This is a genomic window from Mesorhizobium sp. M0088 (assembly GCF_040322895.1).
GTDB lineage: Bacteria > Pseudomonadota > Alphaproteobacteria > Rhizobiales > Rhizobiaceae > Mesorhizobium.
The window spans coordinates 115,344-228,659 of record NZ_JAMYUI010000001.1 but is presented as its reverse complement, the minus strand read 5'-3'; the positions used below and the strand labels follow the sequence as shown (position 1 = coordinate 228,659).

Below are 113,316 nucleotides of genomic sequence, written 5' to 3'. Positions count from 1 at the left end.
CGCCGTACCACCGGCCAGACTGCGCTCTTCCACGGTCGCCTGGGCCACCGCAGCGAAGATGATCTGGGCGATGCGCATGCCGCGCGTCACGGCAAAGTCCTCGTCGCCGAGATTGATCAGCAGCACCTTCACCTCGCCGCGATAGTCGCTGTCGATGGTGCCGGGCGTGTTCAGAACGGTTAGGCCATGTTTGAAGGCAAGGCCCGAGCGCGGCCGAACCTGACCCTCCATGCCTTCCGGAATTTCCAGGATCAGCCCGGTCGGCACCAAAGCGCGTTTTCCGGGCAGGATCAGCAGCGGCCGGTCCTCGGGCACCGCGGCGCGCAGATCCATGCCGGCGGCACCGGTGCTTTCATAAGCAGGAAGGGGAAGTCCTTCAGCATGCGGCAACCTGACGAAGCCGACGGTCGGACCGATGACGGAGGGAGTTTGAAGGGCTGCGCGCATAAAATCGATCCTATCGGCGCGAACGGCGATTCGGTCAACTCGACTGTAATTCTATCAACGGCTTTCTTTTGGGCGGCACTGTGACCTGGTTTCGGGCACAGGAGTTTTGATGGATTTGTTGCGCTGAAGGATTGCATGCTTGGTGATTGGCGAAAACGTCCATGCTTCGTCATCCACGGGCGAGCAAGGAGCGTAGCGACGCGGCGCAGACCCGAGGATCCATGCCGCGACTCCAACGGGTCACGACGGTGCAGAGTTCTGCGCCGTTGCACTCTTGGGTAGGTCACGGCATGGATACCAGGGTCTCCGCGACGCCGCTTCGCGGCTGCTCCGCCCTGGTATGACGAAGTTGGGGAGGCTTCGGCCAAACGCGAACGTAGCGCTACTACCGCAGTTCCATCGGAACGACGGTCGTTTCCTTGATTTCCTCCATCACGAAGGAAGCGGACACATCCGACAGCGCCACCTTGGCGATCAGCCGCTGGTAGAGCCGGTCATAGGCCTTCACGTCGGCGACGCGGGCGCGCAAGACATAATCGAGGTCGCCGGACATGCGGTAGACGCCGGTGATTTCGGGAAAGCCGGTCACCGCCGCCCGGAACTTCTGCAGCCACTCCGGATCGTGGTTGGACGTGCGGATCAGGATGAAGACGGAAAGGCCAAGCCCGAGCTTTTCGGCATCGACCAGCGCCACCCTGCCGGTGATGACACCAGCCTCTTCCAGCCGCCTCACTCGGCGCCAGCAGGCATTGCGCGACAGCGCCACCCGTTCCGACAGCTGGTCGACCGACAGCGTGCCGTCGCGTTGCAGCTCAGTGAGCAATTTCCGGTCGATTTCGTCAATTTCCAGCGTCATGTGGGATTTTTGTCCCAAGGATCACCGAAATACAAGGACATTTTGAGACCGATGAACCGGCGAAGCGTGTCAGGATACTCATATCAGGAACTTGAAGCGCTGAAGGGGAACCAGCATGTCGGTCGCCAAGATTTTCACCTCTCATCCGGCCAAGGTCGGCGAAACCTATTTCAGCCACATGGGTTTTGCCGCCTGGTTTTCGTCGCGCCTGTTGATGGCGGCGGGCGCCGCGCTCGTTCACGCTTTCTTGCCGTTTCTGTTTGAAACTACCGCCAGCCGAATCGTTCGCGAGCTTTATGAGCGGACGCACAACAGAGGCACACACGCGATCAAGGAGCCTGCGGCTCTTATGGATCGCGCCTAGAGGACGACAGAAGCGATGTGCCGGTGGGCGGCCTATCTCGGTGAAGCGGTCTTTCTCGAAGACATCCTCACGGCGCCCTGTCACTCGCTGATCGCCCAGAGCCATTGCGCCCAGGAAGCGAAATCGCCGACCAATGGCGACGGCTTCGGCCTTGCCTGGTATGGCGACCGCCCGGAGCCGGGTCTCTATCGCGATATCCTGCCGGCCTGGTCCGATCCCAATCTGAAAAGCCTGTGCCGGCAGATCAAATCCGGCCTGTTCCTCGCCCATGTACGGGCGTCCACCGGCGGCGCCACCAGCCGCATGAATTGCCATCCGTTCATCTCCGGCGCCTGGTCGTTCATGCACAACGGCCAGATCGGCGGCTTCGAGAAGATCCGCCGCGCGCTGGAGAATTCGCTGTCAGACGCCGTCTTCGACCAGCGCGAAGGCACCACCGATTCCGAACTCTTTTTCCTGCTGATGATCGACGAAGGGTTGGCCGGCGATCCGCAAGGCGCGGTGTCCCGCGCCACTAGCCGCGTGCTCGAAGCCTCGCGCCGCGCCGGCCTCGAACCAGCGCTGAAGCTCACCGCCGCCTTCTCGGATGGACAGGCGCTGCATGCGGTGCGCTATGCCACCGACGCCCACGCGCCGACGCTCTACACCTCCGTCTTGCGCAAGGGCGGCGGCCGCTGCATCGTGTCCGAGCCGTTCGACCGCGAGGGCGGCGACTGGCAAGCGATCCCGCCATCGAGTTTTGTCACGATGACGCGGGACGGCATCAGCATTCGCCCGTTTGCTCCAGCGGCGGCAAAGCTGGCGCTGGTCGGGTAAGTTTCTTCGCCGGATCGCAAATGCTGCAAAGTCGCGGGCCAGCGCCCCCCTCTGTCCTGCCGGACTCATCCCCCAAGTGGGGAGATTGGCAGTTTCGCCGACCGCGCGTTCTTGCAACATTGAAGATTGTCGAAGCCGTGACGCTATCCAATCTCCCCACTTGAGGGGGGAGATGGCCGGCAGGCCAGAGGGGGGCGCCGTAGAGTGCCGACATCGGCAGTACAACTTCGATCAAGCACTAGCGAATACCGAATGCTCAACTCCGCTTGAAATCGCGCCGCGTTCCGCCAATTGGTCAGGCACGCGCGGCCAAGCCGGAGCATTCCTCATGGACATCGTCTTCTCCTCAACCGTCGATCTCGCTGCAGCCATCGCCAAGCGCAAAATCTCCGCCGTGGAAGCACTCGACGCCTATCTGGCGCAAATCGATGCGCACAACCATGCGGTGAACGCCGTCATCTCGCTCGACAGGGAAGGCGCCCGCGAGCGTGCCAAGAAGGCGGACGCTGCCCAGGCGCGCGGCGCCGCACTCGGATCTCTGCATGGCGTGCCGTTCACGCTGAAAGACATGCACGAAACGTCAGGCATAAGGACCACGGTCGGCTTCCCGCCCTTTGCCGACTATGTCGCCAAGCAGGACAGCCCGGTCGTCATCAGACTGAAAGCGGCCGGCGGCGTGCTGATGGCCAAGACCAATGTCGCGGCCATGCTTTCGGACTGGCAATCGAACAACCCGCTGTTCGGCCGCACCAACAATCCATGGAATCTCCAGCGCACGGCGGGAGGCTCCAGCGGAGGCGCGGCAGCGGCAATTTGCTTGGGGATGACGCCGTTCGACGTGGGCACAGACATGCAGGATTCGATCCGGCTGCCGGCCGCCTTTTGCGGTGTTTATGGCTTGAAGCCGACGGAGCATCGTGTCTCGCTGGCCGGTGCCTTCCCCGATCCCGGCGGTGCCGCGCGCAGCGTGCGGCTGATGTCCTGCCTCGGGCCGTTGGCGCGCAGCGTGCAAGATTTGGCGCTGATTTATCAAATCATCGCCGGCCCGGATGGAAGCGACACCGATCTTGCTCCGGTGCCGGTCCAGGATATGCCGAAGCTCGACCCTAGGACATTGCGCATCGCCTTCGCGCCGTCCTTTCCCGGCTTTCCGGTGGCCGGCGACATCAGCGCCGCGGTCGAAAACCTCGCAAGGCAGCTGCAATCGGCCGGTGCCCTCGTTGAGGAGGCAAAACTGCCGAAACTCGATCTGCACCACGATCTGGAGCAGGGCGGCGCGCTGATCGGCATGATGCTGGAGGCCGCCCAGCCGGAGTCGCCGGAGGAGCCGACACCGGTCTCGCGCTGGTTCGAGGCACTCGCCCGCCGCGACAGGTCCATTCTCGCCTGGGACCGGTTTTTCGAAAACCATGACGCGCTGCTCTGCCCGGTCGCCATGACTTCCGCCTTCCCGCATTGCGAGCCGGGCACGCCGATCACGGTCGACGGCAAGGAGCAGAGCTACTGGATGCTGCCGGCCTATGGCGCCGTCTTCAACTACAGCGGCCATCCGGCGCTTTCCATCCCATGCGGACAGGGCAGCGAGGGCTTGCCGATCGGCTTGCAACTGGTCGGCAAACGCTGGTCGGAGTCACAGCTGCTCGGCATCGCCAGGGCAATCGAACCACTGACCGGCGGCTTTCGGCGTCCGCCCGCCTATTGAGCGAAACGCGACAATCCATAAGGGGCAAGTAAGGGGTCGCGCTCGCCGTCGAGGATTTCCCGAGCGGCGAACAGGCCGATGGCCGGCGCCAACGTGATGCCGGAATGCATGACGGCGACATAGACACCGTCCAAGCCCTCGGCGCGGCCAATGATCGGAAAGCCGTCGATCGGCGTCGGCCGGTAGCCGACCGTGTGGAAATCGAGTTCCAACCCATCGCTGTCGCGCAGCATGGCCTTCATGGCCGCAAACAGGGCGTGGGCGGTGGCTTCGGCATCCATGCCCGGATCGGCGCCGCCGAAATCCGAGCCGGCGATGATGCGGCCTTCCGCCGTCTGGCGCATGTGCAGCCGCTCGGCCAGCACCAGCCCGTTGAGCAGCTTTTCGTGCGGTCGCGAATGGACGATCAGGCCGGGCGGCGTTTCGATCGGCAGGTTGATCCCGGCGGTCGCGGCGATCTCCGGCGAGCCAACGCCGGCCGCGACCACCACCTCGTCCGATGCAATCAGGCCATGCGATGTGTCGACACCGGTGATCCTGCCGCCGGTCTGGACCAGGGCCGTCACCGTGCTGGAGATGGTCTTCGCGCCATGTCGCTTCGCGTCTGCCAATAGGGCACGGACGGCGGCCACGGGCTCTGCGACACCTTCTTCGGCAACATGCAGGGCAAAATCCGGAAGCTCGGTGAGATTGGGCTCGATGCGCGCTGCACCGGCGCGGTCGACTTGGCTGATGCCATAGCCCCAGGCGGAATGTTCCGTGGCGTAGGTTTCCATGTCGGCCGCCGGTAAGTCCCAGCACAGGCCGCCGCACCAGCTCAGCGGCAGGTCGGGCAGGTCCTGCGCCAGCCGCGACCATTCGGCCATCGCGCGGGTGCGCAGCCGGAAATAGGGCTCCGGATTGCCCCAGCTGGCGTTGATCCAGGCGAACGAATTTGGCGTCGCCACCCCACCGGCAGCACTGTCGGCAATCACCGTCACTTGCGCACCCGCTCTGCTCAGATGCCAGGCGGTGGAGGCACCGATGATGCCGGCGCCGATGACGATTACTTGTTTCGCCGCAGTCATGCTTGCTCCTCTGCCTCGTCATCCGGAGGGATGTTCATCCAGTGCCATCCCGGCAGCCGCTTGCCAACATCGCGCAGCGTAAAATATGCGGCAATGCACTGGCCGGAGCCACAGCACGACTGAGCTGTATGCTCTGACGGTGAGGCGGCGATCAGCAGCGCCCGAGCCGCCGGACCGGTCGACAGGCCGGCACTGCGCTGCTAGAAGCCCGGCCTGTCACACGGAAATCCCAGAGAATGCCCGAAGCAATAGAAGAAGAAGTGGCGCGCCGCCGCACCTTCGCGATCATCGCGCACCCGGACGCCGGCAAGACGACGCTCACCGAAAAGCTGCTGCTGTTCGGCGGCGCCATCCAGCTCGCCGGCGAGGTCAAGGCCAAGAAGGACAAGATCCAGACGCGGTCCGACTGGATGAAGATCGAGCGCGAGCGCGGCATCTCGGTCGTCACCTCGGTGATGACCTTCGAGTATGAGGACAATGTCTTCAACCTGCTCGACACGCCCGGCCACGAGGATTTCGCCGACGACACCTACCGCACGCTGTCGGCGGTCGACTCGGCGGTCATGGTCATCGATGCCGCCAAGGGCATCGAGCCGCGCACACTGAAACTGTTCGAAGTCTGCCGGCTGCGCGACATTCCGATCATCACCTTCATCAACAAGATGGACCGCGAAAGCCGCGATCCGTTCGAGATTTTGGACGAGATCGAACAGAAGCTGGCGCTGGATACTGCCCCCGTCACCTGGCCGATCGGCCGCGGCAAGAATTTTGCCGGCACCTATCATCTGGCGCTGAATGCCGTGCGCAGGGGCGACGCGGAGAAAGAACGCACGCCGGTCAACGGTCCCGCTTCCAACCGCGTCGCCGGCCTGCTGCCGGAAAACGAGCGCGAAGCCTTCATCGAGGAACTGGAGCTCGCGCGAGAAGCGTGCAGACCCCTTGATATAGAAGCCTTCCGCGAGGGCCATCTGACGCCGGTCTATTTCGGTTCGGCGCTGCGCAATTATGGCGTGCGCGACCTGATCGAGGCACTCGGCGCTTTTGGACCGCCGCCGCGCGCGCAGGAGGCGGACACCCGCAAGGTCGAGGCGACCGAAGAGAGGATGACGTCCTTCGTCTTCAAGATCCAGGCCAACATGGATCCCAATCACCGCGACCGCATCGCCTTCGTCCGTGTCTGTTCGGGCAAGCTCGAGCGCGGCATGAAGGCCAAGCTGGTGCGCACGGGAAAACCGATGTCGTTGTCGGCGCCGCAGTTCTTCTTTGCCCGGACCCGCGTCACCGCTGACGAGGCTTTTGCCGGTGATGTCGTCGGCATCCCCAACCATGGCACGCTGCGCATCGGCGACACGCTGACCGAAGGCGAGGAGATACTGTTCCGCGGCGTTCCGAATTTCGCCCCGGAAATCCTGCGTCGTGTGCGCCTCGGCGACGCGATGAAGGCGAAAAAACTCAAGGAAGCGCTGCACCAGATGGCAGAGGAGGGCGTCGTGCAGCTGTTTTCGCCGGAGGATGGCTCGCCGGCCATCGTCGGCGTCGTCGGCGCGCTGCAGCTCGACGTGCTGAAGGAACGGCTGAACTTCGAATACACGCTGCCGGTCGAATTCGAGATGTCGCGGTTTTCAGTGTGCCGCTGGATATCGGCCGACGACAAAGCCGAGACGCTTCGCTTCATCGAGGCGCATCGCGGTGACATCGCCCGCGACCTCGACAATGATCCGGTGTTCCTCGCCCAGCACGCTTTCTCGCTGAACTACGAAGCGGAACGCTGGAAGGCGATCAAGTTTGCCACGATCAAGGACTATCAGGTCCGCGACAAGGCGGCGTAGGCGCCAGTTTTCCCTTCTCCCCGTTCACGGGGAGAAGGTGCCCGAAGGGCGGATGAGGGGCAGCGCCGACCCTCGACTATCCTCTCGCCGCTTCCTCGATCCTGGCGATGTCGATCTTGCTCATCTGCATCATCGCCGACATCACGCGGCCGGCCTTGGCCCGGTCCGGATCCAGCAGCAGGCGCGGCAGCTGCTCCGGCACAACCTGCCAGGAGACGCCGAATTTATCCTTCAGCCAGCTGCATTGCGACGGTTGGCCGCCACCTTCGATGAGCTTGTCCCAGAAGTAATCCACCTCTTCCTGCGTCTTGCAGTCGATCGACTGCGACATCGCCTCGGTGTGCTTGAACTGCGGTCCACCATTGAGCGCCTGGAATTGCACCCCGTCGAGTTCGAACGTGGTCACCAGCACCTTGCCTTCATTGGCGTGGCCTTCGGGCCAGCGCATTACGCTCAGCACCTTCGAATTCTTGAAGATGGAGACGTAGAAATTCATGGCCTCTTCGGCCTGGCCGTCGAACCACAGGCAGGTGGTGATCTTTTGCATGTCGTGCTCCTCGGGTTGTTTTGGTTGCGTTACGGCGAAACGGCTGACTCCGAACGCGGTGCCATTTCCATGTCGTCTGCCCAAGGACGGGCATGCAGTGCGCCATCCGACAGTGCCACGCATTTTTTTGAGAGAATCTGGCGCATCGCAAAATTGTGGCCAGACCGGGCTTGCGCGTCTATAACGCCTGCGGTCCGAATTCAGCTCCGCCGCGCCATGCCTGGCTGCGGCCAGCCACCAAGGAAAAAACATGCCTGCCTATCGCTCCCGCACCACCACCCATGGCCGCAACATGGCCGGCGCTCGCGGCCTCTGGCGCGCCACCGGCATGAAGGACAGCGATTTCGGCAAGCCGATCATCGCGGTGGTCAACTCCTTCACCCAGTTCGTGCCGGGCCATGTCCATCTGAAGGATCTCGGCCAGTTGGTCGCGCGCGAGATCGAGAAGGCCGGCGGCGTCGCCAAGGAATTCAACACCATCGCCGTCGACGACGGCATCGCCATGGGCCATGACGGCATGCTCTATTCGCTACCGTCGCGCGAGCTGATCGCCGATTCCGTCGAATACATGGTCAACGCTCACTGTGCCGACGCCATGGTCTGCATCTCCAATTGCGACAAGATCACGCCCGGCATGCTGATGGCATCGTTGCGCCTCAACATCCCTACCGTCTTCGTTTCCGGCGGTCCGATGGAAGCCGGCAAGGTGGTGCTCGCCGGCAAGACGCAGGCTCTCGACCTGGTCGATGCCATGGTGGCGGCGGCCGACGACAGAATTTCCGACGAGGACGTCAAGGTCATCGAGCGCTCGGCCTGCCCGACCTGCGGCTCCTGCTCGGGCATGTTCACCGCCAATTCGATGAATTGCCTGACCGAGGCGCTGGGCCTTTCATTGCCCGGCAACGGCTCGACGCTGGCCACGCATGCCGACCGCAAGCGGCTGTTCGTCGAGGCCGGCCACCTGATCGTCGATCTCGCCCAGCGCTATTACGAGCAGGACGACGAAACCGCGCTGCCGCGCAACATCGCCTCCAAAGGTGCGTTCGAGAACGCCATGACGCTCGACATCGCCATGGGTGGCTCGACCAACACCGTGCTGCACATTCTCGCCGCCGCGCATGAGGGCGAAATCGATTTCGATCAGGACGACATCGACGCGCTGTCGCGCAAGGTGCCGGTGCTGTGCAAGGTTGCTCCGGCCAAGTCCGACGTGCACATGGAAGACGTGCACCGCGCCGGCGGCATCATGGCCATCCTCGGCCAGCTCGACAATGCCGGCCTGCTCAACCGCGACCTGCCGACGGTGCACACGCGAACGCTGGGCGAAGCGCTCGACCATTGGGATATTTCTCGCACGACCAGCCAGAGTGTGCGCGATTTCTTCCTCGCCGCCCCTGGTGGCGTGCCGACACAGGACGCTTTCAGCCAGGACCGCCGCTGGGACGAACTCGATCTCGACCGCGAGAAAGGCGTCATCCGCTCGACCGAACATCCCTTTTCCAAGGATGGCGGCCTCGCCGTGCTGAAAGGCAATCTGGCGCTCGACGGCTGCATCGTGAAGACGGCCGGCGTCGATGAATCGATCCTGAAGTTCACCGGCCCGGCCCGCGTGTTCGAAAGCCAGGATTCCAGCGTCAAGGCGATCCTGTCGAACGAGATCAAGGCCGGCGATGTGGTCGTCATCCGCTATGAAGGGCCGCGCGGCGGCCCAGGCATGCAGGAAATGCTTTATCCAACCAGCTATCTGAAGTCGAAAGGGCTCGGCAAGGCCTGCGCTCTGGTCACCGACGGCCGCTTCTCCGGCGGCACCTCGGGCCTGTCGATCGGCCATGCGTCGCCGGAAGCCGCCGAAGGCGGGCTAATCGGGCTGGTGCAGGAGGGCGATACGATCGAGATCGACATCCCGAACCGCAGCATCCGCCTTGCTGTCGATGACGCGGAGCTCGCTGCGCGCCGGGCGGCGATGGAGGCCAGGGGCGCCCTGGCCTGGAAGCCAGAGGAAAAGCGCAAGCGCAAGGTGACGACCGCCTTGCGCGCCTATGCCGCCATGGCGACCAGCGCGGCCAAGGGCGCGGTCAGGTTTGTGCCGGAATAAGGTTCGCGCCCAGGCCCCCTCATCCGGCCGCTACGCGGCCACCTTCTCCCCGCTGGGGAGAAGAGGCTGGCGCCGGCGCTGACGATCTCTTCTCCCCTCGGGGAGAAGGTGGCCCGAAGGGCCGGATGAGGGGGCCTGGCTCCAACATCCGGAACACCATCACGGCATCAACTGATACTCATACAGCTTCTGGTAGAGCCCGCCTTGCTTGAGCAAGGTCTTGTGCGGGCCGCTTTCCACCACCTTGCCGGCTTCGAGCACCACGATCGTGTCAGCCTGGTGCACGGTCGACAGACGGTGCGCGATAACGATCGTCGTGCGGCCTTCCGTCAATTGCTGCAGCGCGTCGCGGAACAGTGCTTCCGATTCGGCGTCGAGCGCGCTGGTCGCTTCGTCCAGCAGAAGGATCTCGGCATTGCGCAGCATGGCGCGTGCGATCGAGATCCGTTGGCGTTGGCCGCCCGATAGCAGGCCGCCATTCTCGCCGACATCCGTCTCGTAGCCTTTCGCCTGCGCGCTGATGAAGTCATGGGCGTTGGCCGCCTTGGCGGCGGCGATCACCTCTTCGTCGGTCGCACCCTCGCGCCCAAGCCGGATGTTGTGCATGATGGTGCCGGCAAACAGGAACGTGTCCTGGCTGACATAGGCGATCTTTTCCCGCAGCGATGCGAGCGTCGCATGGGAAATATCCTGACCATCGAACAGCACCTTGCCGCTCTTCGGGTCGTACATGCGCATGATCAGGTTTAGAATCGTCGACTTGCCGCCGCCGGAAGGCCCGACCAGCGCCGTCATCTTGCCGGGCGCAAGCGTCAGATCGAACCTGTCCAGCACCGGCGGCCCGTTCTGATAAGCGAAGTCGACGGCGTCGAACCGGATCTCGCCCGGTCCGGCCAGAAGCGGCTTCGCGTCGGGCTTCTCCACCAGAGTCAGCGGCTGGTCGGCGAGCTCGAACATCATGCGCACGCCGACAATACCGCTTTCCAGCGATATGCGCACGCGCGCAAGGCGCTTTGCCGGCTCATAGGCAAACAGGAGCGCCCCGATGAAGGCCATGATGTTTCCCGGCATCTGGCCGCCCTGCAAGACCAGGAAGCCGCTGACGAAGATGGCCCCGGCAATTGCTAGCCCGGCTAGCGTCTCCATCACCGGGCTTGTCGCAGCCTCCAGCGTCGCGATGTTGTTGGCCCGGTTCTCGACGTCCGACACAGCCTTGTACATGCGGTTGCGCATTGCGCCTTCGAGGTTGAAGGATTTGACGACGCGCACACCGATTGCCGTTTCCTGCATCACCTGCACGATCTGGCCGACCGAGCGAAACTCCATCGCGGCGAACTTGCGAACACGTTTGAGGATGCGGTTGACCCCGTAGATAGCCAAAGGGCCGACGACGAAGCAGATTATGGACAAGGCTGGCTGCTGCCAGACCATGACTCCTACCAGGACAGCCAGCGACAACAGGTCGCGCACATAGGACGTGACAACGAGGTCGAGCACGTTGCGCGCTGCCTGCGCATTGTTGGTCATGCGTGTGATCAGGTCGGACGACGAGGTCGAATGGTAGAATTCGATGCCTTGCGCCAGGATTCGGTCGTAGATCTTGCGCTGGCGATCGGCGATGATGGCGTTGCCGACCCGGCTCATGAAATAAGCCTGGATGAAGTTGGCGAGACCCTTGAGAATGAAGATCGTGGCGACCCCCGCCGCAATCAGATTGACGCGGTCAATCCGCTTGAAGACCACGAATTCGTCGGTGATCTCTTTGAGAATCCAGGCGCTGGCGCCGGTCGTGGCGGCCACCACAAGCATCGACAAGATCGCGGCGCCGTAGCCAAACCTGTGCTGATAAAAGGATTCCCGGATCAGCCTCGCAACGAGGCGCTGGTTTTCCGTCGAGCGGAAGAAACGAAACAAACGGCGGATCCTTGAAACCGGGACAACGAAGGCGGCTTATAGAGGGAGTTGCGGCCGGATGGAACCATCCGCGGCCGCCGCGGACAAACCGCTGTTGCAAGCGGCATCGACGGGATGCGATTTTCAGCCTCGGCTATATCAGATGATTCTTTTGACGGGATGACGACAGATGGATTTCGACCTTATCGTTCGCGGCGGCACGCTGCCTGATGGCAGGGTTGCCGACATAGGCATCAGCGGTGAGACGATCGCGGCGATCGAGCCCGTTATGCAGGGTTCCGCGCGAACCGAGGTCGACGCCCGTGGCAATCTGGTCTCGCCGCCCTTCGTCGATCCGCATTTCCACATGGACGCGACGCTCTCATACGGCATTCCGCGCATCAACGCGTCGGGTACGCTGCTCGAAGGCATTTCGCTATGGGGCGAGTTGAAGCCGCTTTTGACGCATGAGGCGGTGCGTGATCGCGCATTGGCCTATTGCGACTGGGCGGTGTCGATGGGCCTGCTCGCCATCCGCACCCATGTCGATGTCTGCGATGACAGGCTGCTGGCGGTCGAGGCGCTGCTCGAGGTCAAGAAGACGGTCGCCCCCTATATCGACCTGCAACTGGTCTCCTTCCCGCAGGACGGGTTTTATCGCGCTCCATCGGCGCGTGAAAACACCATTCGCGCGCTCGACATGGGCGTCGACATTGTCGGCGGCATCCCGCATTTCGAGCGCACCATGGCCGACGGCACGCGTTCGGTAACGGAGCTGTGCGAGATCGCGGCCAAACGCGGCCTGATGGTCGACCTGCATTGCGACGAGACCGACGACCCGCTGTCGCGTCACATCGAACAGCTTGCCTATGAGACGCAGCGCCTTGGTCTGCAAAACAAGGTGGCCGGCTCGCATCTCACATCGATGCATTCGATGGACAATTACTACGTCTCGAAGCTGCTGCCGCTGATCGCCGAGGCCGGCGTCTCGGTCATTCCCAATCCGCTGATCAACATCATGCTGCAGGGCCGCCACGACACCTTTCCGAAGCGCCGCGGCCTGACTCGGGTCAAGGAAATGCTGGCGCTCGGCATTCGCGTCGGCTGGGGTCAGGATTGCGTGCTCGATCCCTGGTATTCGCTTGGTACCGCCGACATGCTCGATGTCGCCTTCATGGGTCTGCACGTTGCTCAGATGTCGAGCCCGGCCGAGATGGCGCGCTGCTTCGACATGGTCACCAACGTCAATGCCGCGATCATGGGCCTCGATCATCTCGGCCTGGCGGTCGGCAAGCGCGCCAGCCTGGTCGTCCTCGATGCCGGCAATCCGGTCGAAGCCCTGCGGCTGCGCGCCGAGCGCCTGTGCGTCATCGCCAGGGGCAAGGTGGTGGCGGAGCGGACGAAGCAGGAAACCAGGCTGTCCGTCGACGGAAGGCCGGGAATGGTGAACCGGCGGCACATATCCAGCTAGATACAGCCGATTCCCGGCGCTGGTCTTACCCATCGCCCGAATTCTCCTCGTCAAGGCAGCCGCTTCCGTCTACGACCCGGCTTACCAGGGAGGAATCGGGATCGGCATGACGCAGCCCGTGGCGCAGAATTCAACGATCAGGAATGTGCTTTTGGCCGGTATTCTGCTGATGCTGGCCGGCGACTTCCTGTTTGCGCTGAACGACGCCATGGGCAAGTGGCTGGTCGCCAGCTTCTCCGTCGGCCAGGTGGTGCTGATCCGCTCCATTGGCGCCTTCTTCGTGCTCGGCCCGATGATCGCCAACCAGGGCCCGGCCAAGCTGTTTCGCATGGAACGCCTGGAGCTGCAGCTGCTGCGGGTGGTGATGACGACACTCGACACCGCGCTCTTCTACGCCGCGGTGATCCATCTGCCGCTTGCCGATGTGATGAGCTTCTACATGGCCGGGCCGATCTATGTCGCGGCACTCTCGCACCTCCTGCTTGGCGAAAAGGTCGGCTGGCGCCGCTGGATGGCGATCCTGCTCGGCTTCTGCGGTGTGCTGATCATGCTGAAACCGTCCTCGGCGGCGTTCTCTCTGTCATCGGGCTTTGCGCTGGTAGGCAGTATCTCCTTCGCCTTCGCCATCATCCTCAACCGCCGCCTGCGCGGCACCAGCGACACCAATCTGGTGACATGGCAGACCATCGGCACGCTGCTGGTCGGCGGCGTGCTGAGCATCGGCGCCTGGCAGACGCCGTCGGCGCTCGATCTCGGCGCCATGCTGCTGCTCGGCATCGTCTCCTGCGGCGCGCATCTGATGATCACCAGGGCGCTCAAGCTGGCGCCGGCCTCGACGCTGGCGCCGCTGCACTACACGCTGCTGCTGTGGGCGGTGGTGTTCGGGCTGGTATTCTTCGGCGACGTTCCCGGTCCGCGCATCCTGATCGGCTCGGGCATCGTCGTTCTCGCCGGCCTGTTCATCTTCCATCGCCAGAAAGTGGTCGAGACGACGGTGCCGCCCGAAAACGTTCCGAAGGGCGTGAATTAGTCCAGGCTCACCCCCGGCGGATCGCCGCCAGATGCCGTGAAAACTCGGACGTCTCCATCAGTGCCTTGCAGCGCGCGAACCGCCCGTCGGCATAGGCACGGAAATCATCGACCGGATTGTTGTTGGCGAGCTGGATCAGCCCCCACAGCGTCCACAACAGGTCGCACATCGCCTTGTAGATGACGATGCGGCCGCGCTCCGCCGGCTTGGCCTCGCCGCCGAAATAGGCGCGCATCATCTCCTCATCCTGCCCCGTGTCGAATTTGCCTTCCACGCTGAGGTCGCCAAGGTCCCAGAGTGGGTCATTCATGCCCGAATACTCCCAGTCGACGATCCACATCCGCTCGCCGGTATCGAGAAAGTTCTCGCACAGCGGATCGCAGTGGCAGGCAACGAGCGGCAGCGGATAGGCGGCCAGCGCCGAGCGCACGCTCTCGGCGTCGCGCACCACGTCATGATAACCGGCGGGCAGGGCGACCTCCTTGGTGGACAGCACCTTGAGGTAATCGTCGATCATCGCGAACAATTCGAAGCGGAAGGGAAACACCGCGCCTGAATCGTGCAGCTTGCGAAAGGCCTCGCCGGCGCGGGCCGGACTGCCCGGACGTGTCCGGAATTTCTCCGGCGACATCGTTTCGGCGCCGGCGATGTAGCGTGTCACCATCACCCCGGTGCCGGGGTCGCCATGCAGCACCTCGGGACTGACCCCTGCCTTTGCCGCTTCGCGTGCAGCCACTGCTTCGTTGGCCCGGTTGATGTATTCCTCGGTGCCCTTGCCGGGAATGCGCAGGCAGAAGTCGCCGGCCTTGAAGACGAGGTTGGTGAGGCCGCCCAGCCGTTCCAGCGGCCCGCTGTAGCCGGCCAGCATGGGAATGGCGTCCAGTGCCGCACGCGCCTCGTCAGTCACCATGCCTGCGCCCCCACGCCGTTATTTGTCGCAGCGACGGTTCCACAATTTTCGCGCTTTGGCTATCATCACTGCGAGATCAAAAATTGGCGGACTGGATAAAAGTGGCGGACAGCAAACATCAGGGCGCGCTCGGCGCGGCCTACGCGGCAAAGCGGCCCGAAGAGGTGGCCGCACTCTATGATCGCTGGTCGGAAACCTATGACGCCGACATGTCGGCCGCCGGCTATCGCCATCCGACGATCTGCCTTGCCTTGCTGGCCCGCCATCTGCCGCGCGGTTCAGCACCGCTGCTCGATGCCGGGGCCGGCACCGGGCTCATCGGCGAATGGCTTGATATTGCTGGTTACCCGCAAGTCGAGGCACTCGATATTTCACAAGGCATGCTGGATCAGGCGGCCCGCAAGGGCGTCTATTCCGCGCTCCATTGCCTGGCGCTCGGCGGTCATCTGCCCTTTGCCGATGATGCCTATGCCGGGATCATCTCGGCCGGCGTCTTCACCTCGGGCCATGTCGGCGTCGAGGGGCTGGACGAGCTAATCCGCATCTGCCGCCCGGGCGGCCTGATCGTGCTGACGGTCAAGAACACGCTGTGGGATGCCGGCTTTGCCACGCGTGTCGGCGAGATCGAGGCGCAAGGCCTCGTCACCCGCGTCGAGGAAACGCGCCCTTACGTCTCCATGCCGGGCGAAGCCGACACCGTGCCCAGCCGCGGTCTCGCACTGCGCGTGACCTGACCTACGCTTTGACCCTGGCGCCTGCCGGGTCGTACATCGGCTCGAGATGGATCTTGGCCGGTGTCCTCTCCATCGCAACCACCAGTTCATAGTCGCCCGAGACCAGAAAATCGTCGCTCACCCCGTCGGCGTTGCGCACATAGCCGTAGCCGATGGTCTTGCCCAGCGTGTAGCCATAACCACCGCTGCTGAGATAACCGACCGGATCGCCATTGCGCAGTATGGTTTCGCGACCGAGCAGCACGATCTCGGGGTCGTCGACCGTGAAGCCGGCAAAGCGTTTCTTCAGTGCCGCGCCGCTGGTCTTCTCCAGCGCGCGCCGTCCAACGAAATCGGTGTTCTTGCGCAGCTTGACCGCCCAACCGAGCCCGGCTTCCTGCGGCGTGTCGTTGGGGGTGATGTCGGAGCCCCAGGCGCGATAGCCTTTTTCCAGCCTTAGCGATTCCAGCGCCCGATAGCCGACCGGGCGGATGTCATGCTTCTCGCCTGCCGCCAGCAGCGCGTCGAAGACTTCGCCGGTGGCCGCGATCGGCACATGCAGTTCCCAGCCGAGTTCGCCGACATAGGTGACGCGCAGCGCCCGAACCGTGTGGCCGGCGATGGCAATCTCATGCACATGGCCGAACGGGAAGCCGGCATTCGACACGTCGGCTCCGGTCGCCGCCGAGAGCACGTCGCGCGCCCGAGGACCCATCAGCGACAGCGTGCCGAAATCCTCGGTGACGTCGACAAGCCTGGCGTCGAGCCCTTCGCCGATATGATCGCTGATCCATGAGAAATCATGCGTGCGGAAACCTGTGCCGGTGACGATGTAGAATTTCTCCTCGGCCAGCCTCGCCACAGTGAGATCAGCCTCGATACCGCCGCGCGTGTTGAGAAGCTGCGTGTAGGTCAGCCGGCCGACCGGTTTGCTGACGTCGTTGGCGCAGATCCAGTCCAGCGCCTTCAGCGCATCGGGCCCGCTCAACTCGTATTTGGCGAAGGAGGATTGATCGAATATGCCAACCTTTTCGCGCACATGACGGTGTTCGTCGCCGACCGCCGCGAACCAGTTCTGCCGGCCCATCGAATAGATGTCCTGCGGCTCGACGCCTTCGGGCGCGAACCAGTTCGGTCGCTCCCAGCCGAGCTTCGAGCCGAACACAGCATTTTGCTGTTTCAGCCTGTCGTAGAGCGGCGAGAGGATACGGGGCCTCCCGCTGGCATACTCCTCATGCGGGAAGCCGATTGTATAGTGCTTGCCATAGGCCTCCAGCGTGCGGTCGCGGACCCACTGACGGTCGCGGTGCAGGTTGGAAAAGCGCCTGATGTCGACCACCCAAAGGTCGAGCGGCGCTTCGCCGTCGACCACCCATTGGGCCAGCACCCAGCCGGCGCCGCCGCCCGAGGCAATGCCGAAGGCGTTGAAGCCGGCGCCGACGAACATGTTGGCACATTCGGGCGCTGTGCCGAGAATGAAATTGCCGTCCGGCGTAAAACTCTCCGGCCCGTTGATCATCTGCTTGACGCCGACGGTTTCCAGCGCCGGCACGCGCGCGATCGCTTGGCTCATGTGCTGCTCGAAATGGTCGTAGTCGTCGTCGAACAGCCTGAACTCCCAATCATTGGGTACGTCGCCGCCGGGGAGACCAGTCGCCCAGGCCTGCGGGTTCGGCTCATAGCCGCCCATCACCAGCCCGCCGACTTCCTCCTTGAAATAGGTGCGTCGGTCAGGGTCGCGGATGGTCGGCGCGTCGGTCGCCAGACCGTCGATCTTCTCGGTGATGATGTACTGGTGCTTCACCGGCTGAAGCGGCACGTTGATGCCGGCCATGGCCCCCACTTGCCGCGCCCATTGGCCCGCACAGTTGACCACCTTGTCGCAGGCGATGTCGCCCTTGCTGGTCTTCACCGCCGTGATGCGGCCGTCCTTCATTTCGAAGCCGGTGACACGGACATCCTCGAACAGTTTGGCGCCATGCATGCGCGCGCCCTTGGCCAGCGACTGCGTGATGTCGGAGGGGCTCGCCTGGCCATCGGTCGGCAGCCAGGAGGCGCCGACGAGATCGCCGGTCTCCAGCAGCGGCCACATTCTTTTCACCTCGTCCGGCGACAGCAATTGCATGTCCATGCCGAAGCTTTTTGCTGTTGTCGCCAGCCTTTTGTACTCCGTCCAGCGGTCGGCATTGGTGGCGAGCCTGAGGCAGCCGGTCATCTTCCAGCCGGTGGCGAGACCGGTCTCGGCCTCCAGTCCCTTGTAGAGGTCGACGGAGTATTTCAGCACGCGGGTGATAGACGCCGACGAGCGCAATTGCCCGACAAGGCCGGCCGCATGCCAGGTCGAACCCGAGGTCAGCTTGCCCTGCTCCAGCAGCACCACGTCAGCCTTATGGTCGCGCGCCAGATGATAGGCCGTCGAACAGCCGATGATGCCGCCGCCGATGACGACGATGGCGGCCTGGCTCGGCAATGTCATGATTTCTGTATCCCGTATTTTGTCCGGTAGTTTTCAAGTGCCGCGTCGAGCCGGACGAGGTTTTCCTCGGTGTAGGCGACGTAGTCGATGCCTGGCGCGTCGAGATAGAGCTCGGAGACCATGCTCCACATCGCCTCGCGCAGCAGCGAGGCGCATTGCATGGCCGCGTGCGAACGGCGGATCGCATCGTCCGGCTCCTTCATGAAGTAGGCTGTCAGGAAGGCGAAGGATTCCTCGTCGCTCATGCCGGCGTTGGAGGCGGCGCCTGCGAGGTCGAACATCGCCGTGTTGAAACCGGCATATTCGAAGTCGATCAGCCACAGCCTGTTGCCGTCATCGAGAATGTTGGCCGGCAGCAGATCATTGTGGCCAAAGACGATCGGCAGCAGCTTCTGCGCGCGCTCCAGTTCATCGGCCAGTGTCAAAAGGCGCGGCAAGTCGCTGCGCTTGCGGCTCCCGCCCTCTTCAAGCGTGCGCGCATAGTCGCGGATGACATGGAACACCCAGAACATGAAGCCGGCGCCGGAAACGTGATTGGGCATCTCCCGGTGGAAGGCGCGCATCAGAGCCGCGACGCGGCCGAGATTGGCGCGCACGTCCTCGGCGAGATAGGTCTTGGCGCCGAGAAACTCTGTGACCAGGATGCCCGGCTCGGCGTGGCGGACGGCTGGCGCGAAACCGGCGGCATGCGCCGCCCGCGCCGTCATCACCTCGCGCTCGCGAAAGACATGGTGGAACGGATAGTCCTTGCCGAAGCGCACGACATGTCGTCCGGCCGCGTCCGTAACCACATAATTCGCGTTGCTCAGACCGCCGGGCAGCGGTGCGATCTCGATGCCACCGGTCCAGCAGGGCAGGGCGCGGATGCGATCTTCGGCGGTCACGGAATCATCCCTGGTTTGCTGGGCTTCGACAAGGCGCCGTGAACAGCGCAACGACGGCGGGGAGAAACGTAAATACTCTCGTCGGTGCGGGACGCCAGGATCGGTATCCCGCACCGCACCGACGAGCCCCTTGGCCAGGTTTTTGAGCCCGGCATCCGCCCCCGCGGATCTGAAAATTCCTTGTACAGGCACGTTCCAAACGGCCTGACCACTGAGTTGCGTCTCTGCCCCCAGTCGCAGATCTGAAGCCTGTCGATGTCTTTGATTTCACGCCCGGGTTGCCCCCTTGTCAATAAAAAGGTGTGACTTTTTTTGGGTATTTTGCCCGAAGCATAAGGTAGTTCCTTTAAAAGCACTTGAATTACCTTAGAATCGGTCAGGAGCATCAGTTCGGGAAACCAGATGGCCCAGTCCAAACGACACGGCGAGATCCTGCGTCTCCTGCAGGAAGAGGGCACCGTCACCATCGCCAGTCTGGCCGACCGGCTGGGCGTGTCGCTCGAGACAGTGCGCCGCGACGTCAAGCCACTGACTGGTGATGGCTCTGTCCTCAAGATGCATGGCGCCATCGGCCTGCCGTCGATGATCGGCGAAGCGCCGTTCGAGCGGCGTATGCGTGAGAACGCCGACGCCAAGCGCGTCATTGCCCGCATGGTCGCCGCCACCATACGCGACGGCGAATCGATCATGCTCGACACCGGCACGACGACCTCGTTCCTTGCGCGTGAACTGCTTGGCCACCGGCGCCTGACGGTCGTCACCAATTCCTCGGATATTGCCCGCACCCTGGCCACCATCAACGGCAACAAGGTCTATATGGCGGGCGGCGAGCTGCGCAGCGATTCCGGCGCTGCTTTCGGCGCCTCGGCAATCGATTTTGTCAGTCGTTTTTCGGTCAGCCACGCCATCATTTCCACCGGCGGCGTCGACGCGGTGATGGGCGTCATGGATTTTGATCTGGATGAGGCCGAGTTCGCCCGCATGGTGCTGTCGCGCGGCCAGCGGTCCCTGGTCATCACCGATCACTCGAAATTCGGCCGTCTTGGTCTGGTCCAGGTCTGCGGCTTCGACAGCTTTTCCGAACTCGCCACCGACCGCTCGCCGCCGCACGACCTGGCCGCCGCCCTTGCGCAGGCCGGCGCGCGGCTTAGCATCGCCGACGAGGAAGCCGGGTTTTAGCCAAACACCAGCGACTGGTGGGCGCAGACGCCAGCAAAGGTGCCAGCCGATACCGCAAAGGCGATGTTGTGCATCGAGCGTGCCGCGTCGCCGGCGGCGTAGACGCCGGGCACGGTCGTCTGCTGCCTGTCATCGACGGTGATTGTCGGACCGAGAAGACCTTCGGTGAAGCCGCAGCCGAGCTGTTCGGCCAGCGGGCTGGCCATGGTGTTGCGCGGCGCGGTGAACATCGCCCTGACGCCGGCCTTTCGGCTATCGTCGAGGTGGACGATCAACCCGCCGGAGCCGTCTTCCCGCAGCTCGGCAACGCTGGTGGGCTCAAACCGCACCTTTCGGCTCTCCAGCGCGCGCATCTGCTCTGTGTCAGGCTCGAACAGGCCGTTGCCGAACAGCGTGACATCGCCCCAATCGGCGATCAATTGCGCCTGATGCAGGGACATCGGGCCGGTTGCGAGCACGCCGAGCGGCCCGCCGGAAACCTCGTAGCCGTGGCAATAGGGGCAGTGCAGCACTTTTCTGCCCCAGAGCTCGGCAAGACCGGCAACCTCCGGCAGGATATCGCGCACCCCGGTGGCCAGCACCAGCCGTGTGGCGCCGAATGTCTCGCCGCCGTCGGTGGCGATTTCGAAATCGCTGCTGTCAGCAGCAACGGCCTTGTCCGCACGCCTGTCGACAACCCTGGCTGTCGGATAGGCCAGCAGCTGCCGCCTTGCGTCATCCAGGATTGCGCCGGGCGCGCGCCCGTCATGTCCGAGGAAGCCGTGCGAATGCTCGGCAAAGCGGTTGCGCGGCTGGCCGGCGTCGATCACCAGCACCTTGCGTCCTGCGCGCGCCACCTGGATGGCGGCGGACAGGCCGGCAAAGCTGCCGCCGACGACGGCAAGATCATACTGCATGGCTGGAGACTCCAATGAGGTCAAAACGGCGGCGGAAATCGGCGGTCAGGTCGGCCAGCGTGATGCGGCTCAGTTTCTCCGCCAGCAGCTTTTCGGCGGCGATGCGAAAATCGTCGAGCACGGCGATCACCGCCTGCTCGACGAGGCAGCCGGGGCTTTCCGGCTCGGTGCTGAACGGCAGCAGCGTCTCGCCAAGGGCGACGCTGATCTCGGCCAAGGATATTTTCTCGGGCGCCCGCCCGAGCAGCCAGCCGCCACCGTGCCCGCGCGACGAGATGACGATGCCGGCATCGCGCAAGCCTGCGATGGTGCGACGGACCACAACCGGATTGGTGTGGATGAAGGTGGCAAGCTGCTCGGAGGTCAGCGCCTGTTCGGGCTTCTCGGCCATGTGGACGAGAATGTGCAAGGTCGAGGACAGTCGGCTGTTGCGCTTCATGTAACTTAGTTAGTTACGATTGGCGAAGGCGTCAAGTGTTCGCCGGTTGCCACTTCCCAGCATCGCGTCCGCCGTGTTTAGTCCGGCCATGGCTTTCACCATCCGCCAGTTGCAGTTCTTCATCGCAGTCGCCGAGCAAGGCACGGTCTCGGGCGCCGCGCAGAACCTCTCCATCTCGCAATCGTCGGTGACCGAAGCGATCAAGGAACTCGAAAGCGATCTCGGTGTCGAATTGTTCGAACGCCATCCGCGTGGCCTCAACATCACCCACAAGGGCCACCAATTCCTGCGCCACGCGACGAAAATCCTCGCGGACGTTTCCGACGCGCGCCGCTCTTTCTCCGGCGAGCAGGCGGTGGCGGCCGGCCGGCTGCAGCTCGGCGTCACCTCGCTGGTCGCCGGCTATGTGCTGTCGGATCTGCTCGCCCGCTACCGCCGTGCCTATCCCGGCGTCGAGGTCTCTGCCATCGAGGACAATGGCGATTATCTCGAACACCTCCTGATCGGCGGCAAGCTCGACATTGCCGTCATGGTCACCTCCAATCTGCGCGACCGCACCGCGTTGCAGTCGGAAATCCTCGAAGTCTCGGCCTATCGGCTGTGGCTGCCGCTCGGTCATCCGCTCGTCGGCGCCGACATCATCGGCATTGGCGACATTGCCTCCGAAACGCTGATCATGCTGACCGTCGACGAGATCGAGGAGAATACCGGCAAGCTGCTGACGGCGATCGGCGCCAAGCCGCATGTCGCCTTCCGCACCCGTTCCGTGGAGGCCGTGCGCAGTCTGGTCGCCACCGGCGCCGGTGTGGCGCTGCTGCCCGACCTCGTCTACCGGCCCTGGTCGCTGGAAGGCGACCGCATCGAATCGCGCGACATTTCCGGCTCCTTGCCGGTGGTCCAGGTCGGCATGGTCTGGCGGCGCGGCTCCGGTCTGCCGCAGGCGGCGCGCGATTTCATCGGCCTTGCCCAGTCGCAACGGACGGTCCGCCAGCGTCCCTGAGAGATCGACTGCCCACCTATCGGAAAAACCGATATCGCCCTTCTGATAAATGAATTTGCGAAACCGGAGTTTTCAAAGCACTTTCGGTCCAGGGACCAAAGCCGCCATCAGAGCGGCATCAAGCCCAACGGACGAACTGACAGTTTTCAGTCCGCGCGTGACCCCTAGCGAAGACCGAAACCGGCTTTCAGGGTCAGGCGCCTAAATGGGAGATCGACAATGAATTCATTCCTGAAGTCATGCACTGCTCTGACGGTCGCGCTGACCTTCTCCGGTCAAGCCGTCGCCCAGGTCAAGGAACTTGGCAAGGGCGAGGGCCAGGTCAATATCGTTGCCTGGCCGGGCTACATCGAGCGCGGCGAAACCGACAAGGGCTATGACTGGGTGACCTCCTTCGAGAAGGAGACCGGCTGCAAGGTCAACGTCAAGACCGCCAACACCTCCGACGAGATGGTCTCGCTGATGAATGAGGGCGGTTTCGATCTCGTCACGGCTTCGGGCGATGCTTCGCTGCGCCTCGTTGCCGGCAAGCGCGTGCAGCCGATCAACACCGATCTCATCCCGAGCTGGAAAACGGTCGACGAGCGCCTCAAGGACGCGCCGTGGTTCACCGTTGGCGGCGCCCATTACGGCGTTCCCTACCAGTGGGGTCCGAACGTCCTGATGTACAACACCGACGTGTTCAAGGAAGCTCCCAAGAGCTGGAATGTCGTCTTCGAGGAAATGAAGCTGCCGGACGGCAAGTCCAACAAGGGCCGCGTCCAGGCCTATGACGGGCCGATCCACGTCGCGGACGCCGCCAACTATCTGATGTTCCACAAGTCGGAACTCGGCATCAAGGATCCCTACGAATTGAACGAGGACCAGTACAAGGCGGCACTCGACCTGCTGCGCGTTCAGCGCACGCTGGTCGGCCGCTACTGGCATGACGCCGCCATCCAGGTCGACGATTTCCAGAACGAGGGCGTCGTCGCTTCCGGCTCGTGGCCTTTCCAGGTCAACACGCTGGTCGCCGCCAAGAAGCCGATAGCGTCCACCATTCCGGAGGAGGGCGCGACCGGTTGGGCCGACACCACGATGATGGAAGCCGATTCGGCCAACCCCAACTGCGCCTATATGTGGATGGAACATTCGCTGTCGCCGAAGGTGCAGGGCGACGTCTCGGCCTGGTTCGGTTCGCTGCCCGTGGTGCCCGCCGCCTGCAAGGGCAATGAGCTTTTGACCGACGAGGGCTGCAAGACCAACGGCTACGAGAACTTCGACAAGATCAAGTTCTGGAAGACCCCGGTGTCGAAATGCGCCACCCAGAACGACCAATGCGTGCCGTACTACCGCTGGGTGTCGGACTATATCGGCGTCATCGGCGGAAGGTGATTCCGCGCTTCGCCTGAGAGTGCAGCGCCGCCCCTCACCTTACCCTCTCCCCGTGAAGAAGCGGGGAGAGGGGGGTCACCGGCCTTGGAGTGCTTCCCTTCTCCCCGTCACTGTACGGGGAGAAGGTGCCGGCAGGCGGATGAGGGGCAGCGCAAACGCCCGCTAGAAGAACGCTGCACCGCAGCCCGAATTGATTTGCCTGACAGATCAGGACAGCCCATGACCTCCGCCGTCTCCTTCCAGAAAGCCTCGCGCCATTTCGGCAGCGTGCGCGCCGTCGACGCGGTCGATCTCGACATCGTGCCGGGCGAATTCTTCGCCATGCTCGGCCCGTCAGGTTCCGGCAAGACCACCTGCCTGCGCCTCATCGCCGGCTTCGAGCAGCCGACATCGGGCTCGATCTCGATCTTCGGCGAACGCGCCGAGGGCGTTCCGCCCTATCGCCGCAACGTCAACACCGTGTTCCAGGACTATGCGCTGTTCCCGCATCTGAACGTGCTCGACAACGTCGCCTACGGGCTGATGGTCAAGTGTGTCGGCAAGGCTCAGCGGCACAAGGCGGCGGAAGAAGCGCTGTCGATGGTGCGGCTGCCCGGCTACGGCGCCCGCCGCCCCGGCCAACTTTCCGGCGGCCAGCGCCAGCGCGTGGCACTCGCCCGTGCGCTGGTCAACCAGCCAAAGGTGCTGTTGCTCGACGAGCCGCTCGGCGCGCTCGACCTCAAATTGCGCGAGAACATGCAGGAGGAGTTGAAGTCGCTGCAGAAGGCGCTCGGCATCACCTTTGTCTTCGTCACCCACGACCAGGGCGAAGCGCTGTCGATGGCCGACCGCGTCGCCGTCTTCAACGATGGCAAAATCATGCAGGTCGGCACGCCGGAAGATATCTACCAGCGACCGAAGACGCGCTTCGTCGCCGATTTCGTCGGCTCCTCCAACGTGCTGCCGCCGGATTTCGTCCAGCGCTATTCCGGCCAGCATCGCTGGGGCAGCCTGCGCCCTGAATCCATTCGTGTCGGCCGCGCGGCCAGCGCGGGCACAAGTGGCGAAGGCGTATCCGCCCGCCTCGTCTCGACCAACTATCTCGGCGCCACGACGAAGCTGGCGCTCGACGCCGACGGGCTGCGGCTGCACGCCATCGTGCCCGCCGGCACGGCCTTGCCTGGGGAAGGCGAGGCGGTGGTGCTCACCTTCAACCGCGAGCACCTGCATCTGATGGACGAGCCGGCATGAGCCTCGACGCCGCCATGATGCGTGCAACAGCGCCCGCCATCCTGCCCGGCAGCGGCGGCTTGCGCGGCGCGCTATCGGACCTTTTCTGGCGCAAGCCGAAGGTCCTGCTGCTGCTCATGCTGCTGCCTCCGGTTCTGTGGCTGGGTATCGTCTATATTGGCTCGCTGTTTGCGCTCCTGGCGCAGAGCTTTTTCTCCATCGACGAGTTTTCCGGCCTTATCAACCGTGAGTTCACGCTCAAGACCTATGGCGACCTGTTCCAGGCCGCCAATCTCGACATCATCCTGCGCACGGTGACGATGGCGGCCTTGGTCACGCTGGCCTCGGCCGTCATCGCTTTCCCCATCGCCTATTACGCGGCACGTTATGCGCGCGGCCGCTGGAAGGCCTTGTTCTATCTCGGCATCATGCTGCCGCTGTGGTCGAGCTATCTGGTCAAGATCTACGCCTGGAAGCTGATCCTGGCCAAGGAGGGCATCCTCACCTGGCTCCTCGCCAAGCTGCATTTGTTGTGGGTTCTCGACGCCTGGCTGTCGCTGCCGATCGTCGGCGGCAATTCGCTGTCGGTATCGTTCACCGGCACCTTCATCGTCTTCGTCTATGTCTGGCTGCCGTTCATGATCCTGCCGGTACAGGCGGCGCTCGAGCGCGTGCCGGGCAATCTGGTCGAGGCCTCGTCCGACCTCGGCGCCTCTCCGGGGCAGACTTTCCGCAACGTGCTGTTCCCGCTGGCCCTGCCGGGCATCGTCGCCGGGTCGATCTTCACCTTCTCGCTGACGCTCGGCGACTATATCATCCCGCAGATTATCGGCACCTCGCGGCTGTTCATCGGCCAAGCCGTCTATTCGCAGCAAGGCACCGCCGGCAACATCCCGCTCGCCGCCGCCTTCACCGTGGTGCCGATCGTCATCATGGGCTGCTACCTCTGGGGCGCCAAGCGCATGGGGGCCTTCGATGCGCTCTGATGGTTCCCAATCGGCTCCGCTCGGCCTGAAGATAGCCGCCGCCTGCGGCCTGCTGTTCCTGCATCTGCCGATCCTGCTGATCTTCGTCTACGCCTTCACCACCGAGGAGAAGAGCTTCGTCTGGCCTCCGCCAGGGCTGACGACGCAATGGTTCGCCGTGACCTGGAACCGGCCGGATGTCTGGCAGGCGCTGTCGCTATCGGTCAGGGTTGCCTCGATCTCGACTGCGATTGCTTTGGTCCTCGGAACGCTCTGTTCGGCGGCGGTGTCGCGGACAAAATTCTTCGGCCGCGAAACCATCTCGCTGCTGGTCATCCTGCCGATCGCCCTGCCCGGCATCATCACCGGCATCGCGCTGCGCTCGGCCTTTTCGCTCGCCGATATCCCGTTCTCGTTCTGGACGATCGTGCTCGGCCACGCCACCTTCTGCGTCGTCGTCGTCTACAACAATGCCGTCGCCCGCTTTCGCCGCACCTCCGGATCGATGATCGAGGCGTCGATGGATCTCGGCGCCGACGGTTTTCAGACTTTTCGCCATGTCGTGCTGCCCAACATCGCCACGGCACTGCTTGCCGGCGGCATGCTGGCCTTCGCGCTGTCCTTCGACGAGGTCATCGTCACCACCTTCACCGCCGGACAGCAGCAGACGCTGCCGATCTGGATGCTGGAAGAGCTGATCCGCCCGCGCCAGCGCCCGGTCACCAATGTCGTCGCCATGGTCGTCATGCTGGTGACGCTGCTGCCGATCCTTGCCGCCTATTACCTCACCCGTGACGGCGACCAGATCGCCGGAAGTGGGAAATGAAAAACAGCGAATAGGGAGTAGCGAACAGCGAGTAGGGATCATCGACGGTCAACCCTGCTCGCTTTCAGCTACTCGCTACTCGCTCCTGTTAAGGGAGAATCCAATGGACACCCAGATGCTGATCGGCTCGAAATTCGAGAAGGGCACCGAGACCGAGGAGCCGATCCTCAATCCAAAGACCGGGGCGACCATCCTCAACCTGCCCGAGGCCAGCCAGGTGCAGATCGAGGCGGCGGTCACCGCCGCCGAACAGGCGTTCGTCTTGTGGTCGCGCACCACGCCGGCGCAGCGCTCCGGCTATTTGCTGAAGATCGCCGACCGCATCGAAGCCGACGCGAAGGAGTTCGCCACGCTCGAGGCGCTCAACTGCGGCAAGCCGATCAACGCTGTGCTCAATGACGAAATCCCGGCGATCGTCGACTGCTACCGCTTCTTCGCCGGCGCCGTCCGTTCGATGCCGGGCGTCGTGGCCGGCGAATACATTCCCGGCCATACTTCGATGGTCCGCCGCGATGCCATCGGCATCGTCGCCTCCATCGCGCCGTGGAACTACCCGCTGATGATGATGGCCTGGAAGCTGGCGCCGGCGATCGCCGGCGGCAATACCGTCGTCTTCAAACCATCCGAGCAGACACCGCTGACGGCGCTGAAGCTGGCGAAAATCCTCGCCGATATTCTGCCGGTGGGCGTGGTCAACGTCGTGCTCGGCCGCGGCGACAGCGTCGGCAACACGCTGATCAATCATCCCAAGGTCAACATGATCTCGATCACCGGCGACGTCGCCACCGGCAAGAAAGTGCTGCAGGCGGCCGCCAAGTCGGTCAAGCGCACGCATCTCGAGCTCGGCGGCAAGGCGCCGGTCATCGTCTTTGACGACGCCGATCTTGGCGCCGTGGTCAGCGGCCTGCGTGCCTTCGGCTATTACAATGCCGGCCAGGACTGCACCGCCGCCTGCCGCATCTACGCCGGCAAGAAGATCTACGACAAACTCGTCGCCGATCTCTCCTCGGCCGTCTCGACCATCAAGTACAACCGTCCCGACGACACTGAAAACGAGATCGGCCCGCTCATCTCCCGCCGCCAGCGCGACCGCGTGTCGAGTTTCGTCGAGCGCGCCTCGGAACTGAAGCACATCGAGATCACCACCGGCGGCAAGCCGGGCGAGGGTTCCGGCTTCTACTACCAGCCGACCGTGGTTGCCGGCGCGCTGCAGGAAGACGAGATCGTGCGCCGCGAAGTGTTCGGCCCGGTCGTCTCGGTTACTCGTTTTTCGGAGGTCGACGAGGCGGTGAACTGGGCCAATGACAGCGACTACGGCCTGGCGTCATCGGTATGGACCAAGGATGTCTCGCGCGCCATGGCGACGGCCGCCCGCCTGCAATATGGCTGCACCTGGATCAACACCCACTTCATGCTGACCAACGAGATGCCGCATGGCGGGCTGAAACAGTCCGGTTACGGCAAGGACATGTCGCTCTACGCGCTGGAAGACTACACCGCCGTGCGCCATGTGATGGTGGCTCACAGCTAGCGCCTTCCCTTCTCCCCGTTTTACGGGGAGAAAGTGGCCCGAAGGGCCGGATGAGGGGCAGCACGTCCCTGGCAAAGCCGGCTCCGCCCCTCATCTGCCTGCCGGCATCTTCTCCCCGTGAAACGAGGAGAAGAATCACTACTCCACAATGCGATAAATATTCCACAGGCTGGTGCCCGACACGACATAGGGCTCGATCTCCTTGCCCCATTTGGCATGGGCGTCGATCTTGCCGATCTTGGCGAAGAACGCCTCCAGCTGGGCCAGGCTTTCGACCTGATGATGGGACTCTACCGTCGCCTCCCGCGCGCCGATCGAACCGGTCATGATCTGGAATTCCAGCTCGTCGATGCCGACCTGCGAGCCGATTTCGCGTTCCCATTTCTTCAACAGGTCGAGCACGGTCTGCTTGTGTCCGAACTTGGCGTCGATCTGCCATCTGGCGCTGAACATCGTCTTCTCCTCCAGGTTTGCGGCCCAGGCCGCGGTTGATCCACCGGCTGTTGGTCTACTCGTCCCAGGCCTGCACGACGGTCTGACTTGCGATCCGCCCGTCCTTCAGCTCCAGCATCGCCGCGCAGAACACCTTCGTGCCGTCCGGATAGGCGCAGGCCTGGGTGAAGGCGAGGCTGTCGCCGTCGGCGATGGTGGTATCGACCTTGTGGGTCATCGCGCGGCTGCAGATGTCGTCCCAGAATGTGGTGATCGCGGCGCGTCCGCGGATCTCGCGCGGCTTGCTCGGCGGGTTGTTGCGGTCGATCACCCGCACCAGCGCGTCGTCGGCATAGAAGCTCGACAGCATCTTGCCGTCACGGGTTTCGATGGCCTTCTTGATCGCCGCACCATCCACTGTTTGGGTCTTGGTCAGCATGTCATCCTCCATTGGCCCGTCTTCCGGGCGGTTGATGGTCGAAGTGCTGCCGGGCGCTTGTCGCCAGGCAGTGGTTGTTACTGCGACTTCGCCTTGACGGCCGCGAACACGTCGTCGGCCTGCTCCTTGAAGGTCGTCAGATCGACCTGGCTGCCGTTGAGCATCGTCGGCCAGTGGCGCACGATCGCGGACATCGCCACCGCCTCCTTGATCTCCTCATCGCTGGCGCCCTGCCGCTATCGCAAGCGATTTGAGTGTTTGGTTCGACGTCAGCATTTCCTCCTCCGTTCGCAGCACCTTTCCCGACGACATCCGCCATGGAGAGAATTGATAGCGCTGACCCGCCCATGGCCGCTTCGCCCGAAAGCGCCATGGCTCTCATGGCCCGTGCGGGCCAGGGTGCCTGGCCGAAAACGCCGCCGCCGCCGCCCGCGACGGCAGGTCCAGCTTGAGCAGTATGTTGGCGACATGGCGCTTGACCGTGTGTTCGCTCAGCCTCAATTCGGCGGCGATCGCGGCATTGCTCTTGCCGTCGGCGACGAGGCTCACCACCTCGCTTTCGCGCGCCGTCAATGCGGCCGGCTCGGCAACCCTGGGTTTGGGCCGGCAGGCGGGTTCCAGATGCTGTTCGGACGTCGCATGGACCAGCGCCAGCGGCTCCTCCAACTCGTCGACGCTGATGCGCCCGGCGTCGGTGAAATGCAGGCCCGACCCAGCCGCCAGATCGGCGATCAGACGCGACGCGATAATGTCGCCGCGGCCGGCATGGGCGGCCAACTGCATCGCCACCCGCGCCGTCATCCCAACGGGCGGACCGCGCACTTCGATCTCGCCGACATGCGCCCCTTGCGCGCTTGCCACGCCGATTTCCTGCGCCGCCTCGCGCAGCGCTGCCGCGCAGCGTATGGCGCGTGCCGGGCCGTCGAAGCGCGAAATCATCAACTCGCCATGCAGGCCCGCAGAACGCCCGCCGTGGCGCCCGACCAGCAGCCGCCAGGTTTCCTGGAGGCGCAGGCTGCGTTCGCTCCACATGCGGTCGCCGAGCCGCGCCGTGTCGTAGATGCGTGTCACCAAAAGTGCCGCCAGCACGCGGTCCACTTCGCCCACGGCGCGCTCGCCGGTCAGGAATTCCTCGATCAGGTCGGCCACCCCGTCGACATCGCCGGTCCAGATCGGATGGTCGCGTCCGGGAATCTCGACCAGCCGGGCGCCGGGGATCTTCTGTGCAAGGAAGCGGCTGGCATCGGGGTCGACCCGCGCATCGTTGCGGCGATGGATCACAAGCGTCGGCGCGCTGATCACGCTCAGGATGTGGCGGATGTCGACGTCGGCGTTCATGCGCGCCAGCGCCGCCGCCGCCGTCGGGCTCGCCGACAATCGTTCGAAACGTGCCCACCACTGGGTGAAATGCGCGTCGTCGACCCGGCTCGGCGCGAAATGGGGCAGAGTGGCGCCGGTGCCCCAGGCTGTCTCCGCCATCTCGATGAAAGCGTCGAGGCGTTCGGGCGACATCACCCATTTGTGGAAATGCGCATAGCCGCCATAGAGCGCCAGCGCCCGCGTCCGCTCCGGATAGGTGGCGGCGAACAGCATCGCCATAGGCGCGCCTTCGGAGGAGCCGAGCAGGGCTGCACGGCCGCTGCCGGCGGCGTCCATAACCGCGCGCACATCGTCCATCCGCGTTTCGAGACTGGGCAGGTTATGCGCGTCGACGCGGTCGGACAGACCCGTGCCGCGCTTGTCGAACAGGATCAGCCGCGAGAATGCCGAAAGCCGCTTCAAGAGCCTGGCATAGCCCTCGTCTTCCCAGTGCAGGTCGAGGTTGGAAATGAAGCCCGGCACGAAGACCAGATCGAGCGATCCCTGCCCGACCACCTGATAGGCGATCCTCATATCGCCGCTACGGGCGTATCGCGTCTCGATCGGCCTCACGAGATTTCCACCCCGGCCTGACGATTTCTGGTCGTCAAACCATAGCAGAACAGCGCGGATGCGGCAGCTTAAACTTTAGCGATGACGAATGTAAGCCGGCGCGGCTTGGCGATTATTCCTGCGAGGCGGCGACGTCGGCAGGGGAGGGCTCGAGTCCGAGTTTGAGGTCGGCCGCAGCCGGCGTGATCGGCCGCCTGATCCTGGCGGAGGCGGCCACCACCAACTCGTTGAAGTTCCCGGTGCCGTCGTCCAGCATTTCGAAGAACTGCCGCCGCATCCTCGGCTCCCAGAACTTGTTGATGTGCTCGGCGACGCCGGCAATGCCTTCCTCGCGCGGCTTGGAATGGAAGAAATCGGCGATCTGGTTTGCCATGCGCACCAGCTTCTCGGCGGTGCTCATAATGTGTTCTTCGTCATGCGACATGCTTGGCAACTCCGCAAACCACCCGGTCGGGGTGGGTGAAAATATCAAAATCGTCGCCGCGAACCAGCGCCACCAGCGTCATGCCAGCCTCTTGCGCCGTGCGGATGGCAAGGGCGGTCGGCGCCGAGACGGCGATGATGAAGGCCGAGCCGATAGAAGCCGTCTTCTGCACCATTTCGACCGACACCCTGGATGTCACCACAACGGCACCGGATGCGCCATCGATGTCGGCCTTGGCCAGCGCACCGGCCAGCTTGTCGAGCGCATTGTGACGGCCGACATCTTCGCGCGCCATGACGATGCCCTTGCCAGGCATATAGAAACCGGCGGCGTGTACCGCTCCGGTCTCGGTGTGCAGCGGCTGCACTTTGGACAAAAGCTTGACCGAACGGGCGATGTCGTCGGCATCAAGCGTAAGGCTTGAGGTACCAACCGCATCGACCGAGCGCATCGCTTCCTCGATCGATTCGATGCCGCAAAGCCCGCAGCCGACCGGGCCGGCGAGCCTTCGCCGCCGCGCTTCGAAACGTGTGTTGGCTCGGTCCTTCAGCCGGATCTGAATGTCGATGCCGGCGCCATGGTCCTCGACCTCGATGGCTTCGATCTCTTCGGGCAAGGCGATGATGCCTTCGGTCAGCGAGAAGCCGAGCGCGAAATCCTCGAAATCCGCCGGGCTTGCCATCATCACCGCATGCGTGGTGCCGGCAAAGGAGAACGCCACCGGCGTCTCTTCCGGCACCATCCGGTTGGCAGCCGTCGTCCCAACCGCGCGGTGCGCCAGCCGCGATACCTGCGTCGTGGCTTTGCGGCGCGCGCTCAAGACTACTCCGCCGCCTGCAAAGACGCGATGCGCCGGCTCTGCTTGGCTTGCTCGTCATAGTCGCGCTGCCATTCCGACGGTCCGTTGGAGGCGCCGACCTGCACCGCCGTCACCTTGTATTCCGGACAATTGGTCGCCCAGTCGGAGAAGTCGGTGGTGATGACGTTGGCCTGCGTGTCCGGATGATGGAACGTCGTGTAGACCACGCCGGGCGACACCCGGTCGGTGATCAGCGCGCGCAGCGTCGTCTCGCCCGATCGGCTGGTCAGCCGGACCCAGTCGCCGTCGCGCAAACCGCGGTTCTCGGCATCGTGCGGATGGATCTCCAGCCGGTCCTCCGAGTGCCACATGCTGTTGTCGGTGCGCCTGGTCTGCGCGCCGACATTGTACTGTGACAGGATGCGGCCGGTGGTGAGCAGCAGCGGGAAGCGCGGTCCCGTCCTTTCGTCCGTCGCCACATATTCGGTCCGGATGAACTTGCCCTTGCCGCGCACGAACCCGTCAATATGCATGATCGGGGTGCCGAGCGGCGCCTTCTCGTTGCAGGGCCATTGCACGGATCCGACACGGTCGAGCAACTCGAAGGAGACGCCGGCGAAGCTCGGCGTGGTCATCGCGATCTCGTCCATGATCTCGGAGGGATGCTGATAGTTCCAGTCCAGCCCGATCGCGCGGGCAAGCTCCTGCGTCGCCTCCCAATCGGCGTAGCGCGCCTTCGGCTCAAGAACCTTGCGCACCATGTTGATGCGGCGCTCGGCGTTGGTGAAGGTGCCGTCCTTCTCGAGGAAGGTCGAGCCCGGCAGGAAGACATGCGCGTAGTTCGCCGTCTCGTTGAGGAACAGGTCATGCACGACGACGCATTCCATCGCGGCAAGGCCGGCGGCGACATGCTTGGTGTCGGGATCGGACTGCAGAATGTCCTCGCCCTGGATGTAGATGCCCTTGAAGCTGCCGTCGACGGCGGCGTCGAGCATGTTGGGGATGCGCAGGCCGGGTTCGTCGTCCAGCTTCACGCCCCACAAGGTCTCATAGATATCGCGCACGGCTTCGCCGGAGATGTGGCGATAGCCCGGCAGTTCGTGCGGGAAGGAGCCCATGTCGCAGGAGCCCTGCACGTTGTTCTGGCCGCGCAGTGGGTTCACGCCGACGCCGGGCCGGCCGATATTGCCGGTGGCCATGGCGAGATTGGCGATTGCCATCACAGTGGTCGAGCCCTGGCTGTGTTCCGTCACGCCGAGGCCGTAATAGATCGCGCCGTTGCCGCCGGTGGCGTAGAGCCGCGCAGCGCCCCGGATCAGCTCTGGATCGACGCCGGACAATTTGCCGACGGTTTCGGGGCTGTTTTCCGGCAAGGCTACGAACGATGCCCAATCCTGGAACTCCGTCCAGTCGCAGCGTTCGCGGATGAAGGCTTCGTCGAACAGGCCCTCGGTGACGATCACATGCGCCAGCGCCGTCAGCACGGCCACATTGGTGCCGGGCTTCAGCGGCAGGTGATAATCCGCTTCGATATGGGCCGACTTGACCATCTCGGTGCGGCGCGGATCGAGCACGATCAGCTTGGCGCCCTGGCGCAGCCGCTTCTTCAGCCGCGAGGCGAACACCGGGTGAGCGGAAGCCGGATTGGCGCCGATGATGACGGCGACGTCGGTGAAGTCGACGGAATCGAAATCCTGCGTGCCGGCCGAGGTGCCATAGGTCTGGCCGAGCCCGTAGCCCGTCGGCGAATGGCAGACGCGTGCGCAGGTGTCGACATTGTTGTTGCGGAAACCCTGCCGCACCATCTTCTGGACGAGATAGGTTTCCTCGTTGGTGCAGCGCGACGAGGTGATGCCACCGATCGCGGTGCGTCCGTACTGGTACTGGATGCGGCGGAATTCTTTCGCTGTATGGGCGATCGCCTCTTCCCAGCTCACTTCGCGCCACGGGTCGGTGACCTTTTCGCGGATCATCGGCGACAGGATGCGGTCCTTGTGGGTGGCGTAGCCATAGGCGAAACGGCCCTTGACGCAGGAATGGCCGTGGTTCGCCTTCCCCTCCTTATAGGGCATCATGCGAACGACTTCGTCACCCTTCACCTCGGCCTTGAACGAGCAGCCGACGCCGCAATAGGCGCAGGTGGTAACAGCCGAGCGCTCCGGCAGGCCCTTGGCAAGCACCGTCTTCTCGCGCAGCGCATCGGTCGGACAGGCCTGCACGCAGGCGCCGCAGGACACGCATTCCGAATCGATGAACGCCTCGTGCATCCCCGCCGAAACCCGGGATTCGAAGCCTCGTCCCTCGATGGTCAGCGCGAAGGTGCCCTGCACCTCTTCGCAGGCCCGCACGCAGCGCGAGCAGACGATGCATTGCGAGGCATCATAGGTGAAATAGGGGTTGGATTCATCGCGGGCGATGTAGTCGACCGCCAGCGAGCCATGGCCGGGCGCCACGCCACCTTCCGGCTTGACGTGGTTGCGGCCTTCGATGCCGTAGCGGTTCTCGGTCAGGCCGATCGACTTCGCCACCGCATCGAACTCGCTCGCGCCGGTTCCGGCCTGTTCGTTCCAGCCGGTCGGATGATCGGAGACGTAGAGCTCCATGACGCCGCGGCGAATGGCATCGAGCCGCTCGGTCTGCGTGCGCACGATCATGCCTTCGCCGACGGGCGTCGTGCACGATGCCGGCGTGCCGCCGCGTCCTTCGATCTCGACAAGGCAGACACGGCACGAACCGAAGGAGTCCAGCATGTCGGTGGCGCAAAGCTTCGGGATCTCGACCCCGCCTTCCATCGCGGCACGCATGATCGAGGTGCCTTCCGGCACGGTGATGCTGCGACCGTCGACGTTCAGCGTGACCTGCTTCTGCGCCTTCGATTGCGGGGTTCCGTAGTCGATCTCTTCGACGAGGGAGGGGAAGTCGGCCTTGATGTTCATCTGCCAGCTCCTATTCGGCAGCCACGCGCACGGGCGCTGGCTTGAAGTCGTCGGGGAAATGGGTAATCGAGCTCATCACGGGATAGGGCGTGAAGCCGCCCAGCGCGCAGAGCGAACCGAACTTCATCGTGTTGCAGAGGTCGGTGACCAGAGCGAGGTTCTTCTCCGGCTCGATGCCCGCGACTATTCTGTCGATGGTCTCGACACCGCGCGTCGAGCCGATGCGGCAGGGCGTGCACTTGCCGCAGCTTTCGATGGCGCAGAACTCCATGGCAAAGCGCGCCTGTTTCAGCATATCGGCGGTGTCGTCGAACACCACGATGCCGGCATGGCCGATCAGCCCGTCCTTTGCCGCGAAGGCTTCATAATCGAACGGCGTGTCGAACAGCGCGCGCGGGAAGTAGGCGCCGAGCGGCCCGCCGACCTGCACCGCCTTGACCGGTCGCCCCGTGGCCGTGCCGCCGCCGATCTCGTCGACGATCTCGCCCAGCGTCATGCCGAAAGCGGCTTCGAACAGGCCGGCATATTTGACGTTGCCGGCGATCTGGATCGGGATCGTGCCGCGCGAGCGGCCCATGCCGAAATCCTTGTAGTAGGCCGCACCCTTGTCCATGATGACAGGCACCGAGGCCAGCGAGATGACATTGTTGATCACCGTCGGCTTGCCGAACAGCCCCTTATGCGCCGGCAGCGGCGGCTTTGCGCGCACCATGCCGCGCTTGCCTTCAAGTGAATCGAGCAGCGCCGTCTCCTCGCCGCAGACATAAGCTCCGGCGCCGACCCGGATCTCCATGTCGAAAGCGTAGGGCGAACCCAGCACGCTGGCGCCAAGAACGCCGGCCTTGCGGGCGACCTCGACGGCCTTGTTCATCACCGCCACCGCATGCGGATATTCCGAGCGGACATAGACAAAGCCCTTGGTCGCGCCCGTGGCTATACCGGCGATCGTCATGCCTTCGATCAGCACGAACGGATCGCCCTCCATGATCATGCGGTCGGCGAAGGTGCCTGAATCGCCTTCGTCGGCGTTGCAGACGATGTATTTGCGGTCGCCTGCGGTATCGAGCACCGTTTTCCACTTGATGCCGGTCGGGAAGCCGGCGCCGCCGCGCCCGCGCAGGCCCGATTCGGTAACCTGGGCGACGATGTCGGCAGGCGTCAGCGCCAGCGCGTTCGTCAGTCCGTTCAACCCGCCATGCTTCTTGTAGGATTCGAGCGAAAGCGGATCCGTGACGCCGCAGCGCGCGAAGGTCAGCCGCGTCTGCTTGGCGAAGAAGGGGATCTTGTCCGGTGAGCCCAGCCAGCGCTTGTGATGGCCGCCGGTGAGAAAGCCGCCGTCGAACAGGCTTTTGACGTCGGACGGCTTTACCGGCCCATAGGCGACGCGGCCGTTCGCTGTCGCAACTTCGACCATTGGTTCGAGGAAATAGGCGCCGCGCGACCCGTTGCGCACGATCTTGGCGTCGATGCCGCGCTCGGCGAGTTCGCCGGCGATCGCCTTGGCGACCTTTTCGGCGCCAAGCGCCAGCGCACCGGAATCGCCGGGAATGTAGATGCGCGGGATCATGAGCGCACCTCTGCAACGATCTCGTCGAGCTTCTCGTCATTGAGCCGCCCGATCACCTCGCCATCCAGCATTGCGGCGGGCGAACAGGCGCAAAGGCCGAGACAATAGACCGGCTCCAGCGTCACCGAACCGTCGCGGGTCGTCTCATGGAAGCCGATGCCCAGCAATTGCTTCAGCTTGGCGGCGATGGCGTCCGAACCCATCGACTGGCAGGATTCCGCCTGGCAGAGCTTCAGCACATGCCGGCCTGCCGGGTGGCTTCGGTAATCGTGATAGAAGCTGACGACGCCGTGCACCTCGGCCCTGGAAATGTTCAGCGCCTCGGCGATGACCGGCAGCGCATCCTTGGGCACATGGCCGAACTCTTCCTGGATGCCGTGGAGGATCGGCAGCAACGGGCCTTCGAGGCCCTTCATCTCCTGGACGATCGCGACCGTGCGCGACGTGATCTCGGTACTTGCAGGCTGCATTGTCATGCAGCGCCCTCCCTATCGTAGCGACCCATACATATCGGCCAGAAGCATCAAGCTGTTTTGGAACAACGACATGCTCGTGCCGCTTTATCGCTAAGTGCTTAAGAAACCAGAGAAAACCTCTGAAATCAATAAAGCGGTTTCGTTGTACGATAGAAATTTTCTATCGTTCCGTTTGACTAACTCTGTCTAGCGGAACGGTTTGCGTGGAAATCGTCCGCCAGCGCCATTGCCTCGTCCAGCAGCGCCGAGACCAAAGGTGTGTGCGGTTCGCGCGGTGTCGCCACCAGGCCGACCGTGTGGCTGGCATCCGGCTCGACAATCGGAATGGCCCGGATCGGCTCGGAAAAGCCGAATGTTTCCGCAAGGTTGAGCGGCATGATCGACGACCATTTGCCGGTGCGGATGTGCGAAAACAGCACGATCATCGAATTGGATTCCAGCGTCGGTCGCACCTGCACGCCGGCTTCGGCCAGATGCTGATCGATGATGCGGCGGTTCTGCATGTCTGGCGTCAACAGGCACAGCGGCAGGCTTGAGAGCTCTGCCCATGTCACTTTGTCGCGGTCGGAATAGGGATTTCCCATCGCGGTGATCAGTTGGTAGCGCTCGTCATAGAGCGGCACGCTGGTCACCCGCCCCAGCGGCTCGTTGTCGAGATAGGTGATGCCGGCATCGATGTCGAAATTGCCGAGCAGCGACAGCACCTCGATCGAGGTCCGCGACAGCACCGAAAAGGTGACGCCTGGATGCTTTTCGCGAAACGGCGTTGTCAGCCGCGGCAGCATGGCGAGCGCCGTCGGAATGGCGGCGATGCGGATACGGCCCGAAAGTCCGTGGCGCGCCGCGCGCATTTCCTCGCGCATGGTCCTGGTGTCGCCGACGATGCGGCGTGCCCACACCAGCACCTGTTTTCCCTCCGGCGTCAGCCCCTGGAAGCGTGAGCCGCGCAGGACCAGCATGACGCCAAGCTGGCCCTCCAACTGCTTGATGCCGGCCGAGAGCGTCGGCTGGGTGACGCCGCATACCTCCGCCGCCCGGCCGAAATGCTCCTCCCTGGCGAGCGCGATGAAGAATTCCAGCTTGTCGATCATGCGATCTTTCCGGTGGTTCGCTGCAAGGTCGGGGAAATCGCGCCTCACCGCAAGCGCGATGCACAATTGCCCTGCATCCACACCTTTAAGCCGGCTACCTGTTTCCCGCGGCGCGATGCGGCGCTATGTGGATGAAACTGGGAGATCGACCATGCTGGGCTGGTTCCGCAAGCTTTTGCCGCGCGAAGATCGCTTCTTCGACCTGTTCGAACGACATTCGCGCACCGTGGTCGGCGGCGCCGAGGCGCTGGAGCAGCTTCTCCAGGGCAGGGATATCGACCTCTGGTGCCAGAAAATCGTCGATCTCGAAGATGAGGCCGACCACATCACCGCGGAAGTCCTGCTGGCGGTGCGGCGCTCCTTCATCACGCCTTTCGATCGCGGCGACATCAAGGACCTGATCCAGTCGATGGATGATGCCATCGACATGATGCACAAGACGGTCAAGACGGTGAAGCTGTTCGAGCGCAAGGAATTCGATCCGCTGATGCAGGAAATGGGTGGCGTCATCGTCGCCGCCGCCAAGCTGGTGGCCGAGGCGATCCCGCTGCTCAACAAGGTCGCGACGCACACGGTGCGCCTCAACGCCATCGCCGAAGAGGTGATGCGCGTCGAAAGCCGGGCCGACGACCTGCACGAGCAAGGGCTGAAGGATCTCTTCAGGAAGCACGGCAGCAGCGATCCGATGGCGTACATGATCGGCAGCGAGATTTATGGCCAACTGGAAAAAGTGGTCGACCGCTTCGAGGACGTCGCCAACGAGATCAGCGGCATCGTCATTGAGAATGTCTAGGTGATGGAAGCCACCATTGCCTTTCCCGTGCTGGTCGGCCTCGTCGGCGTCGCGCTGTTCTTCGACTTTCTCAACGGCTTGCACGATGCCGCCAACTCCATTGCCACCATCGTCTCCACCCGCGTGCTAAGGCCGCAATACGCGGTATTGTGGGCGGCTTTCTTCAACTTCATCGCCTTCATGTTCTTCGGCCTCCACGTCGCCGAGACAGTGGGCAAGGGTATCGTCGATGTCAGCATCGTCACCCCGGCGGTCATCTTCTCGGCGCTCGTCGGCGCCATAGTCTGGAACATCGTCACCTGGATCGCCGGCATCCCGTCGAGCAGCTCGCATGCGTTGATCGGCGGCCTGGTAGGTGCCGGTGTGGCAAAGGCAGGCGTGGGCGCCATCGTCTGGACAGGGCTTGGCAAGACGGTTGCGGCAATCGTCCTGTCGCCAGCGACCGGCTTTATCCTGGCGCTCATCCTGATTTTCGTCGTCTCGTGGCTCTTCGTGCGCCAGACGCCCTTTGCGGTCGACAGTACCTTCCGCGTCATGCAGTTCTTTTCCGCCTCGCTCTATTCGCTCGGGCACGGTGGCAATGACGCGCAGAAGACCATGGGCATCATTGCCGTGCTGCTCTATTCGCAAGGCATGCTCGGCGCGACTTTCCATGTACCGCTCTGGGTTGTCCTCACCTGTCAGGCGGCACTGGCGCTCGGCACCCTGTTCGGCGGCTGGCGCATCGTCCACACCATGGGCTCGAAGATCACGCGGCTGAACCCGATGCAGGGTTTTTGCGCCGAGACCGGCGGGGCGATCACCCTGTTTGCCGCGACCTGGCTCGGCATTCCCGTGTCGACCACGCACACCATCACTGGCGCCATCATCGGCGTCGGCGCCGCCCGCCGCGTCTCGGCCGTGCGCTGGGGCATTGCCGGCAACATCGTCATTGCCTGGATCGTCACCTTGCCGGCCACCGCTTTGATTTCGGCGCTCACCTACCTGGCGGTTGGCCTGGCGAGGTGACGTAAAGAAATCTACCTGTCCACAAGGTTCAGGATGTTGCCGTCCGGGTCCTTGAACCAGGCGACCTTCATTCCGTAACCGACGTGGAGATCGCCCTCCAGCGTCAAGCCCGGCATCTGATAGTGCTCGAAGGCGACGCCCTTCGTCTTCAGTTCCTTGACGATGTTGCCGATCTCGTCGCCAACCATCCAGGTTACCGCTGTCGCCTTGTTGGTTCCGGCAAATTGAGAATGATAGACGTTGAGGGTGGTATCGCCGCTTTTGTAGACGATCAGTTCGCCGCCCTCATCGTGCACCTGTTTCAGGCCAAGCGTTCCCTCATAGAAAGCCTTGGCTTTCGCGAGATCCTTCACCGCGAGATTGGCCGTTGCATTGCTGTTTGCGAGCATGATGGTCTCCTTTCCTGGTTGTCGACCCCGTGCTGGTCACCGAAATAGGTCGCCGCGATCGTTTGACGACTGTCGCTCGACCTGATTGTTGGCCGCATCGGCGCTCGATTATCTGGAAGACGTTTGGCGCGGATGAAATCCGACAGGCCCCGCCGCTTTTCCAGGCACGCCAAGGCAGCCATTGCTCCACGGCTTGGTTCTGTCCGGAAACTGCATTATCTCAGGTGCAAGCTGCATCTCAGGCGCAAGCTGCGTAAGGAAAAACTGCCATGTCCGTCACCAAGGAAATCGTCACCGAGCGTCTGAAGACGGTCAACGGGCCGGATTTCACCGGCAACATCGTCGACCTCGGCATGGTTTCGGAGATTTTCATCGCCGACGGGAAGGTCTTCTTCTCGATTACCGTTCCCGCCGCTCGTGCCCAGGAAATGGAGCCGCTGCGCGCCGCCGCCGAGCGCGTCGTCAAGACAATCCCCGGGGTCGCCGGCGCGGTCGTCGCGCTGACGGCCGAGAAGAGGGGCGGCGGCATGGAGGCGCCGGTTCCGTCGCGCCCCGCACCCAGGCCCGTTCCGCCGGCTGCGCCCGCTGCCGCCGCGCCGCGTGCGGCTCCGCACGCGCCCGCCTCGCACAGTTCGGGCAAACGCGGCGTGCCCGGCATCGAGGCGATCATCGCGGTCGCCTCCGGCAAGGGCGGCGTCGGCAAATCGACCACCGCCGTCAACATCGCGCTTGGCCTTGCTGCCAACGGCCTGCGCGTCGGCGTGCTCGATGCCGACATCTACGGCCCGTCCATGCCCAGGCTGCTCAACATCCACGGCCGGCCACAGACCGTCGATGGCAAGATCCTGAAACCGATGGAGAATTACGGCCTGAAGGTGATGTCGATGGGCTTCCTCGTCGATGAGGAAACGCCGATGATCTGGCGTGGCCCGATGGTGATGTCGGCGCTGACGCAGATGCTGCGTGAGGTCGAGTGGGGTCGGCTCGACGTGCTCGTCGTCGATATGCCGCCCGGCACCGGCGACGCGCAATTGACCATGGCCCAGCAGGTGCCGCTGGCCGGCGCCGTCATCGTCTCGACGCCACAGGATCTGGCTCTGATCGACGCGCGAAAAGGCCTCAACATGTTCAAGAAGGTCGACGTGCCGTTGCTCGGCATCGTCGAGAACATGAGCTATTTCATCGCCCCCGACACCGGCAAGCGCTACGACATTTTCGGCCATGGCGGCGCACGCCGCGAGGCCGAGCGCCTCGGCGTCACCTTCCTTGGTGAGGTGCCGCTCGAGATGGGCATTCGCGAAAGCTCGGATGCCGGCACGCCGGTTGTCGTCTCCAAGCCTGACGGCGCCGAGGCGAAAATCTACCGCGACATCGCTTCGAAGGTCTGGGACCGGGTCAACGAAGAGCGTGGTGCTGCGGCAGCCGCCGTGCCGAGTATTGTGTTCGAGTGATGCCCGCTTGAGGGCTCAGCCGCCGACCTTTTCGCCGAACGACGAAAAAAACTGTCCGGCCAGTTTCTTCGAAGTCGATTCGATCAGCCGGCTGCCGAGCTGGGCGATCTTGCCGCCGACATCGGCCTTGGCCGCGTAGTTCAATATCGTGGCGTCGGGTCCGTCTGCCGTCAACGTCACGTCGGCGCCACCCTTGGCGAAGCCTGCAATGCCGCCCTTGCCTTCGCCCTGGATGGTGTAGGAGTGCGGCGGCTTCAGGTTCTTCAGCGTCACTTCGCCGTTGAACGTCGCCTTGATCGGTCCGATCTTCACCACCACGGTTGCCGCCATCTCGGTCGGCGACTTCATCTCCAGGCTCTGGCAGCCGGGAATGGTCGCCTTCAAGACTTCGGGATCGTTCAGCGCTTCCCACACTTTTTGCAGCGGTGCGGCAATGCGCTCCTCGCCTTCGATCACCAAAGCCATGAAAACCTCCCGGACAAGACTGTCCGAACCCGTAACGCACGGCTTGGTGCGTGTCTATCGCACCAAAGTCCGGTTGCGACCGCACGCCCTCTTGCCTGCTCCCGCGCGTTGCCATATCGATTTGTCTTACAAATACGGAGACCATGATGGCAGGCGCCCCTACCCATAAGAAAAAATTTCGCTCGCAGGAGTGGTTCGACAATCCCGACAATCCGGGCATGACGGCGCTCTATCTCGAGCGCTACCTCAATTACGGCCTGACGCGCGCCGAACTGATGTCCGGCAAGCCGCTGATCGGCATTGCCCAGACCGGCTCGGATCTGTCGCCTTGCAACCGCCACCATATCGAACTCGCCAAGCGCGTGCGCGAAGGCATCGTCTCGATGGGCGGCATTCCGTTCGAATTCCCCTGCCATCCGATCCAGGAGACCGGCAAGCGCCCGACCGCGGCACTTGACCGCAACCTTGCCTATCTCAGCCTGGTCGAAGTGCTCTACGGCTATCCGCTCGATGGCGTCGTGCTGACCATCGGTTGCGACAAGACGACACCGGCCCTGCTGATGGCGGCGGCCACCGTCAACATCCCGGCGATCGCCCTGTCGGTCGGCCCGATGCTCAATGGCTGGCACAAGGGCAAGCGCACCGGCTCCGGCACCATCGTCTGGGAATCACGCCAGCGCCTGTCGGCCGGCGAGATCGATTATGACGAGTTCATGGATATCGTCGCCTCGTCGGCGCCGTCCACCGGCTATTGCAACACCATGGGCACCGCCACCACGATGAACTCGCTGGCCGAGGCGCTTGGCATGCAGTTGCCGGGCTCGGCCGCCATTCCCGCGCCCTACCGCGAGCGTGGCCAGATTTCCTATGAGACCGGAAAACGCATCGTCGAGATGGTGCATGAGGATCTGAAGCCGTCCGATATCATGACGAGAGAGGCTTTCGAGAACGCCATCGTCGTCAATTCGGCCATTGGCGGCTCGACCAACGCGCCTATCCATCTCAACGCCATCGCCCGCCACCTTGGAGTCAAGCTCGACAATGACGACTGGCAGACGGTCGGCCTCAATGTGCCGCTGCTGGTCAATTTGCAGCCGACGGGCGAATACCTCGGCGAGGACTACCATCATGCCGGCGGCGTGCCGGCGGTCATTGCCGAACTGATGAAGGGCGGGCTGTTGCCGCATCCCGGCGCGCGCACCGTCAACGGCAAGTCGATCGGTGAGAACAGCGAGGGCGTTGCCAACGAAAATCCCGACGTCATCCGCTCTGTCGCCAAGCCGCTGAAGGCCAATGCCGGCTTCATCAATCTTCGGGGCAATCTGTTCGATTCGGCGATCATGAAGACCAGCGGTATCTCGCCGGAATTCCGCGAACGCTATCTCTCCAACCCCAAGGATCCCGAGGCTTTCGAAGGCAACGCCATGGTTTTCGACGGGCCGGAGGATTACCACGCCCGCATCGACGACCCGGCGCAAGGTATCGACGAGCACACCATCCTGTTCATGCGCGGCGCCGGCCCGGTCGGTTATCCCGGCGGTGCCGAGGTCGTCAACATGCAGCCGCCGGCCTATCTCATCAAGAAGGGCATCCACGCGCTCGCTTGCATCGGTGACGGCCGCCAGTCGGGCACGTCGGGTTCGCCGTCGATCCTCAACGCCTCGCCGGAAGCCGCGATCGGCGGCGGACTGGCGCTGCTCAAGACGGGCGACCGGGTCCGCATCGACCTGCGCAAAGGCACGGCCGACATCCTCGTCACCGACGACGAGATCACCCGGCGCCGCGCCGAGTTGCAGAACAATGGCGGCTTCCACTATCCCAAGCACCAGACGCCCTGGCAGGAGATCCAGCGCGGCATGGTCGCGCAGTTCTCGGAGGGGATGGTGCTGAAACCGGCGGTGAAATACCAGGATGTCGCGCACACCAGCGGCGTCCCCAGGGACAATCACTGATTGCTCCGGGGACAATTACTGATTGCTCCGGGGACAATCATTGATTCTGGATCGACGGATGGCGGCTTGAGCAAATCAGGCCGCCGTCGATTTTTCGGTCAGCGTGTTGCATCCCGGCCGGGTAGGTCTGGAACGGTCACCGTCCTTGACAAGCGCGCCCAACAAATCCACCATCCTGACAAGGGGTGCATCGCGACGACCCCGTGAGGCGTCAGCCCAACGTTCGCGTCCAAACTTCTCTTCCAAGGAGGTGGACGCCATGCCGTCAACAACCGCTATCACGGTACCGCAATTGTCCCGGCTCATCGGTCTGCCGGGCGCGCCTGTCATTATCGATGTTCGCATCGACGACGATTTCGAGGCCGATCCGCGCCTGCTGCCGGCCTCGTGCCGGCGCGATTTCAAAACCGTTTCAACCTGGGCCGCCGGGTTCGCCGGCAAGCCGGTGGTCGTCGTCTGTCAGAAGGGGCAAAAGCTCTCGCAAGGCGTCGCCGCATGGCTGCGCCATGAGGGGATATCAGCCGAATCCCTCGAAGGCGGCTTTGAGGCCTGGCGCGATGCCGGCGGGCTTCTGGTCCGCACCGCCAAAATGCCGCCACGCAATGAAAAGGGCGCCACCGTCTGGGTGACGCGATCCCGCCCGAAGGTCGACCGCATCGCTTGCCCATGGCTGATCCGACGTTTCCTCGACCCCGACGCGGTGTTCCTGTTTGTCGAACCCGCTGAAGTACTGGCTGTTGCCGACCGCTTTCAGGCCGTGCCGTTCGACATCGACAATGTGTTCTGGAGCCATCGCGGCGAACGCTGCACCTTCGACACCATGATCGAGGAGTTCGGGTTGGAATCCGGGGCGCTCGATCGCCTCGCCGCAATCGTGCGCGCGGCCGACACCGCAAGCCTCGACCTGGTACCCCAGGCGGCCGGTTTTCTGGCTGCGTCGCTCGGTCTATCGCGCATGTTCCGCGACGATCTGGAACAACTGGAAGCAGGCATGCTGCTCTACGACGCGTTCTTCCGCTGGTGTCGCGACGCCACCGAAGAAACGCACAACTGGCCGGCTGCGGGGAAACCGACATGAGCGCTCTCGTCCCGGCGGATACAGCGGAAAACATCCAGGTTCCGGCTGCACCGGCCTTCACCGAGGCCGTGAAGGTCTGGGCGAGGATCGGATTGCTCAGCTTTGGCGGTCCGGCCGGGCAGATCGCGCTGATGCACAAGGAGCTGGTCGAGGACCGGCGCTGGATCGGTGAACAGCGCTTCCTGCATGCGCTGAACTACTGCATGCTGCTGCCTGGCCCGGAAGCCCAGCAGCTCGCCATCTATATCGGCTGGCTCTTGCACAGGACGGTCGGCGGCCTTGTCGCAGGCATCCTGTTCGTCATACCGGGCGCGCTCGTCATGCTCGCCTTGAGCAGCCTCTACGTCCTCTATGGCGACATGCCGCTGGTCGCGGCGCTGTTTTTCGGGGTGAAGGCGGCGGTGCTCGCCATTGTCATCGAGGCGGTGATCCGGATCGGGAGGCGCGCCCTGAAAAACCGGGTCATGGTGTCGATCGCGGTCGCGGCGTTCATCGCCATCTATGCGTTGAATGTGCCCTTTCCGCTCATCGTCCTGTTCGCCGGCCTGACGGGATGGCTGGGAGACCGCGTTGCTCCCGGCCTGTTTTCCGGCTCGACCCATGGCAAGGACGATGTTGCCGACTTCAAGGGAGCGGTCGACCTGATGTTCGAGCGTGGCGAACTGGCCCATGTCAAACCGACCAAATGGCATGCACCGCGCACCCTCGCCATATGGCTGCCGCTCTGGCTCGGGCCTGTTCTTTTGATCTGCTGGTTCACCGGCTCAGCAAGCGTCTGGACCGAGATAGGCCGGTTCTTCAGTCTCATGGCTGTCGTCACCTTCGGCGGCGCCTATGCGGTCCTCGCCTATGTCGCGCAAGCAGCCGTCCAGTCCTTCGGCTGGCTGGCGCCGGGTGAAATGGTCGATGGTCTTGGACTTGCCGAAACGACGCCAGGACCGCTCATCCTGGTGCTGCAGTTTGTTGGCTTCATCGCCGCGTTCCGCCATTCCGGCTCGCTCGACCCGTTGCTTGCCGGATCGCTGGGGGCGCTGCTCACCTTGTGGGTGACGTTCACACCCTGCTTTTTCTGGATATTCCTCGGCGCGCCCTACATCGAGACCCTGCGCGGCAACAAGGCACTGTCGGCCGCACTGGGCGCGATCACCGCCGCAATTGTCGGGGTGATCATGAATCTCGCTTTGTGGTTTGGCTTGCACGTCATCTTCCGTGAGGTACACGCGACGGGCCTTGGCATGAACGTGCCGGTGCTTTCGTCCATCGACTGGCGTGCGGCCTTGCTTTCCGTGGCCGCCATGGTCGCCATCCTGAAGCTGAAAGTCGGCATGCTGCCGACGCTCGCGCTATCCGCCCTTGCAGGGGTCTTGCTGGCGGCGGCTGGTTAGACAGCACCGCCTTTGTAATCCGCTTGCCCACCACCTAAGTGGGCTGGAAACGGAAGGAAACATCATGGCCGGACGGCGCTCTTCCCTCGGCTTCCTCGGAATGTTCGGCCGTTCGGGCGACTTGAGGCAGCTCGACGATGCATTGCGCGGCGCCGATCTGCATCCAGCCCTTGTGCCGGAGGGCGTGAAGCTTACCCTCGTCAATCTCATGAAGGATCGCTGGCCCGACGAGCCGCCACCGGCCACCTATGCGTCGGTGGCACAATTATGCAGCTATTGCATCGCGGGTCCCGAAACCTTCGAGCAAGCCAATGGCCGTGAGCGGACGCTGGAAGCCGAGCGCCGCATCGAGGCGGCGCTTGAAACCGGCGACAGCCTCGACGCGCAGATCGTGCTGATGACGCTGCATGCCAAGCTCATCAACGCTGAAGTCGTCGACCGATACGGGCTCAGCGCGGAATGACGCGAAAGGCAAGATCTGCCTGATTCTCCCGCGGCAGCCGAGCCGTTCAGGCCCGGCTCAGGCCCGGCTGATCTCCTCGAGATACCAGCCGATGTAGCGCAGTTCGTTGTATTCCATCGGCGCGATAGGTCCGGGCACGAAATAGTGCGAGCGCACGCCGCGCGCGGTGTGCTCGATGATCTTCTTGTCCTCTTCGGTGGTGACCTTCCACAGCCAGGTCAGCTTCTCCAGATCGTAGTCCTGCCCCTCGACCGCGTCGCCGCGCACCAGCCAGATCAGTTCCATCTCGCATGTACCAGCCGTTTTCGGGATGAATCGGTAGATCATGCCGTGATCGGGATAGCAGACGAGGAAGGTCGTGCCGCCGAGATGGATGGAGGTGACGCCACCGTCATAGTCGGTGAAGCGGCCCATCAGCGGCGCAACCGGCGAGCCGTCCTGGCTGCCGCTCGAAACGCCGTCATAGAGCGCGTAGCGGAAGGTGTGGATTGCTTCCTGTCCGGCCGCCGAGTTCTGCCAGCGGTTGGCGCTGCCGATCTCGATGCCGAGTGCGCAGGTGCGCTGCTCCATCGCGGCATTGAGCTGCTCGATCATCTCGGCCGGCTTTTCCAGCGCATGTGTTTGCGAATATTCCGGATGCGCCGGCCCGCAATGGTAGCATTCGACATAGTTCTCGACGGCGAGCTTCCAGTTGGCGTCGAGCGGATAGGACTGACGATACGCCACCTTGGCGTCGCCCCAGCCATATTGGCCGCAGCTCGTGCGCAGCGACTGTTCGATCGGATCGAAATCGAGCGGCGTCTCGGCAAAGGAAATGAAGACCAGCCCGGAGGCGACGCGGACATGAAGCTTCTTCAGCCCGTGCGCCGAGCGGTCGAAATCCTTTGGCATCAGGCGGGCAGCGCGCAGCGATCCGTCATTGGAATAGGCCCATGCGTGGTAGGGGCACACGAACATCTTCGCGTTGCCCTTCTCCTTGGTGCAGACCTCGGCACCGCGGTGGCGGCAGACATTGAGCATGGCATGCACGGTGCCATCCATGCCGCGTGTCAGGATGACTGCCTCGTCGCCCAGTTTGAACAGCTCGAAATCGCCGGGGTTAGGGATAACGCTGGCATGGGCCAGGCAATGCCAGTGGCGGCGAAAGACACGTTCCATGTCGCGCTCGAAGATCGCCGGGTCATGATAGAAGGCACGCACCAGGCCGTGGCCTGGGCGATGAGATGCCACCAGCCGATCGATCGCGTCGCCATCGGCGGGGGCTTGCTGGATAGGATGCACACTCATTTGTCATTCTGCCCGATGGTTGGTCGTGTATGGCTGTATGGCTGCACGAATTCGTCTCCGGTCAGCCGCCCATATGCGTGCGCGGCAGGTGGATCAGGTTGCCGAAGCGGGCACGCAATCTGTCGTCGACCTGTTTTGGCACGTGGCGCGGAAATCGTTCGGCAAGAATGCGCTTCTTCTCGGTGATCGCACGCAGCAATATATCAGGCCGGCCTTTTTCGTTCCATTCCTTCGGCGAGGACCGATCGCCGAGGGCAGGATAGAAGTGCTCGGTCTGCATCAGCTTGAGCGTTTGTTCGTTGTCGAGATAGTGGCCCGGACCCTTGAGGCAGACCTCGGCGATGCTGTCGATCGACAGGGCCTCGTCAGTCACGTCGATGCCACGCGCGCAGCCCAGGCAATGACCGAGCATGTCGTTGTCGATGACCAGGCTCTCCAGGCAGAAGCCGAGCAGCGAGGCATGCATGCCGGCCGCCTCGTAGACGAGGTTGAGGCCGGAGAGGCCGGCCATCACATTGGTGATGCCTTTTTCGTAGCCGGACTGAATATCGGGCAATTTCGAATCAGTCATGCCGGCGGCGGAGCCGCCGGGCAGGTCGTAGAATTGCGCCATCTGGGCACAGGCCGCCGTTGCCACCGACTGCTCGGCCGACCCGCCCGCCATGGCGCCGGTGCGCAGGTCCGACATGAACGGCCAGGCCCCGAAGATCGCCGGATGGCCGGGCTTGAGCGCGTTGACATAGACCAGGCCGGCCAGCACTTCGGCCACCGCCTGCACGACGGCGCCGGCCATCGCCGCGGGTGCCGTGGTGCCGGACTGGCCGGTCGACAGCAGCAGGATCGGGATGCCGCCTTCAACGCAGGCCTCAAGCACGCCGCAGGCATCCTCGGCGAATTTCATCGGCGGCACGACGAATGAGTTGGAGTTGGAAACGAATGGCCGGGCGCGGAAATTCTCCTCGCCGCCGGCGATGGCGTACAGCATTTCAAGCGCAGGCTTCACGTTCTCACGCACGGTGAAGGATGTTCCGACGTGCTTCGATGTTCCCATCACACAGGCATAAAGCGTGTTGAAATCCATCTCGAGCGGATCGGCGATGTCGCGCGCCACCATCGGCCGCTGGAAGAAATGGATGTTGTCCAGCCCATCGACGATGCGGGCGGCATCATAAATATCCTGCAGCTTGGACTCGCGGTACTCGCGCTTCTCCAGATCCACCAGGTGCACGGCGATGCCTGCCGTGCCGTAGTGCACGCGCTTGCCCTGGACCACCATATCGTGCCTGGGATCCTGGCCATGAAGCGTGAAATGTCGTGCCGCCCGCTTGATGGTGTCGAGCACGAGCGCGCGCGGAAAGCGGACCCGGCCATCGTCGCCATGGACCGCCCCCACCTTGGTCAGCACCTTTATGCAGGAAGGAATGGCGTTGGCGAAGCCCACTGTCTCCAGGAGCGTCAGCACGCCCTCGTGGATACGCTCGCGGTCATTCCCGCGCAGCGGCCCGTAGCCGCCGCCCTCGATGCCCTTGTGCTGTGGTCTGGTATCCTCCACCAGGGGAGATGATCGCATGGCATGTCCTGTTTCGCGAAGACCGGAGCGCTGCGGACGACGGTTCGCCGGCGTGTCCTGCTGTTCGACAGCCACTGGCATGGAAGCACTCCACCTTCGTCGGCAGGAACTCGTGGCGGTTGGCCCACCATCGGCCTGCTTCTTCCCCTGAAGCCGACTATGCCGCCGGCACTGGCCCATCCTATGGGCCAGCTGGCCCAGTTCCATGTGCCAGAACTAAAATACCGGAGCCGCTGCGAGCGGCTCCGGTCACGAGAGATCGGCGATGGATCAGGCAGCCGCGGGTCTGCGTCCGGCGGCCGTGGCCAGTTCGCGAATGCCTGGCTCGATGTGCTGCAGTGCGATCGACGAGATGCCCAGCCGCATGAAACGCGAAGGCTTTTCAGTGCGATCGAAGAAACGGTCGCCTGGCTCGATGATGACGCTGCGCGAGGCGGCTGCCTCGGCCAGCCCGCGCGAATCGGTGCCGCGCGGCCCTTCGAGCCACAGCGACGTGCCGCCGGCCGAATCGGTCGAGCGCCATTCCGGCAGGAAGGCGGAAATCGCATGGACCAGCCGCTTGCGCCGCTCATCGAAGGCTGAAGACAGCCGCCGCACCAGCGCCTCGTGGTGGCCGAGCGACAGGAACAGCGCGACGGCGCGCTGATTGTTGGCCGGCGGGTGACGCAGCATGAAGCGCCGCAGGGCCCGCAGCTCGGAGATTAGTCCAGCGGACGCCACGATGTAGCCGAGCCGCAGGCCGGGAGCCAGCGTCTTGGACATCGAGCCGACATAGACGACGCGGCCGGAGCGATCGAGGCTCTTCAGTGCTTGCTGCGGTGCCTCGTCGAGAAGCTGGCTGTCATAGCCGTCCTCGATGATGATCTGGTTGTAGCGGTTGGCGCGCGCCAGAAGATCCTGCCGCCGCTCGGCCGACAACGGCACCATGGTCGGGCAATGATGGCTTGGCGTGACGAAGACGAACCCGGAATCGTTGGCAATAGAAGCAGTTACGATGCCGGACTGGTCGACCGGCACCGGCTGTATCTCCGCGCCCGCAAGGCGGAAGATCGAGCGGGCGTCGGGGTAGCCGGGGTCCTCCATCGCCACCTTGGAGCCTTTGGACATCAGCAGCGTCGCAAGCATGTAGAGCGCGTTCTGGGCGCCCAGCGTGACGATGATCTCGTCCGGGTTGGCGAAGATGCCGCGCCGGGGCAGGAGCCGCGCCTGGATCTGCTCGATCAGCAGCGGATCGTCGCGGTCGACCATGTCGGACGCCCAGTTGCGGATTTCCAGCACGGCAAGCGCCATGCGGTTGCACTCGCGCCACTCGGCGGTCGGGAACAGCGCCGGGTCGAACTGCCCGTAGACGAAAGGGTAGGACGACTTGATCCAGTTCTCGTGCTTGGCCGGCGGCGGCATGTCGCTTGCGGCGATCTTGCGGCGTGCTTTCCAATCGATCTCGTTGGCCTGGTCGGGCGCCTTCTGGTGCGGCTTGGCCGGTGTCGCCAGCACATCGGGATTGACGAAATGGCCACGCCGCTCGCGCGCCACCAGGAAACCCTGGTCGACGAGCTGCTGGAACGCCAGCACCACGGTTCCGCGCGCCACGCCGAGTTTTTCGGCCAGGATTCGGCACGAAGGGAGCGGCATCGAAGCGGCGATCTGGCGGTCGAGAATGGCGGCTACGATGGCCTGGCGGATCTGCGCCTGCAGGGTTTGGCCGGATTCAGCCGAAATCCGGAACAGGCCGGACCATATCGCCGTGTCGTTTCGCTGTGGCATGGGAGATTTCCTCGATGGCCAGCCTTTTTCGCTTGGCTGGACCAGCCGAACGTAACCGTGGCACAAGGGGTTGCGCCAATCAATTTTTCTGATCGTTGGGATTTATGCCAGTGATCCTTCACGCCATTTTGATGCTGCGCTGTCCGCTGACTGCGTGACTCCGTGCGTCATCGCTGCGCATTGAAACGGGCGGAGTTCGGCCCGATAGATTGTCGCGACGACACGCGCCGGAAACATCCGGTCCGTAATGATGGCTCGAGGTCTCGGAGTTTGGCAGTGGATCAATCGTCCTTTCAAAAGCAGCTCGCAGCGTTGCGCGATCATCGCGCCGCCGCGCCCGCCAGCATGCGCCAGGCCTTCGCCGCCGATCCCAAGCGGTTCGTGGAATTCTCCGCCACCGACGGCGATCTGCTGCTCGACTGGTCGAAATGCGCGGTCGACGCGACCACCATGGATCTGCTGGAAAAGCTCGCCCAGGCCGCCGATCTCGAAGGCCGCCGCGCCGCTATGTTCGCCGGCAAGAAGATCAACGTCACCGAGGACCGTGCCGTGCTGCACACGGCGCTGCGCAACCTGACCGGCAAGGGCGTCACTGTCGATGGCCAGGATGTCAAGGCTGACGTCATCGCCGTGCTCGACGCCATGGGCGCCTTTGCCGATGCCGTGCGCTCCGGCAAGGCGGCCGGCGCCACCGGCAAGAAGATCACCGACATCGTCAACATCGGCATCGGCGGTTCCGATCTCGGCCCGGCCATGGCGACGCTGGCGCTGGCGCCCTATCATGACGGGCCGCGCGCGCATTACGTTTCCAACATCGACGGCGCTCATATCCACGACACGCTGAAGGGGCTGTCCGCCGAGACCACGCTTTTCATCATCGCTTCCAAGACCTTCACCACCGTCGAAACGATGACCAACGCCGAAACCGCTCGGAAATGGGTGCAGGAAGCCCTGGGTAAGGAAGCGGTCGGCAAGCATTTCGCCGCCGTCTCCACCGCGCTCGACCTGGTGGCCAAGTTCGGCATCGCGCCCGATCGCGTCTTCGGCTTCTGGGACTGGGTCGGCGGCCGCTATTCGCTCTGGGGCGCCATCGGCCTGCCGGTGATGATCGCTGTCGGCCCGCGGAATTTTCGCGCCTTCCTCGATGGCGCGCATGAGATGGACGAGCATTTCCGTACCGCACCCGTGCAGGAGAACCTGCCGGCGCTGCTGGGGCTGGTCGGCTGGTGGCATCGCGTCATCTGCGGCTACCCGGCGCGCGCCGTCATTCCTTACGACCAGCGCCTGTCCAGATTGCCGGCCTATCTGCAGCAGCTCGACATGGAATCGAACGGCAAGAGCGTCACCCTCGAAGGCACGGCGGCGACGACGCCGACCGGACCGCTGGTTTGGGGCGAGCCCGGCACCAATGGCCAGCATGCCTTCTTCCAGCTGCTGCACCAGGGCACCGATTTCATCCCGGTTGAATTCCTTGCCGCGGCCGTGGGGCATGAGCCCGATCTCAAGCACCAGCATGATCTGCTGCTCGCCAACTGCCTGGCGCAGTCGGAAGCGCTGATGAAGGGCCGCACGCTGGACGAGGCCCGCGCCCAGATGCTGGCCAAGGGCATGAAGCCGGCCGATGTCGACAAGATAGCGCCGCACCGCGTCTTCTCCGGGAACCGGCCCTCGGTGACCATAGTCTACCGTAAACTCGACCCGCGCACCTTCGGCCGGCTGATCGCGCTCTACGAGCACCGCGTCTTCGTCGAGGGCACGCTTTTCAACATCAACTCCTTCGAGCAGTGGGGCGTCGAACTCGGCAAGGAACTGGCCACCGGCCTGTTGCCTGTCGTGGAGGGCAAGGAAAGTGCCGCCAAGCGGGACGCATCGACCGCTGGCCTTGTGGGATTCATCCACCATTTGCGTGGCTCGGAGTGAAAAGTTTGGCAGACATCAAGGGAATATTGTTCGACAAGGACGGAACGCTTGTCGACTTCAACGCCACCTGGCTCGGCATTGCCGATTTCATGGCCATGGATGCGTCCGAGGGCGATCGCTGGAAAGCCGACAGGCTGCTGGCCGCCGCCGGCTTCGATTTCGCCAACAAGCGCTTCAAACCGGACTCGATCTTTGCGTCCGGCACCAATCTCGACGTCGTCGAATTGTGGTTCCCGCGCCTGTCCAACGAGGACCAGATGCTTGCGGTTGCCCGCTTCAACGAAATCACCTCAATACAGGGCTCGACAATGGCTGTGGCATTGCCCGGCATCGTCGACACGCTGACGGCACTGCACAGGAAGTCCTACCGGCTTGGCGTCGCCACCAACGATTCGACCAGCGGTGCGGAAAAGACGCTGGTCACGCTCGGCGTCGCCCAATTGTTCGACGCGGCCTATGGCTATGACGCGGTGGCCAATCCCAAGCCGGCGCCCGACACGATCCTGGCCTTCAGCGATCTCACCGGCCTCAAGCCGGCGGAAATCGCCATGGTCGGCGACAACAGGCACGACCTCGAAATGGCGCGTGCCGGCGGCTGCGGGCTGGCGATCGGCGTGCTCTCCGGCACCGGCACCCGCGAATCGCTGGCCGGCATTGCCGACGTTGTTCTGGATTCGGTCGCCGACCTGCCGGACTTTCTTTCGGCGCGGGTCAAGGAGACGATCTGATCCGGCGCCGGGGCAAAATCAACTTGGGCTTTCCCGCCAACGGCTGAGATTGGTGGAAAGCGGGCAGATTTCGGGGAAGCAGCTCAGGAAGCAGACGTGCAGTTCGCTCGCTTCGTCTGTCATGGGCCGTGACCCGACCGGCAGCTTTCGGGTTGAAGTTTTCAGCAAGCGGACGATCCGCAGTCGAGCCCCAACTCGCCGGGACCTAAATGCATGCCGGATCAAGCGTCCCATAGCGTCAAACTATCTGATCAAACTGACGCTCAACGAGGTCGCCGCAGCATCGGGATGAGCGTCGGCGACGAACCGACCTGGATCGCGCCGAGCGGTTCGAAGCCGTGCCGCTGGTAGAATGATATGTTGCGCGGGTTCGAGGATTCCAAATAGGCCGGCGCGTGATCGCGGTCGCACTGCGCGAGTGCGTACGCCATCAAGGCATCGCCGTGACCTTCGCCTTGATGCGCCGGGTCGACGCCGATCAGGGGCAAGTACCAATGCGGTTCGGTCGGGTGGTACGTGGCCATCTGCTCGAATATGGCCGCGGTTTCAGGGGCGAGAGAGGATTCAACCGTGCTCTCGAGCACGGCGCCAAGCTCTTCCTCGTCGGAATGCACGCCGGGCGGCAGCCACAGCGCCGTCCCGGCGTAGCCGTCGGTGCAAAAGGCGCTTCCGTTAGAGAATGCCCTGCGCCCGAACGCGCGGGCCATTCGCGGCATGGCTGCAAGGTACGGGTGTGCATGCGGCCAGGTCCACCGCGCCATAGGGTCCGCTGCAAACGCCAGCACGATTATCTCGACCGCTGAATCTTCATCGGCTGCGGCCATAACTCTCACTGTCGGCGATTTCACGCTGCCCTCCTGACGTAGGTGGTTCGACGAGGCGCCCGCGCCCGTTCTCAGCCACGCATCGTAACCCGGATGGAGTGGGAGCGATACCGGTTGCTGTCGGCTCAGCGGTTCTGGAAAAGCTGAAGCGTCCTCCTGATCACCACCGATGTCCGCTTCTGGAGGACGGCAGGGGCCAACAGAATAATCGGGATCAGGCGCAAAACGGCCAACGCGATGCCGCAGTCGAATGTCTGCTTCAGGTAACGGCCAGCAACGTCGTTGCGGCAAAGATGGAGGTCGAACCCGGTCATTCCGAGTGACTGGGTTTTGATCTCAGCGCCAGCGGTCATCCGCCTCGAAGGAAAACACACCGCTCGGCTTGCTCGCGGCACCCTTCGCGTCGCCGAAATCCGGCACCTGATATTCGGCGAGCAATCGCAGCCGGGACAGCGGCAGGTCGTTGCGACGGGGATCGCCGACCAGCACGTCGATGCCGGCTGCCAGGCAGCGGTCGAGGAACGGGATGACGCGTAAAGCAACGTCGCGCCCGTAGAAAACATCGCCTGCGAGCACGAGGTCAACTGCCGGCGGCGGGCCGGCGGTGATGTCTTCGCCTATTATAGTGATGGCAACGCCGTTGGCGGCCGCGTTGAGCTCAAGAGCGGCAACGCCGTTGCGGTCGATCTCGGCGGCGATGACGTCGCGCGCACCGGCCTTCGCGGCGGCGATGCCGACAAGGCCGGAGCCGGCACCAAGGTCGAGCACCCGGCGTCCCGCCACGGTTGTTGGATGGTCAAGGACATAGCGTGCGAGCACGGTGCCGCCGGCCCATGCATAGGCCCAGTAGGGCGGTTGTGGCTCCGGCGCGTCTTCCGCATCGTCTTCGGGCTCGACGAGCCGCCTCAATCCGCTGCCGGGGTGAGCCGTGTAAAACCGGATTTCTGGAAGCGCAGGCACGGGGACAAGGCGCATGTTCGCCTTGATGAACGTCGCCGGGTCGAAGCGCGAGCACCGATCCGGCGCATCGTTGTCGGCAAGATCGTCGTCCACTATTCGCGCAGCGCTCGCCGCAGGATCTTGCCGACCGGTGTCTTCGGCAGTTCGGTTCGGAATTCGATGTATCTGGGCCGCTTGTAGCCGGTCAGGTTCTCGCGGCAAAAGGCGGTCAGTGCCTCGGCGGTCAGCGCCGGATCCTTCTTGACCACGAACAGTTTCGGCACCTCGCCCGAATGCTCGTCCGGCACGCCGATCGCCGCCACTTCGAGCACGCCCGGATGCATGGCCACGACTTCCTCGAGCTCGTTGGGATAGACGTTGAAGCCCGAGACCAGGATCATGTCCTTCTTGCGGTCGACGATCTTGGTGTAGCCGCGTTCGTCCATAAAGCCCATGTCGCCGGATTTGAAGTAACCGTCCTTGGTCATCACCTTGGCGGTCTCATCGGGCCGGTTCCAGTAGCCCGCCATCACTTGCGGCCCCCGGATGCAGACCTCGCCGACCTCGCCGAGCGGCAAATTGTTGCCGTCGTCGTCGCGTATGGCGATCTCGGTCGAGGGCAGCGGCAAGCCGATCGTGCCGGTGAAGTCGCCGGCGGTGAACTTGTTGGCGGTGGCCACCGGCGAGGTTTCCGAGAGGCCGTAGCCTTCGGTGACCGAACAACCGGTCAGCGTCTTCCAGCGTTCGGCGACGCCCTTCTGCACCGCCATGCCGCCGCCCAGCGTCAGCACCAGCGGTTTGAAGTCGAGCTTGCGGAAATCCTCGTTGTTGAGCAGCGCGTTGAACAGCGTGTTGAGGCCGGGAAAGATGTGCACCGGATATTTCTGCAGTTCCTTGACGAAGCCGGGAATGTCGCGCGGGTTGGGAATGAGCACATTGCGGGCGCCTTGCTGCATGCCCATCAGCGCGTTCACCGTCAGCGCGAAGATGTGATAGAGCGGCAGCGCGCAGATGAAGTTGGGGTGCGCCGGTTTCGGCTTGATCGTGTAGGCGTCCTCCATCCACTGCGCGTTCTGCGCGACATTGGCGAGCACGTTGCTGTGCAGCAGCGTGGCACCCTTCGACACGCCCGTGGTGCCGCCCGTATATTGCAGGAAGGCGACATCGCCGGCTGCCACATTGGCCGGCTTGAAGCCCATGCCGGCGCCGGCTTTCATGGCCGCATTGAACTTGACATGGCCGGGCAAGGACCATGCCGGCACCATCTTCTTCACGCGGCGCACGACGAAATTGACGATGGTGCCCTTCAGGCCGCCGAGCATGTCGCCCATCGCGGCGACCACCACATGCTTGACCGCGGTCCTGGCGATTACCGCCTGCAAGGTGTTGGCGAAGTTCTCCAGGATGACGATGGCTTGCGCACCGGAATCCTTCAGCTGATGTTCGAGCTCGCGCGGCGTGTAGAGCGGATTGATGTTCACCACGACATAGCCGGCGCGCAAGACGGCCATCATCGCCACCGGATATTGCAGCACGTTCGGCATCATCAGCGCGACGCGCGCGCCTTTCTGCAGGCCCTTCGATTGCAGGTAGGCGCCGAAGGCCGCCGACAGCCGCTCGACATCGGTGTAGCTGATGGACTTGTCCATGCAGGTGAAGGCCGGCTGCGCGGAAAACTGCTTGCAGGCGGCGACGAGGAAATCGCCGATCGAGCTGTAGGGCAGGGCGCCGATCTCCGCCGGCACGTTTTTCGGATAGCTCTTGAGCCAAGGCTTTTCCGGCAAGCCGGCGGCCAGCGCCGTCAATGCTTTCGGCAATCGGTTGGCGGTGGCGGCGGTCGGCCTTGCCGCCGGTGGGGCCTTCACCGCCGCCGCAGCCTTCGACGCCGGCCTGACAGCAGGCTTTGCCGCACCCGCTTTACTCCCCGGTGCCGTCTTTCCGGCCGCAGCCTTGGCCGGGGCTTTCACCGCCGGCTTTGTGCTTGCCCTTACGGGCGTCGCGGCCGCCTTCGGCGTGGCGGCTTTGGCAACGGGTGCTTTCGGCTTGGAAGTACCGGCTGCTTTCGACGGCGCCTTGGCTCCCGCTTTCACCGTCGTCGTCCTTGATGCTTTTGCCACCCGTTCCTCCCTGGACAAGTTTGTTCATTCGCGCCGCGCTCGCCCCTGAATTGACCTCGCCTCTGAATTGACAAGGGCGCCCTCCGCTGCGGCCGTTATACCCTATGTATTGCCTCCCTTGGTGACCGTGCAAGTCTTGCCCTTGCGGCAACACGGCGAAAGATTTGCCGTCGAAAGTCCTTGCCGCCGCCGGCGCTGCCAAATGGTGTCCTGGCGCATCCCTCGGCCGCTCGGAAGCGCGGGGAACATTTATATCGTCAGCTTGGCGATCAATAAAAAAATGCGGTTGTTAATAATCTCGTGAATGGAAGAAACTGCTAATTTTTTCTGCAATCTGGCAAAATAGCGGATTTTTTTCCTGCTTCCCGCGGGGTAAGCAAACGGGGTGTTCCAAAGCCGGAAAAACGGTGCTTATATGCGCGCTTCGCGAGCCTGATAGAGGGGCTTGGAAGAACATCAGGGAGTGCTCAATGAATAAGAAGCTGACTTTTGCAGCCGCGTTGCTGGCTGCAAGCGTCCTGGGCGGCGTGGCCAATGCGAAAACTCTGGTCTACTGCGCGGAAGCTTCGCCGGAGGGTTTCGATCCGGCGCCGTATACCGCAGGCCAGACGTTCGACGCGTCATCGCGCACCGTCTTCAACCGCCTTGTCGAATTCGATCACGGCAAGACGACGACCTCGCCGGGCCTGGCCGAGAGCTGGACGATCTCCGACGATGGCAAGGAATATGTCTTCAAGCTGCGCAAGGGCGTCAAGTTCGCCGCGACCGACTATTTCACCCCGACGCGCGACTTCAACGCTGACGACGTGGTGTTCTCGTTCGAACGCCAGGTCGACAAGAACGGCCCTTGGTTTCAGTACATTCCGGGCATTGCATACCAGTATTACAATGACCAGTTCGGCGAAAACATCGCCAAGGTCGAGAAGGTCGACGACCTGACGGTGAAGTTCACCCTCAAGGAGCCGGCGATCACTTTCATTCCAACGCTGGGCATGGATTTCGCTTCGGTCGTCTCCAAGGAATATGCCGACAAGCTGCAGGCCGACAAGACGCCTGAGCTGTTCAACCAGAAGCCGATCGGCACCGGTCCGTTCATCTTCGTCGACTACCAGACCGACGCCGCCATCCGTTACAAGGCCAACCCGGACTATTGGGACGGCAAGCAGAAGATCGACGATCTGGTCTTCGCCATCACCACCGATCCGGCGGTGCGCGCGCAGAAGCTCAAGGCCGGCGAATGCAACATCATGTCGTACCCGGCACCGGCCGACATCGCCGGCCTGCAGGCCGATCCGAACCTGAAGGTCGAGGAGCAGGAAGGCCTCAATGTCGGCGCGCTGATGTACAACACCCAGCAGAAGCCGTTCGACGACGTGCGCGTCCGCAAGGCGCTCAACATGGCCATCAACAAGAAGGCCATCATCGACGCCGTCTTCCAGGGCGCCGGGCAGGTGGCGATCAATCCGATCCCGCCGACCATGTGGTCCTACAACAAGGAAGTGAAGGACGATCCTTACGATCCGGATGCGGCCAAGAAGCTGCTTGAAGAGGCCGGCGTCAAGGACCTCAAGATGAACGTCTGGGCCATGCCGGTGTCGCGCCCGTATATGCCGAACGCGCGCCGCACCGCCGAACTGATCCAGTCGGACTTCGCCAAGGTCGGCGTCACCGTCGAGATCGTCAGCTACGATTGGGGTGAATACCTCAAGCGCGCTTCCGCGGTCGATCACGACGGCGCCGTCATCGTCGGCTGGACCGGCGACAATGGCGATCCGGACAACTTCCTCGGCGTGCTCCTGAGCTGCGCTTCCGTCGGTTCGAACAACCGCGCGGAATGGTGCAACAAGGACTTCGATGCGCTCATCAACAAGGCCAAGACCGTTTCGGATCAGGCCGAGCGCACCAAGCTCTATGAACAGGCACAGGTCATCTTCAAGGAACAGGCACCCTGGGCGACGCTCGCTCACTCCAAGGTGTTCATGCCGATGCAGAAGACCGTCACCGGCTTTGCGATGGATCCGCTCGGTATCCACCGCTTCGACGGCGTCGATATCGCCGAATAAGGTTGCGAAACGGGGGCGCCACCATGTGGTGACGCCCCCACTCGCCCGCCATGCTGCGTTATATCCTCGGCAAGCTCGCCCTCATCATCCCGACCTTCATCGGGATAACCATCCTCGCCTTTGGCTTCGTGCGCATCCTGCCCGGTGATCCGGTGCTGGTGCTTGCGGGCGAACGCGGCCTGTCGCCCGAACGTCACTCGGCGCTGATGCACCAGTTCGGTTTCGATCTGCCGATCTGGCAACAATATCTGACTTATCTGATGAATGTGCTGAGCGGTGATTTCGGTACCTCGTTTTCAACCAAGACCCCGGTGCTCAAGGATTTCCTGGTTCGCTTCCCGGCAACGGTCGAGCTCGCCATCTTCGCCATGATCTTTGCCGTTGTCCTGGGTGTCGCCGCCGGCATCTTCGCCGCCATCCGCCGTGGTTCCTGGTTCGACCAGCTGACCATGGGCACGGCGCTGGCTGGCTATTCCATGCCGATCTTCTGGTGGGGCCTGCTGCTGATCATCGTGTTCTCTGGCACGCTGCACTGGACGCCGGTTTCCGGCCGCATCGACCTTCTCTATTTCTTCAAGCCGGTGACCGGTTTCATGACCATCGATTCGCTGATCTCGGGCCAGAAGGGCGCATTCCGCTCGGCACTGTCGCACCTCGTCCTGCCCACGATCGTGCTCGGCACTATCCCGCTCGCAGTCATCGCCAGGCAGACGCGCTCGGCGATGCTCGAAGTGCTGGGTGAGGACTATGTCCGCACCGCGCGTGCCAAGGGCCTGGCGCCGCGCCGCGTCATCGGCCTGCATGCCTTCCGCAACGCGCTGATCCCGGTCGTCACCACCATCGGCCTGCAGGTCGGCACGCTTTTGACCGGCGCCATCCTGACCGAGAGCATCTTCTCCTGGCCCGGCATCGGCAAATGGATGATCGACGCCATTTCCAAGCGCGACTATTTCACCGTGCAGGGCGGGTTGCTTTTGATCGCGCTGATCGTCATGTCGGTGAACCTCATCGTCGACGTGCTCTACGCCGTCATCAACCCACGCATCCGGGCCAACTGACATGAGCAACGAAGGCCCAGCCACCATCGAAGCCGCGACCGTCGTCAAGCCGCAGGACGCCAGGCTGCAGATGTTCGGCGAGTTCTGGCACTACTTCTCCGTCAACAAGGGCGCGGTGATCGGGCTCTTCGTCTTCGCGCTGCTGATCCTGATCGCCATCTTCGCACCGCTGCTGGCGCCGCATTCGCCGGACGATCAGTTCCGCGACTTCTTCCTGACGCCGCCGGCCTGGCAGGAAGGCGGCAACGCGCAGTTCCTGCTCGGCACCGACGCTGTCGGCCGCGATATGCTGTCGCGGCTGATCTACGGCTCGCGGTTCTCGCTCGCCATCGGCTTCGTCGTCGTCACGTCAGCACTGATCTCCGGCGTCATCCTCGGCCTGCTCGCCGGCTACTGCCGCGGCTGGGTCGACACGCTGATCATGCGCATCATGGACATCATCCTGGCCTTCCCGTCGCTGCTGCTGGCCCTGGTGCTTGTCGCGGTTCTCGGCCCTGGCCTCGTCAACGCCATGATCGCCATCGCCTTTGTGCTGCAGCCGCATTTCGCCCGGCTCACCCGCGCCGCCGTGATGGCCGAGAAGACCCGCGAATATGTCGTCTCGGCCAAGGTCGCCGGGGCCAGCCATCTCAGGCTGATGCTGGTCACCATCCTGCCCAACTGCATCGCGCCGCTGATCGTGCAGGCGACGCTGTCCTTCTCCAACGCCATCCTCGAGGCGGCGGCCCTTGGCTTCCTCGGCATGGGCGCGCAGCCGCCGACGCCGGAATGGGGGACCATGCTGGCCGAAGCGCGCGAGTTCATCCTGCGCGCCTGGTGGGTGGTGACCTTCCCGGGTCTCGCCATCCTGATCACCGTCTTCGCCATCAACCTGATCGGCGACGGCCTGCGCGACGCGCTCGACCCCAAGCTGAAGAGGTCGTGAGCATGCCTCTGCTCGAGATCAAGAACCTTACCGTTTCCTTCGACACCGCGGCCGGACCGTTCATGGCCGTGCAAGGCATCGACCTCTCGATCGAGCCGCGCGAAGTGCTGGCGATCGTTGGCGAGTCCGGTTCCGGCAAGTCCGTGGCGATGCTCGCGGTGATGGGCCTGTTGCCCAACACGGCAACCGTCAAGGCAGACCGCATGGCCTTCGACGGCGTCGATCTCCTGAAGCTCAGCCCGTCCGAACGCCGCAAGATCGTCGGCAAGGACATCTCGATGATCTTCCAGGAGCCGATCGCCAGCCTCAATCCGTGCTTCACCGTCGGCTTCCAGATCGAGGAGGTGCTGCGCTTCCATATGGGTATGGATCGCGCTCAGCGGCGGGCCCGCGCCATCGAATTGATGAAGCTGGTCGGCATCGCCGATCCGGAAGAACGGCTGAGCTCGTTTCCGCACCAGATGTCGGGAGGCCAATGCCAGCGCGTCATGATCGCCATAGCCATCGCCTGCAATCCGAAGCTGCTGATCGCCGACGAGCCGACGACGGCGCTCGACGTCACCATCCAGAAGCAGATCCTCGATCTGCTGGTTTCGCTGCAGGCCAAATACGGCATGGGCCTGATCATGATCACCCACAATATGGGCGTGGTAGCCGAGACCGCCGATCGCGTCATCGTCCAGTACAAGGGCCGCAAGATGGAAGAGGCCGACGTGCTGTCGTTGTTCGAATCGCCGAAAAGCAATTACACGCGTGCGCTGTTGTCGGCGCTGCCGGAGAACGCCGTCGGCGACCGGCTGCCGACCGTTTCCGACATGATGTTCGAACCGGCCCCCTCTGCTGCGGGAGCCGCCTCATGAGCACCACGGTCCTCGAAGGCAAGAACATCGTGCGCGACTACCACATCGGCGGCGGCCTGTTCACCGGGCCGCGCACCGTGCACGCGGTCAAGGGCGTCTCCTTCAAGGTAGACAAGGGCAAGACGCTGGCCATCGTCGGCGAAAGCGGCTGCGGCAAGTCGACGCTCGCCCGCATCATCACGCTGATCGATCCGGCGACGTCAGGCGACCTGTTCATCGACGGCAACAAGGTCGACATCGCCAAGGGCGGATTGACCAAAGAGATGCGCCGCAAGGTCCAGATCGTCTTCCAGAACCCCTATGGATCGCTCAATCCGCGCCAGAAGATCGGCGACGTGCTGGGCGAGCCTCTGCTGATCAACACCGACAAGCCGGCGGCCGAGCGGCGCGACCTTGCGATGAAGATGCTGAAGAAGGTCGGCCTCGGCCACGAGCACTACAACCGCTATCCCCATATGTTCTCGGGCGGCCAGCGCCAGCGCATTGCCATTGCCCGCGCGCTGATGCTCAACCCGAGCCTGCTGGTGCTGGACGAGCCGGTCTCGGCGCTAGATCTTTCCGTGCAGGCACAGGTGCTGAACCTTCTCGCCGACCTGCAGGACGAGTTCCAGCTGACCTATGTCTTCATCAGCCACGATCTGTCCGTGGTGCGCTACATCGCCGACGATGTGATGGTGATGTATTTCGGCGAGGCGGTCGAATACGGCTCGCGCGACGAGGTCTTCGCCGACCCCAAGCACAGCTACACCAGGACGCTGTTCGCCGCGACCCCGCGTGCCGACGTCGCCTCGATCAAGGCAAGACTGGCGAAGAAGAAGGCGGCTTAACGTCTCTTCGTCATCCTAGGGCGGAGCGGCGCGAAGCGTCGCGCAGACCCTAGGATCCATGCCGTTACCTCAGCCGAAGGGTGCAGCGGAGCAGAATTCTGCACCGTGGCAACACTCGAACATCACGGCATGGATCCTCGGGTCTGCACTGCGTCGCTACGCTCCTTGTTCCGCCCGTGGATGACGACGCTGGAGAGGCCGCCTCTCACGACAGCTTCGCGATAATCGCGCGCAGTGCCTCGCCGAAACGGTGGATCTCCTCGACCGTGTTGTAGTGGACCAGCGAGGCCCGGATGGCGCCGCTGTCCATTGAGAGGTTGAGACGCTTCATCAGTCGCGGCGCATACATATGGCCGTCGCGGATGCCGATCTGCATCTCGGCCATTTCCTCGACGACCCGCTGCGGCGACAGTGTGCCGATGTTGAAGCAGAAGGTCGGCACACGCTCAGTGATGCGGGCCTCGTCGGCAACGCCGTAGATGGTCGCGCCGCAACCTTTCAGCACGGCCAGCATCTCACGCGCCAGCACCAGCTCATAGTCGCGGATGGCGCCCATGCCGGCGACGATGTTGTCGCGCCGCGAGCGGTTGTTGGACGGCGCCAGATTGCGGCCGATCAGTTCGAGATACTGCACGGCGGCATCCATCCCCGAGACGTTCTCGTAGATGAAGGTGCCGGCCTCGACCTTGTACGGCGGCTCGTTGGGGATGAAATCCTCGCGGAAGGTCGGCAGCCGCTTCAGCGTGTCGAAGCGGCCCCACAGGAAGCCCATATGCGGCGAGAAATTCTTGTAACCGGAGCAGACGAGATAGTCGCAATCCCAGGCCTGCACGTCGATCAGCCCGTGCGGTCCGTAATGCACGCAGTCGAGGAACACTTCGGCGCCGGCCGCATGTGCGATCTCGGCCACCGCGGCGACATCGACGATCGAGCCGATCGAATGCGCGGTGACCGTGCAGGCGACGAGGCGGGTGCGGTCGGAAACCAGCGGGCGCAGATCGTCGACATGCAGATTGCCGTCCTCGCGCATGCGCCACCATTTGAACTTTGCACCGGCGGACTCCAGAGCCAGCCAGGTCGCGATGTTGGCATCATGGTCCATGTCGGTGATGACGATCTCGTCGCGCTCCTGCAGCATCTGGCCGATGCCGAGGCTGACCAGGCGGATGAACGAGGTGGCGTTCATGCCGAAGCAGATTTCCGCCGGGCTATAGGCGTTGATGAGCAGCGCGACGCTTGTCCGCGCATCGGCGACCGACTGGTCGACAGTGACGCTGCGGCCATAACGGCCGCCACGCTGCACATTGTGCGAAACCAGATGGTTGGTCACCGCGTCGAGCACGCTCTGCGGAATTTGCGCGCCGGCGGCATTGTCCAAAAAGATGAAGTCGCCGGCCTGCTGCAGGGCTGGAAACATGGCGCGGATGGCGTCGACGGGGAACGCGGTGGCATTCGCATTGTCGGTTTGATGCTTGTTCACGGGGTAGGCTCCTGCGGAGGACTTGGGCGGGGTGGGATCGGTTGACGAGGTCAGCGCTTCTTCTCGGTCTTGAAGCGCTCTTCAAGCAGGCTGACGAGGCGGACCATCGGCCAGAGAAAGATGAGATAGACAAGGGCTGCGCCGATCAGCGGCGAGGGGTTGGCGTAAAGCGACTGCGCGTTGGTCGCTTCCTTCAAGAGTTCCGGCAGCGCCACGGTCGAGGCGAGCGAGGTGTCCTTGAACATCGAAACGCAGTTGCTGGTCATCGGCGGGATGACGACGCGGATCGCTTGGGGCAGCACCACTTTGCGCAAAGTCAGGAGGAACGGCAGGCCAAGCGCCTGCGACGCCTCGAATTGGCCACGCGGAATGCTTTCGATGCCGGAGCGGAACACTTCTGCCGAGTAAGCCGACATGATGAAGGCGAAGGCCGTCACCGCCGAGGCCCAGGACGACAGGCGTATGCCGAGGAAGGGCAGCGCGTAGTAGATCAGGATCAGCACGACCAGCACCGGCAGGGCGCGGAAGATGTCGGTGTAGCCGACCGCGAGCCAGCGCAGCGGCTTCGGCGCATAGAGCCGCACCAGGCTGATCCCCAGGCCGATGGGGATCCCGATGCCGATGCTCAAAATGCCGAGCAGCAGCGTGTTCAGGAAGCCGCGCAGCAGCGCCGGCAGGCTGGACATGATGACGTCGGGGTTAAAGAAGGTATCCAGCAGCGACATGGGAGCGTTCCCGAACCCGAGAGCAATCATGCTCAGGTTAAAACCAATATGCCTCGCAGATGGCGAGGCGGTCGGCGCGGAAGCCGGCGCTGGAGCATGAAATGAATCGTGCCGGCCTGGAAAGCCGGCACGATGTCAGCGCAGCTTTCAGCTCAGGCCTTCGGCAGCGGCATTTCCTTCATGGTCGAAGAGTCGGCGGGCGCGTCGCTGCCGAACCACTTCTTGTGGATCGCGGCCAGCGTGCCGTCCTTCTTCATCGCGCTCAGCGCATCGTTCAGCTTGCCGAGCAGCGGGTGGTCCTTGGTCATCATCAGGCCGTATTGCTCACCGGTCTTGATGCGCTCCTTGACGACCAGGTCCTTCATCTTGGTGAAGGAATACTCCATGCCCGGAATGTCGCTGACGGCCGCATCGACGCGGCCGGCGCTGAGGTCGAGCAGCAGGTTCTGCTGCGTGTCGTAGCCCTTCACGTCGCTGAAGCCGCCGGCTTCCTGATGCGCCTTGACCCAGGTTTCGCCGGTCGAGCCGGACAGCACGCCGACGATCTTGCCCTTGAGGTCGGCCTCGGCCTTGATCGGGCTGTCGGCCTTGGTGGCGATGCCCATGTCTGAATCATAATAGGGCTGCGTGAACGACTGTGACTTCAACCGCTCCGCCGTGATGGTGATCGACGAGATCGCGACGTCGATGCGCTTCGAAGTGGTGGCGGCAAACAGCGCCTGGAAGCCGAGATCGGCGATGTCGGTGGTCATGCCGATGCGCTTGGCGGCTTCGTTGACGATGTCGACTTCAAAGCCTTCGAAAGTGCCGCTCTCGTTCTTGTACTCGAAGGGTGGATTGGTCGGGTAGGCGCCGACATTGAGCACATCGGCGGCATAAGCGGTGGCGGGGCCGGCGGCGATGCCGATGGCGGCGGCGAGAAGAAGCAATTTGCGACGTGTGAAGCTCATTTGTGTTCCCTCTGTTGTTGATCGGGCGGGTTGCTCCCGCACGGTTTTTGCCGCCCCGCACCGCAGGGCGTCAATTCATGGCAGCGACCAATGCGGCCATGGTTGGCGACGTTTTTTGTTGCAGATCGCGGATCTGCGCGCGCACTTCATCGAAGGCATGGCGCGCATTGGATGATGACTGGGACAGTATGAACGACAAGAACTGAGACTCCCACCCGGAGCACCCACGATGGACTGGCCGGCACGATGGACTGGTCTGCACGATGGACTGGCCGGCAAGCCCGTCCGGCAAGGCAATCGCCATCGACTGTGGAATGCTTATCCAAAGTGCGGCGCTTTTCAAGGCGAAAGTTTTAAGCTTAAAAAGCTGCGGTGTCGGTTGCGTGGCGGACACCGTGCGGCCCGCTGGAACCGATACCCGCGAGCGATGGCGACCCGAAGCTATTTCAGGCTTGAAATATCTCGGCGCGGGCCTAGCGTGTGCTCTCTCGCCGGGAGGTCGCGACATGAACAAACCACACCCTTTGCACGGCCCGAACAGATTGAAGCTTGGCGTCTTTTCGACCAATGCCGATGGCGGCCTTGCTATCACAGACGTTCCGGAACGCTGGACGGCGAACTGGCAGGACAATGTGACCGCGGCCCAGATCGCCGACCGCGCCGGGCTGGAGTTCATGCTGCCGATTGCGCGCTGGCGCGGCTTTGGCGGCCGCAACAAGGTGCGGGAATGGTCGTTCGAGACCTTCACCTGGGCGGCGGCTCTTGCCATGGCCACCGAACAGATCGGGCTGTTCATGACCGTGCATGTGCCGCTGGTGCATCCGCTCTATGCCGCCAAGGCGCTGGCGACGGTCGACCATATCAGCCAGGGCCGCGCGGGCTTGAACATCGTCTGCGGCTGGAACCCGAAGGAATTCGGCATGTTTGGCACGCCTTTGGTCGAGAAGGGCTACGATCAGGCGGCCGAATGGATCGAAATCCTGGAAAAGCTTTATGCCTCGGCCGAGCCGCTCGACTATGAGGGCACCTATTACCGCCTCAAGGAAGCCGTCAGCCGGCCGGCCAGTCTGCAGGTTCCGCGCCCGGTGACCATGAACGCCGCCTTCGGTGGGCCGGGCCGCGATTTCGCCGCCGCCCGATGCGACTATCTGTTCACGACCTTTTCCGAAATGGGCGATGCCGGCAAGCATGTCGCCGATATCCGCGAACGGGCCGACAAGGCAGGCCGCGACGTAGGCGTCTACACGGTTGCGCATGTCGTCTGCCGCCCGACGATGGAAGAGGCGCAGGCCTATTATAACAGCTATGCGGTCGATATGGCCGACCACGATGCGGTCGATGCTCACATGGCCGGCAAGAAGGAATTCTCGCAGTCGCACGACCCGCACGCCTATGACCGCTACCGGCAACGCTTCGCCGGCGGCGCCGGCACCTACCCGCTGATCGGAACGCCGGAAACGATCGCCGCCGACATGGCCGCCATTGCCGGGCATGGCTACCAGGGCATCGCGCTGTCCTTCGTCAACTACACCAGGGAGTTGCCCTATTTCTGCGATCACGTGCTGCCGATTTTGAGACAGGCGGGCCTTCGCGCATAGTAGCTTTGCTCCGGGAAGCGGCTGCCTGTTGGCGGTCAGGGATTTCATCATCAGTTTAGGTAGAGCATTCGGAATTTGCCGAAGCCTCCCCAACTTCGTCATCCACGGGCGGAGCAGGAGCGAAGCTCCGTCGCGGAGACCCGAGGATCCATGCCGCGACATCGGCCAGCAAGTGCGACGGAGCAGAACCATGCATTGCTGCAACGCTTTGAGGTCCCGGCATGAATCCTCGGGTCTGCGCCGCGTCGCTTCGCTCCTTGCTCAGCCCGTGGATGACGAAGCGAGGGGCGTTTACTCCGGACGAACGAACTCCCTATTCCGGGATGACGGCAGTTGCCTGGATCTCCACCTTGGCGCGATCCTCGACCAGCGCCATCACCTGCATGGCGGCCATCGCCGGAAAATGCCGGCCGATCACCTCGCGATAGGCCTCGCCGATGCCCCTGAGGTTGGCCAAATACTCGGCCTTGTCGGTGAAATACCAGGTCATCGAGGTGATGTGCTGCGGCCCGGCACCGGCTTCCGCCAGCACCGCGACGATGTTCTCGAGCGTCTGTCGCACCTGGCCAACAAAATCGTCGGTTTCGAATTGGCATTGCCCGTTCCAGCCGACCTGTCCGCCGACGAAGACGAGCTGTCCGCGCGCCGCGACGCCATTGGCGTAGCCGACAGGTTTTGCCCAGCCTTCCGGCTGCAGAATCGTATGCATTCAAAACCTCCCGGTATTCCAAAAACCAAATATCAAAATCGCTCGTCAATTTCCTGCCGTCAGGCCGCGCCCATCACCTGTCGCGCGATCACCACTTTCTGTACGTCGGAGGCACCCTCATAGATGCGCAGCGCGCGGATCTCGCGATACAGGCTTTCGACGATGTGGCCTTTGCGAACGCCGTCGCCGCCATGCAGCTGCACGGCCTTGTCGATCACCTCTTGCGCCTTGTCGGTGGCAAACAGCTTGGCCATCGCCGCCTCGCGGGTGACGCGGGGCGCGCCCATGTCCTTGGTCCAGGCGGCGCGGTAGACCAGCAGCGCCGCGGCATCGACGTCCAGCGCCATCTCGGCGATATGACCCTGCACCATCTGCAGTTCGGTCATTGGCGCGCCGAACAGTTTGCGTTCGGACACCCGTTTGATGCTTTCATCCAGCGCGCGCCGGGCAAAGCCGAGTGCCGCCGCACCAACGGTCGAGCGGAACACGTCGAGCACCGACATGGCGATGCGGAAGCCGTCGCCGGGCTTGCCGATCCGCGCGGCGACGGGCAGGCGGACCTGATCGAAAGACAGGCGCGCCAGCGGGTGCGGCGCGATCACTTCCAGCCGTTCGGCGATGCCAAGGCCCCTGGCGTCGCCAGGCACGAGGAAGGCGGAAAGCCCCTTGGCGCCCGGCGCCTCGCCGGTGCGGGCAAAGACGACATAGAGGTCGGCGATGCCGCCATTGGAGATCCAGGTCTTTTCACCCGACAGAACGTAACTGTCGCCGTCGCGGGTCGCCGTCATTTCCGTGTTGGCGACATCCGACCCGGAGCGCGGTTCCGACAGGGCGAAGGCTGATATCGCCTTGCCGGCACGTGTCTTCGCAAGCCATTCCTGTTGCTCCGGCGTGCCGAACAGGCTGAGCGCGCCGGTACCCAGCCCTTGCATGGCGAAGGCGAAATCGGCCAACCCGTCATGGCGGGCGAGTGTCTCGCGCGTGATGCACAAAGTGCGGACGTCGAGTGGCCCCGGATTGTCGGGGTCGAGCGCCGTCGGCTTCAGCCAGCCGTCTCGCCCGAGCTTGCTGACCAGCTCGCGGCAGGCGGCGTCGACATCATGGTGGGAGACGGGCAGGTTTTTCGCGCACCATGCATCGAGGCGCTCGGCGAGCTGACGATGGCGGTTTTCGAAGAACGGCCAATGGAGGAAGGAACGATCAGGCATGGGTGCTTCCACCACTATTCTCCAGGCCCTGCGCTCTACGGCGCCGGTAGGACAGAGGGGAGCGCTGTCCCGCCGACGTCTCCACGAAATGCATCATCCTCAATCCCCCTCGAACACCGGCTTTTCCTTGGCCACGAACGCCTTGTAGGCGCGCTCGAAGTCGCGGGTCTGCATGCAGATTGCTTGCGCCTGCGCTTCCGCCTCGATCGCCTGGTCGAGGCCCATCGACCATTCCTGGTTGAGCTGCGTCTTGGTGATGCCGTGCGCAAAGGTCGGGCCGGAGACGATGCGCGCCGCCATATCGAGCGCGTCGGCCTCGATCGATGCGGCATCGACCAGCCGGTTGTAGAAACCCCAGCGCTCGCCTTCATCAGCCATCATGGTGCGGCCGGTGTAGAGCAGTTCTGCGGCGCGGCCCTGGCCGATGATGCGCGGCAGGATCGCGCAGGCGCCCATGTCGCAGCCGGCGAGGCCGACGCGGGTGAACAGGAACGCGGTCTTGGCTTCCGGCGTGGCGATGCGGATATCGGAGCTCATCGCAATGATGGCGCCGGCGCCGACCGCGACGCCGTCGACCGCCGCAATGATCGGCTTGCCGCAATTCAGCATCGCCTTGACGAAATCGCCGGTCATGCGGGTGAAGGCGAGAAGCTGCTTCATGTCCATATTGACCAGCGGGCCGATGATGTCGTGGACATCGCCGCCGGAGCAGAAATTGCCGCCATTGGAGAGGAACACCACGGCGTCGACATCGTCGGCATAGACGAGGTCGCGGAACATGTCGCGCAGCTCGGCATAGCTGTCGAAGGTCAGCGGGTTCTTGCGCTCCGGCCGGTCGAGCCGGACCTTGGCGATCCTGCCCTCGACCTCCCACAGGAAATGCTTCGGCTTGCGCCCGGCCATTGCGGTCATTCGCGTCCCTCCCAGTTGCTGCGAAACGAGGTCAGCATGCCGGTCAGCCGGCGCGCGTCGTCCTCGCTGACCTTGCCCAGCAATTCACCGATCCAGCCTTCATGCGCCGCGGCGATTGTGGCGAAGGCTTGCGTGCCTTCCTCGGTCAGCCGCACCATCGACGTGCGGCGGTCGCCATTGCGCCTCGCGCGGGCGACAAGTCCTTCCGAAACCAGCCGGTCGACGATGCCCGTGACATTGCCGTTGGAGACCAGCAGGAAGCGCGACAGGTCGCTCATCAGCATGCCTTCCGGCATCCTATAGAGTGCTGCCATCACGTCGAAGCGCGGCAGCGTCGTGTTGAACTCCTTCTTCAGCCGCTCGCGCAGCTCGGCCTCGATCGTGCGCGAGGCTCGCAGCAGCCTGATCCACAGCCGCAAGCGGTCCTTGCCGGGTCCCGACGGCGCGGGCAGGGGGCCGGCTACCATGTTTCGCCTCCTGAGATGGAAATCGCCTGTCCGGTTATCGATTGGGCGGCGTCGCCGCACAGCCACAGCACGGCGGCGGCGACCTCATCCGGCTGGATGAAGCGGCCTTGCGGGTTGGTCGAGGCGAGGCTTGACCGCGCTTGCTCGACCGAGCGGCCGGTCTTCTCGATGATGCGCTGGATGGACTCTTCCAGCATTTCGGTTTCCACAAAGCCTGGGCACACCGCGTTGACGGTGACGCCCGATTTCGCCGTTTCGGCGGCAAGCGCCCGCATCAGGCCAACGACGCCATGCTTGGCGGCGACGTAAGACGCGACGTAGGCGTAGCCTTTCAGGCCGGCGGTCGAGGCGATGAAAACAATTCGTCCCGTCTTCCGCGCGGCCATGCCGGCCAGCGCCGGCTTCACCGTCAGGAAGGCGCCGGTCAGATTGACGTCGAGCGTCCGCTGCCAGTCGCTGAGCGCGGTTTTGTGCGCCGGGGCGCTGCCGGCCATGCCGGCATTGGCGACGACGATGTCGAAGGGGCCCCGCGCGGCTTGCGCCCTCTGGTAGAGCGCCGCCATTGCCGCCTCGTCGGTGACATCGGCGGCGATGCCGAAGATGCGGTCGTTCTCGCCGGCCACCTCAGTGAGCTCTGCTTCCCGGCGGCCGCAGATGGTGACGTCGATGCCCGCACCCGCCAGCGCCAGCGCGATGGCCCGGCCGACGCCGGAGCCGCCGCCTGTGACCAGCGCATGCTTGCCGGGGATCGTCGAGACGGTACTCATACTTTCAGCCCCGCGGCCGCTTCGCGCTCGGCCAGACGGTAGAGCTGGTCGCGCCCGGGCAGATAGGGATCCGGCCATTTGACACCACGGTCGCCGAGCGTGACGGCGGCGTGCAGTGTCCAGTAGGGATCGGCGAGATGCGGCCGTGCCAGCGCCACCAGATCGGCGCGGCCGGCCATCAGGATCGAATTGACATGGTCCGGCTCGTAGATGTTGCCGACCGCCATCGTCGCCATGCCGACTTCGTTGCGGATGCGGTCGGAAAACGGCGTCTGGAACATGCGGCCATAGACAGGCTTGGCCAGTGCCGAGGTCTGGCCTGCCGAGACGTCGCAGATGTCGACGCCGGCCTCGAGCAGCAGCCGTGCGATCTCCACCGCGTCGGCCGGTGTGACGCCCTCGATGCCCACCCAGTCATTGGCCGAAATGCGCATCGAGATCGGCTTCTCCGCCCGCCAGGCAGCGCGCACCGCGCGGAAGATTTCGAGGGGATAGCGCATCCGATTGTCAAGCGAACCGCCATATTCATCCGTGCGCCGGTTGGTGACCGGCGTGATGAAGGACGACAAGAGATAGCCATGCGCAGCGTGGATCTCGAGCATGTCGAAGCCGCAACGATCGGCCATCTCGGCCGAAGCCACGAATTCGTCGCGCACGCGGTCCATGTCGGCGCGATCCATCGCCTTCGGCACCTGATTCTGCGGCGACCACGCGACAGCCGAGGCCGCCATCACAGGCCAGTTGCCCGAGGTCAACGGCATGTCGGTGCCTTCCCAGCCGAGCCGGGTCGAGCCCTTGGCGCCGGAATGGCCGATCTGGGCGCAGATCTTCGCCTCGGTCTCGGTGTGGACGAAATCGACCAGCCGCTTCCACGCCACCTCATGTTCGGGCGCATAGAATCCCGGACAACCGGGCGTGATGCGACCTTCCGGGCTGACGCAGGTCATCTCGATATAGAGGAGCCCGGCGCCCCCTTTGGCCCGCTCGGCGTAGTGGGTGAAATGCCAGTCGGTCGGGCAGCCGTCGACGGCCTTGTACTGCGCCATCGGCGAAACGACGACGCGGTTCTGCAGCCTCATGTCGCGCAGCTTGAACGGCGCGAACATCGGCGCGCGGCGCAGGCTGTTGCCGCCGGCGCCCGCCTGGCGCTGGAACCATTCCTCCGCGCTTTCAAGCCATTCGGCATCGCGCAGTCGCAGATTCTCGTGACTGATACGCTGCGAGCGGGTCAAAAGCGAATAGTTGAACTGCACCGGATCGAGGCCGAGATAGCGCTCGACCTCCTCGAACCATTCCAGCGAATTGCGCGCCGCCGATTGCAGCTTCAGCACCTCGGTGCGGCGGGCATCCTCATATCTACGGAAGGCGGCATCCAGGTCCGGCTCGGTTTCGACATATTCGGCCAACGCCACAGCGCTTTCCAGTGCCAGCTTGGTGCCGGAGCCGATCGAGAAATGCGCCGAGGCCGCCGCATCGCCCATCAGCGCCAGATTCTTGTAGGACCAGCGCTCGCACAGCACGCGCGGGAAATTGATCCAGGCCGAACCTCGGATATGGTTGGCATTCGTCATCAAGGCGTGGCCGCCGAGATGTTTTTCGAAGATGCGCTCACAGACAGCGATCGATTCCTGCTGCGACATCGCGCCGAAGCCGAAAGCAGCCCAGGTCTGTTCGCTGCATTCGACGATGAACGTCGCGGTGTCGCTGTCGAACTGGTAGGCGTGCGCCCAAACCCAGCCATGCTCGGTCTTCTCGAAGATGAAGGTGAAGGCGTCGTCGAATTTCTGGTTGGTGCCGAGCCAGACGAACTTGCATTTGCGGGTGTCGATGTCGGGCTTGAAGATGTCGACGAAAGCGTTGCGCGCCCTGGAGTTCAGGCCGTCGGCCGCGACAACCAGATCATGCGTCTCCATGTAAGGTTTTGGATCGGCGATGTCGGTCTCGAACATCAGCTTGACGCCGAGTTCGCGCGCCCGGCGCTGCAGCAGGACCAGCAGCCGCTTGCGGCCGATGCCGCAGAAACCGTGACCTGACGAGACCGTGCGCACGCCGTCATGGATGACGGCGATGTCGTCCCAATAGGCAAAGTGCTTCTTGATCCAGACGGCGCTGACCGGGTCGTTTTTCGACAGATTATCGAGCGTCTCGGCCGACAGCACGACGCCCCAGCCGAACGTGTCGTCGGCGCGGTTGCGCTCGAACACCGTCACATCGTGCGCGGCGTCACGGATCTTCATCGAAATGGCAAAGTAGAGGCCGGCTGGTCCGCCGCCGAGAACCGCAACCTTCATGTCTGCGATCTCCTCTTCGCTTGCTGGAGTTCAGTATCGCGCCGGCGACACGATATTTCAAGCTTAAAGTTTTATATCAAAACGATTGTCCTGACATGGTGAAAGCGCGCCTGCGTGTCATCGCGCAAGCGCGCTGCTGGATCACTTTTCCGGGTTCTTCGGGCTCCACAGCACCGTCTCGGCGCCCTTCTCATAGGCCATGCCATGGGGATAGCTGATCGCCTCCAGTTGCAGACCCCACGGCGCCTGGAAGTAGAGGATGGTCTGGCCGGCGGCGGGCCCTTCCTTGACCGGCAATGGTCCCATCCTTGTCTTGACGCCCTTGGCTTCGAGATAGGTTTTGGCAGCAGTCACGTCGTCGACATAGAACGCGATGTGGAAGCCGCCAATGTCGCTGTTCTTCGGCGTCAGGTCCTTCTGGTCCGGTGCTGTGTATTTGAACAGCTCGATGTTCGAACCATAGCCGCAGCGCACCATGGTGACCTCTTCGATCACCGCCTTCGGGTCGACGCCAAGGAGATCCTGCATGAAGGTGCCCTTGTCGTCGGCGAACGGACCGAACGACATCGCCTTCTTGCAGCCGACCACTTCGGTGAAGAAGTCGACCGCCTGCTTCATGTCGGGAACGGTGATGCCGGTGTGGTCGTGGCCGCGCATGCCCGGGATCGAATCCGCCGAGGCCATGCCGGCGCTGCCGAGCATCGCGGCGGCCAGCGTTGCAATTGCGATAGTGGTCTTCATGTCAGTCCTCTCCATTTGGCGGGACTTGGGTCTTTGTGGTCGCACGCCCGAGGCCCGCTCTTCGGCGTGCGTATGCATTCATGTCGGCGCTTTGGCGGCGGAAGGAATGTCCAGCCAGCTCGCATCGATCTCGGGCAGCGGAATGGCCGCGATGAGATCGCGCGTGTAGCTTTGTCGCGGCTTGTCGAACAAGGCATCGGTGGCGCTCGCCTCGACGATCACGCCTTCGCGCATGACGATCACTTGCCGGCACAGCCGCCGGATGACAGACAGATCGTGGCTGATGAAAGCGACGGTCAGCCCCATTTCCGCCGCCAGCTTTTCCAGCAGCGTCAGGATCTGCGCTTGCGTCGACACGTCGAGCCCTGAGACGATCTCGTCGGCCAGCACGAATTTCGGCGACAGCGCCAGCGCCCGCGCAATGCCGACGCGCTGGCGCTGGCCGCCCGACAATTCGTGGCGATAGCGGCTGGCGAAACTCTGCGGCAGGCCGACACGCTGCAGCGCCTCAGCGACGCGCGCCTTGAGATTGTCGCCGAGGCCATTTTGCTTGAGTGGCGCGGCGATAATGCTTGCAATGGTGCGGCGCGGGTTGAGCGACGACATCGGATCTTGGAAAATCATCTGCAGATTGCGCCGCAGTGGCCGCAGTTCCGCTTCCGGCAGATGCGTGATGTCGCGGCCGTCGAAAGTTATGCTGCCGGCGCTCGGTTCCAGCAACCGCACCAGAGCACGGCCGAGCGTCGATTTGCCGGATCCGGATTCGCCGACGATGCCGGTCACCGAGCCCCTGGGCAGGTCGAAATCCAGGCCCTTCAGGATTTCGACCAAGGGCGCGCGGCCGATCAGCGGCTTGCGCGTCATGTCGGGCAGCGCGACCTTCAGCCCGCGCACGGAGAACAACGGTTCAACCATGCGACCGCCTCCAGGCCTGGTCTGCGGCAGCGATCTCTGAAGCAAGCCCTGCGAGGACTTCGTCGTCCACCGGCTTCAGCGAGGCGAAAGGATCGGTGTAGCGTGGCGTCGCCGCCATCAGCGCTCGCGTGTAGGGATGCTGCGGTGCTGCGAAGAGGGCAGCCGTGTCGGCCTCCTCCACCACCTTGCCGGCATAAAGCACCGAGACTCTCTGGCTGATCTTGGCGACGACGCCGAGATCATGGGTGACGAACAGGATCGCCGTGCCATGCTCGCGCTGCAACTGCACGATCAGCCGCAGGATCTGTTTTTGCACGGTCACATCAAGCGCCGTGGTCGGCTCGTCGGCGACGATCAGCCTTGGCTCCGCGGCGAAGGCCGCAGCGATCAGCACGCGCTGGCGCATGCCGCCGGACAGTTCGTGCGGATAGCTTTTCAGCACGCGGTCGGGATCGCGGATTTGCACCTCGTCCAGCAATTGCCGGATGCGGGTATCGGCCTTCTCGCCACTCCAGCCGAGGATGCGCACCAGCCGGTCGGTCATCTGCGAGCCGATGCGCCGCGACGGGTTGAGCGCGGTCAGCGGGTCCTGCGGGATCAGCGCCGTGCGCGCCCCAATCAGCGTGCGTCGTGCCTTGGGCTGCAATTTGCCGAGGTCTTCACCCTCGAGCAGCATGTCGCCTTCGACAATGCGCACGCTCGACGGCAGCACACCGAGCACCGCCTTGCCGATCATCGTCTTGCCGGCGCCGCTTTCGCCGACCAGCGCGCGGACCTCGCCGGGCTGGACGGAGAGCGACACCGAGCGCAATACGCGCTGGCCGTTGGGCAGCACCGCGCTCAAATCCCTGATGTCGAGGCAGGCGCTCATCGCAGCACCGGATCGAAACGCGTCTTCAGCGCCTCGCCGAACTGGCTGAACGACAGCACGGTCAGGATCAGCGTGATCAGCGGGAACACCAGCACCCACCAGGCCTGATGGATCGACAGCCGGCCCTCGGCGATGATGCCTCCCCAGGTCGGATCGTCGGTCGAGATCGACAGATTGACGAAGGACAGGATCGCCTCGACGATAACGGCGATGCCCATTTCCAGCGACAGCAATGCGACGATCGACGGCACCACATTGGGCAGCACTTCGCGCAGCATGATGCCGATGCGGCCGTAGCCGGCAATGCGGGCATTCTCGACATAGTCCATGCGCGACTGACCCATTGTCTCGGCACGGATCACCCGGCAGAAACGCGTCCAGTCGATGATGGCGATGGCCAGGATGACGGAACTCAAGCCCGTGCCGAGCACCGCCACCAGCAATATGGCGAACAGCACCGGCGGAAAGGCCATCCAGACATCGACGACGCGCGAGATGATGCGGTCGGCCCAACCGCCGAAATAGCCTGCGATCAGGCCTAGCGTCGAGCCGACCAGGCACGCAGCGACGGCTGCGGAAAAGGCGACGATGAAGGCGATGCGGCCGCCAAAGATCAGCCTCGACAACAGATCGCGGCCGAGGCTGTCGGTGCCGAGCCAATAGCCGGGTTCGGCTCCATTCATCCAGAATGGCGGCAACCGCTCCAGCATCAGATCCTGCGCCAGCGGATCCTGCGGCGCGACCAGCGGCGCGAAGATTGCCGCCAGAAGCGCCAGCAGCAGCCAGCCGCCGGCCAGCCACAGGCGTGGCGACACACCTCGCCTTCGAGCACGGCCCTCATCCATGGCGCAGCCTCGGATTGAGCAGCGCATACATCATGTCGACGCTGAGATTGATCAGCACGAACAGCAGCGCGAAGACCAGCACGATGCCCTGGATCAGCGGCAGGTCGCGGTTGATGACGGCGTCGATCGCCATATTGCCGAGGCCCTCATAGGAGAACAGCCGTTCGACGATGACGGTGCCGCCGATCAGGAAGGTGAACTGCACGCCGACCAGTGTCAGCGTCGGCAAAGCGGCATTCTTCAAGGCCTCGCGCAGGATGACCTGCGTTTCCGAAAAACCCTTCACCCGTGCCAGCACGACGTAGTCGAGGTCGAGCACTTCCTTCAGCGACTGTTTCAGCAGCTGCGAGATGATTGCTGCCAGCGGCAGCGCCAGCGCCACGGCCGGCATCAGCATGTGCTTCAGCAGATCCCAGGTGAGGTCGAGGCGCAGGCGCAACAGGCTCTCGAACAGATAGAACTGGGTGACGAAGGGCAGGTCCAGTTGCGGCGACACCCGCCCGGAAATGTCGAAGATCGGCACCAGCACGCCGAACAACAGGATCAGCACCAGGCCCCACAGGAAATCGGGAATCGAAAGCGCCGCGCCGCTGGCGATGTCGATGCCGGCCTCGACCGCCGTGCCGCGTTCGCGCGCGCCGATGATCGCCGTCGTGCCGCCGATCGCCACCGCCATCACAAGCGCGACGATGGCGAGTTCCAGCGTCGCCGGCAGCCGGTTGAAGACGAGACCCAGCACATCCTGCCGCAGCGAAATCGAAGTGCCGAAATCGCCCCGGGCCACGCCCGACAGCCAGATGAAGAATTGCTGGACGATGGTCTTGTCGAGGCCGTAGAGCGCGCGCAGCCGGGCAATGTCGGCATCCGTCGCGCCGGGCGGCAGCATCATGGCGATCGGATCGCCGGGTGCGACGCGGATCACGACAAAGACGACGACGGCCACGCCGAACAGCGTGATCAGCATCGTCAGAAGGCGGATCAGGAATCGTTGCAGGAGCATGTAAATCTTTGCAGGAGCTCGTTGGCTCGTATGCCGGATAGAAATGCGCGCCGTCGCTATGGACGGCGCGCGGCAATTCCAGGCCGATGTCAGGCCGGGGTCATCAGGGCCGGCAGCAGCGCGCCGGACACATGCTGCACCACATTGACGCCCTTGGCATGCACGATCGGCTGCGCATACTGGATCAGCGGCAGCACATAGGCCTGCTCGGCGATGTATTTGTCGACAGCCTTCCAGCCGGCGATGCGCTTGGCCTCGTCCTTTTCGCCCCACAGCGGGTTGATCATGTCGATCAAATCCTGGCTGTCCCACACCGAATGCGGGCTCGGGCCGTACATGGCAAAGCCGGTCGAGGTGGTCGGATCGCCGATGGCATTGCCCCAATTGTAGAAGGCGGCCGGCGCCAGCTTGTCGGCGGCGCGCAGTTCGTAGTGCTTGGCGATCTCGTAGACTTCGATCGTCGCCTCGATGCCGACCTTGCGCCACATGCCGACGATCGCCTGGATCATCTCATAGTCCTTGGGCTTGAAGCCCTTGGTCGTCTGGATGGTGAACTTGACCGGCTTTTCCGGCGAATAGCCGGAAGCGGCTAGCAATTCCTTGGCCTTTTCCGGATTGTGCTCGACCTTGATCGACGCGTCGTAGGATGCGTATTCCGGCGTTTCCAGCGTATCGATCGGCTGGCCGTAGCCGCGCAGCAGGCGATCGACCAGCAGCTTCTTGTCGACGGCCATCACGGCGGCCTGGCGGACGTTCTTGTCCAGCATCGCCTCGATGTCGTTGAAGAAGATCATGCCGATGTCGGAGACGTTCTTGCACGAGCCGGCAAGCCCTTCCTTGGCGATCAGCCGGTCGTACTCCTCGTAGGGGATTTCGAGCGTCACCTGCGAGGAGCCGGATTCGATCTCGGCGACGCGGCTTGCCGCGTCGGCGACGAACTTGATCGTCACATTCTCGAAGGCCGGCTTGCCGCCCCAGTAGTTCGGGTTTGCCTTGAGCCGCAGGAAGGCGTTGCGCTCGAACTTCTCGACCATATAGGGGCCGGTGCCGATCGGCGCCTTCTCGAAACCTTCGGCGCCGACCTTCTCGTAGTAGGCCTTCGGCATGATGTAGCCGGTCAGGAACGACATCCATTTGAAATAGACCGGGTCGAACTGCACGACATCGCCGGTGATCTTGTTGCCGTCGATCTTGAAGTTGTTGACGTTCTTCCAGACGAACTGGATCGGGTTGCCGGTCTTTTCGTCGCCTGCCCGCTGCAGCGACCAGACGACGTCCTCGGCCGTGAACGGCGAGCCGTCATGCCAGGTCACGCCCTCGCGCACCGTCATCATGATCTTGGTGCGGTCGTCGTTCCAGCCCCATTCGGTGAGCAGGCCCGGCGCGAAGGACAAATCGGGCTTCTGTGGGATGAACTGGTCGAACACCGACTGGTACAGCCCCTGGATGGTCGGGTTGACGGCCGAGGGGCCGGTGGTTGGATCCCAGGATGGCAGGTTGACGTTGTAGGCGATGGTCAGTTCGCCGGCAGCCGCCCTAGCGATCGACGGCAGGCCGACGGCGGCCACCCCGAGTGCCGCGGCGCTGTATCCCAGCAATTCACGTCTGTTGATTGTCATGGTCGTTCCCCTTGTTGGTTTTGTTTCTGCGCGCGGCGTCTTCAGGTCATTGGTTCAGGCTTCTTGGGCAGCAGCGCCTTGCCCCTTGTAGCCTCAAGGAAATCCTCGGCTCCTACCTCCCGCCAAGCTGTTGTGCGAGCATGAAGCCCGACGCCGCACCGGTGCCGGCGCCCGGCCATGTCGCGGCTCCAGTGAGGTGCAGATGCGCCACCGGCGTGTTCCAGCCGGCATAGCCGCGCGCCGGGCGGAACAGGAAGTTCTGCGCCAGATGATGGCTGCCGCAGACCTGGTCGCCGCCGACGAGGTTGGGGTTCTCGCGCTCCAGATCGATGGGCGAGAAGACGGCACGGCCGAGGATCTTGTTGCGCAGGCCGGGAGCATAGGTCTCGATGATGTCGAGGACACGCTCGGCGTAGGCTTCCTTCACCTTGTCCCAATGGTCCGGCGCGATCTTGCCGGCGGCATCGCCCAGGATTTCGGCGGGCAGCATGCGCACCTGCACCCACAGCACATGCTTTCCCTGAGGCGCCCGCGACGGGTCGATCGCCGTCGGCTGGCCGACAACCAGCACCGGCTCGTCCGGCAGCATGCCCGCCATCGCCTGCTGATAGGTGCGCGACATGGCGTCGAGCGACGGAGACAGATGCACATAGGCGAACTGCCGAAGCTCCGCTCCGGCGCGCCAGTCCGGCAGATCGTCGAGCGCCAGGTGGATCATCATGGTGCCCGGCGCGTGGCGGAATGTTTGCATCGCCGTATCGAAGCCGGCATCGCCCGAACCGTTCGCCAGCAGCTTGCCGGTCAGCGCCTTGGGCGCGACGCCGGCGATGACCGCCTTGGTGGCGCTATGCGTTTCACCCGAGGCGAGCCGCACGCCGGTAGCCTTGCCGGCTGAAACCGTGATTTCCGCTACCTCGGCCCCGGTGACGATCCTGCCGCCGGCGGAGGTCACCATGCCCGACAGCGCCTTGATGATGGTGTCGGCGCCGCCCTTGCCCAGCACCATGCCGAAGCTCTGGTTGGCCATCGATTCCAGATAGGGGAAGACGGCGCCGCCGGCGATGTCCGGCGCGAAGTCGAGATGCATGCCCCAGGTGGCGAGCGTTGCCCTGATATGCGGCGACTCGAAAGTTTCCTCCAGCCAGGCGCGGGGTGAGGACAGCAGCAGCCGGCCCGTATCGAGCGCGCCGGCAATGCCCTTCTTGCGCCACAGGTTCCACGCCGTGCCGGCAAGCGCGCGGGCACTCATCGGCGAACCCAGCAGCCGGAACAGATGCTCGGCCTCCGCCGGGAAGGCGGCAACCAGCCTGCGCCATGTGGCGGCGTCAGTGGCGGAGAAGGCGGCGATGCGCGCGGCGGTCTTTTCCAGATCGTTGCTGACGCCGAACCAGCGTCCGTCGGGGAATGCGCTGGCGAAACAGTCGGCGACCGGGGCGAACTCCAGCCCCTGTGCTTTCAATTCATTTGCATATTTCCGGTGGAAGGCCGAGCCGGCGAAGAGGGTGAGATTCATCGCGCCGAAATCGTGGCGGAAGCCGGGGAGGGTGAATTCGCGCGTCTGGACGGCGCCGCCGATTGTTGCACTGCGCTCGAAAATCCCGGTTTTCCAGCCTTTGAGCGCCAAATGCGCGGCGCATGCCAGACTGTTGTGGCCGGCCCCGACAAAGATGGCGTCGAACTGGCTCACGCCTCGTCCCCATTTCCTTTATGCTTAAAGATAATTGCAGATGCATATGTTTTCGTCTAGTAGGATATTAAGGGCCGAGACGAGCCTTGATCATCACACGAAAGAGGGAACTTCAGACCATGGATACGCAAAAACTCCTCGGCGAAGTCGCCAGCCAGCTTCTTTCAGGCGCCATCAAGGTGGTCGACCTGTCGGCGCCGCTCGGGCCGGACACGCCGTTGATCAAGCTGCCGCCGGAACTCGCCGTCGACACGCCGAAGGTCGAGATCCACAATATTTCCCGTTACGACAAGAACGGTCCGTGGTGGGCCTGGAACTGGCTGAAGCTCGGCGAGCATTCCGGCACGCATTTCGACGCGCCGCAGCATTGGATCTCCGGCAAGGACTATCCGGACGGCGCCACCGACACCATTCCGGCGCAGAATTTCGTCGGCCCGGTCAATGTCATCGACTGTTCGAAGGAAGCCGCCGCCGACCACGATTTCCTGCTCACCGTCGACCACATCAAGGCCTGGGAAGCCGAGCATGGCGCGATCAATGCCGGCGAATGGGTGGTGATGCGCACCGACTGGTACAAGCGCAACGGCTCGGAAGCCGAGTTCCTCAATGCCAACGAGACCGGCCCGCACACGCCGGGGCCGACGGCCGAAGCCATCCAGTTCCTGATCAGCAAGGACATCAAGGGCTGGGGCTCGGAGACGATCGGCACGGATGCCGGCAAAGCCGGCGGCATGGAGCCGCCATTCCCGGCGCACACGCTGATGCACAAGGCCAACCGCTACGGTCTTGCCAGCCTCTGCAACCTCGACCAGCTGCCGCCGAAGGGCGCCATCCTGATCGCGGCGCCGCTCAAGATCGAACATGGCACCGGCAGCCCGATCCGCGCGCTGGCGCTGGTTTCGAAGGGCTAAGCGAAAGCGTTTGCCGTGACCCAGCCGGATCACATCATCGTCGGCAGCGGCATCAACGCACTGGTCTGCGCGGCGATGCTTGGCGGCAAAGGGGCGCGTGTGCTCGTCCTGGAGCGCAACGACCGCATTGGCGGCTGCCTGCGCACCGAGGAGATCACCGCGCCCGGCTTCATCCATGATGTGATGGCGACGACCTTCGTGCTGTTCATCACCTCGCCGGCCTTTGCGGCACTGGGCGCCGACCTCGCGCGCCACGGGCTGGAGTTCTGTCACACGGGCACGCCGACCGGCGTGCTGCGGCCGGACGGCAGCCATGCCGTGCTCAGCACCGACCGTGCCGCCAACGTCGTCGCCCTTAATGCGATCGCGGCAGGCGACGGTGACCGGCACGCGGATGATGTCGGCGGCATCGAGCGCAATGCCGGCCTGCTGTTCGGCCTGCTCGGCGGCAGCCTGTGGTCCTATCCGACAGCGAAGCTGCTGGCCGGTGATGGCTGGCGGCGTGGCCCGCGTGGCCTTGCCGCCTTTCTCGGCGAGGCACTCGTGCCGGCGCGCGGCTGGCTGGAAAGCACCTACCAGTCCGAAACCATTCGTGCGCTGTGGGCGCCCTGGGTGCTGCATGCCGGGCTCGGCCCCGAAGACGCCTTTTCCGGCCAGATCGCCAGGGTTATCGCCTTCGCGCTTGAGGCGGCGGGCGCGCCGATCGTCAAGGGCGGGGCAAAAAACCTGCTGGCGGCCTTCGAGGCTTTGATCCGGGAACGCGGCGGCGACATCCGCACCGGCGCCGACGTCACTTCGATCGTTCAAAGCAATGGCCGGGCAACCGGCGTGCGGCTGGCCTCGGGTGAGACAATCACGGCCAACAAGGGCGTCATCTGCTCGGTCACGCCAACGCAGCTCTATGGCAGGCTGCTTGGCGCGGATGCTCCCAAAGCCGATGTCGAGGCGACGCGGAAATACCGCTACGGCATAGGCAATTTCCAGATCCACTACGCCTTGGACAAACCGCCAGCATGGCGGGGCGAAGGCCTGGACAAGGTGGCACTGCTGCATCTGACGCCGGGACTGGATGGCGTGTCAAAGGCCTGCAACGAGGCGGCGCGCGGCATGCTGCCGGAGGTGCCGACCATCTGTGTTGGCCAGCCGCATGCGCTAGACCCATCGCGCTGCCCGGAAGGCAAGGCGGTTCTCTGGCTGCAATTGCCCGAGGCGCCTCGCCACATCAAGGGCGACGCGGCCGGCAAGCTGCAGGCACCAGCGGACGGGCAATGGACCGATGTGCTGCGCGAAGCCTATGCCGATCGCGCTGAAGCGATCCTCGCCAGCCATATCGAGGGCTTCAAGGACAGCGTCATCGCGCGCCGCGCCTATTCGCCGGCCGATCTCGAGGCGATGAACATCAACCTGGTCGGTGGCGATCCCTATGGCGGTTCCTCGACCATCGACCAGTCCTTCCTGTGGCGGCCGTTCAAGAGCAGCCGCAACCATCAGACCGGCATCAAGGGCCTCTACCATATCGGCGCCTCGACCCACCCGGGGGCCGGCCTTGGCGGCGGTTCCGGCTTTCTTCTGGCGGGGAGGCTGTGATGGAAGAGAAGGTCACTGAGAAGCGCCAGCGCATTTCGACCCTGGGGCAGATCGGCCTGCAGCAATTCGCGCCCTATCTGATGAACCGCATCATGGGCCGCTACAACGCCACCTTGCGCGACGATTTCCGCAAGCAGGGCCTGACCATTCCGCAGGTGCGCACGCTGGCCGTGCTGTCGGTCACCGACGGCATCACCGTCAACGACCTCTCGGTCTATACGGTGATCGAGCAGTCGACCTTGAGCCGGACGCTCGACTCACTGGAGGGCCAGGGTCTGGTACGGCGCGAGCAGGGCGTCACCGACAGCCGCATCCGCCATGTGTTCCTGACCGATGAGGGCCGCGCCGAGTTCACCCGCGCCTGGCCGGCCATGCACGATGCCTTCGAGGCGATGTTCGACGACATCGACGACGCCGAATATTCCGCACTCATCGCCACGCTTTTGAAGATGCTGAAGAACATTCGCAAGCACGACATCTAGCATGACCCCGAAAAGTGGATCCCGGTTTTCGGAAGAGGTCAAGCAGATAGACCTACGCGCCGCCAGCGCAGGGCGGTAACGGAAGGATTGAAAAAATGGCCGAACGGTCTTTTGCCAGGGAAGTCGAGAAGCTCCGGCTCGGCGCCGGCGAGGAATTTGCCGGCGAAGGCATCCTCGCCATCACCAAGGCGCTGCTGCAATGCGGCGTCGGCTATGTCGGCGGCTATCAAGGCGCGCCGATCAGCCATCTGATGGACGTGCTGGCCGATGCGCAGGACATTCTGGGCGAACTCGGCGTGCATTTCGAAGCCAGCGCTTCGGAAGCCACCGCCACCGCCATGCTGGCCGCCTCGGTGCACTACCCGATCCGCGGTGCCGCAACCTTCAAGTCGACGGTCGGCACCAATGTAGCCTCCGATGCGCTGGCCAACCTCGCCTCCGGCGGCGTCACCGGCGGCGCGCTGATCATTGTCGGCGAGGATTATGGCGAAGGCTCCTCGATCATGCAGGAGCGCAGCCATGCCTTCGCCATGAAAAGCCAGGTCTGGCTGCTCGATCCGCGCCCCAATCTGCCATCGATCGTCAAGGCGGTGGAGGATGGTTTCGAACTGTCCGAGATTTCCAACACGCCGGTCATGCTGCAGGTGCGCATCCGCTGCTGCCACGTACACGGCCATTTCATCGCCAAGGACAACAAACGGCCGCCGATGACCGTCGCCGATGCGCTTGACGCACCGCGCCGCGACACCGGCCGCATCGTGCTGCCGCCAGCGTCCTTCCTGCACGAGAAGGAAAAGGTGCAGAAGCGCTGGCCGGCGGCGGTGGACTTCATCGCCAAGAACAAGATCAACGAGTTCTTCGGCTCGGATCATGGTTCGGTCGGCATCGTCCTGCAGGGCGGCATGTACAATTCGGTCATCCGCGCGCTGCAGCGGCTCGGCCTTGCCGACATTTATGGCGACACCGACGTGCCGCTCTATGTGCTCAACGCCGTCTATCCGCTGATCGACGACGAGTTCCTGTCGTTCTGCGAGGGCAAGCAGGCGGTGCTGGTCGTCGAGGAAGGCCAGCCCAACTACATCGAACAGGCCTTTGCTTCGATGCTGCACAAGGCCGGTCGCGGCACCAGGCTGGTCGGCAAGGAGTACCTGCCGATGGCCGGCGAATATACCGGCCAGGTCCTGCTTGACGGCATCGGCGCCTTTCTGCGCGGCGAGGCGCCGCATCTTTTGCCCGGCGAAGTGCGCGCGCCCAACAAGGTCGGTGACGGCGTCGACGCAGCCGATCTGATCAATGTCGTGCCGGGCCGTCCGCCGGGCTTCTGCATCGGCTGCCCGGAACGGCCGATCTTTGCCGCGACCAAGCTGGTCGAGCAGGAGCTCGGCAAGCACCACATAGCTTCCGACATAGGCTGCCATCTGTTCTCGATCATGCCGCCCTTCGAGCTCGGTGCCACCACCATGGGCTATGGCCTGGGTCCGGCCTCTGCCTCGGCCTTCAATTCGCCCGATGCCAAGCGCCGTTCGATCTCCTTCGTCGGCGATGGCGGCTTCTGGCACAATGGCCTGACCTCCTCGATCGGCAATGCGGTGTTCAACAAGAACGACGGCGTCATCGTCATCGTCGACAATTTTTACTCGGCGGCCACGGGTGGGCAGGACATCCTGTCATCGCGCGCCGGCAACAAGACCAAGTCGACGAAGCATCCGATCACCGAGGCGGTGAAAGGCATGGGCGTCAAATGGCTGCGCCATGTCGACCGCACCTATGACGTGACCAAGATGCAGGACACGCTGCGTGAGGCGCTGACGACGGACGAGAAAGGGCCGAAGGTCATCGTCGCCTCGTCCGAATGCATGCTCAACCGGCAGCGCCGCGAAAAGCCGCTGGTCGACAAGGCGATCAAGGGCAGGACCCGTGTGGTGAAACCGAAATTCGGTGTCGATGAGGACATCTGCACGGGCGACCATGCCTGCATGCGGCTGTCCGGCTGTCCCTCGCTGTCGGTCAAGTCAACAGACGATCCGCTGCGCGACGATCCGGTCGCTCATATCGACCAGAGCTGCGTCGGCTGCGGCAATTGTGGCGAGGTCGCCGATGCGGCGGTGCTCTGCCCATCCTTCTACCGCGCCGACGTCGTGCACAATCCGAGCCGCTGGGATCGCTTCCTGGAAGCCGCGCGCCGGGCCACCATCAGCCTGTTGCAGCGCCGCCGCGAAAGCCGGCGCCTGACCTTCGCCGATGCTTGACGCCGTCCCCCCACTTCGCGCCCGCGCCGGCGCTCAGGATAGCGAGCGTGTCACCAAGCTCGCCGTGCTGGCGGTCGGCGGCCAGGGCGGTGGCGTGCTCGCCGACTGGATCACCGATGTCGCCGAGCGCAACGGCTATGTTGCGCAATCGACCTCGGTCGCCGGTGTCGCCCAGCGTACCGGCGCCACCATCTATTATGTCGAGATGGCCCGCGACACCGGCCGGCTGCCGGTCTTCGCGCTGTCGCCGTCGCAGGGCGACGTCGACATCCTGATCGCCGCCGAATTGATGGAAGCCGGCCGTGCCATCATTCGCGGCTTCGTCACGCCCGACCGCACCACGCTGATTGCCTCGTCGCACCGCATCGCCGCCGTGTCGGAAAAGATCGAACCGGGCGATGGCCGGGCTTCGTCCTCCAAGGTGCATGCGACGGCGGAAGCCGCATCGAAGCGCTTCATCGCTTTCGACATGGAAAAGATCGCAGCCGACAATGGCTCGATGATCTCGGCCAGCCTGCTTGGCGCGCTAGCGGGGTCCGATGCGCTGCCCTTCACCCGCGAGAGCTACGAACAGGCGATCGGTGCCGGCGGCCGGGGCGTCAAGGCCAGCCTTGCTGCCTTCGGCGCTGCGTTTGACCGCGCGCGCGGCACGGCAGCACCGGCGCAGAAGCCGGCTGAGCCCGCGATTGTCGAATCTGCCCTGGGCACAGGACAGGTGAGTGGCCCGCAAAACCTGCTGCAGGGCTGGCAGGCCTTGGCTGCCCGCATCGACCTGTTGCCGGTAGCCGTACGCGACATGGCACTTCGGGGCTTGAGAAAGGTCGTCGACTATCAGGACATCGCCTATGGGCGCGAGTATCTCGACCGGTTGGACAAGGCCGTCGCGCTGGACGGGCCGCTTCAGGGCTATGGCCTGTCGATCGCTGCTGCCAAGCATCTGGCCAACGCGCTATGCTACGACGACATGATCCGTGTCGCCGATCTCAAGACACGTTCGACGCGCGGCAAACGCGTGCGCCGCGAGGTCGGCGTCAAGGACAGCTCGATCCTGCAGGTGACCGAATATTTCCACCCGCGCATCGAGGAGTTCTGCGGCACGCTGCCGGCGGGTCTGGGCAGCTACATCGAGGACCGCCCGAAGCTCGCCGCCTTTCTCGATCGCCGCATCAATCATGGCCGCCGCATCCGCACCGACAGTTTTGCCGGCTTTGCCGCTTTGTGGTTCATCGGCGGCCTGCGCCGCTGGCGCCGCAGTCTGCTGCGCCACAAGGTCGAGGTCGCGCATCTCGATCGCTGGTACGCGCTGGCTCTCGACCATGTGCCCCAGGACTACGCACTGGCCGTCGAGATCCTCAATTGCCGCCGGCTGATCAAGGGCTACAGCGACACCCATGTCCGGGCACAGTCGAAATTCGACCGCGTGCTGTCGGCGCTCGACCTGGTCAAGGGCCGAGCCGATGCCGCCGACTGGATCCGCCGCCTGCGCGAGATGGCGCTGAAGGACGAGAAGGGCGACATGCTCGACGGCGCGCTGAAGACGGTGGCGACGCTGGGGCCGGACCCAATCGGCTGAGATATCTAGCGGGCGTCCACGGATTGGACCGGCGCTAACCTTAACTCCGGGCTGGCTGACAGGATTGCCCGTTCGCCGGCGCTGACGCGGGGCCAGGTGCCTGGCCCCGCCGTGCTTCGATCAGTTATGGTGCCAGCGGCGCCAGTGATGGTGCGGGTGCCAGCCATAGACCGGAGCGTGCCAGTAATGGTAGTGCGGGCGCACGACGACGACGCCGTTCGGCACGCAACGGCCCCATCGGTTCGGGTGCCAGCCGATGCCGCACCCCCAGCGGACATGCTCGACCAATGCCGGGGCGGCCGGATGGGTTACAGACATGACGGGCATCGCGCTGGACGCGGAGGCTGTCACGACAGTTCCACCGATGGCCAGGATAGCGGTTGCTGCATAGTTTTTCAGGCGACTCATAATTGGACTCCGAGTGCATTCGAGTTTGAAGATGGCCGCCCGGCACAATGCGATCGGGCAGGCTTGTCCCTTCTCTTCGTTAAACGGCGTCTCCCGCCTTTTCCGTCGGTCGTCATGGCGATTTTTTCGGCGCAACGGCAGCGCGGCGTTCCATATGGCGCAGCAATGCCTGTGCCAGCACGCTCCGGTTTTCGAGTGATGTGTTCGCCGCGAAGTCGACAATGGCCTGCTCGAGCCGGGTGCGAACCGTCGCGTCGGCGTTGCGTGCCCGCTCCAGGGCAGCCGACACGGCGGCCTCGTCCATGACAGGCTGTTGCAACAGGTCCGCTGCCTGCTGCCTCGCCTGCTGGCCATCGAGAATGATCTGACGGGACTGCACGCGAACCTGGCGCAGCGCCTCGCGGAACGCCTTGCGATCCTGGTCGGGAAGCTGTCGGCCGGCCGATTCCAGCGAGACACCTGTTTTGGCATTTCTCAGCCAGACCGCACCGCCGACGAATGCGCCGGCAAGAAAGACGTTCAGCACCACGGAAGCAATAACCAGACCACGGACCCAGCGCGTGCTCATAGGCTTTCCTCACCGTTCTCGGCAGCGGGGCCGGCATCGCCAAACGCCGTCGCATTGGCATCCAGCACATAATGGTCCGGCTGGACCTCCGGCGTGACGATGGTCACCAGGGCCAGCCCTGCTACGGCACCGGCCACACCAATGCCGGCAAGTCCGAGTCCCAGCCACCAGAACCACTGGCGCCTGCGCTGGACGAGGTGCCGGCCGGCAGCCTGCAGAATGCTGCCGTGCAGTGCCTTGTCCGGGGCGTCGACGCGGTAGCTGTCGAGCAGCGCGTCAAGTGTCCCGGCCTGCCTCAAGATGGCCTTGCCCGCGCCGCTCGCGGCAAAGACCGTGCCGGCCATTCGCTCAGCCTCGGGCCATCGCCGCAAGTCGCCGCCATAGGCCTGGGCCAAGACGGCAAAGCGCCTGGCATCCATTGCGGGTTCGTTCCTGGATCCTTCAGCCATGTGTCGCCCCCTTGCCCGTCGGCGCCGGGCGCCAGGCGGCACCAGCAAGGCGCAATGGCCGTGGTGCGTTGGTGCTTGCCCGGTGCTTACTCATCGGCGCCATCCCCCGCCAGGATCGCCTGCAGCGACCGCCGGCCGCGCGCAAGCAGGCTCTCCAGGGCATCGACGCTGATCTGCAAGGTCGCTGCCGCCTCGATATTGGACATCTCCTGATAGTAGACCAGAACGATGGCTTCGCGCTGGCGCGGCGCTATGGCTTGCAGCGCCCGTTCGACCCGAAGCGCGTCCTCCTGGCGAGGGGCGTCGGGAAGTGCTGCGGGGTCGACCATTTCCGGCAGGTCGCCGGTCACCCACTCGCGCCTGCGACGCAGCCGGTCGTAGCAAAGGTTGAGCGTCACCCGGTGGATCCAGCTGTCGAAGCGCGCATTGCCGCGCCGCCAGCTCGCGGCATGGCGCCAGATCCGCACGAAGGTTTCCTGCGCGACATCCTCGGCCTCCGCCGCATCGCCGAGCATGCGCACGGCAAGCGCCAGGATACGCGGCAGCTTGCGCGCGACGAGCGTTTGCACGGCTGCCGGCTCGCCGGCGCCAACACGGCGAACCAGCTCCTCGTCCGGATCCGCAGCCATCAGTCGGCGCACTCCCGATATTCATCGCGCGTCATTGCCTCTTGGTCATTGCTCCCTGCTTGACCTCTTGGTCATTGCTTCGGCTTGGGAGCGGTTTTGTGGCCCGGCAGTTCGTCGGCCGTCAAAATGCCGTCGGCATTCTTGTCCAGCCGGGCGAAGCGCCTGGCGAAGAATGCATCGAGTTCGGCGTGATCGATGAAGCCGTCATGGTTGGAATCGATCCGCGCGAAAGATTTGGCGGCGTCGCCCTTGACGTTGCGCTTCGTCTGAAAGGCCTCCCATTCCAGCAGGCTGATCTTGCCGTCGCCATCCGTGTCGGCCGCCATGATCGCCTTTTCGCGCCGCTTCTGGAATTTGGCCAGCGTGATGTCGGACCTGGTCCCCGAAGCGCCTGGCGCGGCAAGTGGCGCGGCGGTCGGCGGTGCAGGCGGCGTCGTTGCCTGGGCGAAAGCCGCAACGGTCTGCAAACTCAAGGCAACGACTGATATCGAACGGCGGATCATGCTGTGCGTCTCCAGGTTGGCGCGACGCAGACGGCTTGTGCCGCCATCGCGCTTCAACCGTTAAACGCCGCGACCCGGAAAATCCGTCGGTCGCGCCTGCTGATCCGTTCACGCCCGGACAAAAGAGGGTGCCCATCCCGGCTCGATCGGGTTGAAAGGAACTCTAGTCCGACTGGTCGGCCGCAATCAGTTGTTCGGGCTTGAACCCGGCATGTTGCGGGGTCCACACCTCGCCCTCGCGATTGAACCAGTGGCACAGATACATGCCCGAGGCTGCGCCATCGCTGATCGTCATCCTGGGGCCTCCGGATTTCAGCCTGACGACGTCTCCGGTCTTGAAATTGTTGGGCATTTTTGACCTCCCATGCTGAGGCCATGATTTTCACACCAAACCGGGGTCTCGACAATGGCAGATCTGCCAGGCCGGCGCCGCAATCCTTTGCACCAGCTGCGAAGGGGCAGACAGACGACAAAAATGGAGGAGGAATGGTGCCGCTTGCGTGACTCGAACACGCGACCCCCGCATTACGAATGCGGTGCTCTACCAACTGAGCTAAAGCGGCCCAGGAAGCCAAGGCCTCCAGGATGCGGCGGTGATAGACGCAACCGGGCGCGAATTCAAGATGCGACTTGGCAATTCCTGCGTCGGCGTCGTGGCACCCTCGAAAGCCGGCCGCCGCCTTGTCCGCCAGTCAGTCGCCAAGGGAATGCGGCGCACGGTGCGTGTGCTCCCTGTGCGCGAAAATCGGCGAAACATGCTGATTTTGTTGCCGGAACAGCGCCGGAATGGACTTTGCACACCTCTGCGAGGCAGAATACGCCGCTCGCCCGTTGATTGATTGGTCGCCTGCGGCTAACGATCACGGCAAGGTTGGCAAAGACAGAGGGACCCGCTTGGACGCGATCGAAAAAGCGATCCGGAACGCCTTGGAGAAAGGCAATGCCGAGGACCGCGCGTTCCGCGAGAGGGTCTATCGCTCGGCTTTTGCCGCGCTCGATCGCGCGCTCCAGGCCAATCCGGGTGTGACCGTTGAGGTCGCCATCAAGCGCCGCAAGGCAATCCAGGCGAAAATCACCGAAATCGAATCCGAGTTCCTGCCGGCGGTGCCGGATGTCGGTCCGCAGGGCGATGCACCGGCGGTCGAACTCGGAGCGGACCCGGCGCCCGCGGTCGAAACCGGCCGACAGGCATCGTCCCCCGATGTCGTCGTCGACGGACCCGTGCAATCCGCTGCCGATGCGCCGCGCTCCCGCGTTCTGCCCGTCGTTCCCGACATCATGCCGGAGGCCACGCTTCCCGATGCTCCGGCCATCGACATGTCGGTTCCGGCCTCGGCCGGCGCGACGACGGAAGTGGCGCCCGACCGCGATGAACGGCGCATAAGGGGGCGTCGCCTGCCGCTGACCGCCATCTTCCTGACCGTGACACTGCTCGCCGCGGTTGGCATCGGCCTGTTCTTCGCCGTGCAGACCGGCGTGTTCAAGACATCCGCGCAACTCGACACCGCCCCGCCGCAAGCGCCGCCGACCGTCGAGGACGACGATTTCACACCGGCCGACGGCGGTCCGGAAAAACCCGGCGCCGCGGACCAGGCGCGCGACTGGATCAATGTGTTTTCGCCGGCCGATGCATCCCATGTCAGCGCGCCGTCTGACGCCAGGGCCGAGGTGATGAAGGACGATACCGGTTCGTTCCTGCGCATCCGTTCCGGCGCGTCCGGTTCGGCGATCAGCTTCGATGTCGGACAAGGCGTGCTGGAGAAGCTGGCCGGCAAACATGCCGTGTTCGACATCATTGCCCGCTCCGAAGAAGGCAAGGAGACGCAGATTTCGGTCGACTGCAATTTCGGCGAACTCGGCGACTGCGGCCGCAAGCGCTATGCGGTCGGCCAGCAGCAGAACGAATATCTGTTCGATGTGCAGTTTCCCGACAAGCGTCCGGGCTCGGCCGGCACCATTGCCATCAATTCCGACTTCGACAAGCAGGGTAAGGCCGCGGACATCTACGAAATCCGCGTTTCAATCGAGCCGTAAGAGCGCTGAACGGTCTAGCGGTCGAGCAGCGCCTGCAGCGTCTCGATGCGGTCGGCCTCGTTGGCCGGCTTGTCCCAGCGCAGCCGCGAAATGCGGGGAAAGCGCATGGCAACGCCGGATTTGTGCCGGGTCGAGCGGTTCAGCCCTTCGAAGGCGACTTCCAGCACCAGGCCGTTGTCGCGGTCAGCCCGCACCGAGCGCACCGGCCCGAAACGCTCGATCGTGTTGTCGCGGACATATTTGTCGATCTGCTTCAACTCCTCGTCGGTAAAGCCGAAATAGGCCTTGCCGACCGGCACCAGTTCCTCTTCGCCTTCGGCACCTGTCCAGACACCGAACGTATAGTCGGAATAGAAGCTCGAGCGTTTGCCGTGGCCGCGCTGGGCATACATCAGCACCGCGTCCACTGTGTGCGGATCGCGTTTCCATTTGAACCATGGACCTTTCGGCCGGCCGGCGACATAGGCTGAGTCCCAGCGCTTCAGCATGACGCCTTCGATGATCGGATGCGGCGGCACCCGCCGCAGTTCCTCCAGCGTTTGCCAATCCATGAAGTCGACGAATGGCGAAAGATCGAAGCGGCTGGGGTCGAGCGTTCCGACAAACGCTTCCAGCCGGCCGCGCCGCTCGCGAAACGACAGCGGGCGCAGATCCTCGCCGCCGAGCTGGAGCAGATCGTAGCAGCGCATGAAGGCCGGGTATTGCTGCTGCATCTTCGGTGTCACCGTCTTGCGATTCAGCCGTTGCTGCAGATCCGAGAAGGTTCCCGTCGCCTCGCGGGGATCACCGACAAGCAGTTCGCCGTCCAGCGTTGCGGAAAAATCCATGGCATCGGCGAGGTCCGGAAAGGCACCCGAAACGTCATCGCCCGTGCGCGAATAGAGCCGGCGGATGCCGCCCTCGGCCACCGCCTGGACACGGATGCCGTCCCATTTCCATTCTGCGGCATAATCCGCCGGATCGAGCTTTTCGAGATCGCCGTCACCGACCGGGTTCGACAGCATCACCGGGCGAAACAAGGCCAACGCCGTGTTCCTGGGCTTTTCGGCCCTGCCTTCCAGCCACGCGAACAGCACTGTGTAAGGCGGCGTCAACCCGTGCCAGAGTTCCTCGATCTCGGCCACGTCGACCTTGCCGAAATCGGCCAGCGCCTGTTTGGCCAGCCGCGCCGACATGCCGATGCGCAAGCCGCCGGTGACCAGCTTGATGATGGCGAAGCGCGCCGAGATGCCCGCGCTGTCGAGCAGCCCGGCCAGCACCTTCGGTCCGTCGGAGCGGCTTGCCGCCTGCAGTTTGGCCACGACTTCGCCAAGCGTCGGCTCGCGGTTCGCGATGTTCCCAGGCGTTTGCGGCCAGACCAGCGACACCGTTTCGGCGAGATCGCCGACATAATCGTAGGAATAGCCGAACAGCACCGGATCCATGCGTTCGGTGACCAGCATGCGCAGCATCGCCGGCTTGACCGCGGCGATGTTGAGGTCGCCGGTGATGGCAGCCAGCGCCAACCCGCGATCGGGATCCTCCACAGCGCGGAAATAGTCGGTCAGCAAGGTCAGCTTGCCGTTGCGCGACGGCGTCAGCACCAGGCGGTCGAGAAGCTCGGAGAAGCGGTTCATGGCTTCAATCGCCCTCGTCTTCGTAGCCGACCAGATGCAGCGGCCGGGCGGCGATGCCTTCGAGCTCGCACCAGCGCACCAGCGCTTCCTCGCGGCCATGCGTCACCCAGATCTCCTCGGCTCCGGTCTCCTTGATCGTGGCGGTCAACTCATCCCAGTCGGCATGATCGGAGATGATCAGCGGCAGCTCGACGCCGCCTTGCTTGGCGCGCTGGCGAATGCGCATCCAGCCCGACGCGAAGCACGAGATCGGATCGGGAAAACGCCGCGCCCAGCGGTCGGCGAAGGCCGATGGCGGGCCGACGACGATGGCGCCGGTAAAATCATCCTTGCCGCCGCTTTCGACGGTTGCCGGTTCGAGGGTACCGAGATCGATGCCTTGGCTCTGGTAATATTCGCTGAGTTTGGCCAACGCGCCATGGATGTAGAGCGGCCTGTCGTAGCCGGCGTCGCGCAACAGCCGCATCACCCTTTGCGCCTTGCCCAGCGCATAGGCGCCGACCAGATGCGAGCGCTCGGGGAACTGCGCTGCCGATTTCAGCAGGCGGGCGATTTCTTCTGTGTCGGGCGGATGGCGAAACACCGGCAGGCCGAAGGTCGCTTCGGTGATGAACACATCGCACGGGATCGGCTCGAATGGCGCGCAGGTTGCGTCCCTCTGCCGCTTGTAGTCGCCGGAAGCGACGATGCGCGTGCCCTGATGCGCGACGGATATCTGCGCCGAGCCCAGCACATGGCCGGCTGGATGGAAGCTGACGCTGATGCCATTGAGTGCAATCGTCTCGCCGAGCTGTGCCGCTTGCGTCGTGCCAGCGAAATTCTCACCGTAGCGCAGGCCCATAATGTCGAGCGTTTGCCGCGTCGCCAGCACCGAGCGGTGGCCGGAACGCGCATGGTCGGAATGGCCATGCGTGATCAATGCCCGGTCGACCGGCCGGACCGGGTCGATGAAGAAATCGCCCGGCGGGCAATAGAGGCCCTCGGGCCGGGGATGAAGCAGGTCGCTGGCGCGCATGATCCCCAAGATAGGATATAATTCCGCGGCGGGAAGCCTGTTGTAAGTCACTGCTGACTCCCGCATAGAGCACCGCCGGCTCGATCCGCCGGCAGGACCCATCGCCATGAAACCGCTTCAGGCCTCGTCCGGCGACTTGAACGCCGATCGCCGTGCCGATTATGCCGAGATGCTGCACGCGAATGGCGATCATGCGGCGGCGGCGGAATTGCTGCTCGGCGCTCTGGAAATGACACCGCAATGGGCGATGGGCTGGTTTCGCCTCGGCGAGATGCAGCAGGCGGCGGGCGCGGCGGATCTGGCCGTGCAGGCCTGGACGATGTCGCTGCAACTCGACCCATCGGATCGTCAGGGCGCTGCACTGAACCTGCAATTGATCGGCAAGGTGCCGGCGCTCGACGCGCTCCCCAGCGCCTTCGTCGAGACACTGTTCGACCATTATGCAGAGAGCTTCGACGAGTCCCTGGTCGGCAGGCTGAGTTACCGCCTGCCTGAAATGCTCGACCAGGCCATTCGAGCGGCAAGGCCGGGACGCTTCCCGCTCGCTCTGGATCTCGGCTGCGGCACCGGCCTGATGGGGCAGAGGCTGCGGCCGATCGCCGACCGGCTGGAGGGGTATGACATTTCGGCCAAAATGCTGAGAAAGGCGCGGACCAAGGGCGTCTACGATTTCCTCGACAAGGCCGATCTGCGGGATTTTCCCTATGCCGGTCCGAAAGCCTATCTGGTGACGGTGGCCGATGTTTTCATCTATGTCGGCGCGCTGGACGGCGTGGTGAAGACGATTGCCGGCTTGCTGGCCACGGATGGCCTGTTCGCGTTTTCCGTCGAGACGCTGGCTGGCGATGGCGATTTCGTGCTGCTGCCGTCGCGCCGCTATGCGCATGCGCAACACTATGTGCGCGACGTCCTGGCCGCCAACGGGCTTTCGGTCCTGTCACTGGAACCAACCGTGATCCGGCAGGATCGCGGGGAACATGTCAACGGGTTGGTCGTTGTGGCCAAGGCTCCGAACTCAGCTCAGCAAAAGAGCTGACGACAGCCAGTTCGGCGGCGTCGGCAGCTTTTTGCCGGGCAGCGTGATAGGAATTTTTTCTTGACACCCTGCCCTCAGCTATGGTACATTTTCGCCCATGGTGCTGATTTGCGCCAGTGACCCGCCGCACAGGCGGGTTTTTCGTTTGATGCTCCGTCAGCCACGCGCCGGCGGAGGGGCGGCCTCGCCGCATCGCAAACAATCTTGCTGTGAAAAAGTCCGATTTGCATGCGCGACTGATATTTGCGATCTGGTCGAGTCAGGGCGGGATTCAGGAGGAGCATAGTCGATGCGCTGGAACATGATGATCTTGGCCTCTTGCCTGCTGACCGCCGGCTGTGTCGGCGGCACCTCGATGTCGGAACAGCAGGATGCGAACGTCCAGTCCTCCCTGCAATACGACACCGTGCCGTGCGATCAGTTGCTGGCGCAGCGCAACGGCTTGGCGCAGCAATACAACCTTCCGGCGAAGGCCAAGCCGACATTCTCCAACCCGGCGATGGGCTTCGGCCCGTTCACGCCTGACATGCGCTCCAAGGCCAAGCGCGATACCGACAAGGCGAGCGGTGAGATCAATGCCATGAACCGGTCGATCGATCGACGCGACTGCGGCCAGCCGGACAAGCAGAAGAAGCTCGCTCTGCCTGGCTAGTACCCCGCCTTGCGGTCCACCTGATTGTCGAGCTTTTCACCGCGTTCGAAGGCGTCCATCTGGCGCAGCATGATCGGCGCCAGATGCACCGGGTCGGAGGTCGCTGCCGCGTGCGGCGTCACGAACACTTTTGGATGCCCCCACAGCGGACTGGTCTTCGGCAGCGGTTCGACCTCGAACACGTCGAGGCTCGCCTCCTTCAATGTGCCGTCATCCAGCGCCCGCAAAATGTCGGCATCCTTCTGCAGACGGCCGCGCCCGGCATTGATCAGCACCGAACCGCCGAGGCCGTTCCGTTTCCGCAGCTCCTTCAGCACGCCGTAGTTGATAATGCCCTTGGTCTCCGGCGTCAGCGGCAAAAGCACCACCAGGATGTCGGTGGCCTTGAGGAAGGGGATCAGTCCAGCCTCGCCGGAATAAGTCGCGACGTCTTCCATGACCTTGTCGGTGCGCGACCAGCCATTGACGGCAAAGCCGAGCGACAAAAGCACCGAGGCCGCGGCGCGGCCGAGACTGCCGAGGCCCATGATGCCGACCGAAATATCACCGGCAGGCCTCTGCTGCGGCTCGTGCCAGATCTTCTTCGGCTGCTGCGACCGGTAGAGCAGGCCCTGGCGGTGATGATCGAGAACCCGCCAGACGACATATTCGGTCATGTACTGGGTGAGGTTGTCGGCGACGACCTTGACAACAGGCACATCGGGCAGGCCGGGATCGGCGAAGATATGATCGACGCCGGCGCCGATCGAAAAGATGGCGCGCAGATTGGGCAGCGACGACAACAGGTTCGGCTTCTGCTTCCACACCACGGCATAGGTGATCGACGGGTCGCTGGCGCCGTCGGGCTCCAGCACCACCTCGCGTTCGGCCGACAGGAGTTCGCGCCAGCGCTGCGGATGAAAGCCGGTGACGGCAAGCAGGATGCGGCCTTTTTCCATTGCGGTCTTCTCTAGTCCCTTTTTATGCAAATCACTCGCTGACAATACCGACCGGCGCCGTCTCAATCTTGAAGGCGGCCGAGATCAGCGCCCGAGTATAGTCGGTTTGCGGATTTTCAAAAATCTGCTGGGAGGGGCCGGCTTCGACGATCCTGCCATTGCGCATGACGATGACGTCGTTGGCCAGCGCGCGGATGACTTTCAAATCATGGCTGATGAAGAGATAGGCGAGGTCGTGCTTGGCCTGCAGGCTGCGCAGGAGGTCGACGACCTGCGCCTGCACGCTCATGTCGAGCGCCGATGTCGGCTCGTCCAGCATGACGAAGCGCGGGTTGAGCACCATGGCGCGTGCGATGGCGACACGCTGGCGCTGGCCGCCGGAGAACTCGTGCGGGTAGCGGTTGCGCGTCGCCGGGTCGAGCCCGACCTCCTTCAGCACCGCGGCCACCTTGTCGTCGCGCTCATCGGGCGTCAGCTTCGGCTCGTGGATCTTCAGGCCTTCCTCGATGATCTCGGCGATCGACATGCGCGGGCTGAGCGAGCCGAACGGATCCTGGAAGACGATCTGCAATTCGCGCCGCAACGGCCGCATGGCGTTGAAGGACAGCTGATTGATATCGTGCCCGTTGAACTGGATGGTTCCGGTCGAGGAGATCATGCGCGCCAGCGCCAGGCCGAGCGTCGTCTTGCCGGAGCCGGATTCGCCGACCACGCCCAGCGTCTGGCCTGCCCGCACGGTGACATCGATGCCGTCGACCGCCTTCACATTGTCGACGGTGCGGCGGAAAAAACCCTGCTTGATCGGGAACCAGACCTTTATGTCCTTGCCGGTCATCACAGGCTTGGCCGCAGCATTGGCCGCCGGCGGTTTGCCCTTCGGCTCGGCCGTCAGCAGATGCCTTGTGTAGGCGTGCTGGGGATTGGCGAAGATCTCCTTGGTCGGCCCGGTCTCGACGATCTTGCCCTTGGTCATGACGCAGACGCGGTCGGCGATCTTGCGCACGATGCCGAGATCGTGGGTGATGAACAGCATCGACATGCCCTTGCGGCTCTTCAAGCCGGCCAGCAGTTCGAGGATCTGCGCCTGCACGGTGACGTCGAGCGCGGTCGTCGGCTCGTCGGCAATCAGCAGTTCGGGTTCATTGGCCAGCGCCATGGCGATCATCACGCGCTGACGCTGGCCGCCGGACAGCTGGTGTGGATAGGCATCGAGGCGCTTGTGCGGATCGCGGATGCCGACCTCGTTGAGCAAGGCCAGCGTGCGCTCCTTGGCCGGGCGGTCGGCCATGCCCTGGTGCAGCTTCAGGATCTCGACGATCTGCTGCTCGATCGTGTGCAGCGGATTGAGCGAAGTCATCGGCTCCTGGAAGATCATGGTGATCTTGTTGCCGCGCACCTGCCGCAACTGCTTCTCGTTCATCGCCAGCAGGTCGGCGCCCTGGAACAGGATCTTTCCCGAGGGATGGCTGGCGCTTGGATAAGGCAACAGCTTCAGCACCGAAAGCGCCGAGACCGATTTGCCGGAACCGGATTCGCCGACCAGCGCCACCGTCTCGCCCTTGGCGATGTCGAACGAGATGTGGTCGACGGCCAACGACTGGCCGCCGCCCTGGCTGAAGGCGACGCTGAGGTCCTGTACGCTGAGCAAGGGGGCTTCGCTCATCTGAACGTCTTGCGCGGATCGAAGGCGTCGCGCGTCGCCTCGCCGACGAAGACCAGCAGCGACAGCATTAGCGAGATGACGACGAAGCCGGAGATGCCGAGCCACGGCGCATTGAGGTTCCGCTGCGCCTGCTTGAGCAGTTCGCCGAGCGAGGCGGAGCCGGGCGGCAGGCCAAAGCCGAGGTAATCGAGCGAGGTCAGCGTCGAGATCGAGCCTGAGAGCAGGAAGGGCATGAAGGTCAATGTCGCCACCATGGCGTTGGGCAGCAGGTGCCGGAACATGATGGTGCGGTTGGGCACGCCGAGCGCCCGGGCCGCGTTGACATATTCGAAATTGCGGGCGCGCAGGAACTCGGCCCGCACCACACCGACCAGCGCCACCCAGGAGAACAGCAGCATCAGGCCGAGCAGGATGAAGAAGCCCGGCGGCAGGATGGCAGCGACGATGAGCAGGAGATAGAGCACCGGGATCGCCGACCAGATTTCGATGAAACGCTGGAACAAGAGATCCGTCCAGCCGCCGAAATAGCCTTGCACGGCGCCGGCCGCGACGCCGATCAAGGCCGAGCCGGCGGTCAGGATCAGGCCGAACAGCACCGAAATGCGGAAGCCGTAGATGACGCGCGCCAGCACGTCGCGCGCCTGGTCGTCGGTACCGAGCCAATTCCAGTTGCCGACGATGCAGGCGGGGTCGGCGGCACCCTTCGGATACTGGTTGCAGCGCTTCGTGGCGTCATACTGCCAAGACGGCCTGGCCGGCGCTGCTTCCGGAATGGCGTTGTTGACGGTCTGATAGGAGTAGCGCACCGGTGGCCAGATCATCCAGCCATTGGCGTTGATCTCGTCCTGGATGACCGGGTCGCGATAATCGGTGACGGCATAGAAACCGCCGAATTTTTCCTCGGGGTAGGCGACCAGCACCGGAAACAGGATCTCGCCCTTGTAGGAGGCGATGATCGGCTTGTCATTGGCGATGAACTCGGAAAACAGCGACAGCACGAACAGGACGAGGAAGATCCACAGCGACCAGTAGCCGCGCCGGTTGGCTTTGAAGTTCTGCAGGCGCCGCTTGTTGAGCGGCGACAGAAACGGTCGCTTTATCCGCGCGGGTGCCGCGTCCACGGGGACTGTAGCCTCCGACATCAGACGTCTCTCCGCTCGAAATCGATGCGCGGATCGACCCAGGTGTAGAGCAGGTCGGACAAGAGACCGACGAACAGCCCCAGCAGCGAGAAGATGTAAAGATTGGCGAACACCACGGGATAGTCGCGCTCGACCACCGACCGGAAGCCGAGCAGGCCGAGGCCATCGAGGGAGAAGATGTTCTCGATCAGCAGCGAGCCGGTGAAGAAGGCCGAGATGAAGGCGCCAGGGAAGCCGGCAATGACGATCAGCATGGCGTTGCGGAAGACATGGCCGTAGAGCACCTGCCGTTCCGACAGGCCCTTGGCCCGCGCCGTCACCACATACTGCTTGCGGATTTCTTCGAGGAACGAGTTCTTGGTCAATAGCGTCGTCGTGGCGAAGGCCGACAGCACCAGCGCGGTCAGCGGCAAGGTCATGTGCCAGAAATAGTCGACGATCTTTCCCCACCAGGACAATTGATCCCAATTGTCCGAGGTGAGGCCGCGCAGCGGAAACCAGTCCCAGAAAGACCCGCCGGCAAACAGCACCATCAGCATGATGCCGAACAGGAAGCCCGGAATGGCATAGCCGACAATGACGACGCCGCTGGTCCAGACGTCGAAGGGAGTGCCGTCCTTGACCGCCTTGCGGATGCCGAGCGGGATCGAGATCAGGTAGGATAAAAGCGTGATCCACAGTCCGATCGAGATCGACACCGGCATTTTTTCCAGGATCAGGTCGAGCACCGAAATGTCGCGGAAATAGCTGTCGCCGAAATCGAAGCGGGCATAGTTCCACAGCATCATGCCGAAGCGCTCGAGCGGCGGCTTGTCGAAGCCGAACTGCTTTTCCAGCTTCTTGATGAATTCCGGATCGAGCCCCTGCGCCCCGCGATATTTCGAACTGACGTCACCGGCGACATCCAGGTTGCCCCCAGCACCCGCGTCGCCGCCACCGCCGCCGAGGCGGTCGCTGCCGCCCTGATTGGTCAGCCGGGCGATGACCTGTTCGACCGGACCGCCGGGGGCGAACTGGATGACGGCGAAGGATATCGCCATGATGCCGAACAGGGTCGGGATCATCAACAGGATGCGGCGCAGGATATAGGCGCCCATCAGGCCTTCTGCCCCGCTTGAGCGAACATCTCAGCCTTTGCCAATTTTTGCCGCCTTGCCCTTATCGAACCACCACAGCGTCTCGACCGGAAAGCCGAAATCGGGCTTCTGTTCGACAAAGCCGAACATGTCCCAATAGGCGACGCGGTGATTCGCCAGATAGTATGTTGGAATCCAGTCCAGCCGCGCGCGCAAGACCCGGTCGAGCGCTCTGAGCGCCGAGACGAGTTCTATACGGTCTTTCGCCTTGCCGGCTGCCGCGATCAGGGCGTCGATGGCCTTGCTTTCCGTGCCCGGATAGTTGCGCTGCCCCGGGATTTTCACCATCCGGGAATCATAGAGCATCTGCAGGCTGTCGTCGGTCGGCGTCGCCCCGATCGACCAATGCAGCAAGGCAAGATCGAAGTCGTAATTGCTGTGCCGCTGCTCATACTGCGCCGAATCGATTTGCCGGATCGATGCGTCGATCCCGATCGCCTTCATATTCTCGGACCAAGGGGTGTAGATGCGAACGATGCCGTCGTCCTCCGCCAGCATTTCGACCCGCAGCCGCTCACCCTTGTCGTTGACGACGAAACTGCCATCGCGCTTCCAGCCGGCCTGCGCAAGCAATCTCGAAGCCTCGCCCAGCAGCTTGCGGTCATGGCCCGAACCGTCGGAAAGGGGCTGCGTCACCGCTTCACCAAAAACCTCTGGCGGCAATTCGGCCCGGAACGGCTCCAGCAGGGCCAATTCCTCAGGCGAGGGCAGGCCTTCGGCCTTGTAATCCGACCGTTCGAAGTTCGATTGAGAACGCTCGTAGGAGCCGTAAAACAGCGCCCGCTTCATCCATTCGAAATCGAAGCACCTGGCGATTGCCCGCCGCACCCGCTCATCGCGGAATTGCGGACGACGCTGGTTCAGTGCGACGCTCTGCATGTCCGGCGTCTTCTCACCGGGAAATTCCCGTTTGACGACCTTGCCGTCCTTCAGCGCCGGAAAGTCGTATCCGGTCGCCCATACCCGCGAGGTGAATTCCTCGCGAAAATGCGTGTCGCCTTTCTTGAAGGCTTCGAACGCCGCCTGCCGGTCAAGATAGAAGTCGATGCGGATGCGGTCGAAATTGTAGAGGCCGCGGTTCACTGGCAGATCGCGGCCCCAATAGTCGGCCACGCGGTCATATTCGACAGTCTGTCCGGCCGCCACGCGTCCAATCTTGTAGGGACCCGAGCCAAGCGGCGGTGTCATGGTCGAGGCATCGAAATCATTGGCCGTATAAAAGGCCTTGGAGACGATCGGCATCCCCACGATCGCCAGGATGTTTTGCGCTGACTGTTCGCCGTTGAAAGTGAGGTTGACGGTGGCGGGATCGACCGCAACCGCGTCGGTCATGTACCGCAACGCCTGGGAAAGGTTCGGATGGCCCTTGTCCTTATAAAGCTTCAGCGCGAAGACAACGTCGTCCGCGGTCAGCGGCGAGCCGTCGTGGAAACGCGCTTGGGGTCGCAGGGAGAAGCGGAAACCGTTGCGGTCCTGCGACAGGGTAACGGTTTCGGCGAGCAGGCCGTAGGCCGCATCCGGCTCATCGAGCGCGCTTGTCATCAGGGAATCGAAACAGAGTTCGGCGCGCGGCGGAGCCTCTCCCTTCAACACCAGGAAATTCAGGGTGTTGAAGGTCAGGAAGCTCTGATTGAGGGTCGAGTTCGGCGGCGCGAAATTCATCTGGCCGCCCTTTGGGGCGTCCGGATTGACGTAGTCGAAATGTGTGAAATCGGGCTTGTATTTGAGGTCGCCGAAGGCCGACAGGCCATGCAGCTTGGTGCCGGTCGCAATTTCGGCGAAGGCCCGGCCGGGCAACAAGGCGGCGGCTGCCGCGGCACTGCCCAAGGCCAGGAAGTCGCGGCGGTCAAGGGCCGCCATCAATTGCCACCCTTGTATTTGGCCGCCAGCGCCTTCTCCTTGTCCGGGTCGATCCACCAGGAATCGATGTCGGCTCCGGCATAGGCAGGCTGCTTGTCGGGGAATTTGAACTTGTCCCAATAGGCCAGCCACACCGCCGACCGGTAATATTGGGGAACCACGTAGAAGTTCCACAGCAGGATGCGGTCGAGCGCATGGGTGGCGGCGACGAGATCGTCGCGATCGGTCGCGAAGATAATGCGATCGACCAGCGCGTCGACGGTCGGGTCCTTGATGCCCATCAGATTGCGCGAACCGGGCGAGTCGGCAGCTTTAGAGCTCCAGAAGTCGCGCTGCTCGTTGCCCGGCGAATCCGACTGCTGCAGCATCCCGGTGACGACATCGAAATCGAAATTGTTGACGCGGTTGATGTACTGCGTCTGATCGATGATGCGCAAAGTGGCGTCGACGCCGATCTTGCGCAGATTGGCGATGTAGGGGCTGGCGATCACCTGGTCGGTGTCGTTCCAGCCAAGGATTTCGAACTTGAACGGCGCGCCGGTCTTGGCATTGACCATCTTGCCGCCCTTGATCACCCAGCCCGCCTTGGCGAAGAGATCGACCGCCTGTTTCAGGTACTTCCGTTCCGCCTGCGGTGAATCATAAACCGGCAGCTTGAATTCCTGCGTGAAAAGTTCGGGCGGCAGCTTGTCTCGGTATTTTTCCAGGATTTCCAGTTCCTTGCCCTGCGGCAACCCGTTCGAGGCCAGTTCGGTGCCCTGGAAATAGCTCGACGTGCGGGTGTTGAAGCCGAAGAACAGTGTGCGGTTCATGCTCTCGAAATCGAACGGAATGGTCAGCGCTTCACGCACCAGCCGGTCCTGGAACAGCGGCCGTCGCTGGTTGAGGACGAAGCCCTGCATCGGTTCCGGCGCCTGGGTCTGGAAATCCTTCTTGATGACATCGCCGGCTTGGAATGCCGGGAAATTGTAAGCCGTCGCCCATTTGCGCGAACTGTATTCGCGGTTGATGTCTTCCAGCCCACCCTTGGTGAAGGCGAGCCAGGCAGCGTTGTCGTCCAGAATATAGGTGTAGCGTCGGGTGTCGAAATTCTCACGGCCGATCTTCACCGGCAGCTTGGCCGCCCAATAGTCCGGCACACGCTGCCAGATGATTTCCGAACCCGGCTTGAAGCTGGTGATCTTGTAGGCGGCCGAACCGAGCGGAATTTCCAGCGTCGGCTTGGTTACGTCCCGCTTCTTGCCGTTGGCATCGGTGCCTTCCCACCAATGTTTCGGCAGCACGGCAAGGTCGCCGATGATCTTGGGCAGTTCGCGATTGCCCTTCTGGTTGAAATGGAACTCCACCTCGCGATCCGAAATCGCCACCGCATCGGTGACATTCTCAAAATAGCGGCTGTACTGCGGGCTGTTGGCCTTCAGCACATGAAACGACCAGATCACGTCATCGACGGTGATCGGCTGGCCGTCATGCCATTTGGCGCGCGGATCGAGCCGGTAGGTCGCGGAGGAATAATCATCAGGATATTTGTAGGCATCGGCGATCAGTGGATGGCTGGTGCTGCCTTCATCGGTCGCCTGCTCCATCAGCGTGTCGTAGAGCAGGCCGCCGCCAAACCCGACGAGGCCGGCGGCCGGTGATCCCTGGACGACGTAGGGATTGAAGCTGTCGAATGTACCTGGCACCACCGAATTCAGCGGGCCGCCCTTGGGCGCGTTCGGGTTGACGTAGTCGTAGTGCTGGAAATTGGCGCCGTATTTGGACTCGCCGATCAACGATGAGGTGGTGCGCCATTCGTCGGCGCGGGCAGCCTGCAAGCCCGCCGCCAGAAGGGCTGCCGCCAGCAACGACTTGAGAAGCGTTCGGCCAACCGTCATGCACTATCCTCTTCGCAATGCCCGTTCATGGCAATCTAGATGATTTGGCGCTCGTGAAAACCGCCATGCGCGGCTTTGTCGCCGCCTATGCGGTTTTCCCAACAAAAAAGCCGGGCTGAACCCGGCTTTTTCAAGGTCGTCGAGATGATATCTGGCTATTGGGCAGGCGCCGGTGCCGGTGCCGGTGCGGCCGGAGCCGGGGCGGCAGGTGCGGCTGGCGCGGCACCCTCAGCCGGCTTTGCCGGAGCGGCTGCATCGGCGGGCGCGCCTGCATCGGCGGCGGCACCCGGCGCCGGCAGCGGCTTGGGATTGTCGGACAGCGTGCGCAGATAGGCGATGACGTTGGCGCGATCCTCGTCCTTGGGCAGACCGGCGAAGCCCATCGCGGTGCCCTTCACGAGTTTCTTCGGCGAGGTGATGAAGTGGTTGAGGTTGTCGTACGTCCACTTCTCGGCGCCGCCCTTGGAGAATTCCTTCATGCCGGCCGAATAGGCAAAGCCTTCATGCTCGGCAACGGGGCGGTCGATGAGGTCCCACAGGTCGGGGCCGACCTTGTTGGGGCCGCCCTTTTCGCCGGAATGGCAGGCTTGGCACTTCTTGAAGACGGCAGCACCTTGCTCGACATTGGCGGTCGCCAGCAGTTCGGCGATCGGCTTGGCAGCGGCGGCAGGCGCGGCCGGACCGCCTTCGGCGGGCTCGGCGGCCTCGATGGCGAAACCGGGCTTTTCCGGCGCCGGCGAGGCAAACAGCGCGTCCGACACAATGCCGACCGAGAAGACGACGAAAACGGTTCCGAGCAATCCGGCGAGCAGTTTGTTGACTTCGTTGGAATCCATACGCCCCTTGCTCCCTTTTCCGGCGGACAGAACCGTCCACTCCGTCCGTCGGTATCGTGACCCGTCCTGCCAGGGCGGTCAAATCGGGCGGAAACTAGGTCTTTTGCTGCGGCGTTGCAACACCTATAAGGGCGCTTCCAGTGAGACCTTTTGCCACTTTCCCTGTCCTCTTTCGAGACGCCTTGCACCCGAAATGTCCACGCTGATCCTGATCCCGGCCCGCATGGCTTCGACCCGCCTGCCGGGCAAGCCGCTGGCCGACATCGCAGGTGCCCCGATGATCGTCCATGTCGCGCGCCGTGCCGCCGAAGCCGGCCTTGGCCGGGTGGTGGTGGCGACCGATACGCAAAGCGTGGCGCAAGCGGTGCGCGCGCACGGTTTCGAGGCCGTGATGACGCGCATGGATCACGAATCCGGCTCCGACCGCATCCACGAGGCGCTGATCGCGCTCGACCCCGGGCGCAAGGTCGAAACCATCGTCAATGTACAAGGCGACCTGCCGACGATCGATCCCCAGATCATCGCCGCGTCGCTCAGGCCTTTCGAGGACAGTGCGGTGGACATCGCCACGCTCGGCGTCGAGATCGTCCGCGACGAGGAAAAGACCAATCCCAATGTCGTCAAGATCGTCGGCTCGCCGCTTTCCGGCAGCAGGCTGAGGGCGCTCTATTTCACCCGCGCAACGGCGCCTTGGGGCGAGGGGCCGCTCTACCATCACGTCGGCCTCTACGCCTATCGCCGCGAAGCACTTGAGCGTTTCGTCGCGCTGAAGCCGTCGCCGCTCGAACGGCGCGAGCGGCTGGAACAGTTGCGGGCGCTGGAAGCCGGCATGCGCATCGACGCCGAGATCGTCCAGTCGCTGCCGCTCGGCGTCGACACGCCGGAAGACCTCGAACGCGCCAGACAGATCCTTTCAACCTGAGATATCGGCATGCCTGAAAAGACCAACAGAATATCCTTCCAGGGCGAGCCGGGCGCCAATTCCGACACCGCCAGCCGCAACATGTTCCCTTCGATGGAGCCGTTGCCCTGCCCGACATTCGAGGATGCCTTCAACGCGGTCGAGACCAACAAGGCCGACCTCGCCATGATCCCGATCGAGAACACCATTGCCGGGCGCGTCGCCGATATCCATCATCTCTTGCCGGAATCGAAGCTGCACATCATCGGCGAATATTTCCTGCCCATCCATTTCCAGCTGATGGTGTTGCCGGGCGTCAGGCGCGACGAGATCAAGACGGTGCACAGCCATATCCACGCGCTTGGCCAGTGCCGCAAATACATCCGCAAGAACGGCTGGAAGGCGATCGTCGCCGGCGACACGGCCGGCGCCGCCAAGATGGTCTCCGAGGTCAAGGACCGCACCATGGCGGCGCTGTCGCCCGCGCTGGCAGCGACGCTCTACGGGCTCGATATCATCGAGCAAAACGTCGAGGACACCGACTCTAACGTCACCCGCTTTGTCGTCCTGACCAAGAACAAGCTATGGGCCGAGCGCCCGTCGCCTGACGTCAAGATGATGACGACCTTCATCTTCCGCGTCCGCAACGTGCCGGCCGCGCTCTACAAGGCGATGGGCGGCTTCGCCACCAACGGCATCAACATGACCAAGCTGGAGAGCTACCAGTTGGGCGCTTTCACGGCGACGCTGTTCTACGCCGACATCGAGGGCCATCCCGACGACCCGCTGGTCAAGCTGGCGCTGGACGAGCTTCGTTTCTTCTCGCGCGAAGTGCGCATTCTCGGCGTCTATCCGGCCAGTGAGTCGCGTGAGCAGTGGAAGGTGGCGGACTGATCGCTACTGGGCGTGATCTCCGGACAAACGAAACCGTTTGTCCTAGAAAACCGGTTTCCACTTTTCGGGACCATGCCCTAAATCACCGCGCCCAGCGGCACATAGTCGATCTCCATGAAGGTCTCGACCTCGGGCACCCAGCGGTCGCGCACGAAGGCGACATGGTCGGGATGGTCGTTGTACCTGTTGTAGGCAGCCTGGTCGGCGAACTCCATCGAGAAGCCGAAACGATAGTCGTTCTTGGGGCTGATCTGCCGCAATTGCTCGAAATGCGTGACGCCCCTGATCGCGGTGAGGATTTTCTTGGCGTCGACCAGGAACCGCTTTTCCTCCAGCGAATGCGGCGGATGCTTCAGCGTGAAAACGACGGTGTGACGGATCATGTCCTGCTCCTGCAATGTCTTTCGGTGTTCGCTGCCATCAATCTGGATCGACCCAGGCGCGGATCAGGTGATGCGCGATGGCGCCTTTCGGCGGCGTGACCAGATTGTCCTTGTGCGTCCTTTCCAGCATCAGGCGCACCTCGTCGCGAAAAAACCAGCGGCAGTCCTCAAGCTCGTTGAGGTCGGGCTGGATGTCGTCGTTGAGCGGCTCGCCGAAGCAGCCGATCATCAGCGAATAGGGAAACGGCCAGGGCTGGCTGGCGTGGTAGACGACGCGGCCAAGCCTGATGCCGGCCTCTTCCAGCGTCTCGCGGCGCACCGCCGCCTCGATCGTCTCGCCCGGCTCGATGAAGCCGGCAAGGGCCGAGTACATGCCCGGCGCGAAATGCCGGCCGCGCCCGAGCAGGCACTTCTCCCGCGTTGCCGTCAGCATGATCGCCACCGGGTCGGTGCGCGGAAAATGCTCGGTGCCGCAATTCGGGCAATGGCGCTTGTAGCCGCCCGCCCGCATCTGCGATTCTGTACCGCATTTGCTGCAGAAGCGATGGCTCGCATGCCAGGCAAGCAGGGCCGCCCCTTGCGCCATCGCGCCAGCCGCCGCCTCGTCGATCAGCCCTTGCATGTAGACCGAGCGGTAGTCGATGGCCTTGACTGTTTCGGGAAGCTGTTCGGGTTCGACGCCGGCGGGCACGGCCAGCACCGGTCCTCGTTCGGAAAAGCCGAGCAGGATGCCTTGCGCCAGGGAAACCTTGAAGGGCTCGCTCTCGGTGGCGCCGAACCAGGGATCGAGAGCGCCGCTATCGCCGAGCTTCAGATAGAGCCGGCCGCCATGCATCAGAAGCAGCCGCGTCGCCGGATCGGCCAGCGCCTTGTCGACCGAATCGTCGGCGCGGTTCTCGGACTGCCGGTCGATCGTGTTGCCGGCGAAGCCGACGAACTGGCTCGGCTCGCGCAAAGGCGCGTCAAACAGGCGGAAGCTCATGGGGACTCTGGAATATGTTGAGGGATGGACACTGGGAACGCTTATAGCGCCGCCTTGATCGTTTCGGCAAACCGTCGCAAGTCGGAACGTTGATAGGGCTCTCGCAGGCCATGTCCCCACACAGGGCCTGGCCAGCCGGGATCACCTTCCGAACGCGCGATGACATGGATGTGCAGCTGGCGCACGATGTTGCCGAGCGCGCCGGTGTTGATCTTGGTGCAGCCGGTCGCCTTCTTCAGCGCCTGCGCCACCATATTGGTCTCGAAGGTCAGCATCGCCTGGTCGAGCGGCGTCATGTCATGGATTTCCTCCGCGCCGGGCCGCTGCGGCACCAGCAGCAGCCATGGCCAGCGGCGGTCGTTCATCACCCGCAATTCGCACAGCCCAAGCCACATCAACTGTTCGCTGTCCGCCTCCAGCCGTGCGTCCAGCGTAAATCCGGCCTCCAGGCCCGGCAGCATCGGCGTTTCCCTTGCTTTTCTTGGTTTGCTCAACACATGAAGGCTAGAGCGGCGGCAAGGGGGCTGCAAGTGAATCATTGCGCCCTCACGGTCTGGTGCGCCGATTCGACATTTAACGATTTCTTCGGCGGACTTGCATTTCGTCGCGCAATTGCCGATATGGAAAGCGGGAGGTTGGTGGTGGACGATCCACTCGCCAACCGGGTCAGGTCCGGAAGGAAGCAGCCCTAACGAGCCCGGAACGGGTCATTGTTCCAGCCTCCCACCTCATCGGCCCCTCTCGCGACATTGACGACGCATTGCAGCGCGGGCGAGACTATGCGCAGGAATCGGCCGCCTTCGGGCGCGGCCATTTGGAGCTTTACGGGCGTATGAGCGAAGCCGGAAATTCGGGACCAAAAAGCCTGGAGATAGGCAAGGCCGCCGCCTATCGCGTGCTGGCGCGCAAGTACCGTCCTTCGAATTTTTCCGAGCTGGTCGGCCAGGAGCCGATGGTGCGCACCCTCACCAATGCCTTTGCCACCGGCCGCATCGCCCAGGCCTGGATGCTGACCGGCGTGCGCGGCGTCGGCAAGACCACGACGGCGCGCATCCTCGCGCGGGCCCTGAATTATAAAACCGCTGACATCGACCAGCCTTCGGTCGACCTCGCCGTCCTTGGCGAACATTGCCAGGCGATCATGGAAGGCCGCCATGTCGACGTCATCGAGATGGACGCCGCCTCGCACACCGGCATCGACGACATCAGGGATATCATCGAGCGCGTGCGCTACGCGCCGGTCTCGGCCCGCTACAAGGTCTACATCATCGACGAAGTGCACATGCTGTCGACGCAGGCCTTCAACGGCCTTCTGAAGACGCTGGAAGAGCCGCCGCCGCACGTCAAATTCATCTTCGCCACCACCGAAATCCGCAAGGTCCCGATCACCGTTCTGTCGCGCTGCCAACGCTTCGACCTGAGGCGCATCGACGCCGGCGCTCTGGTCGCGCATCTGTCCTCGATCTCGGCCCAGGAAGGCATTTCGGTCGACGACGACGCGCTGGCGATGATCGCGCGCGCCGCCGAGGGCTCGGCCCGTGATTCGCTCTCCATCCTCGACCAGGCGATTGCCCATGGCGCCGGCTCTGTCGGCGCCGATGCGGTTCGGGCGATGCTCGGGCTCGCCGACCGCGCCCGCATCGTCGACCTGTTCGAACATGTGATGAAGGGCGATGTGGCGGCAGCCCTTGGCGAATTCCGTGCGCAGTATGACACCGGCGCCGAT

General features: G+C 63.6%; 103 protein-coding genes, 1 tRNA gene, 1 other RNA gene and 3 pseudogenes (2 of these 108 running past the window's edge). 42 read left to right on the top strand and 66 right to left on the bottom strand.

From position 1 onward, the window contains the following. Positions 1-447 carry the 5' portion of a dUTP diphosphatase gene (gene dut, locus NKJ67_RS01050; RefSeq protein ID WP_128309672.1) on the bottom strand. The gene continues 39 nt to the left of window position 1, outside the view, so 447 of the gene's 486 nt are visible here — the first part of the coding sequence; it begins with the start codon at positions 445-447; its stop codon lies beyond the left edge, outside the window. A 385-nt stretch (positions 448-832) separates the two neighbouring features. Continuing rightward, complete coding sequence (locus tag NKJ67_RS01045) at positions 833-1,303, bottom strand: Lrp/AsnC family transcriptional regulator (RefSeq protein ID WP_127266627.1); 471 nt, start codon at positions 1,301-1,303, stop codon at positions 833-835. A gap of 115 nt (positions 1,304-1,418) precedes the next feature. Here NKJ67_RS01045 and NKJ67_RS01040 point away from each other — a divergent pair, with 115 nt between their 5' ends. From NKJ67_RS01040 to NKJ67_RS01030, 3 genes are all read left to right on the top strand, one after another. After that, complete coding sequence (locus tag NKJ67_RS01040) at positions 1,419-1,667, top strand: DUF6356 family protein (protein WP_127266626.1); 249 nt, start codon at positions 1,419-1,421, stop codon at positions 1,665-1,667. A 15-nt stretch (positions 1,668-1,682) separates the two neighbouring features. After that, entirely contained in the window at positions 1,683-2,483 is an 801-nt protein-coding gene (locus NKJ67_RS01035; RefSeq protein ID WP_127266625.1) for a class II glutamine amidotransferase, read from the top strand. Positions 2,484-2,811: 328 nt separating this feature from the next. Further along, positions 2,812-4,185 carry an amidase gene (locus NKJ67_RS01030; RefSeq protein WP_352580158.1) on the top strand — a complete coding sequence of 458 codons (1,374 nt, stop codon included), beginning with the start codon at positions 2,812-2,814 and terminating at the stop codon, positions 4,183-4,185. Here NKJ67_RS01030 and NKJ67_RS01025 read toward each other — a convergent pair. Then, positions 4,179-5,252: an NAD(P)/FAD-dependent oxidoreductase gene (locus NKJ67_RS01025; RefSeq protein ID WP_127266622.1), complete on the bottom strand. Its 1,074-nt coding sequence runs from the start codon at positions 5,250-5,252 to the stop codon at positions 4,179-4,181. The genes NKJ67_RS01030 and NKJ67_RS01025 overlap by 7 nt on opposite strands. A 236-nt stretch (positions 5,253-5,488) precedes the next feature. On the opposite strand from NKJ67_RS01025, the gene NKJ67_RS01020 reads away from it, so the two are divergent. Beyond that, entirely contained in the window at positions 5,489-7,081 is a 1,593-nt protein-coding gene (locus NKJ67_RS01020; protein ID WP_352580157.1) for a peptide chain release factor 3, read from the top strand. 76 nt (positions 7,082-7,157) lie between these two features. Here the strand turns inward: NKJ67_RS01020 and NKJ67_RS01015 are convergent, their stop codons facing one another. Then, positions 7,158-7,628 carry a VOC family protein gene (locus NKJ67_RS01015; protein WP_128310004.1) on the bottom strand — a complete coding sequence of 157 codons (471 nt, stop codon included), beginning with the start codon at positions 7,626-7,628 and terminating at the stop codon, positions 7,158-7,160. A 250-nt stretch (positions 7,629-7,878) separates the two neighbouring features. Here NKJ67_RS01015 and ilvD point away from each other — a divergent pair, with 250 nt between their 5' ends. Next, on the top strand, positions 7,879-9,723 hold the full coding sequence (gene ilvD / locus NKJ67_RS01010) for a dihydroxy-acid dehydratase (RefSeq protein WP_352580156.1): 1,845 nt from the start codon (positions 7,879-7,881) through the stop codon (positions 9,721-9,723). A gap of 159 nt (positions 9,724-9,882) precedes the next feature. Here the strand turns inward: ilvD and NKJ67_RS01005 are convergent, their stop codons facing one another. After that, complete coding sequence (locus NKJ67_RS01005) at positions 9,883-11,637, bottom strand: ABC transporter ATP-binding protein (protein WP_352580155.1); 1,755 nt, start codon at positions 11,635-11,637, stop codon at positions 9,883-9,885. Positions 11,638-11,806: 169 nt separating this feature from the next. Between NKJ67_RS01005 and NKJ67_RS01000 the strand changes: the two genes are divergently transcribed. Both NKJ67_RS01000 and NKJ67_RS00995 read left to right on the top strand, forming a co-directional pair. Then, the gene (locus NKJ67_RS01000) at positions 11,807-13,087 is read left to right on the top strand and encodes an amidohydrolase family protein (RefSeq protein WP_352580154.1); all 1,281 of its coding nucleotides are present in this window, start codon (positions 11,807-11,809) and stop codon (positions 13,085-13,087) included. Positions 13,088-13,193: 106 nt separating this feature from the next. After that, positions 13,194-14,117, top strand: a complete 924-nt coding sequence (locus NKJ67_RS00995) for a DMT family transporter (protein ID WP_352580153.1) — start codon at positions 13,194-13,196, stop codon at positions 14,115-14,117. Between the two features lie 7 nt (positions 14,118-14,124). Here the strand turns inward: NKJ67_RS00995 and NKJ67_RS00990 are convergent, their stop codons facing one another. Continuing rightward, positions 14,125-15,027 (bottom strand): phosphotransferase, encoded by a 903-nt coding sequence (locus NKJ67_RS00990; RefSeq protein ID WP_352580152.1) that lies wholly within the window; start codon positions 15,025-15,027, stop codon positions 14,125-14,127. Positions 15,028-15,128: 101 nt separating this feature from the next. Here NKJ67_RS00990 and NKJ67_RS00985 point away from each other — a divergent pair, with 101 nt between their 5' ends. Beyond that, positions 15,129-15,761: a class I SAM-dependent DNA methyltransferase gene (locus NKJ67_RS00985; protein ID WP_352580151.1), complete on the top strand. Its 633-nt coding sequence runs from the start codon at positions 15,129-15,131 to the stop codon at positions 15,759-15,761. Between the two features lies 1 nt (position 15,762). Here the strand turns inward: NKJ67_RS00985 and NKJ67_RS00980 are convergent, their stop codons facing one another. Both NKJ67_RS00980 and NKJ67_RS00975 read right to left on the bottom strand, forming a co-directional pair. Continuing rightward, the gene (locus NKJ67_RS00980) at positions 15,763-18,216 is read right to left on the bottom strand and encodes a GcvT family protein (protein ID WP_352580150.1); all 2,454 of its coding nucleotides are present in this window, start codon (positions 18,214-18,216) and stop codon (positions 15,763-15,765) included. Continuing rightward, positions 18,213-19,100, bottom strand: a complete 888-nt coding sequence (locus NKJ67_RS00975; protein WP_352580149.1) for a phosphotransferase — start codon at positions 19,098-19,100, stop codon at positions 18,213-18,215. Before NKJ67_RS00975 ends, NKJ67_RS00980 begins: the two co-directional genes overlap by 4 nt. A 402-nt stretch (positions 19,101-19,502) precedes the next feature. On the opposite strand from NKJ67_RS00975, the gene NKJ67_RS00970 reads away from it, so the two are divergent. Then, the gene (locus NKJ67_RS00970) at positions 19,503-20,279 is read left to right on the top strand and encodes a DeoR/GlpR family DNA-binding transcription regulator (RefSeq protein WP_127290028.1); all 777 of its coding nucleotides are present in this window, start codon (positions 19,503-19,505) and stop codon (positions 20,277-20,279) included. Here NKJ67_RS00970 and NKJ67_RS00965 read toward each other — a convergent pair. Continuing rightward, positions 20,276-21,175 carry an NAD(P)/FAD-dependent oxidoreductase gene (locus NKJ67_RS00965; RefSeq protein WP_352580148.1) on the bottom strand — a complete coding sequence of 300 codons (900 nt, stop codon included), beginning with the start codon at positions 21,173-21,175 and terminating at the stop codon, positions 20,276-20,278. The two genes, NKJ67_RS00970 and NKJ67_RS00965, sit on opposite strands and share 4 nt — an antisense overlap. Then, positions 21,165-21,614 carry an RrF2 family transcriptional regulator gene (locus NKJ67_RS00960; RefSeq protein ID WP_352580147.1) on the bottom strand — a complete coding sequence of 150 codons (450 nt, stop codon included), beginning with the start codon at positions 21,612-21,614 and terminating at the stop codon, positions 21,165-21,167. The genes NKJ67_RS00965 and NKJ67_RS00960 overlap by 11 nt, the downstream gene beginning before the upstream one ends. 88 nt (positions 21,615-21,702) lie before the next feature. Between NKJ67_RS00960 and NKJ67_RS00955 the strand changes: the two genes are divergently transcribed. The 6 genes from NKJ67_RS00955 (at position 21,703) to NKJ67_RS00930 (ending at position 28,519) form a co-directional block, all read left to right on the top strand. Then, positions 21,703-22,614: a LysR family transcriptional regulator gene (locus tag NKJ67_RS00955; RefSeq protein WP_352580146.1), complete on the top strand. Its 912-nt coding sequence runs from the start codon at positions 21,703-21,705 to the stop codon at positions 22,612-22,614. Positions 22,615-22,833: 219 nt separating this feature from the next. Next, a complete protein-coding gene (locus tag NKJ67_RS00950) occupies positions 22,834-23,988 on the top strand; it encodes an ABC transporter substrate-binding protein (RefSeq protein WP_352580145.1) in 1,155 nt (384 codons plus the stop codon). A 219-nt stretch (positions 23,989-24,207) separates the two neighbouring features. Next, positions 24,208-25,218, top strand: coding sequence for an ABC transporter ATP-binding protein (locus NKJ67_RS00945; RefSeq protein WP_352580144.1), 1,011 nt, complete (start codon positions 24,208-24,210; stop codon positions 25,216-25,218). Between the two features lie 14 nt (positions 25,219-25,232). After that, a complete protein-coding gene (locus NKJ67_RS00940) occupies positions 25,233-26,183 on the top strand; it encodes an ABC transporter permease (RefSeq protein WP_352580329.1) in 951 nt (316 codons plus the stop codon). Next, positions 26,173-26,988, top strand: coding sequence for an ABC transporter permease (locus NKJ67_RS00935; protein WP_127320604.1), 816 nt, complete (start codon positions 26,173-26,175; stop codon positions 26,986-26,988). Before NKJ67_RS00940 ends, NKJ67_RS00935 begins: the two co-directional genes overlap by 11 nt. Before the next feature lie 103 nt (positions 26,989-27,091). Then, positions 27,092-28,519, top strand: a complete 1,428-nt coding sequence (locus NKJ67_RS00930) for a gamma-aminobutyraldehyde dehydrogenase (protein ID WP_352580142.1) — start codon at positions 27,092-27,094, stop codon at positions 28,517-28,519. Between the two features lie 138 nt (positions 28,520-28,657). On the opposite strand, the gene NKJ67_RS00925 is transcribed toward NKJ67_RS00930, so the two are convergent. The 11 genes and pseudogenes from NKJ67_RS00925 to NKJ67_RS00880 form a co-directional block, all read right to left on the bottom strand. Further along, positions 28,658-28,972 carry a hypothetical protein gene (locus NKJ67_RS00925; RefSeq protein ID WP_127267881.1) on the bottom strand — a complete coding sequence of 105 codons (315 nt, stop codon included), beginning with the start codon at positions 28,970-28,972 and terminating at the stop codon, positions 28,658-28,660. A 55-nt stretch (positions 28,973-29,027) separates the two neighbouring features. Continuing rightward, positions 29,028-29,390 (bottom strand): nuclear transport factor 2 family protein, encoded by a 363-nt coding sequence (locus NKJ67_RS00920; protein ID WP_127320608.1) that lies wholly within the window; start codon positions 29,388-29,390, stop codon positions 29,028-29,030. Between the two features lie 77 nt (positions 29,391-29,467). Continuing rightward, positions 29,468-29,620, bottom strand: a pseudogene (locus NKJ67_RS00915) (carboxymuconolactone decarboxylase family protein); the annotation flags it as partial. Between the two features lie 148 nt (positions 29,621-29,768). Continuing rightward, complete coding sequence (locus NKJ67_RS00910) at positions 29,769-31,322, bottom strand: alpha/beta fold hydrolase (protein WP_352580141.1); 1,554 nt, start codon at positions 31,320-31,322, stop codon at positions 29,769-29,771. Between the two features lie 112 nt (positions 31,323-31,434). Then, the gene (locus NKJ67_RS00905; RefSeq protein ID WP_023811684.1) at positions 31,435-31,746 is read right to left on the bottom strand and encodes a formate dehydrogenase subunit delta; all 312 of its coding nucleotides are present in this window, start codon (positions 31,744-31,746) and stop codon (positions 31,435-31,437) included. After that, the gene (gene fdhD / locus NKJ67_RS00900) at positions 31,736-32,566 is read right to left on the bottom strand and encodes a formate dehydrogenase accessory sulfurtransferase FdhD (protein WP_352580140.1); all 831 of its coding nucleotides are present in this window, start codon (positions 32,564-32,566) and stop codon (positions 31,736-31,738) included. Before fdhD ends, NKJ67_RS00905 begins: the two co-directional genes overlap by 11 nt. A gap of 2 nt (positions 32,567-32,568) precedes the next feature. Further along, positions 32,569-35,058: pseudogene (fdhF, locus tag NKJ67_RS00895) on the bottom strand (formate dehydrogenase subunit alpha); the annotation flags it as partial. Positions 35,059-35,117: 59 nt separating this feature from the next. Next, a pseudogene (locus tag NKJ67_RS35105) lies at positions 35,118-35,481 on the bottom strand (2Fe-2S iron-sulfur cluster-binding protein); the annotation flags it as partial. A 10-nt stretch (positions 35,482-35,491) separates the two neighbouring features. Further along, complete coding sequence (locus tag NKJ67_RS00890) at positions 35,492-37,048, bottom strand: formate dehydrogenase beta subunit (protein ID WP_352580139.1); 1,557 nt, start codon at positions 37,046-37,048, stop codon at positions 35,492-35,494. Continuing rightward, positions 37,045-37,524, bottom strand: a complete 480-nt coding sequence (locus NKJ67_RS00885) for a formate dehydrogenase subunit gamma (RefSeq protein ID WP_352580138.1) — start codon at positions 37,522-37,524, stop codon at positions 37,045-37,047. The genes NKJ67_RS00890 and NKJ67_RS00885 overlap by 4 nt, the downstream gene beginning before the upstream one ends. Positions 37,525-37,700: 176 nt before the next feature. Continuing rightward, positions 37,701-38,615 carry a LysR family transcriptional regulator gene (locus NKJ67_RS00880; RefSeq protein WP_127267008.1) on the bottom strand — a complete coding sequence of 305 codons (915 nt, stop codon included), beginning with the start codon at positions 38,613-38,615 and terminating at the stop codon, positions 37,701-37,703. 151 nt (positions 38,616-38,766) lie between these two features. Here NKJ67_RS00880 and NKJ67_RS00875 point away from each other — a divergent pair, with 151 nt between their 5' ends. Then, entirely contained in the window at positions 38,767-39,408 is a 642-nt protein-coding gene (locus tag NKJ67_RS00875) for a DUF47 domain-containing protein (protein WP_127267007.1), read from the top strand. Between the two features lie 3 nt (positions 39,409-39,411). Further along, positions 39,412-40,416, top strand: coding sequence for an inorganic phosphate transporter (locus tag NKJ67_RS00870; RefSeq protein ID WP_127267014.1), 1,005 nt, complete (start codon positions 39,412-39,414; stop codon positions 40,414-40,416). A gap of 11 nt (positions 40,417-40,427) precedes the next feature. On the opposite strand, the gene NKJ67_RS00865 is transcribed toward NKJ67_RS00870, so the two are convergent. Next, positions 40,428-40,805, bottom strand: a complete 378-nt coding sequence (locus tag NKJ67_RS00865) for a VOC family protein (RefSeq protein ID WP_127267006.1) — start codon at positions 40,803-40,805, stop codon at positions 40,428-40,430. Between the two features lie 269 nt (positions 40,806-41,074). On the opposite strand from NKJ67_RS00865, the gene NKJ67_RS00860 reads away from it, so the two are divergent. Next, positions 41,075-42,256: an Mrp/NBP35 family ATP-binding protein gene (locus tag NKJ67_RS00860; protein WP_352580137.1), complete on the top strand. Its 1,182-nt coding sequence runs from the start codon at positions 41,075-41,077 to the stop codon at positions 42,254-42,256. A 15-nt stretch (positions 42,257-42,271) separates the two neighbouring features. Here the strand turns inward: NKJ67_RS00860 and NKJ67_RS00855 are convergent, their stop codons facing one another. Then, a complete protein-coding gene (locus tag NKJ67_RS00855; RefSeq protein WP_127256475.1) occupies positions 42,272-42,721 on the bottom strand; it encodes an SRPBCC family protein in 450 nt (149 codons plus the stop codon). 146 nt (positions 42,722-42,867) lie between these two features. Here NKJ67_RS00855 and NKJ67_RS00850 point away from each other — a divergent pair, with 146 nt between their 5' ends. The 4 genes from NKJ67_RS00850 to NKJ67_RS00835 all read left to right on the top strand — a co-directional run bounded on the left by NKJ67_RS00850 (position 42,868) and on the right by NKJ67_RS00835 (position 47,599). Next, positions 42,868-44,673 carry an IlvD/Edd family dehydratase gene (locus NKJ67_RS00850; RefSeq protein ID WP_023811496.1) on the top strand — a complete coding sequence of 602 codons (1,806 nt, stop codon included), beginning with the start codon at positions 42,868-42,870 and terminating at the stop codon, positions 44,671-44,673. 259 nt (positions 44,674-44,932) lie between these two features. Then, complete coding sequence (locus tag NKJ67_RS00845) at positions 44,933-45,751, top strand: chromate resistance protein ChrB domain-containing protein (RefSeq protein WP_352580136.1); 819 nt, start codon at positions 44,933-44,935, stop codon at positions 45,749-45,751. Continuing rightward, entirely contained in the window at positions 45,748-47,136 is a 1,389-nt protein-coding gene (gene chrA / locus NKJ67_RS00840; RefSeq protein ID WP_352580135.1) for a chromate efflux transporter, read from the top strand. Before NKJ67_RS00845 ends, chrA begins: the two co-directional genes overlap by 4 nt. 64 nt (positions 47,137-47,200) lie before the next feature. Then, positions 47,201-47,599: a hypothetical protein gene (locus tag NKJ67_RS00835; protein ID WP_027039663.1), complete on the top strand. Its 399-nt coding sequence runs from the start codon at positions 47,201-47,203 to the stop codon at positions 47,597-47,599. A gap of 57 nt (positions 47,600-47,656) precedes the next feature. Here the strand turns inward: NKJ67_RS00835 and NKJ67_RS00830 are convergent, their stop codons facing one another. From NKJ67_RS00830 to pdxR, 3 genes are all read right to left on the bottom strand, one after another. Continuing rightward, a complete protein-coding gene (locus tag NKJ67_RS00830) occupies positions 47,657-48,886 on the bottom strand; it encodes an aromatic ring-hydroxylating oxygenase subunit alpha (RefSeq protein ID WP_352580134.1) in 1,230 nt (409 codons plus the stop codon). A gap of 61 nt (positions 48,887-48,947) precedes the next feature. Then, positions 48,948-50,537 (bottom strand): trimethylamine methyltransferase family protein, encoded by a 1,590-nt coding sequence (locus NKJ67_RS00825; protein ID WP_352580133.1) that lies wholly within the window; start codon positions 50,535-50,537, stop codon positions 48,948-48,950. 189 nt (positions 50,538-50,726) lie between these two features. Further along, complete coding sequence (gene pdxR, locus NKJ67_RS00820; protein ID WP_352580132.1) at positions 50,727-52,220, bottom strand: MocR-like pyridoxine biosynthesis transcription factor PdxR; 1,494 nt, start codon at positions 52,218-52,220, stop codon at positions 50,727-50,729. A 270-nt stretch (positions 52,221-52,490) separates the two neighbouring features. Here pdxR and pgi point away from each other — a divergent pair, with 270 nt between their 5' ends. Together pgi and NKJ67_RS00810 are read left to right on the top strand one after the other, a co-directional pair. Then, positions 52,491-54,140 (top strand): glucose-6-phosphate isomerase, encoded by a 1,650-nt coding sequence (gene pgi, locus NKJ67_RS00815; protein WP_502905157.1) that lies wholly within the window; start codon positions 52,491-52,493, stop codon positions 54,138-54,140. A 5-nt stretch (positions 54,141-54,145) separates the two neighbouring features. Further along, positions 54,146-54,868 carry an HAD family hydrolase gene (locus NKJ67_RS00810; protein ID WP_352580130.1) on the top strand — a complete coding sequence of 241 codons (723 nt, stop codon included), beginning with the start codon at positions 54,146-54,148 and terminating at the stop codon, positions 54,866-54,868. Between the two features lie 263 nt (positions 54,869-55,131). Here the strand turns inward: NKJ67_RS00810 and NKJ67_RS00805 are convergent, their stop codons facing one another. The 4 genes from NKJ67_RS00805 to NKJ67_RS00790 all read right to left on the bottom strand — a co-directional run bounded on the left by NKJ67_RS00805 (position 55,132) and on the right by NKJ67_RS00790 (position 58,748). Then, a complete protein-coding gene (locus NKJ67_RS00805) occupies positions 55,132-55,716 on the bottom strand; it encodes a GNAT family N-acetyltransferase (protein WP_027039657.1) in 585 nt (194 codons plus the stop codon). 101 nt (positions 55,717-55,817) lie between these two features. Beyond that, positions 55,818-56,045 (bottom strand): hypothetical protein, encoded by a 228-nt coding sequence (locus NKJ67_RS00800; protein ID WP_352580129.1) that lies wholly within the window; start codon positions 56,043-56,045, stop codon positions 55,818-55,820. After that, complete coding sequence (locus NKJ67_RS00795; protein ID WP_352580128.1) at positions 56,029-56,745, bottom strand: class I SAM-dependent methyltransferase; 717 nt, start codon at positions 56,743-56,745, stop codon at positions 56,029-56,031. Before NKJ67_RS00795 ends, NKJ67_RS00800 begins: the two co-directional genes overlap by 17 nt. After that, positions 56,745-58,748: a long-chain fatty acid--CoA ligase gene (locus NKJ67_RS00790; protein ID WP_352580127.1), complete on the bottom strand. Its 2,004-nt coding sequence runs from the start codon at positions 58,746-58,748 to the stop codon at positions 56,745-56,747. Before NKJ67_RS00790 ends, NKJ67_RS00795 begins: the two co-directional genes overlap by 1 nt. Positions 58,749-59,218: 470 nt before the next feature. On the opposite strand from NKJ67_RS00790, the gene NKJ67_RS00785 reads away from it, so the two are divergent. From NKJ67_RS00785 to NKJ67_RS00765, 5 genes are all read left to right on the top strand, one after another. Next, complete coding sequence (locus NKJ67_RS00785; RefSeq protein ID WP_352580126.1) at positions 59,219-60,811, top strand: ABC transporter substrate-binding protein; 1,593 nt, start codon at positions 59,219-59,221, stop codon at positions 60,809-60,811. A gap of 50 nt (positions 60,812-60,861) precedes the next feature. Beyond that, positions 60,862-61,869, top strand: a complete 1,008-nt coding sequence (locus NKJ67_RS00780; RefSeq protein WP_128309340.1) for an ABC transporter permease subunit — start codon at positions 60,862-60,864, stop codon at positions 61,867-61,869. Positions 61,870-61,939: 70 nt separating this feature from the next. Beyond that, positions 61,940-62,794 (top strand): ABC transporter permease subunit, encoded by an 855-nt coding sequence (locus NKJ67_RS00775; protein ID WP_224618710.1) that lies wholly within the window; start codon positions 61,940-61,942, stop codon positions 62,792-62,794. 2 nt (positions 62,795-62,796) lie between these two features. Further along, a complete protein-coding gene (locus NKJ67_RS00770; RefSeq protein ID WP_127290121.1) occupies positions 62,797-63,654 on the top strand; it encodes an ABC transporter ATP-binding protein in 858 nt (285 codons plus the stop codon). After that, complete coding sequence (locus tag NKJ67_RS00765; RefSeq protein WP_023811483.1) at positions 63,651-64,481, top strand: dipeptide ABC transporter ATP-binding protein; 831 nt, start codon at positions 63,651-63,653, stop codon at positions 64,479-64,481. Before NKJ67_RS00770 ends, NKJ67_RS00765 begins: the two co-directional genes overlap by 4 nt. A gap of 205 nt (positions 64,482-64,686) precedes the next feature. Here the strand turns inward: NKJ67_RS00765 and NKJ67_RS00760 are convergent, their stop codons facing one another. The 4 genes from NKJ67_RS00760 to NKJ67_RS00745 all read right to left on the bottom strand — a co-directional run bounded on the left by NKJ67_RS00760 (position 64,687) and on the right by NKJ67_RS00745 (position 68,030). After that, positions 64,687-65,961: a cysteine desulfurase-like protein gene (locus NKJ67_RS00760; protein ID WP_352580125.1), complete on the bottom strand. Its 1,275-nt coding sequence runs from the start codon at positions 65,959-65,961 to the stop codon at positions 64,687-64,689. A 50-nt stretch (positions 65,962-66,011) separates the two neighbouring features. Further along, a complete protein-coding gene (locus tag NKJ67_RS00755) occupies positions 66,012-66,686 on the bottom strand; it encodes an amino acid ABC transporter permease (RefSeq protein ID WP_023811481.1) in 675 nt (224 codons plus the stop codon). Positions 66,687-66,838: 152 nt separating this feature from the next. Next, the gene (locus NKJ67_RS00750) at positions 66,839-67,636 is read right to left on the bottom strand and encodes an ABC transporter substrate-binding protein (protein WP_128309303.1); all 798 of its coding nucleotides are present in this window, start codon (positions 67,634-67,636) and stop codon (positions 66,839-66,841) included. Positions 67,637-67,706: 70 nt separating this feature from the next. Beyond that, the gene (locus NKJ67_RS00745) at positions 67,707-68,030 is read right to left on the bottom strand and encodes a hypothetical protein (protein ID WP_352580124.1); all 324 of its coding nucleotides are present in this window, start codon (positions 68,028-68,030) and stop codon (positions 67,707-67,709) included. 112 nt (positions 68,031-68,142) lie between these two features. Between NKJ67_RS00745 and NKJ67_RS00740 the strand changes: the two genes are divergently transcribed. After that, complete coding sequence (locus NKJ67_RS00740; protein WP_292337692.1) at positions 68,143-69,234, top strand: LLM class flavin-dependent oxidoreductase; 1,092 nt, start codon at positions 68,143-68,145, stop codon at positions 69,232-69,234. Between the two features lie 313 nt (positions 69,235-69,547). On the opposite strand, the gene NKJ67_RS00735 is transcribed toward NKJ67_RS00740, so the two are convergent. From NKJ67_RS00735 to NKJ67_RS00675, 13 genes are all read right to left on the bottom strand, one after another. After that, positions 69,548-69,943: a RidA family protein gene (locus tag NKJ67_RS00735; protein ID WP_292658655.1), complete on the bottom strand. Its 396-nt coding sequence runs from the start codon at positions 69,941-69,943 to the stop codon at positions 69,548-69,550. 59 nt (positions 69,944-70,002) lie between these two features. Continuing rightward, positions 70,003-71,151 carry an acyl-CoA dehydrogenase family protein gene (locus tag NKJ67_RS00730; RefSeq protein ID WP_352580123.1) on the bottom strand — a complete coding sequence of 383 codons (1,149 nt, stop codon included), beginning with the start codon at positions 71,149-71,151 and terminating at the stop codon, positions 70,003-70,005. Positions 71,152-71,250: 99 nt separating this feature from the next. Further along, on the bottom strand, positions 71,251-72,063 hold the full coding sequence (locus tag NKJ67_RS00725) for an enoyl-CoA hydratase family protein (RefSeq protein ID WP_352580122.1): 813 nt from the start codon (positions 72,061-72,063) through the stop codon (positions 71,251-71,253). Continuing rightward, a complete protein-coding gene (locus tag NKJ67_RS00720) occupies positions 72,060-72,530 on the bottom strand; it encodes a MarR family winged helix-turn-helix transcriptional regulator (RefSeq protein ID WP_127271381.1) in 471 nt (156 codons plus the stop codon). Before NKJ67_RS00720 ends, NKJ67_RS00725 begins: the two co-directional genes overlap by 4 nt. Further along, entirely contained in the window at positions 72,524-73,297 is a 774-nt protein-coding gene (locus NKJ67_RS00715; protein WP_352580121.1) for an SDR family NAD(P)-dependent oxidoreductase, read from the bottom strand. Before NKJ67_RS00715 ends, NKJ67_RS00720 begins: the two co-directional genes overlap by 7 nt. Next, entirely contained in the window at positions 73,294-75,588 is a 2,295-nt protein-coding gene (locus NKJ67_RS00710) for a bifunctional salicylyl-CoA 5-hydroxylase/oxidoreductase (protein WP_352580120.1), read from the bottom strand. Before NKJ67_RS00710 ends, NKJ67_RS00715 begins: the two co-directional genes overlap by 4 nt. Positions 75,589-75,729: 141 nt before the next feature. Further along, complete coding sequence (locus tag NKJ67_RS00705; protein WP_352580119.1) at positions 75,730-76,329, bottom strand: VOC family protein; 600 nt, start codon at positions 76,327-76,329, stop codon at positions 75,730-75,732. Between the two features lie 78 nt (positions 76,330-76,407). Beyond that, the gene (locus NKJ67_RS00700; protein WP_352580118.1) at positions 76,408-77,244 is read right to left on the bottom strand and encodes an ATP-binding cassette domain-containing protein; all 837 of its coding nucleotides are present in this window, start codon (positions 77,242-77,244) and stop codon (positions 76,408-76,410) included. Next, the gene (locus NKJ67_RS00695; protein ID WP_127269248.1) at positions 77,237-78,115 is read right to left on the bottom strand and encodes an ABC transporter ATP-binding protein; all 879 of its coding nucleotides are present in this window, start codon (positions 78,113-78,115) and stop codon (positions 77,237-77,239) included. Before NKJ67_RS00695 ends, NKJ67_RS00700 begins: the two co-directional genes overlap by 8 nt. After that, positions 78,112-78,960, bottom strand: coding sequence for an ABC transporter permease (locus NKJ67_RS00690; protein WP_127269247.1), 849 nt, complete (start codon positions 78,958-78,960; stop codon positions 78,112-78,114). Before NKJ67_RS00690 ends, NKJ67_RS00695 begins: the two co-directional genes overlap by 4 nt. Beyond that, positions 78,953-79,960, bottom strand: a complete 1,008-nt coding sequence (locus NKJ67_RS00685) for an ABC transporter permease (RefSeq protein ID WP_027039637.1) — start codon at positions 79,958-79,960, stop codon at positions 78,953-78,955. Before NKJ67_RS00685 ends, NKJ67_RS00690 begins: the two co-directional genes overlap by 8 nt. A gap of 89 nt (positions 79,961-80,049) precedes the next feature. Continuing rightward, entirely contained in the window at positions 80,050-81,579 is a 1,530-nt protein-coding gene (locus NKJ67_RS00680) for an ABC transporter substrate-binding protein (protein WP_352580117.1), read from the bottom strand. A 112-nt stretch (positions 81,580-81,691) separates the two neighbouring features. Further along, positions 81,692-83,266, bottom strand: coding sequence for a phytoene desaturase family protein (locus NKJ67_RS00675; RefSeq protein WP_352580116.1), 1,575 nt, complete (start codon positions 83,264-83,266; stop codon positions 81,692-81,694). Positions 83,267-83,385: 119 nt separating this feature from the next. Here NKJ67_RS00675 and NKJ67_RS00670 point away from each other — a divergent pair, with 119 nt between their 5' ends. From NKJ67_RS00670 to NKJ67_RS00650, 5 genes are all read left to right on the top strand, one after another. Then, on the top strand, positions 83,386-84,177 hold the full coding sequence (locus NKJ67_RS00670; RefSeq protein WP_127321408.1) for a cyclase family protein: 792 nt from the start codon (positions 83,386-83,388) through the stop codon (positions 84,175-84,177). 15 nt (positions 84,178-84,192) lie between these two features. Continuing rightward, a complete protein-coding gene (locus tag NKJ67_RS00665) occupies positions 84,193-85,764 on the top strand; it encodes a phytoene desaturase family protein (protein WP_352580115.1) in 1,572 nt (523 codons plus the stop codon). Next, positions 85,764-86,246, top strand: a complete 483-nt coding sequence (locus NKJ67_RS00660) for a MarR family winged helix-turn-helix transcriptional regulator (protein WP_127270494.1) — start codon at positions 85,764-85,766, stop codon at positions 86,244-86,246. The genes NKJ67_RS00665 and NKJ67_RS00660 overlap by 1 nt, the downstream gene beginning before the upstream one ends. Before the next feature lie 95 nt (positions 86,247-86,341). After that, positions 86,342-88,495, top strand: a complete 2,154-nt coding sequence (locus tag NKJ67_RS00655; RefSeq protein ID WP_352580114.1) for a thiamine pyrophosphate-dependent enzyme — start codon at positions 86,342-86,344, stop codon at positions 88,493-88,495. Further along, positions 88,488-90,068, top strand: a complete 1,581-nt coding sequence (locus NKJ67_RS00650) for an indolepyruvate oxidoreductase subunit beta family protein (protein ID WP_352580113.1) — start codon at positions 88,488-88,490, stop codon at positions 90,066-90,068. The genes NKJ67_RS00655 and NKJ67_RS00650 overlap by 8 nt, the downstream gene beginning before the upstream one ends. A gap of 120 nt (positions 90,069-90,188) precedes the next feature. Here the strand turns inward: NKJ67_RS00650 and NKJ67_RS00645 are convergent, their stop codons facing one another. From NKJ67_RS00645 to NKJ67_RS00615, 7 genes are all read right to left on the bottom strand, one after another. After that, positions 90,189-90,476 (bottom strand): GCG_CRPN prefix-to-repeats domain-containing protein, encoded by a 288-nt coding sequence (locus NKJ67_RS00645; protein WP_352580112.1) that lies wholly within the window; start codon positions 90,474-90,476, stop codon positions 90,189-90,191. Positions 90,477-90,588: 112 nt separating this feature from the next. Continuing rightward, on the bottom strand, positions 90,589-91,044 hold the full coding sequence (locus tag NKJ67_RS00640; RefSeq protein ID WP_292701047.1) for a periplasmic heavy metal sensor: 456 nt from the start codon (positions 91,042-91,044) through the stop codon (positions 90,589-90,591). Further along, complete coding sequence (locus NKJ67_RS00635; protein WP_292336125.1) at positions 91,041-91,493, bottom strand: hypothetical protein; 453 nt, start codon at positions 91,491-91,493, stop codon at positions 91,041-91,043. The genes NKJ67_RS00640 and NKJ67_RS00635 overlap by 4 nt, the downstream gene beginning before the upstream one ends. 86 nt (positions 91,494-91,579) lie before the next feature. Next, positions 91,580-92,122 (bottom strand): RNA polymerase sigma factor, encoded by a 543-nt coding sequence (locus NKJ67_RS00630; protein WP_352580111.1) that lies wholly within the window; start codon positions 92,120-92,122, stop codon positions 91,580-91,582. Positions 92,123-92,193: 71 nt separating this feature from the next. Continuing rightward, positions 92,194-92,625 (bottom strand): EF-hand domain-containing protein, encoded by a 432-nt coding sequence (locus NKJ67_RS00625; protein ID WP_352580110.1) that lies wholly within the window; start codon positions 92,623-92,625, stop codon positions 92,194-92,196. Between the two features lie 163 nt (positions 92,626-92,788). After that, a complete protein-coding gene (locus NKJ67_RS00620; protein WP_023811455.1) occupies positions 92,789-92,977 on the bottom strand; it encodes a YodC family protein in 189 nt (62 codons plus the stop codon). A gap of 135 nt (positions 92,978-93,112) precedes the next feature. After that, positions 93,113-93,188: transfer RNA gene (locus NKJ67_RS00615), tRNA-Thr, on the bottom strand. 331 nt (positions 93,189-93,519) lie between these two features. Between NKJ67_RS00615 and NKJ67_RS00610 the strand changes: the two genes are divergently transcribed. After that, positions 93,520-94,659 carry a hypothetical protein gene (locus NKJ67_RS00610; RefSeq protein WP_352580109.1) on the top strand — a complete coding sequence of 380 codons (1,140 nt, stop codon included), beginning with the start codon at positions 93,520-93,522 and terminating at the stop codon, positions 94,657-94,659. 14 nt (positions 94,660-94,673) lie between these two features. Here NKJ67_RS00610 and NKJ67_RS00605 read toward each other — a convergent pair whose 3' ends face one another. Together NKJ67_RS00605 and NKJ67_RS00600 are read right to left on the bottom strand one after the other, a co-directional pair. Then, positions 94,674-96,275, bottom strand: coding sequence for a cisplatin damage response ATP-dependent DNA ligase (locus NKJ67_RS00605; RefSeq protein ID WP_352580108.1), 1,602 nt, complete (start codon positions 96,273-96,275; stop codon positions 94,674-94,676). A 4-nt stretch (positions 96,276-96,279) separates the two neighbouring features. Continuing rightward, positions 96,280-97,290, bottom strand: a complete 1,011-nt coding sequence (locus NKJ67_RS00600; protein WP_128287540.1) for a ligase-associated DNA damage response exonuclease — start codon at positions 97,288-97,290, stop codon at positions 96,280-96,282. Positions 97,291-97,396: 106 nt separating this feature from the next. On the opposite strand from NKJ67_RS00600, the gene NKJ67_RS00595 reads away from it, so the two are divergent. Together NKJ67_RS00595 and NKJ67_RS00590 are read left to right on the top strand one after the other, a co-directional pair. After that, positions 97,397-98,326 carry a class I SAM-dependent DNA methyltransferase gene (locus NKJ67_RS00595; RefSeq protein WP_352580107.1) on the top strand — a complete coding sequence of 310 codons (930 nt, stop codon included), beginning with the start codon at positions 97,397-97,399 and terminating at the stop codon, positions 98,324-98,326. 289 nt (positions 98,327-98,615) lie between these two features. Next, complete coding sequence (locus NKJ67_RS00590) at positions 98,616-98,978, top strand: hypothetical protein (RefSeq protein ID WP_352580106.1); 363 nt, start codon at positions 98,616-98,618, stop codon at positions 98,976-98,978. On the opposite strand, the gene NKJ67_RS00585 is transcribed toward NKJ67_RS00590, so the two are convergent. The 7 genes from NKJ67_RS00585 to NKJ67_RS00555 all read right to left on the bottom strand — a co-directional run bounded on the left by NKJ67_RS00585 (position 98,975) and on the right by NKJ67_RS00555 (position 108,430). After that, a complete protein-coding gene (locus NKJ67_RS00585; RefSeq protein WP_352580105.1) occupies positions 98,975-99,916 on the bottom strand; it encodes a 2-hydroxyacid dehydrogenase in 942 nt (313 codons plus the stop codon). The genes NKJ67_RS00590 and NKJ67_RS00585 overlap by 4 nt on opposite strands. A 31-nt stretch (positions 99,917-99,947) precedes the next feature. After that, positions 99,948-101,579, bottom strand: a complete 1,632-nt coding sequence (locus tag NKJ67_RS00580; RefSeq protein ID WP_352580104.1) for an ABC transporter ATP-binding protein — start codon at positions 101,577-101,579, stop codon at positions 99,948-99,950. Next, positions 101,576-102,721: an ABC transporter permease gene (locus NKJ67_RS00575; protein WP_352580103.1), complete on the bottom strand. Its 1,146-nt coding sequence runs from the start codon at positions 102,719-102,721 to the stop codon at positions 101,576-101,578. Before NKJ67_RS00575 ends, NKJ67_RS00580 begins: the two co-directional genes overlap by 4 nt. Beyond that, entirely contained in the window at positions 102,721-103,818 is a 1,098-nt protein-coding gene (locus NKJ67_RS00570; RefSeq protein WP_127321004.1) for a microcin C ABC transporter permease YejB, read from the bottom strand. Before NKJ67_RS00570 ends, NKJ67_RS00575 begins: the two co-directional genes overlap by 1 nt. 30 nt (positions 103,819-103,848) lie before the next feature. Beyond that, positions 103,849-105,717 (bottom strand): extracellular solute-binding protein, encoded by a 1,869-nt coding sequence (locus NKJ67_RS00565; RefSeq protein ID WP_352580102.1) that lies wholly within the window; start codon positions 105,715-105,717, stop codon positions 103,849-103,851. Then, entirely contained in the window at positions 105,717-107,594 is a 1,878-nt protein-coding gene (locus NKJ67_RS00560; RefSeq protein ID WP_352580101.1) for an extracellular solute-binding protein, read from the bottom strand. The genes NKJ67_RS00565 and NKJ67_RS00560 overlap by 1 nt, the downstream gene beginning before the upstream one ends. Before the next feature lie 155 nt (positions 107,595-107,749). Then, complete coding sequence (locus NKJ67_RS00555) at positions 107,750-108,430, bottom strand: c-type cytochrome (RefSeq protein ID WP_352580100.1); 681 nt, start codon at positions 108,428-108,430, stop codon at positions 107,750-107,752. Positions 108,431-108,623: 193 nt separating this feature from the next. On the opposite strand from NKJ67_RS00555, the gene NKJ67_RS00550 reads away from it, so the two are divergent. Next, complete coding sequence (locus tag NKJ67_RS00550; protein ID WP_352580099.1) at positions 108,624-109,352, top strand: 3-deoxy-manno-octulosonate cytidylyltransferase; 729 nt, start codon at positions 108,624-108,626, stop codon at positions 109,350-109,352. A 9-nt stretch (positions 109,353-109,361) separates the two neighbouring features. Continuing rightward, complete coding sequence (locus NKJ67_RS00545; protein ID WP_292336135.1) at positions 109,362-110,225, top strand: prephenate dehydratase; 864 nt, start codon at positions 109,362-109,364, stop codon at positions 110,223-110,225. Between the two features lie 77 nt (positions 110,226-110,302). Here NKJ67_RS00545 and NKJ67_RS00540 read toward each other — a convergent pair whose 3' ends face one another. Genes NKJ67_RS00540 through NKJ67_RS00530 form a run of 3 tightly spaced genes read right to left on the bottom strand, consistent with a single transcriptional unit; the run spans position 110,303 to position 112,051 of the window. Then, a complete protein-coding gene (locus NKJ67_RS00540; protein WP_127268465.1) occupies positions 110,303-110,608 on the bottom strand; it encodes a Dabb family protein in 306 nt (101 codons plus the stop codon). Positions 110,609-110,645: 37 nt separating this feature from the next. Continuing rightward, positions 110,646-111,590, bottom strand: a complete 945-nt coding sequence (gene nudC, locus NKJ67_RS00535; RefSeq protein ID WP_352580098.1) for an NAD(+) diphosphatase — start codon at positions 111,588-111,590, stop codon at positions 110,646-110,648. Positions 111,591-111,631: 41 nt separating this feature from the next. After that, complete coding sequence (locus NKJ67_RS00530) at positions 111,632-112,051, bottom strand: HIT domain-containing protein (RefSeq protein WP_127256953.1); 420 nt, start codon at positions 112,049-112,051, stop codon at positions 111,632-111,634. A 169-nt stretch (positions 112,052-112,220) separates the two neighbouring features. On the opposite strand from NKJ67_RS00530, the gene ffs reads away from it, so the two are divergent. After that, an RNA gene (gene ffs, locus NKJ67_RS00525) (signal recognition particle sRNA small type) lies at positions 112,221-112,317 on the top strand. 105 nt (positions 112,318-112,422) lie between these two features. Further along, on the top strand, positions 112,423-113,316 hold the 5' end (the start) of the coding sequence (locus tag NKJ67_RS00520) for a DNA polymerase III subunit gamma/tau (protein WP_352580097.1). The gene runs 918 nt beyond the window's last position; only the first 894 of its 1,812 coding nucleotides appear in the window; its start codon is at positions 112,423-112,425; the stop codon falls past the right edge of the window.

Bases quoted from the DNA above. Each gene is read 5' to 3' on its own strand.
- NKJ67_RS00800 (WP_352580129.1), bottom strand. From the start codon at position 56,045: ATGACCGCTGGCGCTGAGATCAAAACCCAGTCACTCGGAATGACCGGG.
- NKJ67_RS00680 (WP_352580117.1), bottom strand. From the start codon at position 81,579: ATGACAATCAACAGACGTGAATTGCTGGGATACAGCGCCGCGGCACTC.
- NKJ67_RS00980 (WP_352580150.1), bottom strand. From the start codon at position 18,216: ATGACATTGCCGAGCCAGGCCGCCATCGTCGTCATCGGCGGCGGCATC.
- NKJ67_RS00710 (WP_352580120.1), bottom strand. From the start codon at position 75,588: ATGAAGGTTGCGGTTCTCGGCGGCGGACCAGCCGGCCTCTACTTTGCC.
- NKJ67_RS00995 (WP_352580153.1), top strand. From the start codon at position 13,194: ATGACGCAGCCCGTGGCGCAGAATTCAACGATCAGGAATGTGCTTTTG.
- NKJ67_RS00890 (WP_352580139.1), bottom strand. From the start codon at position 37,048: ATGATCCCGCGCATCTACATTCCCGGCGATTCCGGTGCGCTGGCGCTT.
- NKJ67_RS00645 (WP_352580112.1), bottom strand. From the start codon at position 90,476: ATGAGTCGCCTGAAAAACTATGCAGCAACCGCTATCCTGGCCATCGGT.
- NKJ67_RS00780 (WP_128309340.1), top strand. From the start codon at position 60,862: ATGCTGCGTTATATCCTCGGCAAGCTCGCCCTCATCATCCCGACCTTC.
- NKJ67_RS00605 (WP_352580108.1), bottom strand. From the start codon at position 96,275: ATGAACCGCTTCTCCGAGCTTCTCGACCGCCTGGTGCTGACGCCGTCG.
- NKJ67_RS01035 (WP_127266625.1), top strand. From the start codon at position 1,683: ATGTGCCGGTGGGCGGCCTATCTCGGTGAAGCGGTCTTTCTCGAAGAC.
- NKJ67_RS00530 (WP_127256953.1), bottom strand. From the start codon at position 112,051: ATGCTGCCGGGCCTGGAGGCCGGATTTACGCTGGACGCACGGCTGGAG.
- NKJ67_RS00670 (WP_127321408.1), top strand. From the start codon at position 83,386: ATGGATACGCAAAAACTCCTCGGCGAAGTCGCCAGCCAGCTTCTTTCA.
- NKJ67_RS01045 (WP_127266627.1), bottom strand. From the start codon at position 1,303: ATGACGCTGGAAATTGACGAAATCGACCGGAAATTGCTCACTGAGCTG.
- NKJ67_RS01000 (WP_352580154.1), top strand. From the start codon at position 11,807: ATGGATTTCGACCTTATCGTTCGCGGCGGCACGCTGCCTGATGGCAGG.
- NKJ67_RS00755 (WP_023811481.1), bottom strand. From the start codon at position 66,686: ATGTCGCTGCTGGATACCTTCTTTAACCCCGACGTCATCATGTCCAGC.
- NKJ67_RS00860 (WP_352580137.1), top strand. From the start codon at position 41,075: ATGTCCGTCACCAAGGAAATCGTCACCGAGCGTCTGAAGACGGTCAAC.
- NKJ67_RS00565 (WP_352580102.1), bottom strand. From the start codon at position 105,717: ATGGCGGCCCTTGACCGCCGCGACTTCCTGGCCTTGGGCAGTGCCGCG.
- NKJ67_RS00865 (WP_127267006.1), bottom strand. From the start codon at position 40,805: ATGCTCGCAAACAGCAATGCAACGGCCAATCTCGCGGTGAAGGATCTC.
- NKJ67_RS00570 (WP_127321004.1), bottom strand. From the start codon at position 103,818: ATGGGCGCCTATATCCTGCGCCGCATCCTGTTGATGATCCCGACCCTG.
- NKJ67_RS00595 (WP_352580107.1), top strand. From the start codon at position 97,397: ATGAAACCGCTTCAGGCCTCGTCCGGCGACTTGAACGCCGATCGCCGT.
- NKJ67_RS00650 (WP_352580113.1), top strand. From the start codon at position 88,488: ATGCTTGACGCCGTCCCCCCACTTCGCGCCCGCGCCGGCGCTCAGGAT.
- NKJ67_RS01030 (WP_352580158.1), top strand. From the start codon at position 2,812: ATGGACATCGTCTTCTCCTCAACCGTCGATCTCGCTGCAGCCATCGCC.
- NKJ67_RS00880 (WP_127267008.1), bottom strand. From the start codon at position 38,615: ATGATCGACAAGCTGGAATTCTTCATCGCGCTCGCCAGGGAGGAGCAT.
- NKJ67_RS00635 (WP_292336125.1), bottom strand. From the start codon at position 91,493: ATGGCTGAAGGATCCAGGAACGAACCCGCAATGGATGCCAGGCGCTTT.
- NKJ67_RS00955 (WP_352580146.1), top strand. From the start codon at position 21,703: ATGGCTTTCACCATCCGCCAGTTGCAGTTCTTCATCGCAGTCGCCGAG.
- NKJ67_RS00850 (WP_023811496.1), top strand. From the start codon at position 42,868: ATGGCAGGCGCCCCTACCCATAAGAAAAAATTTCGCTCGCAGGAGTGG.
- ilvD (WP_352580156.1), top strand. From the start codon at position 7,879: ATGCCTGCCTATCGCTCCCGCACCACCACCCATGGCCGCAACATGGCC.
- NKJ67_RS00575 (WP_352580103.1), bottom strand. From the start codon at position 102,721: ATGTCGGAGGCTACAGTCCCCGTGGACGCGGCACCCGCGCGGATAAAG.
- NKJ67_RS00930 (WP_352580142.1), top strand. From the start codon at position 27,092: ATGGACACCCAGATGCTGATCGGCTCGAAATTCGAGAAGGGCACCGAG.
- pdxR (WP_352580132.1), bottom strand. From the start codon at position 52,220: ATGCCACAGCGAAACGACACGGCGATATGGTCCGGCCTGTTCCGGATT.
- NKJ67_RS00945 (WP_352580144.1), top strand. From the start codon at position 24,208: ATGACCTCCGCCGTCTCCTTCCAGAAAGCCTCGCGCCATTTCGGCAGC.
- NKJ67_RS00940 (WP_352580329.1), top strand. From the start codon at position 25,233: ATGATGCGTGCAACAGCGCCCGCCATCCTGCCCGGCAGCGGCGGCTTG.
- NKJ67_RS00950 (WP_352580145.1), top strand. From the start codon at position 22,834: ATGAATTCATTCCTGAAGTCATGCACTGCTCTGACGGTCGCGCTGACC.
- chrA (WP_352580135.1), top strand. From the start codon at position 45,748: ATGAGCGCTCTCGTCCCGGCGGATACAGCGGAAAACATCCAGGTTCCG.
- NKJ67_RS00750 (WP_128309303.1), bottom strand. From the start codon at position 67,636: ATGAGCTTCACACGTCGCAAATTGCTTCTTCTCGCCGCCGCCATCGGC.
- NKJ67_RS00965 (WP_352580148.1), bottom strand. From the start codon at position 21,175: ATGCAGTATGATCTTGCCGTCGTCGGCGGCAGCTTTGCCGGCCTGTCC.
- NKJ67_RS00885 (WP_352580138.1), bottom strand. From the start codon at position 37,524: ATGACAATGCAGCCTGCAAGTACCGAGATCACGTCGCGCACGGTCGCG.
- NKJ67_RS00685 (WP_027039637.1), bottom strand. From the start codon at position 79,960: ATGCTCCTGCAACGATTCCTGATCCGCCTTCTGACGATGCTGATCACG.
- NKJ67_RS00625 (WP_352580110.1), bottom strand. From the start codon at position 92,625: ATGATCCGCCGTTCGATATCAGTCGTTGCCTTGAGTTTGCAGACCGTT.
- NKJ67_RS00715 (WP_352580121.1), bottom strand. From the start codon at position 73,297: ATGAGTACCGTCTCGACGATCCCCGGCAAGCATGCGCTGGTCACAGGC.
- NKJ67_RS00545 (WP_292336135.1), top strand. From the start codon at position 109,362: ATGCCTGAAAAGACCAACAGAATATCCTTCCAGGGCGAGCCGGGCGCC.
- NKJ67_RS00905 (WP_023811684.1), bottom strand. From the start codon at position 31,746: ATGTCGCATGACGAAGAACACATTATGAGCACCGCCGAGAAGCTGGTG.
- nudC (WP_352580098.1), bottom strand. From the start codon at position 111,590: ATGAGCTTCCGCCTGTTTGACGCGCCTTTGCGCGAGCCGAGCCAGTTC.
- NKJ67_RS01015 (WP_128310004.1), bottom strand. From the start codon at position 7,628: ATGCAAAAGATCACCACCTGCCTGTGGTTCGACGGCCAGGCCGAAGAG.
- NKJ67_RS00925 (WP_127267881.1), bottom strand. From the start codon at position 28,972: ATGTTCAGCGCCAGATGGCAGATCGACGCCAAGTTCGGACACAAGCAG.
- NKJ67_RS00825 (WP_352580133.1), bottom strand. From the start codon at position 50,537: ATGCCAGTGGCTGTCGAACAGCAGGACACGCCGGCGAACCGTCGTCCG.
- NKJ67_RS00835 (WP_027039663.1), top strand. From the start codon at position 47,201: ATGGCCGGACGGCGCTCTTCCCTCGGCTTCCTCGGAATGTTCGGCCGT.
- NKJ67_RS00785 (WP_352580126.1), top strand. From the start codon at position 59,219: ATGAATAAGAAGCTGACTTTTGCAGCCGCGTTGCTGGCTGCAAGCGTC.
- NKJ67_RS00660 (WP_127270494.1), top strand. From the start codon at position 85,764: ATGGAAGAGAAGGTCACTGAGAAGCGCCAGCGCATTTCGACCCTGGGG.
- NKJ67_RS00640 (WP_292701047.1), bottom strand. From the start codon at position 91,044: ATGAGCACGCGCTGGGTCCGTGGTCTGGTTATTGCTTCCGTGGTGCTG.
- NKJ67_RS00580 (WP_352580104.1), bottom strand. From the start codon at position 101,579: ATGAGCGAAGCCCCCTTGCTCAGCGTACAGGACCTCAGCGTCGCCTTC.
- NKJ67_RS01020 (WP_352580157.1), top strand. From the start codon at position 5,489: ATGCCCGAAGCAATAGAAGAAGAAGTGGCGCGCCGCCGCACCTTCGCG.
- NKJ67_RS01040 (WP_127266626.1), top strand. From the start codon at position 1,419: ATGTCGGTCGCCAAGATTTTCACCTCTCATCCGGCCAAGGTCGGCGAA.
- NKJ67_RS00705 (WP_352580119.1), bottom strand. From the start codon at position 76,329: ATGAAGACCACTATCGCAATTGCAACGCTGGCCGCCGCGATGCTCGGC.
- NKJ67_RS00555 (WP_352580100.1), bottom strand. From the start codon at position 108,430: ATGGATTCCAACGAAGTCAACAAACTGCTCGCCGGATTGCTCGGAACC.
- NKJ67_RS00990 (WP_352580152.1), bottom strand. From the start codon at position 15,027: ATGGTGACTGACGAGGCGCGTGCGGCACTGGACGCCATTCCCATGCTG.
- NKJ67_RS00870 (WP_127267014.1), top strand. From the start codon at position 39,412: ATGGAAGCCACCATTGCCTTTCCCGTGCTGGTCGGCCTCGTCGGCGTC.
- NKJ67_RS00600 (WP_128287540.1), bottom strand. From the start codon at position 97,290: ATGCGCGCCAGCGACCTGCTTCATCCCCGGCCCGAGGGCCTCTATTGC.
- NKJ67_RS00700 (WP_352580118.1), bottom strand. From the start codon at position 77,244: ATGGTTGAACCGTTGTTCTCCGTGCGCGGGCTGAAGGTCGCGCTGCCC.
- NKJ67_RS00740 (WP_292337692.1), top strand. From the start codon at position 68,143: ATGAACAAACCACACCCTTTGCACGGCCCGAACAGATTGAAGCTTGGC.
- NKJ67_RS00585 (WP_352580105.1), bottom strand. From the start codon at position 99,916: ATGGAAAAAGGCCGCATCCTGCTTGCCGTCACCGGCTTTCATCCGCAG.
- NKJ67_RS01025 (WP_127266622.1), bottom strand. From the start codon at position 5,252: ATGACTGCGGCGAAACAAGTAATCGTCATCGGCGCCGGCATCATCGGT.
- NKJ67_RS00720 (WP_127271381.1), bottom strand. From the start codon at position 72,530: ATGGTAGCCGGCCCCCTGCCCGCGCCGTCGGGACCCGGCAAGGACCGC.
- NKJ67_RS00845 (WP_352580136.1), top strand. From the start codon at position 44,933: ATGCCGTCAACAACCGCTATCACGGTACCGCAATTGTCCCGGCTCATC.
- NKJ67_RS00775 (WP_224618710.1), top strand. From the start codon at position 61,940: ATGTTCGGCGAGTTCTGGCACTACTTCTCCGTCAACAAGGGCGCGGTG.
- NKJ67_RS00630 (WP_352580111.1), bottom strand. From the start codon at position 92,122: ATGGCTGCGGATCCGGACGAGGAGCTGGTTCGCCGTGTTGGCGCCGGC.
- NKJ67_RS00730 (WP_352580123.1), bottom strand. From the start codon at position 71,151: ATGCCTGATCGTTCCTTCCTCCATTGGCCGTTCTTCGAAAACCGCCAT.
- NKJ67_RS00690 (WP_127269247.1), bottom strand. From the start codon at position 78,960: ATGGATGAGGGCCGTGCTCGAAGGCGAGGTGTGTCGCCACGCCTGTGG.
- NKJ67_RS00695 (WP_127269248.1), bottom strand. From the start codon at position 78,115: ATGAGCGCCTGCCTCGACATCAGGGATTTGAGCGCGGTGCTGCCCAAC.
- NKJ67_RS00935 (WP_127320604.1), top strand. From the start codon at position 26,173: ATGCGCTCTGATGGTTCCCAATCGGCTCCGCTCGGCCTGAAGATAGCC.
- NKJ67_RS00830 (WP_352580134.1), bottom strand. From the start codon at position 48,886: ATGAGTGTGCATCCTATCCAGCAAGCCCCCGCCGATGGCGACGCGATC.
- NKJ67_RS00590 (WP_352580106.1), top strand. From the start codon at position 98,616: ATGCGCTGGAACATGATGATCTTGGCCTCTTGCCTGCTGACCGCCGGC.
- NKJ67_RS00770 (WP_127290121.1), top strand. From the start codon at position 62,797: ATGCCTCTGCTCGAGATCAAGAACCTTACCGTTTCCTTCGACACCGCG.
- NKJ67_RS00540 (WP_127268465.1), bottom strand. From the start codon at position 110,608: ATGATCCGTCACACCGTCGTTTTCACGCTGAAGCATCCGCCGCATTCG.
- NKJ67_RS00735 (WP_292658655.1), bottom strand. From the start codon at position 69,943: ATGCATACGATTCTGCAGCCGGAAGGCTGGGCAAAACCTGTCGGCTAC.
- NKJ67_RS00855 (WP_127256475.1), bottom strand. From the start codon at position 42,721: ATGGCTTTGGTGATCGAAGGCGAGGAGCGCATTGCCGCACCGCTGCAA.
- NKJ67_RS00655 (WP_352580114.1), top strand. From the start codon at position 86,342: ATGGCCGAACGGTCTTTTGCCAGGGAAGTCGAGAAGCTCCGGCTCGGC.
- NKJ67_RS00550 (WP_352580099.1), top strand. From the start codon at position 108,624: ATGTCCACGCTGATCCTGATCCCGGCCCGCATGGCTTCGACCCGCCTG.
- NKJ67_RS00620 (WP_023811455.1), bottom strand. From the start codon at position 92,977: ATGCCCAACAATTTCAAGACCGGAGACGTCGTCAGGCTGAAATCCGGA.
- NKJ67_RS00960 (WP_352580147.1), bottom strand. From the start codon at position 21,614: ATGAAGCGCAACAGCCGACTGTCCTCGACCTTGCACATTCTCGTCCAC.
- NKJ67_RS00970 (WP_127290028.1), top strand. From the start codon at position 19,503: ATGGCCCAGTCCAAACGACACGGCGAGATCCTGCGTCTCCTGCAGGAA.
- NKJ67_RS00560 (WP_352580101.1), bottom strand. From the start codon at position 107,594: ATGACGGTTGGCCGAACGCTTCTCAAGTCGTTGCTGGCGGCAGCCCTT.
- NKJ67_RS00725 (WP_352580122.1), bottom strand. From the start codon at position 72,063: ATGACCGCAATGGCCGGGCGCAAGCCGAAGCATTTCCTGTGGGAGGTC.
- NKJ67_RS00875 (WP_127267007.1), top strand. From the start codon at position 38,767: ATGCTGGGCTGGTTCCGCAAGCTTTTGCCGCGCGAAGATCGCTTCTTC.
- NKJ67_RS00920 (WP_127320608.1), bottom strand. From the start codon at position 29,390: ATGCTGACCAAGACCCAAACAGTGGATGGTGCGGCGATCAAGAAGGCC.
- NKJ67_RS00765 (WP_023811483.1), top strand. From the start codon at position 63,651: ATGAGCACCACGGTCCTCGAAGGCAAGAACATCGTGCGCGACTACCAC.